116 protein-coding genes and 1 riboswitch (1 of these 117 running past the window's edge) are annotated in these 110,555 nt (G+C 67.4%); of the genes, 38 read left to right on the plus strand and 78 right to left on the minus strand.

The genetic code is table 11. The features are described from left to right. Positions 1-551, minus strand: the 5' portion of a protein-coding gene (locus tag ACW17X_RS09465) for an efflux RND transporter periplasmic adaptor subunit (RefSeq protein ID WP_492096919.1). The gene continues 616 nt to the left of window position 1, outside the view; the window shows 551 of its 1,167 coding nt (coding positions 1-551); it begins with the start codon at positions 549-551; the stop codon falls past the left edge of the window. A gap of 100 nt (positions 552-651) precedes the next feature. Between ACW17X_RS09465 and ACW17X_RS09470 the strand changes: the two genes are divergently transcribed. From ACW17X_RS09470 to ACW17X_RS09480, 3 genes are all read left to right on the plus strand, one after another. Continuing rightward, the gene (locus tag ACW17X_RS09470) at positions 652-1,266 is read left to right on the plus strand and encodes a TetR/AcrR family transcriptional regulator (protein WP_492096920.1); all 615 of its coding nucleotides are present in this window, start codon (positions 652-654) and stop codon (positions 1,264-1,266) included. Between the two features lie 259 nt (positions 1,267-1,525). After that, a complete protein-coding gene (gene dusA / locus ACW17X_RS09475; protein ID WP_492096921.1) occupies positions 1,526-2,545 on the plus strand; it encodes a tRNA dihydrouridine(20/20a) synthase DusA in 1,020 nt (339 codons plus the stop codon). 157 nt (positions 2,546-2,702) lie between these two features. Next, positions 2,703-3,272, plus strand: coding sequence for a 3D domain-containing protein (locus tag ACW17X_RS09480; RefSeq protein ID WP_492096922.1), 570 nt, complete (start codon positions 2,703-2,705; stop codon positions 3,270-3,272). Positions 3,273-3,347: 75 nt separating this feature from the next. On the opposite strand, the gene ACW17X_RS09485 is transcribed toward ACW17X_RS09480, so the two are convergent. The 4 genes from ACW17X_RS09485 to ACW17X_RS09500 all read right to left on the minus strand — a co-directional run bounded on the left by ACW17X_RS09485 (position 3,348) and on the right by ACW17X_RS09500 (position 6,959). Next, positions 3,348-4,238, minus strand: coding sequence for a hypothetical protein (locus ACW17X_RS09485; RefSeq protein WP_492096923.1), 891 nt, complete (start codon positions 4,236-4,238; stop codon positions 3,348-3,350). Positions 4,239-4,328: 90 nt separating this feature from the next. Continuing rightward, positions 4,329-4,652, minus strand: coding sequence for an Mpo1-like protein (locus ACW17X_RS09490; protein WP_492096924.1), 324 nt, complete (start codon positions 4,650-4,652; stop codon positions 4,329-4,331). Between the two features lie 43 nt (positions 4,653-4,695). Beyond that, positions 4,696-5,016, minus strand: coding sequence for an Mpo1-like protein (locus ACW17X_RS09495; RefSeq protein WP_492096925.1), 321 nt, complete (start codon positions 5,014-5,016; stop codon positions 4,696-4,698). Positions 5,017-5,054: 38 nt separating this feature from the next. Beyond that, a complete protein-coding gene (locus ACW17X_RS09500) occupies positions 5,055-6,959 on the minus strand; it encodes a DEAD/DEAH box helicase (protein WP_492096926.1) in 1,905 nt (634 codons plus the stop codon). A 196-nt stretch (positions 6,960-7,155) separates the two neighbouring features. Here ACW17X_RS09500 and ACW17X_RS09505 point away from each other — a divergent pair, with 196 nt between their 5' ends. Next, positions 7,156-7,365 (plus strand): flagellar basal body rod C-terminal domain-containing protein, encoded by a 210-nt coding sequence (locus ACW17X_RS09505; RefSeq protein ID WP_492096927.1) that lies wholly within the window; start codon positions 7,156-7,158, stop codon positions 7,363-7,365. Here the strand turns inward: ACW17X_RS09505 and ACW17X_RS09510 are convergent. The 3 genes from ACW17X_RS09510 to ACW17X_RS09520 form a co-directional block, all read right to left on the minus strand. Further along, positions 7,362-7,892, minus strand: coding sequence for a hypothetical protein (locus tag ACW17X_RS09510; RefSeq protein ID WP_492096928.1), 531 nt, complete (start codon positions 7,890-7,892; stop codon positions 7,362-7,364). The genes ACW17X_RS09505 and ACW17X_RS09510 overlap by 4 nt on opposite strands. Positions 7,893-8,010: 118 nt before the next feature. Continuing rightward, positions 8,011-9,891, minus strand: a complete 1,881-nt coding sequence (locus tag ACW17X_RS09515; RefSeq protein WP_492100458.1) for a methyl-accepting chemotaxis protein — start codon at positions 9,889-9,891, stop codon at positions 8,011-8,013. A gap of 110 nt (positions 9,892-10,001) precedes the next feature. Continuing rightward, positions 10,002-10,697 (minus strand): winged helix-turn-helix transcriptional regulator, encoded by a 696-nt coding sequence (locus ACW17X_RS09520; protein ID WP_492096929.1) that lies wholly within the window; start codon positions 10,695-10,697, stop codon positions 10,002-10,004. Positions 10,698-10,755: 58 nt separating this feature from the next. Between ACW17X_RS09520 and ACW17X_RS09525 the strand changes: the two genes are divergently transcribed. From ACW17X_RS09525 to ACW17X_RS09535, 3 genes are read left to right on the plus strand one after another with little or no spacing between them, the layout of a single operon-like run. Next, complete coding sequence (locus tag ACW17X_RS09525) at positions 10,756-11,202, plus strand: VOC family protein (protein WP_492096930.1); 447 nt, start codon at positions 10,756-10,758, stop codon at positions 11,200-11,202. Between the two features lie 13 nt (positions 11,203-11,215). After that, positions 11,216-11,674: an SRPBCC family protein gene (locus ACW17X_RS09530; RefSeq protein WP_492096931.1), complete on the plus strand. Its 459-nt coding sequence runs from the start codon at positions 11,216-11,218 to the stop codon at positions 11,672-11,674. A gap of 11 nt (positions 11,675-11,685) precedes the next feature. Beyond that, a complete protein-coding gene (locus tag ACW17X_RS09535; RefSeq protein WP_492096932.1) occupies positions 11,686-12,033 on the plus strand; it encodes a DUF1428 domain-containing protein in 348 nt (115 codons plus the stop codon). A gap of 5 nt (positions 12,034-12,038) precedes the next feature. On the opposite strand, the gene ACW17X_RS09540 is transcribed toward ACW17X_RS09535, so the two are convergent. From ACW17X_RS09540 to dnaG, 5 genes are all read right to left on the minus strand, one after another. After that, positions 12,039-12,488 carry a hypothetical protein gene (locus ACW17X_RS09540; RefSeq protein ID WP_492096933.1) on the minus strand — a complete coding sequence of 150 codons (450 nt, stop codon included), beginning with the start codon at positions 12,486-12,488 and terminating at the stop codon, positions 12,039-12,041. 32 nt (positions 12,489-12,520) lie between these two features. Then, a complete protein-coding gene (locus ACW17X_RS09545) occupies positions 12,521-13,261 on the minus strand; it encodes an extensin-like domain-containing protein (protein WP_492096934.1) in 741 nt (246 codons plus the stop codon). Positions 13,262-13,317: 56 nt separating this feature from the next. Beyond that, entirely contained in the window at positions 13,318-13,497 is a 180-nt protein-coding gene (locus ACW17X_RS09550; protein WP_492096935.1) for a DUF2256 domain-containing protein, read from the minus strand. A gap of 53 nt (positions 13,498-13,550) precedes the next feature. Then, on the minus strand, positions 13,551-15,497 hold the full coding sequence (gene rpoD, locus ACW17X_RS09555) for an RNA polymerase sigma factor RpoD (protein ID WP_492096936.1): 1,947 nt from the start codon (positions 15,495-15,497) through the stop codon (positions 13,551-13,553). 379 nt (positions 15,498-15,876) lie between these two features. After that, positions 15,877-17,739 carry a DNA primase gene (gene dnaG / locus ACW17X_RS09560; protein ID WP_492096937.1) on the minus strand — a complete coding sequence of 621 codons (1,863 nt, stop codon included), beginning with the start codon at positions 17,737-17,739 and terminating at the stop codon, positions 15,877-15,879. Positions 17,740-17,851: 112 nt separating this feature from the next. Here dnaG and ACW17X_RS09565 point away from each other — a divergent pair, with 112 nt between their 5' ends. Both ACW17X_RS09565 and ACW17X_RS09570 read left to right on the plus strand, forming a co-directional pair. Then, a complete protein-coding gene (locus tag ACW17X_RS09565; protein ID WP_492096938.1) occupies positions 17,852-18,505 on the plus strand; it encodes a hypothetical protein in 654 nt (217 codons plus the stop codon). A gap of 50 nt (positions 18,506-18,555) precedes the next feature. Then, positions 18,556-18,786: a transcriptional regulator gene (locus ACW17X_RS09570; protein WP_492100459.1), complete on the plus strand. Its 231-nt coding sequence runs from the start codon at positions 18,556-18,558 to the stop codon at positions 18,784-18,786. A gap of 230 nt (positions 18,787-19,016) precedes the next feature. Here ACW17X_RS09570 and ACW17X_RS09575 read toward each other — a convergent pair whose 3' ends face one another. Then, positions 19,017-19,853: an LD-carboxypeptidase gene (locus ACW17X_RS09575; RefSeq protein ID WP_492096939.1), complete on the minus strand. Its 837-nt coding sequence runs from the start codon at positions 19,851-19,853 to the stop codon at positions 19,017-19,019. Between the two features lie 70 nt (positions 19,854-19,923). Between ACW17X_RS09575 and ACW17X_RS09580 the strand changes: the two genes are divergently transcribed. After that, a complete protein-coding gene (locus tag ACW17X_RS09580; protein ID WP_492096940.1) occupies positions 19,924-21,330 on the plus strand; it encodes a glutamate ligase domain-containing protein in 1,407 nt (468 codons plus the stop codon). On the opposite strand, the gene ACW17X_RS09585 is transcribed toward ACW17X_RS09580, so the two are convergent. The 14 genes from ACW17X_RS09585 to ACW17X_RS09650 all read right to left on the minus strand — a co-directional run bounded on the left by ACW17X_RS09585 (position 21,315) and on the right by ACW17X_RS09650 (position 37,440). Continuing rightward, positions 21,315-22,121, minus strand: a complete 807-nt coding sequence (locus ACW17X_RS09585; protein ID WP_492096941.1) for a glycoside hydrolase family 16 protein — start codon at positions 22,119-22,121, stop codon at positions 21,315-21,317. The genes ACW17X_RS09580 and ACW17X_RS09585 overlap by 16 nt on opposite strands. A gap of 56 nt (positions 22,122-22,177) precedes the next feature. Further along, the gene (locus ACW17X_RS09590) at positions 22,178-23,524 is read right to left on the minus strand and encodes a sulfite reductase subunit alpha (protein WP_492096942.1); all 1,347 of its coding nucleotides are present in this window, start codon (positions 23,522-23,524) and stop codon (positions 22,178-22,180) included. 11 nt (positions 23,525-23,535) lie between these two features. Continuing rightward, entirely contained in the window at positions 23,536-24,630 is a 1,095-nt protein-coding gene (locus ACW17X_RS09595) for an FAD:protein FMN transferase (protein ID WP_492096943.1), read from the minus strand. A gap of 9 nt (positions 24,631-24,639) precedes the next feature. Beyond that, positions 24,640-25,440: a DUF4198 domain-containing protein gene (locus ACW17X_RS09600; RefSeq protein ID WP_492096944.1), complete on the minus strand. Its 801-nt coding sequence runs from the start codon at positions 25,438-25,440 to the stop codon at positions 24,640-24,642. An 11-nt stretch (positions 25,441-25,451) separates the two neighbouring features. Beyond that, a complete protein-coding gene (locus ACW17X_RS09605) occupies positions 25,452-25,967 on the minus strand; it encodes a DUF2271 domain-containing protein (RefSeq protein ID WP_492096945.1) in 516 nt (171 codons plus the stop codon). A 20-nt stretch (positions 25,968-25,987) separates the two neighbouring features. Beyond that, positions 25,988-26,668, minus strand: a complete 681-nt coding sequence (locus tag ACW17X_RS09610; RefSeq protein ID WP_492096946.1) for a PepSY-associated TM helix domain-containing protein — start codon at positions 26,666-26,668, stop codon at positions 25,988-25,990. A 70-nt stretch (positions 26,669-26,738) separates the two neighbouring features. Further along, a complete protein-coding gene (locus tag ACW17X_RS09615) occupies positions 26,739-28,796 on the minus strand; it encodes a TonB-dependent receptor (RefSeq protein ID WP_492096947.1) in 2,058 nt (685 codons plus the stop codon). An 89-nt stretch (positions 28,797-28,885) separates the two neighbouring features. Beyond that, complete coding sequence (locus tag ACW17X_RS09620) at positions 28,886-29,572, minus strand: Fe2+-dependent dioxygenase (protein WP_492096948.1); 687 nt, start codon at positions 29,570-29,572, stop codon at positions 28,886-28,888. Positions 29,573-29,646: 74 nt separating this feature from the next. After that, a complete protein-coding gene (locus ACW17X_RS09625) occupies positions 29,647-31,950 on the minus strand; it encodes a TonB-dependent receptor (protein ID WP_492096949.1) in 2,304 nt (767 codons plus the stop codon). A gap of 106 nt (positions 31,951-32,056) precedes the next feature. Then, on the minus strand, positions 32,057-32,839 hold the full coding sequence (locus ACW17X_RS09630; RefSeq protein ID WP_492096950.1) for a proteasome-type protease: 783 nt from the start codon (positions 32,837-32,839) through the stop codon (positions 32,057-32,059). Positions 32,840-32,903: 64 nt separating this feature from the next. After that, positions 32,904-33,743, minus strand: a complete 840-nt coding sequence (locus ACW17X_RS09635; RefSeq protein ID WP_492096951.1) for a transglutaminase family protein — start codon at positions 33,741-33,743, stop codon at positions 32,904-32,906. 2 nt (positions 33,744-33,745) lie between these two features. Continuing rightward, the gene (locus ACW17X_RS09640) at positions 33,746-34,684 is read right to left on the minus strand and encodes an alpha-E domain-containing protein (RefSeq protein ID WP_492096952.1); all 939 of its coding nucleotides are present in this window, start codon (positions 34,682-34,684) and stop codon (positions 33,746-33,748) included. Then, positions 34,684-36,105 (minus strand): circularly permuted type 2 ATP-grasp protein, encoded by a 1,422-nt coding sequence (locus tag ACW17X_RS09645; protein ID WP_492096953.1) that lies wholly within the window; start codon positions 36,103-36,105, stop codon positions 34,684-34,686. The genes ACW17X_RS09640 and ACW17X_RS09645 overlap by 1 nt, the downstream gene beginning before the upstream one ends. Positions 36,106-36,234: 129 nt before the next feature. Beyond that, positions 36,235-37,440, minus strand: coding sequence for an NAD(P)/FAD-dependent oxidoreductase (locus tag ACW17X_RS09650; protein ID WP_492096954.1), 1,206 nt, complete (start codon positions 37,438-37,440; stop codon positions 36,235-36,237). 152 nt (positions 37,441-37,592) lie between these two features. Between ACW17X_RS09650 and ACW17X_RS09655 the strand changes: the two genes are divergently transcribed. From ACW17X_RS09655 to ACW17X_RS09715, 13 genes are all read left to right on the plus strand, one after another. Continuing rightward, positions 37,593-37,883 (plus strand): YerC/YecD family TrpR-related protein, encoded by a 291-nt coding sequence (locus ACW17X_RS09655; protein ID WP_492096955.1) that lies wholly within the window; start codon positions 37,593-37,595, stop codon positions 37,881-37,883. A gap of 10 nt (positions 37,884-37,893) precedes the next feature. Beyond that, entirely contained in the window at positions 37,894-38,775 is an 882-nt protein-coding gene (hisG, locus tag ACW17X_RS09660) for an ATP phosphoribosyltransferase (RefSeq protein WP_492096956.1), read from the plus strand. Further along, positions 38,775-40,082: a histidinol dehydrogenase gene (hisD, locus tag ACW17X_RS09665; protein ID WP_492096957.1), complete on the plus strand. Its 1,308-nt coding sequence runs from the start codon at positions 38,775-38,777 to the stop codon at positions 40,080-40,082. The genes hisG and hisD overlap by 1 nt, the downstream gene beginning before the upstream one ends. Continuing rightward, positions 40,079-41,503 carry an imidazoleglycerol-phosphate dehydratase HisB gene (gene hisB, locus ACW17X_RS09670; RefSeq protein ID WP_492096958.1) on the plus strand — a complete coding sequence of 475 codons (1,425 nt, stop codon included), beginning with the start codon at positions 40,079-40,081 and terminating at the stop codon, positions 41,501-41,503. Before hisD ends, hisB begins: the two co-directional genes overlap by 4 nt. Positions 41,504-41,651: 148 nt before the next feature. Continuing rightward, the gene (gene hisH / locus ACW17X_RS09675) at positions 41,652-42,254 is read left to right on the plus strand and encodes an imidazole glycerol phosphate synthase subunit HisH (protein ID WP_492096959.1); all 603 of its coding nucleotides are present in this window, start codon (positions 41,652-41,654) and stop codon (positions 42,252-42,254) included. Beyond that, positions 42,248-42,979 (plus strand): 1-(5-phosphoribosyl)-5-[(5-phosphoribosylamino)methylideneamino]imidazole-4-carboxamide isomerase, encoded by a 732-nt coding sequence (hisA, locus tag ACW17X_RS09680; protein WP_492096960.1) that lies wholly within the window; start codon positions 42,248-42,250, stop codon positions 42,977-42,979. The genes hisH and hisA overlap by 7 nt, the downstream gene beginning before the upstream one ends. Continuing rightward, positions 42,976-43,743, plus strand: coding sequence for an imidazole glycerol phosphate synthase subunit HisF (gene hisF, locus ACW17X_RS09685; RefSeq protein ID WP_492096961.1), 768 nt, complete (start codon positions 42,976-42,978; stop codon positions 43,741-43,743). Before hisA ends, hisF begins: the two co-directional genes overlap by 4 nt. 144 nt (positions 43,744-43,887) lie before the next feature. Continuing rightward, positions 43,888-44,517, plus strand: a complete 630-nt coding sequence (hisIE, locus tag ACW17X_RS09690) for a bifunctional phosphoribosyl-AMP cyclohydrolase/phosphoribosyl-ATP diphosphatase HisIE (protein WP_492096962.1) — start codon at positions 43,888-43,890, stop codon at positions 44,515-44,517. A 43-nt stretch (positions 44,518-44,560) separates the two neighbouring features. Then, positions 44,561-46,018, plus strand: coding sequence for a glucose-6-phosphate dehydrogenase (gene zwf, locus ACW17X_RS09695; protein WP_492096963.1), 1,458 nt, complete (start codon positions 44,561-44,563; stop codon positions 46,016-46,018). Next, positions 46,011-46,727, plus strand: coding sequence for a 6-phosphogluconolactonase (gene pgl / locus ACW17X_RS09700; RefSeq protein WP_492096964.1), 717 nt, complete (start codon positions 46,011-46,013; stop codon positions 46,725-46,727). Before zwf ends, pgl begins: the two co-directional genes overlap by 8 nt. A gap of 1 nt (position 46,728) precedes the next feature. Beyond that, positions 46,729-48,618 carry a phosphogluconate dehydratase gene (gene edd, locus ACW17X_RS09705; RefSeq protein WP_492096965.1) on the plus strand — a complete coding sequence of 630 codons (1,890 nt, stop codon included), beginning with the start codon at positions 46,729-46,731 and terminating at the stop codon, positions 48,616-48,618. Positions 48,619-48,647: 29 nt separating this feature from the next. After that, positions 48,648-49,619 (plus strand): glucokinase, encoded by a 972-nt coding sequence (glk, locus tag ACW17X_RS09710; RefSeq protein WP_492096966.1) that lies wholly within the window; start codon positions 48,648-48,650, stop codon positions 49,617-49,619. 79 nt (positions 49,620-49,698) lie between these two features. After that, positions 49,699-50,004, plus strand: coding sequence for a hypothetical protein (locus ACW17X_RS09715; RefSeq protein ID WP_492096967.1), 306 nt, complete (start codon positions 49,699-49,701; stop codon positions 50,002-50,004). Between the two features lie 156 nt (positions 50,005-50,160). On the opposite strand, the gene ACW17X_RS09720 is transcribed toward ACW17X_RS09715, so the two are convergent. The 29 genes from ACW17X_RS09720 to ACW17X_RS09860 all read right to left on the minus strand — a co-directional run bounded on the left by ACW17X_RS09720 (position 50,161) and on the right by ACW17X_RS09860 (position 74,523). Beyond that, positions 50,161-50,628, minus strand: a complete 468-nt coding sequence (locus ACW17X_RS09720) for a hypothetical protein (protein WP_492096968.1) — start codon at positions 50,626-50,628, stop codon at positions 50,161-50,163. A gap of 182 nt (positions 50,629-50,810) precedes the next feature. After that, positions 50,811-51,617: a DUF1295 domain-containing protein gene (locus ACW17X_RS09725; RefSeq protein WP_492096969.1), complete on the minus strand. Its 807-nt coding sequence runs from the start codon at positions 51,615-51,617 to the stop codon at positions 50,811-50,813. 62 nt (positions 51,618-51,679) lie between these two features. Then, complete coding sequence (locus ACW17X_RS09730) at positions 51,680-52,330, minus strand: DUF3885 domain-containing protein (RefSeq protein WP_492096970.1); 651 nt, start codon at positions 52,328-52,330, stop codon at positions 51,680-51,682. Beyond that, positions 52,320-52,910, minus strand: coding sequence for a nucleotidyltransferase family protein (locus ACW17X_RS09735; RefSeq protein WP_492096971.1), 591 nt, complete (start codon positions 52,908-52,910; stop codon positions 52,320-52,322). The genes ACW17X_RS09730 and ACW17X_RS09735 overlap by 11 nt, the downstream gene beginning before the upstream one ends. 67 nt (positions 52,911-52,977) lie before the next feature. Continuing rightward, positions 52,978-53,775, minus strand: coding sequence for a bifunctional hydroxymethylpyrimidine kinase/phosphomethylpyrimidine kinase (thiD, locus tag ACW17X_RS09740; RefSeq protein WP_492096972.1), 798 nt, complete (start codon positions 53,773-53,775; stop codon positions 52,978-52,980). Then, positions 53,772-54,116: a DMT family transporter gene (locus tag ACW17X_RS09745; protein ID WP_271164696.1), complete on the minus strand. Its 345-nt coding sequence runs from the start codon at positions 54,114-54,116 to the stop codon at positions 53,772-53,774. Before ACW17X_RS09745 ends, thiD begins: the two co-directional genes overlap by 4 nt. Positions 54,117-54,171: 55 nt before the next feature. After that, positions 54,172-54,975: a dihydropteroate synthase gene (folP, locus tag ACW17X_RS09750; protein WP_492096973.1), complete on the minus strand. Its 804-nt coding sequence runs from the start codon at positions 54,973-54,975 to the stop codon at positions 54,172-54,174. Then, the gene (locus ACW17X_RS09755; protein ID WP_267514652.1) at positions 54,972-55,274 is read right to left on the minus strand and encodes a winged helix-turn-helix domain-containing protein; all 303 of its coding nucleotides are present in this window, start codon (positions 55,272-55,274) and stop codon (positions 54,972-54,974) included. Before ACW17X_RS09755 ends, folP begins: the two co-directional genes overlap by 4 nt. A gap of 3 nt (positions 55,275-55,277) precedes the next feature. Beyond that, positions 55,278-55,931 carry a hypothetical protein gene (locus ACW17X_RS09760; protein WP_492096974.1) on the minus strand — a complete coding sequence of 218 codons (654 nt, stop codon included), beginning with the start codon at positions 55,929-55,931 and terminating at the stop codon, positions 55,278-55,280. 60 nt (positions 55,932-55,991) lie between these two features. Beyond that, positions 55,992-57,203 (minus strand): acyltransferase family protein, encoded by a 1,212-nt coding sequence (locus ACW17X_RS09765; protein WP_492096975.1) that lies wholly within the window; start codon positions 57,201-57,203, stop codon positions 55,992-55,994. A gap of 225 nt (positions 57,204-57,428) precedes the next feature. Then, complete coding sequence (gene ftsH / locus ACW17X_RS09770) at positions 57,429-59,390, minus strand: ATP-dependent zinc metalloprotease FtsH (protein ID WP_492096976.1); 1,962 nt, start codon at positions 59,388-59,390, stop codon at positions 57,429-57,431. Then, entirely contained in the window at positions 59,387-60,751 is a 1,365-nt protein-coding gene (gene tilS, locus ACW17X_RS09775; protein WP_492096977.1) for a tRNA lysidine(34) synthetase TilS, read from the minus strand. Before tilS ends, ftsH begins: the two co-directional genes overlap by 4 nt. Further along, positions 60,742-61,569 (minus strand): tol-pal system protein, encoded by an 828-nt coding sequence (locus ACW17X_RS09780; protein WP_492096978.1) that lies wholly within the window; start codon positions 61,567-61,569, stop codon positions 60,742-60,744. Before ACW17X_RS09780 ends, tilS begins: the two co-directional genes overlap by 10 nt. 64 nt (positions 61,570-61,633) lie before the next feature. Then, positions 61,634-62,770 (minus strand): DUF3667 domain-containing protein, encoded by a 1,137-nt coding sequence (locus ACW17X_RS09785; protein ID WP_492096979.1) that lies wholly within the window; start codon positions 62,768-62,770, stop codon positions 61,634-61,636. 115 nt (positions 62,771-62,885) lie between these two features. Beyond that, on the minus strand, positions 62,886-63,440 hold the full coding sequence (gene pal, locus ACW17X_RS09790; RefSeq protein WP_492096980.1) for a peptidoglycan-associated lipoprotein Pal: 555 nt from the start codon (positions 63,438-63,440) through the stop codon (positions 62,886-62,888). 133 nt (positions 63,441-63,573) lie between these two features. Continuing rightward, positions 63,574-64,950, minus strand: coding sequence for a Tol-Pal system beta propeller repeat protein TolB (gene tolB / locus ACW17X_RS09795; RefSeq protein ID WP_492096981.1), 1,377 nt, complete (start codon positions 64,948-64,950; stop codon positions 63,574-63,576). Between the two features lie 119 nt (positions 64,951-65,069). Continuing rightward, positions 65,070-65,897, minus strand: a complete 828-nt coding sequence (locus ACW17X_RS09800) for a hypothetical protein (RefSeq protein WP_492096982.1) — start codon at positions 65,895-65,897, stop codon at positions 65,070-65,072. A gap of 4 nt (positions 65,898-65,901) precedes the next feature. Beyond that, the gene (locus ACW17X_RS09805) at positions 65,902-66,357 is read right to left on the minus strand and encodes an ExbD/TolR family protein (protein ID WP_492096983.1); all 456 of its coding nucleotides are present in this window, start codon (positions 66,355-66,357) and stop codon (positions 65,902-65,904) included. 3 nt (positions 66,358-66,360) lie between these two features. Then, complete coding sequence (tolQ, locus tag ACW17X_RS09810; RefSeq protein WP_492096984.1) at positions 66,361-67,110, minus strand: protein TolQ; 750 nt, start codon at positions 67,108-67,110, stop codon at positions 66,361-66,363. A 145-nt stretch (positions 67,111-67,255) separates the two neighbouring features. After that, positions 67,256-67,681, minus strand: a complete 426-nt coding sequence (locus tag ACW17X_RS09815; RefSeq protein WP_492096985.1) for a hypothetical protein — start codon at positions 67,679-67,681, stop codon at positions 67,256-67,258. Positions 67,682-67,710: 29 nt separating this feature from the next. Then, on the minus strand, positions 67,711-68,169 hold the full coding sequence (gene ybgC / locus ACW17X_RS09820) for a tol-pal system-associated acyl-CoA thioesterase (RefSeq protein ID WP_492096986.1): 459 nt from the start codon (positions 68,167-68,169) through the stop codon (positions 67,711-67,713). Positions 68,170-68,178: 9 nt separating this feature from the next. After that, complete coding sequence (locus ACW17X_RS09825) at positions 68,179-68,574, minus strand: hypothetical protein (RefSeq protein WP_492088141.1); 396 nt, start codon at positions 68,572-68,574, stop codon at positions 68,179-68,181. Positions 68,575-68,628: 54 nt separating this feature from the next. Beyond that, positions 68,629-69,666 (minus strand): Holliday junction branch migration DNA helicase RuvB, encoded by a 1,038-nt coding sequence (gene ruvB / locus ACW17X_RS09830; protein WP_492096987.1) that lies wholly within the window; start codon positions 69,664-69,666, stop codon positions 68,629-68,631. A 15-nt stretch (positions 69,667-69,681) separates the two neighbouring features. Next, positions 69,682-70,299, minus strand: coding sequence for a Holliday junction branch migration protein RuvA (gene ruvA, locus ACW17X_RS09835; protein WP_008261054.1), 618 nt, complete (start codon positions 70,297-70,299; stop codon positions 69,682-69,684). Then, positions 70,296-70,814 (minus strand): crossover junction endodeoxyribonuclease RuvC, encoded by a 519-nt coding sequence (gene ruvC, locus ACW17X_RS09840; RefSeq protein ID WP_008259243.1) that lies wholly within the window; start codon positions 70,812-70,814, stop codon positions 70,296-70,298. The genes ruvA and ruvC overlap by 4 nt, the downstream gene beginning before the upstream one ends. A 46-nt stretch (positions 70,815-70,860) precedes the next feature. Continuing rightward, entirely contained in the window at positions 70,861-71,556 is a 696-nt protein-coding gene (locus ACW17X_RS09845) for an MgtC/SapB family protein (RefSeq protein ID WP_492096988.1), read from the minus strand. Between the two features lie 45 nt (positions 71,557-71,601). Then, on the minus strand, positions 71,602-72,120 hold the full coding sequence (locus tag ACW17X_RS09850; RefSeq protein ID WP_492096989.1) for a hemerythrin domain-containing protein: 519 nt from the start codon (positions 72,118-72,120) through the stop codon (positions 71,602-71,604). 127 nt (positions 72,121-72,247) lie between these two features. Next, a complete protein-coding gene (locus tag ACW17X_RS09855; protein WP_492096990.1) occupies positions 72,248-73,597 on the minus strand; it encodes a hypothetical protein in 1,350 nt (449 codons plus the stop codon). A gap of 152 nt (positions 73,598-73,749) precedes the next feature. Continuing rightward, positions 73,750-74,523 (minus strand): YebC/PmpR family DNA-binding transcriptional regulator, encoded by a 774-nt coding sequence (locus ACW17X_RS09860; protein WP_271164637.1) that lies wholly within the window; start codon positions 74,521-74,523, stop codon positions 73,750-73,752. 160 nt (positions 74,524-74,683) lie between these two features. Between ACW17X_RS09860 and ACW17X_RS09865 the strand changes: the two genes are divergently transcribed. Then, positions 74,684-74,881, plus strand: a complete 198-nt coding sequence (locus tag ACW17X_RS09865; protein ID WP_492096991.1) for a hypothetical protein — start codon at positions 74,684-74,686, stop codon at positions 74,879-74,881. On the opposite strand, the gene ACW17X_RS09870 is transcribed toward ACW17X_RS09865, so the two are convergent. Further along, the gene (locus ACW17X_RS09870; RefSeq protein ID WP_492096992.1) at positions 74,878-76,182 is read right to left on the minus strand and encodes an acetamidase/formamidase family protein; all 1,305 of its coding nucleotides are present in this window, start codon (positions 76,180-76,182) and stop codon (positions 74,878-74,880) included. The two genes, ACW17X_RS09865 and ACW17X_RS09870, sit on opposite strands and share 4 nt — an antisense overlap. A 90-nt stretch (positions 76,183-76,272) precedes the next feature. Further along, positions 76,273-78,012, minus strand: coding sequence for a cellulase family glycosylhydrolase (locus ACW17X_RS09875; RefSeq protein ID WP_492096993.1), 1,740 nt, complete (start codon positions 78,010-78,012; stop codon positions 76,273-76,275). Positions 78,013-78,614: 602 nt separating this feature from the next. On the opposite strand from ACW17X_RS09875, the gene ACW17X_RS09880 reads away from it, so the two are divergent. After that, the gene (locus ACW17X_RS09880) at positions 78,615-80,072 is read left to right on the plus strand and encodes a DUF305 domain-containing protein (protein WP_492096994.1); all 1,458 of its coding nucleotides are present in this window, start codon (positions 78,615-78,617) and stop codon (positions 80,070-80,072) included. Between the two features lie 263 nt (positions 80,073-80,335). Here ACW17X_RS09880 and ACW17X_RS09885 read toward each other — a convergent pair whose 3' ends face one another. Further along, on the minus strand, positions 80,336-80,770 hold the full coding sequence (locus ACW17X_RS09885) for an acyl-CoA thioesterase (RefSeq protein WP_492096995.1): 435 nt from the start codon (positions 80,768-80,770) through the stop codon (positions 80,336-80,338). Between the two features lie 114 nt (positions 80,771-80,884). Between ACW17X_RS09885 and ACW17X_RS09890 the strand changes: the two genes are divergently transcribed. Continuing rightward, positions 80,885-82,015 (plus strand): zinc-dependent alcohol dehydrogenase family protein, encoded by a 1,131-nt coding sequence (locus tag ACW17X_RS09890; RefSeq protein ID WP_492096996.1) that lies wholly within the window; start codon positions 80,885-80,887, stop codon positions 82,013-82,015. Positions 82,016-82,447: 432 nt separating this feature from the next. Here ACW17X_RS09890 and ACW17X_RS09895 read toward each other — a convergent pair whose 3' ends face one another. The 4 genes from ACW17X_RS09895 to ACW17X_RS09910 all read right to left on the minus strand — a co-directional run bounded on the left by ACW17X_RS09895 (position 82,448) and on the right by ACW17X_RS09910 (position 88,085). Further along, positions 82,448-84,919, minus strand: coding sequence for an alpha/beta hydrolase family protein (locus ACW17X_RS09895; RefSeq protein ID WP_492096997.1), 2,472 nt, complete (start codon positions 84,917-84,919; stop codon positions 82,448-82,450). A gap of 95 nt (positions 84,920-85,014) precedes the next feature. Beyond that, positions 85,015-86,250, minus strand: a complete 1,236-nt coding sequence (locus ACW17X_RS09900; RefSeq protein WP_492096998.1) for a hypothetical protein — start codon at positions 86,248-86,250, stop codon at positions 85,015-85,017. A 54-nt stretch (positions 86,251-86,304) separates the two neighbouring features. Further along, positions 86,305-87,150, minus strand: a complete 846-nt coding sequence (locus ACW17X_RS09905; RefSeq protein ID WP_492096999.1) for a ribokinase — start codon at positions 87,148-87,150, stop codon at positions 86,305-86,307. Beyond that, positions 87,150-88,085 carry a nucleoside hydrolase gene (locus ACW17X_RS09910; RefSeq protein WP_492097000.1) on the minus strand — a complete coding sequence of 312 codons (936 nt, stop codon included), beginning with the start codon at positions 88,083-88,085 and terminating at the stop codon, positions 87,150-87,152. The genes ACW17X_RS09905 and ACW17X_RS09910 overlap by 1 nt, the downstream gene beginning before the upstream one ends. A 127-nt stretch (positions 88,086-88,212) precedes the next feature. Then, positions 88,213-88,321, plus strand: a riboswitch (TPP riboswitch). Between the two features lie 69 nt (positions 88,322-88,390). On the opposite strand from ACW17X_RS09910, the gene thiC reads away from it, so the two are divergent. Further along, the gene (gene thiC, locus ACW17X_RS09915; RefSeq protein WP_492097001.1) at positions 88,391-90,304 is read left to right on the plus strand and encodes a phosphomethylpyrimidine synthase ThiC; all 1,914 of its coding nucleotides are present in this window, start codon (positions 88,391-88,393) and stop codon (positions 90,302-90,304) included. Positions 90,305-90,394: 90 nt separating this feature from the next. Here thiC and ACW17X_RS09920 read toward each other — a convergent pair whose 3' ends face one another. Next, on the minus strand, positions 90,395-90,838 hold the full coding sequence (locus ACW17X_RS09920; RefSeq protein WP_492097002.1) for a hypothetical protein: 444 nt from the start codon (positions 90,836-90,838) through the stop codon (positions 90,395-90,397). 652 nt (positions 90,839-91,490) lie between these two features. Here ACW17X_RS09920 and ACW17X_RS09925 point away from each other — a divergent pair. Together ACW17X_RS09925 and ACW17X_RS09930 are read left to right on the plus strand one after the other, a co-directional pair. Next, positions 91,491-92,000, plus strand: coding sequence for an ATPase (locus tag ACW17X_RS09925; protein ID WP_492097003.1), 510 nt, complete (start codon positions 91,491-91,493; stop codon positions 91,998-92,000). Further along, complete coding sequence (locus tag ACW17X_RS09930; protein ID WP_492097004.1) at positions 91,997-92,173, plus strand: hypothetical protein; 177 nt, start codon at positions 91,997-91,999, stop codon at positions 92,171-92,173. Before ACW17X_RS09925 ends, ACW17X_RS09930 begins: the two co-directional genes overlap by 4 nt. A gap of 545 nt (positions 92,174-92,718) precedes the next feature. Here ACW17X_RS09930 and ACW17X_RS09935 read toward each other — a convergent pair. The 5 genes from ACW17X_RS09935 to ACW17X_RS09955 all read right to left on the minus strand — a co-directional run bounded on the left by ACW17X_RS09935 (position 92,719) and on the right by ACW17X_RS09955 (position 97,034). After that, positions 92,719-93,375, minus strand: coding sequence for a DsbA family oxidoreductase (locus ACW17X_RS09935; protein ID WP_492097005.1), 657 nt, complete (start codon positions 93,373-93,375; stop codon positions 92,719-92,721). Between the two features lie 220 nt (positions 93,376-93,595). Beyond that, positions 93,596-94,507, minus strand: coding sequence for a DUF1206 domain-containing protein (locus tag ACW17X_RS09940; protein ID WP_492097006.1), 912 nt, complete (start codon positions 94,505-94,507; stop codon positions 93,596-93,598). Between the two features lie 57 nt (positions 94,508-94,564). After that, a complete protein-coding gene (locus tag ACW17X_RS09945; protein ID WP_492097007.1) occupies positions 94,565-96,022 on the minus strand; it encodes a sensor histidine kinase in 1,458 nt (485 codons plus the stop codon). Next, entirely contained in the window at positions 96,019-96,699 is a 681-nt protein-coding gene (locus ACW17X_RS09950; protein ID WP_166622061.1) for a response regulator transcription factor, read from the minus strand. Before ACW17X_RS09950 ends, ACW17X_RS09945 begins: the two co-directional genes overlap by 4 nt. Beyond that, positions 96,699-97,034 carry a PepSY domain-containing protein gene (locus ACW17X_RS09955; protein WP_492088169.1) on the minus strand — a complete coding sequence of 112 codons (336 nt, stop codon included), beginning with the start codon at positions 97,032-97,034 and terminating at the stop codon, positions 96,699-96,701. The genes ACW17X_RS09950 and ACW17X_RS09955 overlap by 1 nt, the downstream gene beginning before the upstream one ends. 227 nt (positions 97,035-97,261) lie before the next feature. Between ACW17X_RS09955 and ACW17X_RS09960 the strand changes: the two genes are divergently transcribed. Then, positions 97,262-97,633 carry a hypothetical protein gene (locus tag ACW17X_RS09960; RefSeq protein WP_492097009.1) on the plus strand — a complete coding sequence of 124 codons (372 nt, stop codon included), beginning with the start codon at positions 97,262-97,264 and terminating at the stop codon, positions 97,631-97,633. A gap of 77 nt (positions 97,634-97,710) precedes the next feature. On the opposite strand, the gene chrR is transcribed toward ACW17X_RS09960, so the two are convergent. Together chrR and ACW17X_RS09970 are read right to left on the minus strand one after the other, a co-directional pair. Then, complete coding sequence (gene chrR, locus ACW17X_RS09965) at positions 97,711-98,349, minus strand: cadmium/peroxide/UV radiation responsive anti-sigma factor ChrR (protein WP_492097011.1); 639 nt, start codon at positions 98,347-98,349, stop codon at positions 97,711-97,713. Next, positions 98,346-98,984, minus strand: coding sequence for a sigma-70 family RNA polymerase sigma factor (locus tag ACW17X_RS09970; RefSeq protein ID WP_492097013.1), 639 nt, complete (start codon positions 98,982-98,984; stop codon positions 98,346-98,348). Before ACW17X_RS09970 ends, chrR begins: the two co-directional genes overlap by 4 nt. Positions 98,985-99,049: 65 nt before the next feature. Here ACW17X_RS09970 and ACW17X_RS09975 point away from each other — a divergent pair, with 65 nt between their 5' ends. Together ACW17X_RS09975 and ACW17X_RS09980 are read left to right on the plus strand one after the other, a co-directional pair. Further along, positions 99,050-100,402, plus strand: coding sequence for an NAD(P)/FAD-dependent oxidoreductase (locus ACW17X_RS09975; RefSeq protein ID WP_492097015.1), 1,353 nt, complete (start codon positions 99,050-99,052; stop codon positions 100,400-100,402). Further along, complete coding sequence (locus tag ACW17X_RS09980; RefSeq protein WP_492097016.1) at positions 100,399-101,181, plus strand: DUF1365 domain-containing protein; 783 nt, start codon at positions 100,399-100,401, stop codon at positions 101,179-101,181. The genes ACW17X_RS09975 and ACW17X_RS09980 overlap by 4 nt, the downstream gene beginning before the upstream one ends. 74 nt (positions 101,182-101,255) lie before the next feature. On the opposite strand, the gene ACW17X_RS09985 is transcribed toward ACW17X_RS09980, so the two are convergent. The 4 genes from ACW17X_RS09985 to ACW17X_RS10000 form a co-directional block, all read right to left on the minus strand. Further along, positions 101,256-102,086, minus strand: coding sequence for a S1 family peptidase (locus tag ACW17X_RS09985; protein ID WP_492088175.1), 831 nt, complete (start codon positions 102,084-102,086; stop codon positions 101,256-101,258). Positions 102,087-102,105: 19 nt separating this feature from the next. Then, positions 102,106-102,546 (minus strand): DUF350 domain-containing protein, encoded by a 441-nt coding sequence (locus ACW17X_RS09990; RefSeq protein ID WP_492097018.1) that lies wholly within the window; start codon positions 102,544-102,546, stop codon positions 102,106-102,108. A 265-nt stretch (positions 102,547-102,811) separates the two neighbouring features. Continuing rightward, on the minus strand, positions 102,812-103,972 hold the full coding sequence (gene rlmN / locus ACW17X_RS09995; protein ID WP_492097020.1) for a dual-specificity RNA methyltransferase RlmN: 1,161 nt from the start codon (positions 103,970-103,972) through the stop codon (positions 102,812-102,814). Between the two features lie 81 nt (positions 103,973-104,053). Further along, positions 104,054-104,353, minus strand: a complete 300-nt coding sequence (locus ACW17X_RS10000; protein ID WP_492097021.1) for a DUF6356 family protein — start codon at positions 104,351-104,353, stop codon at positions 104,054-104,056. A 153-nt stretch (positions 104,354-104,506) separates the two neighbouring features. Here ACW17X_RS10000 and ACW17X_RS10005 point away from each other — a divergent pair, with 153 nt between their 5' ends. Both ACW17X_RS10005 and ACW17X_RS10010 read left to right on the plus strand, forming a co-directional pair. After that, positions 104,507-105,862, plus strand: a complete 1,356-nt coding sequence (locus tag ACW17X_RS10005) for a trypsin-like peptidase domain-containing protein (RefSeq protein WP_492097023.1) — start codon at positions 104,507-104,509, stop codon at positions 105,860-105,862. 343 nt (positions 105,863-106,205) lie between these two features. Further along, positions 106,206-106,541 carry a DUF2794 domain-containing protein gene (locus tag ACW17X_RS10010; protein WP_492097025.1) on the plus strand — a complete coding sequence of 112 codons (336 nt, stop codon included), beginning with the start codon at positions 106,206-106,208 and terminating at the stop codon, positions 106,539-106,541. A gap of 6 nt (positions 106,542-106,547) precedes the next feature. Here the strand turns inward: ACW17X_RS10010 and ACW17X_RS10015 are convergent, their stop codons facing one another. Both ACW17X_RS10015 and ACW17X_RS10020 read right to left on the minus strand, forming a co-directional pair. Then, entirely contained in the window at positions 106,548-107,111 is a 564-nt protein-coding gene (locus tag ACW17X_RS10015; protein ID WP_492097027.1) for a hypothetical protein, read from the minus strand. Positions 107,112-107,285: 174 nt separating this feature from the next. Beyond that, a complete protein-coding gene (locus ACW17X_RS10020) occupies positions 107,286-108,035 on the minus strand; it encodes a Bax inhibitor-1/YccA family protein (protein WP_492097029.1) in 750 nt (249 codons plus the stop codon). A gap of 130 nt (positions 108,036-108,165) precedes the next feature. Here ACW17X_RS10020 and thpR point away from each other — a divergent pair, with 130 nt between their 5' ends. The 4 genes from thpR (at position 108,166) to ACW17X_RS10040 (ending at position 110,525) form a co-directional block, all read left to right on the plus strand. Then, positions 108,166-108,705, plus strand: coding sequence for an RNA 2',3'-cyclic phosphodiesterase (gene thpR, locus ACW17X_RS10025; RefSeq protein ID WP_492097030.1), 540 nt, complete (start codon positions 108,166-108,168; stop codon positions 108,703-108,705). Beyond that, positions 108,702-109,280 (plus strand): GNAT family N-acetyltransferase, encoded by a 579-nt coding sequence (locus tag ACW17X_RS10030; RefSeq protein ID WP_492097032.1) that lies wholly within the window; start codon positions 108,702-108,704, stop codon positions 109,278-109,280. The genes thpR and ACW17X_RS10030 overlap by 4 nt, the downstream gene beginning before the upstream one ends. Before the next feature lie 59 nt (positions 109,281-109,339). Next, positions 109,340-109,861, plus strand: coding sequence for a lipocalin family protein (locus ACW17X_RS10035; protein ID WP_492097034.1), 522 nt, complete (start codon positions 109,340-109,342; stop codon positions 109,859-109,861). A 127-nt stretch (positions 109,862-109,988) separates the two neighbouring features. Further along, positions 109,989-110,525: a carbonic anhydrase gene (locus tag ACW17X_RS10040; RefSeq protein ID WP_492097036.1), complete on the plus strand. Its 537-nt coding sequence runs from the start codon at positions 109,989-109,991 to the stop codon at positions 110,523-110,525. Positions 110,526-110,555 lie beyond the last annotated feature (30 nt).

Genomic DNA, 110,555 nt, shown 5'->3' on the forward strand with positions numbered 1-110,555 from the left:
GCCCCGACGGTGAAGCTGGAGCGTCCGATCCGGCCCGAGATCGGTGCACGAACAGTCGTCCGAGCCAGATCGATCTGAGCCGTGCGAAGCGCTGCGGCTTGGGCCTGAACATCGGCCTCGGCCTGCTGCGCGCTCGTTTGGGCGTCTTCCAGCTCTTGCTGCGAGACGCCGTTGATCTTGACCAATTCCTGATAGCGGCGCGCCAGACCGGCGGTGGAGGCCACAGCCGCCCGCGCCCGAGCCAGACTCGCCTGAGCGCTGGCTACCTGCGCCTCATAGGGGGCCGCGTCGATGCGATAGAGCGCCTGGCCCGCTCGGACATAATCGCCTTCTTCGAACAGACGCGCCGTGACGAGGCCGTTCACCTGCGGGCGAACCTCCGAGGTTTCGGCCGCGCTGATCCGACCGGGCAACTCCGTCGTCAGGGTGATGGGGCTGGTCTTGATCGTGACGACCGAGACCTGCGGCGGACCAGCGGTCGGCTGCTGAGGCTGTGACGAACAGCTCGCGAGGAGCAACGCCAGGCCCATCGCCGGAGCGACAACTTTCATCCTTAACCTCTCGCAAACCATATGTGAACGAACACTCACTCACTGTTGCACCGGTGTTAGTCGTGGGCTATGGGCCGTGTCAAGTGAGGATGAGTACGAGATGGCTTCGGCGGCGAAGGCGAGAGAGCAACGGGCGCGTGATCGGCGCCAGACGTTGATCGACGCCGCGCGCGCGCTGTTCGTGAAGCAGGGTTTTCACCAGACCGGCATGGCGGAACTCGCTGCCGCGTCCGGTATAAAAATGGGCCAGATCTACCGAGACTTCGACAGCAAGGACGATATTATCGCCGCCATATGCGAGCAGGATATCTCTCTATTGTTGTCGGACGTCCGCTTGTTCGACGAATCAAGGATCGGCGGACCTCAGGCTTTGCGAACCTGGATCGAGGACTATGTCGCTCATCAACCTGGGCTGGACCAATGCAGGATGATGACGGAGATTTCGGCAGAGGCCGGAAGAAACCAACGCGTCGCACACATTCTGATCGACTTGGAATCCCGACTGCTGACGAAGCTTGATTCCACTCTGAACGCCCTGACCAATGGTGAGATCGAGCCCATCGTTCGCCTGCGCATCGTCAAAATTATGTTCGCCCTGAACCTGGGCCTCATGATCCAGAGAGCGGCACAGCCCGAGTTTGACACCACAGGCGCCCTGCGTCCGGCGATGGACCTGATCCTCGGCGAACTCGAACGCCAGATGCTCCATAAATAGGCTCAGCAAGCTGTAACTAGGCTTCACGCCGGGCGATCAAGTCCGGCTTCGTCGCCGCCGTAGAAGCCAGTTTGGCCCGCACGGGAGCAGCTGACCCTCCGCCTGTTCTGGCTCGGCGCTTCGCCGCAGTCTATTCGGCCCGCGGCGGCAGCCCAGCGGCGCGCGTCATCGCATTTGAGGAAGGTCTCGCTTATATAGCGACCCTCCCTTCTGACCTGGGCCCGAGCGTCACCAATCAACATTTTGTTTTCACTGAACAATGCCTACAAATCAAGCACGTAGATTGGCCGTGGCCCCGATGATGGACTGGACGGATCGGCATTGCCGCGCCTTCCATCGGGCCCTGACGACGCGCGCCTTGCTCTATACGGAGATGGTGACGGCGCCGGCCGTGCTGCACGGAGACCGGGATCATCTGCTGGGGTTCGACGCCGTCGAACATCCGGTCGCCCTACAGTTGGGCGGGTCCAATCCGGCGGAACTGGCCCAGGCGGCCAGGGTCGGGGCGGCCTATGGCTATGACGAAATCAATCTGAACGTGGGCTGCCCGTCGGACAGGGTCCAGTCCGGCAAGTTCGGCGCCTGTCTGATGCGCGAGCCGGAACTGGTGGCCGACTGTATGGCGGCGATCAAGGACGCCGTCACCGTTCCCGCCACCGTCAAATGCCGGATCGGCGTCGACGATCAGGACCCGGCGACCAGTCTGTTCGCCATGGTGGACGCCTGCGCCGCCGTCGGGATCGAGGTCTTCATCGTCCATGCCCGCAAGGCCTGGCTGCAAGGCCTGTCGCCCAAGGAAAACCGCGACGTGCCGCCGCTGGATTACGAGCTGGTGCGCCGGCTCAAGCGCGAGCGACCGCACCTGAACATCTCGATCAACGGCGGGATCGCTGATCTGGACGAGGCCGAGGCCCATCTGGCGCAAGACGCAGACGGCGTTCGGCTGGACGGCGTCATGCTGGGTCGCGCCGCCTATCATGAGCCGGCCCTGTTGGGTCAGGCGGACCGACGCCTGTACGGGGCTGATACGGCGGATGTGGACGCCTTCGCCGCGCTGGAGCGCTATCGTCCCTATGTGGCCGCCCGTCTGGACGAGGGGGTGCGCCTGCCGGCCATCACCCGCCACATGCTGGGCCTGATGCACGGCCGCCCCGGGGCGCGGGCGTTCCGCCGTATCCTGACGGTCGAGGCGATCCGACCCGGCGCCGGGCTGGAGGTGTTGGATCGCGCCGCCGACGCCGTGCGAGAGGCCGAGGCGCGTCGCGAAGACGCAGCCTAGGCTGGCGCTCAAAGAGCTTGATAGATTCAGTCGCTTAGCGCCACCCTCACACGCCGGCAGAGCCGCAGGGCGCGGCACGCCCCTTTCTGGCCACAAGTTAACGCGACAAAACCGGCGCCGGCGGCGTTGGGAGCCGGTGCTTTCATGAGCAAATCGGATGATCGGCGCTTCCGCTGCCTTCGCCATTCTGTGGGCCGCCGTGTCTTCGCTGTCGAGCGAGCCGGTCCCTTACAATGTCGTTGTCGCGGCGGATGAAGCCAGGGTTGAAACCCCGGCGCCCGAGATCGGTTCTACCGACGCCTCGTCCGAAATCGAATTGAGCCTCAGCCCAGACCAGGCCGAACTGATGGCCGGAGACCCTGATTGGCGCGCGTCGGCGCGCCTCTATCATGCGGGCGGCGGCGGCGCGACGGGCAACGACTCCCTGGGCTGCCGACCGATCGCCATGCGCACGGTCGCGGTCGATCCCCGCGTCATTCCCCGTCGCACCAAGCTGTTCATCCGCGAGACGGTCGGTCTGCGTCTGGCCGACGGCTCGATCCACGACGGCTACTGGTATGCGTCGGACACCGGCGGCGCCATCAAGGGCCAGAAGGTCGATCTGTTCACCGGACATGGCCGCGGCTCCATGGCCCAGGCCCGTCGCCTGAACATGCAGACCCTGACCATCGCCGACGCCGGCCGGTTCGACGGCTGCCCCCCGGCCTGGGAAGACGCGTCCAACTGATCGGGTCGCGAAACGAAAAACGCCGGCGCGCCTCGCGGCCGCCGGCGTCTTTGTGTTCGCCCTTGTGGTCGAGCCCTAGTCCAGTTCGCTGACCTTCAGCGTGGACTGCACCATGTCGTCCCCGTAGGTCCCGACCCAGACGTCATAGCGACCGCCCTGCGGATTGGTGATCAGCACCTTGGGGTTCACCCCGCCGCCGCTGTCGTCGTCGCAATACCAGCGGCCGTTGGGGGCGTTGATCAGCAGGGTGGTGTCCTCGGACGCCTCGACCAGGAAGGTCAGGTCCATGGAGCCGGGCTCGAAGAAGATCTGATAGTCCGCCGCCGCGCTGACCTTGCCCTCGCAGCCGGCCTTTGCGCTTGCCGCCGGGATCGAGCCGCCAGCCAGGATCGCCTTCTCGTGCGGGTCAGGCGTGAAACCGGTTTCCAGGCTCACCGAGCCGAAATTGGGATCCAGACCGGGGTCCGGCGCACCGGCATCGCTCGCATCCGATCCACCCAGTTCGCTGATCTCCAGCGTCGACTGCACCATGTCGTCGCCATAGGTGCCCAGCCAGATGTCGTACCGCCCGCTCTCGGGATCTGAGATCAGCACCTTGGGGTTCACGCCGCCGCCGCTGTCGTCGTCGCACAGCCATTGCCCGCCCGGCGTATTGACCAGCAGGGTCGTGTCCTCCGACGCCAGCGCACGGATGGTCAGGTCGAACTCCCCGGCTTCGAAATTCAGTTGCAGGTCCGGGGCGGCGCTGACCGAGCCTTCGCAGCCCGACCGCGCGGCCGAAGCGGGCACGGAGCCGCCGGCCAGGATAGACTGGGTCCACGGATCCGGCGTGAAGCCGGTCTCCAACGCGACCTCGCCATAGTTGGGATCAAGCGTGAAATCCGGCTTGGCGCTGCTCTTCTGCGCGACGCTGACGCCGGGCGTGAGCACAAGCGCGGCGCTGGCCGCAATGGCGATAAGCTTCATGGACGATCTCCCTCCCCTGCGGTCTTGCGCCGCAGGACGATCCTATCCGCTTCCGCCGCACGGCACAGCTTCAAATCACAGCAGCTGTGTTCAGAACTGCCGTCGGCCGGACGCCGTCTCGAAGAACAGACGGAAGTCGCCCATCAGGCTCCACAGCGGATATTTGAACGTGGCCGGCCGGTTCTTTTCGAAGAAGAAATGGCCGACCCAGGCGAAACCGTAGCCGACCAGGGGCATGGCCAGAAGCCACCAGGGGTTCAACGTCAACACGAAGGCGACGAAGGCCAGGATCACCAGACCGGTGCCCACGACGTGGATCCGCCGACAGGCCCGGTTGGAATGCTCATGGATGTAATAGGGATAGAAGGCCTCGAACGAGGCGTATCGTCCCTGGGGTTCGGACGGCGTGTTCATGGGCGGAGGGTGCGCCGGTATAGAGCGGGTGGCAAGTCCGGGATCAGAAGGGCCGCCGACCGGTTACGGTGTCGAAGAACAGGCGAAAGTCGCCCATCAGGCTCCAGACGAAATGGCGCAGCCCCAACGGCCGGTTCTTCTCGAACACGTAATGGCCCACCCAGGCGCTCGCGGCGACCGCTGGGAAAATGGCAAGCCATATTGGATTCAGGGTCAGCAGGCCGGCCGGAACCGCGAGGATCATCAGTCCCGTCCCGATGACATGAATCCGCCGAGACACGCGGTTCTGATGCTGACTAACGTAGAAGGGATAGAAGGCCTCGAACGAGGCGTATCGTCCCTGGGGGTCGGACGGCGTGTTCATGAGCGGAGGGTGCGCCTCCGCCCATGATCAGGCAAGTCTCAGCCCTTGGGCTTGCCCTTGAAGCCTTCCTTCTTGAAGCCCGGCTTGGCCTTGAACGGCTTCTTGGCGAACGGCTTGTCGCCGGCCGCGTTGGAGCGCGGGTTGGCGCCGCCGCCATCGGACTTCGGCGCCCAAGGCTTCTTCTTGAACGGCGGGCGGGCGTCGCCCTCGCCGCCGTCGGCGCGCTTGTAGGGGGTCTTCTTGAACGGACGATCGCCTTCGTCGCGGTTCGACTTGCCGGAGAAGCGGCCGGCCTTCATCGAGCCCGGGGTCGGGGCTTCCGACGCCGTGATCTTGACCTCGTCGTTCGAGGCGGCGACGGCCTCGCGGAAGGCCTTTTCGTGGGTCTTGGCGATCTCGAACCGGGTCTCTTCCGGGAAGGTGCGGATGGCGCCGATCTGGGGCTTGGAGATGCCGCCGATGCGGCAGATCAGCGGGATCAGCCATTTGGGGTCGGCGTTCTTGTTGCGGCCCACGTCCAGGCGGAACCAGACCACGTCGTCCGCGCCCAGGCGGTCGCCCGGCCAGGGTTGGGCGGCCGTGCCGTCTTCGTTGCGCACGGTGCGCTCGCGCTTGACGGGGCTGCGATCCGAGCCCGGATCGGACAGTTCTTCCGGCGCCGGCTGCTCCTTGCGCAGCAGACGCACCAGGGCGGCGGCGATCTCGTCGGGCGTGCGCTCGGCGATCATCCGCTTGGCGACGATCATGTCCTCGTCGGACACGTCGGCCTCGAAGAACTCGGGCGACAACAGACGGCCTTCGTCGGCCTTGCGGATCTCGTCGAAGGTCGGGGCGCCGGACCAGACGGCGTCGATACCGGCGTCGTCCATCAGACGCTCGGCCTTGCGGCGGCGCGAATGCGGCACCAGCATCACGGACACGCCCTTCTTGCCCGCCCGGCCCGTCCGGCCCGAACGGTGCAGCAGGCCGGCGCGGTTCATCGGCAGTTCGGCATGGATGACCAGGCCCAGATCGGGCAGGTCCAGACCGCGCGCAGCCACGTCGGTGGCGACGCAGACGCGGGCGCGGCCGTCACGCAGCGCCTGAAGCGCGTCGGTGCGTTCGCGCTGACCCATCTCGCCCGACAGGGAGACGGTCGAGAAGCCGCGCTCCAGCAGAGAGGCCTGGAGGTGGCGCACGGAATCCCGCGTCGAGCAGAAGACCATGGCGCGCGGCATCTCGTACCAGCGCAGGGTGTTGACCACCGCGTGCTCGATCTCGTTCGGGGCGATGCGATAGGCGCGATATTCGATGTCGGCGTGCTGGCGCGTCTTGTCGGTGGCGTCGATACGCACCGCGTCCTTCTGGTAGCGCTTGGCCAGGGTGACGATTTCGCGCGCGATGGTGGCCGAGAACAGCAGGGTGCGGCGTTCGGCCGGCGCGTGGTCCAGGATGAACTCCAGGTCCTCGCGGAAGCCCATGTCCAGCATCTCGTCGGCCTCGTCGAGGACAGCGACCTTCAGCTCGGACAGGTCCAGGTTGCCCCGGTCGATGTGATCCTTCAGGCGGCCGGGCGTGCCGACGACGATATGGACGCCGAAGCCCAGGGCGCGCGCTTCACGCCGCGCATCCATGCCGCCGACGCAGGTGGCGATCTTGGCGCCGGAGTCGGCGTACAGCCATTGCAGCTCGGCCGCGACCTGCATGGCCAGTTCCCGCGTCGGGGCGATGGCCAGGCACAGGGGCGCGCCGCCCGGACCGAAGATCGGCTTGTCGCCCAGCAGGGTGGGGGCTGCGGCCAGACCGAAGGCGACCGTCTTGCCCGAACCGGTCTGGGCCGAGACCAGCAGGTCGCGTTCGGCGTATTCGACTTCCAGGACGGCGGCCTGGACCGGGGTCGGTTCGGCATAGCCCTTGTTGACGAGAGCGCGGTCGAGCGCGGGATGGACGGCGGGAAAGGGCATCGGCTACCTGGAATGACGAACAAGGGCGGTCGCCGAAACGACCGCGCCCGGCCGAGGACAGACCTCAGGCCGGGCGAATAATGGGCGCTCTATACACGGATAAAGGCGCAAGCGGGGCGGAAAACGCCGTTCACCCTGTTTGTTGCGGGGGCGTTGACCGGGACGGGTCCAGAGTGCGGGCTGAAGGAGACCGCCCATGCAGGCCATGTCTGTCGCCGCCGCCGGAATGCTCGGCGCCCAATCCCGGTTCGAGGCCAGCGCGCGCCGCACTGCGTCTGCACCGCTCGACAATCTCGCCGAGGAAACTGTCGAACGCATCCAGGCCAAAACCGCCTTCACCGCCAACGCCGCCGTGGTGCGCACTGCGGACGAGATGAGCGGGAGCCTGCTGGACATGCTGGCCTAGCTGTCGGTCGCCGGCTCAGGCCCCAGGATGCGCCGGATATAGGGCCAGGCCCTGGCCACGGCCGAGATCACGCCGACCAGGCTGGCGAAGAACTGGAAGCCTGCCCAGACGGCGCTGAACACCGCGCCGCCCAGGAACAGCTCGGACAGGGGATAAAGCACGGAGGCGATCGCGATCTGGAAATCGGCATAGGCCACCGAATATTCGATCGACCGGTCGGCGAAGAAGGCGATCACCACCGCCGCCGACACCGGCGACCAGAGCAGAGGCAGGACCAGCAGCACAGCCGCCAGCAGCACCGCCAGCTTGGTCCCCAAGGTTCGGTCCGACAGAAAACTGGCCACCACGCCCACGCCGAGGATCAGGGCGACCAGGGCCAATAGAATCGGCAAAACCAGATCCGCCGCCGCCATCAGGTCCATCAACAGCATGCCGACCAGTATGGCCGCGCCGCTGACCAGGAAGCCCGCCACCCACAGGGCGGCGTACTGGCTGAACCGCTGCTTCAGATGACCGATGTCGAACATGGCGTTCCCTGACGACGCCTCCCCCGAGGCCGCTTAAGGATACTCGCCTTCAGCGCGAAGTCGACTCAGAGAACGGCGGTCGATCCAATATCGTGACCTTCGGGTTCGGCGAAGGACGTCAAAATTCCTCCCAGCCGTCCGCCGCAGGCGTGGTCTGAACCTTGGGCGCCGCCCCGCCGCGGCCGATGGTCTTCAGGGCGGCAGCCATATGGTTCGAGTGGGCCGGCGCGAGCGCCTTGGGCGCGGAACGAGGCGCGGCGACGGGCGCGGGCGCGCGGGTCGCCTCGCCCAACTTGAACTGCGCCATAGAGGCTTGCAGCGCCTCGGCGTCCTGGGCCAGGGCCTGGCTTGCGGCGGTCGATTGTTCGACCATCGCAGCATTCTGTTGGGTGACCTGGTCCATCTGGTTCACAGCCGTATTGACCTGGGCCAGGCCGACAGCCTGTTCCTGGGCCGAGGCGGCGATGTCCGAGACCAGGCCGTCGATCTCGGCGACCCGGTCCACGATCCTTTGCAGGGCCTCGCCGGTCTGGCCGACCAGTTTCACGCCCGAGCCGACCTGGGTCGTCGAGGTCGAGATCAGGGTCTTGATTTCCTTGGCCGCATCGGCCGAGCGCTGGGCCAGGGCGCGCACTTCGGAGGCCACGACGGCGAAGCCGCGACCGGCCTCGCCGGCCCGCGCCGCCTCGACGCCCGCGTTCAGGGCCAGCAGATTGGTCTGGAAGGCGATCTCGTCGATGACGCCGATGATCTGGCTGATCTGGCTTGACGAGCCCTCGATGGCCTGCATGGCCTCGACGGCGTCACGAACGATGACGCCCGAGGTCTCGGCGTCGCCCTTGGCCGCCTGAACCACTTCCGAGGCCTGGCGAGCGCCCGAGGCGGTCTTGTTCACGGTGGCGGTGATTTCGTCCAGGGCCGCAGCGGTTTCTTCCAGGGAAGCGGCCTGTTGTTCGGTGCGGCGCGACAGGTCGTCGGCGGCCTGCGAAATCTCGCCGGCGCCGGAGCGGATGCTCGCCACATTGCCCAGGACCACGCCCATGGCCTGCTGCAACTGAGCGATGGCGGTGTTGAAATCGGTCTTCAACTGTTCGGCGCGCGACGCCACAGCTGTGGTGAAACGGTGGGTCAGGTCGCCGTTCGACATGGCGGACAGGCCTTCGGCCAGGGCCGTCAGGGCCACCCGGTCCTCCTCGGCGACCCGCGCCTTCTCGGCCTCGTTGGCGCGGTGCTCGGCTTCGCTGACGGCGCGCTGAGACTGAGTTTCGGCCTCGAGCCGGATCTTTTCCGCCGCATTGTCGCGGAAGGTTCCGACGGCGATGGCCATGCGGCCGATCTCGTCGCCCCGCCCTTGGGCGGGAATAGTCACATCAAGGTCGCCGCCCGCCAGCCGGTCCATGGCGCGGGTCATGGCGACAATCGGCTGACTCAAGGCCTTGACAAGCCACAGGGTCATCGCCCCGGCGACCAGCAAGGCCAGAATCCCTCCGACGATCAGGGCGGCATAGCCGGCCCGGAACGCCCTCTTCTTGTCGGCCTCTCTCTGGCTCAGAACACGCTGCGCCGCCTCATCCACAGCCGCAACCGCGGCGCGGATATCATCCAGCCCCGCCGTCTGCAGCATCTGCTCCCCCGCCTGTGGCCGGGTCGCCGGGTCGCGGGCCAGGTCCATCAGGCTTTCGGACTGTTGGTGGAAGGCTTTCGTGGCGGCGCTCAACACCCGATGCTGGGCGGCGTAGACGTGGGTCGGGTCGCTGGCGTCCAGGGCCGCGACCGCCTGGTCGAACGCCGTCTTGCGCGCCGTATAATCTTGAAGAGCCTCGTCACGCCCCGTCACCACAAAGGCGCGCATGGCGTTCTGTTCTTCGACCGCCGCAGCCAGGGCGTGGTTTGCGGCTTCGCTGATCTTTCGCGCGGATCCTTCCGCCGTGTCGGACTGCTGCAGCGTCACCAGGCTGAACAGAACCACCAGGGTCGCCACCCCGCAAGCGCTCATCATCGCCCCCAGAGCAATCATGAGCTTGATGGATATCGACAGGGACCTGAACACGTCCGCCTCCGAGCACTAAGTTGGTTCAGGGTCTTAGGAGCTACTCCTTACCAAACCTTCTAAGGCACAGCTTCCATCGTCGCCTTTTCGGGCAGATGGAAAAAGTCCACGAACCGTTCAAAGACGCGGACATCGCCCTTAGTCGCCAGACCGTCCTCCGCCTCCAGCACCCGCAGCGGAACCTTAGCATAGACCGCCGCCGCGACCTGTTCCGGCCGGGCGGTCAGGGTGACGTCCGCATCCTCGACGCCCCCCCGACACGCCTCCAAAATCCCGTCCGCGATCTCGACGCGGAACGACGTCTCGTCAAAGACGAACCCGAGCACCATGGCGGCCTTCCCGGCCCGACCGGCGTTGAACATCGTCTTGAACGACAGCATGATCGAGACCGCGCTGATCGGCAGGGTCGGATCATGTTGGGGCGAACGGGCGGCCCAGCGGCCCAAAACAAGGAAGACCGGCTCGATCTCACTCCCCCAGTCCGTCAACTCATAGACCTGGACAGAGGCCGGCGGCGGCAGCTTGCGGCGACGCACCACGCCCGAGGCTTCCAACCCCTCCAACCTCTGGGTCAGCACATTGGCCGAGATCCCGTGCAGATCCTTCCGCAGATCGCCGAACCGGCGCGGGCCCAGCATCAGTTCACGCACGACCAACAGAGCCCAGCGCTCGCCGATCAAATCCAGCCCATGCGCCGCCCCACAGGCGTCATGATATCGACGCCCCGCCTTAGTAGTTACTTTTTCTAACTTCATAGTTGACTATTTTAATCTCTCGCGGCACGGTTCGCAAACATAGGGAGAGGAAAGACGAATGACCCAGCTGATTTTCATCAATCTGCCCGTCGCCGACCTGAACCGGTCCATCGCCTTCTATGAAGCGGTCGGCGCCACGAAGAACCCGATGTTCAGCGACGATACGGCGGCCTGCATGGTCCTGTCGGACGTGATCCACGTCATGCTGCTGACCCACGACAAATGGCGCACCTTCACGGACCGCCAGATTCCCGACGCACACGCCTCCGCCCAGATGCTGCTGTGCCTGTCGCGCGACAGCCGCAACGCGGTCGATGCGGTGGTGGCCCAGGCCCGGGCGGCCGGCGGGGCGGGGGACCCGAACAAACCTCAGGACTACGGCTTCATGTATGGCCGCAGCTACGCCGACCCGGACGGTCATATCTGGGAGACCATGTGGATGGATCCCGCCGCCATCGCCGCCGGCCCCGAAGCCTTCGCCGCCCATGAACTGACGCCCGCCTGACCGGAAGACCGACATGTCCGATCACTTTGAACTCAGTGTCACCCGCCTGATCCAGGCCTCGCCCGAAGCCGTGTGGAAGATCTATGTCGAGCGGACAGGCGAATGGTTCTGCCCCCGTCCCTGGACCACGCCCGTCGTCGATTGGGACCTGCGTGTCGGCGGCCGCGCCAATGTGGAGATGGCCTCGCCCGAGGGCGAGCGCCACGCCTATTCCGGCGTCTTCCTGGAGGTGGTCCCCGGCCGGCGGCTGGTCTCGACCGGCGCCATGACCGAGGGCTGGGTTCCTCAGCCGGGCGAGATGAACTTCGTCCGTATCGACACCTTCGAACCCGAGGGCGACGCCACCCGCTACACCGCCGTCGCCCGCCACTGGGACGAAAAGGCGATGCAGACCCACCGCGCCATGGGCTTCGAACAGGGCTGGGGCGCCGTCGCCGATCAACTGGCCGAACTGGCCGAAACCAACAGCTGAGGAGAACGACCATGACCTATGTGACCGGCTTCGTGACCCCTGTGAAAACGGCCGACAAGGACGCCTATCTGAGATGCGCCCAGGCCGCCGCGCCCATCTTCAAGGAGTTCGGCGCCCTGGCCGTCGTCGAGAACTGGGGCGTGGATATTCGCGACGGCAAGCTCACCGACTTCAAGATGGCGGTGAAGCTTGAACCCGACGAGACCGTGGTCCTGTCCTGGATCATCTGGCCCGACAAGGCGACCGGCGACGCCGCCGAGAAGAAGATGATGGAAGATCCCCGCTTCCACGAGATGGAAATGCCGTTCGACGGCAAGCGGATGGTCGTCGGCGGCTTCGAGACGATCTTCGAGGCCTGATGCGTTCAGGCGCGCGCGGCCTTGAGCGCCGCCGTCAGGCCTTTGCGGCGCTTAGCGTGGCTGCGCTCCAGGTCCGCGCGTTCGGCTTCCAAGGCTTTCAACCTTTCGGCCAAGGCCGCGTCAGCCTCTTGATAGTCGGCGTCTAGCGTCTCCAGCTCGGCCTGCAGACGCTCGATCTTGACGATCCGCGCCCGCGATGGGCCGGCGGCCTTCTTCGGCTTTGCCGCCTTGCCGATCTTGCCGATGTCAATGGACAGGCCGCGCTCGATCACCTCGCCCGGCGCGGCCAGGGCCGCGTCATAGTCGGGGCCGCCGCTCAGCTCGCTGGCCAGGCCGGTGGCGAACAAATCCTGCTTCGATCCCCAGGCCTCCAGCGCCTTGGGTCGCGAGCTGACCGCGACCGTGAAGGCGTGAAATCCGTCCGACCAGGTGAAGACCTTCAACCTCGGCGCCATACGACCGTCCCTCCGGCGACCGGATCGGCGCCTTAGCGGCAGAAACGCGTGTCGGTCGCTTCCAGATGCAGGTGGTCATAGTGGACGGCGTTGTAGTCGGGGCTCAGCACCGTGCCGAAGATACGGCAGGCGTCGTCGCGGATGCGGCGCAGGAACCTGGCCTCGGGCGCGTCGCCTTTCCAGTCGGCGGTGACGCTGATCCGCCGCCCGTCGCGCAGTCGCACCCCTGCGAAATCCAGCGCCGCCGCCTGGGCGTGGGCGCTGATCCGGGTCGAGCCGGCGCCATTGTTCACATTGCGACAGGCGTAGGCGCCCATGTGGTCGATCTGGACCACATCCGAGCCCAGGATCTCGCGCGCCGCCGGCTCCAGCGACTGCCGCCGCCATATGCTCAGCGCCAGGGCCGTCTGGCAGGTCATCTGCACATCCCCCGGCGCCATCCGCGCCACCGTGCCCATGTCGGCGCCCAGCACTCCGCCCTGGCTCAAACCGCAGACGGCGGAGTTCTGGCGGTCCGGCAAAGGACTGAAGCGAACGCGCGCCGCCGTCAGCTGGGCCATGCACCGCCCCAGCTCGCCACCCTCGCGCACCACCGCGCCCTGCGTCCCGCCGTCAATCGGCCGGTCGATCAAGCCCCCGACCAGGGGCGCCGCCGATTGACCCGGATAGGGCGAGGGCCGCAAGGGTTCGGGCGCGCGGCGTATACAGCCGCTCAGGACGGCCAGCACAGCCAGACCCGCCAGGAGACGCGTCAGGAAAGGGGTCGAGGACATGGCCTCATCTCCTATCCGATTCCCGACGAAACACAGGTCACGAGGCGGAGAGCCGCCTATCGCCGTTCCGCCTGCCCGCCTGCCGCTCTGCACCGGTCCGAACAGAACCGCACCTGATCCCAGTCGCGCGCCCACTTCTTGCGCCAGGCGAACGGCAGGCCGCAGGCGACGCACAGCTTTTGCGGCAGATCGGCCTTGGCCGGCGCGCGGCCCAGATTGACGTGTTTTCGACCCATGCGGGGGCCTCCACGAGAAAGGGCGGCCCCGTCGGAGCCGCCCCTGATCGTCTTCAGCTGTCCAGGAAGGACCGCAGTTTGCGCGAGCGCGAAGGGTGTTTCAGCTTGCGCAGCGCCTTGGCCTCGATCTGGCGGATCCGCTCGCGCGTCACCGAGAACTGTTGGCCGACTTCTTCCAGCGTGTGGTCGGTGTTCATGCCGATGCCGAACCGCATCCGCAGCACCCGCTCCTCGCGCGGCGTCAGGGACGCCAGCACGCGGGTGGTGGTCTCACGCAGGTTCGACTGGATGGCGGCGTCGATGGGCAGGACGGCATTCTTGTCCTCGATGAAGTCGCCCAGGTGGCTGTCTTCCTCGTCCCCGATCGGGGTTTCCAGCGAGATCGGCTCCTTGGCGATCTTCAGGACCTTGCGCACCTTCTCCAGCGGCATGGCCAGCTTTTCAGCAAGTTCTTCCGGGGTCGGCTCGCGGCCGATCTCGTGCAGCATCTGGCGGCTGGTGCGGACGATCTTGTTGATCGTCTCGATCATATGGACCGGGATCCGGATGGTCCGCGCCTGGTCGGCGATGGAGCGTGTGATCGCCTGACGGATCCACCAGGTGGCGTAGGTCGAGAACTTGTAGCCGCGGCGGTACTCGAACTTGTCGACCGCCTTCATCAGACCGATGTTGCCCTCCTGGATCAGGTCCAGGAACTGCAGGCCGCGGTTGGTGTATTTCTTGGCGATGGAGATCACGAGGCGCAGGTTGGCCTCGACCATTTCCTTCTTGGCTTGCCGTGCTTCGCGCTCGCCCTTCTGCACCGTCTGGACGATGCGGCGATAGTCGTCGATCGGCAGGCCGGCTTCCAGGGCCACGGCGGCGACGTCGGCGCGGATGGTGGCGATCTGGCTAGCCTCGTTGTCGCTGAACTTGGTCCAGCGCACGCCCTGGTCCTTAATCCGCTCGGTCCAGGTCGGATCCAGCTCGGCGCCGAAATAGGCCTTCAGGAACTCAGGCCGCGAAATGCCGTAGCTGTCGGCCAGGCGCAGCAGACGGCCTTCCAGACCGATCAGGCGCTTGTTGATCGCATAGAGCTGCTCGACCAGGGCCTCGATGCGGTTGTTGTTCAGCTTCATCGTCTTCAGACGATCCGAGATGGATTTCGTCAGCGTCTGATAGGCCTTGGCGTCCTTGGTGCTCAGCACCTCGCCCTTCAGGCGGGTCTGGACCAGCTTGTCCTGCAGGCTGCGGAACTCGCCAAAGTCGGCGGCGATGAGGTTCAGAACCTCCATCACCCCGTCGCGCAGTTCGGCCTCCAGGGCCGAGATCGACATGCCGCCGCCGTCGTCGAAGTCATCGTCGTCATCGTCGTCGGATTCAGGCTTGTCTTCGGCGGCCGGCTTTTCCTCGGCCTCTTCTTCCTCTTCGCTCTCCGGCTGGGCGGCGCCCGGCAGGGACGAGGGATTCAGCACGCCGTAGGTCGCGTCCAGGTCGATGACCTCGCGCAGCAGGATGCGGTTGTTCTCCAGTTCGTCGCGCCACACCATGATGGCCTCGAAGGTCAGGGCGCTTTCGCACAGACCCGAGATCATGGCGTCGCGGCCGGCTTCGATCCGCTTGGCGATGGCGATTTCGCCCTCGCGGCTCAGCAGTTCGACCGAACCCATCTCGCGCAGATACATCCGCACCGGGTCGTCGGTGCGGTCATAGGCGGCCTTGGCGGGCGCTTCGGCCACGGCGGTTCCGGCGGCGGCGGCGACGTCGGTGGACTGCTGCTCCTGCGCATCCTCCTCGGCCTCGACGACGTTGACGCCCATTTCCGACAGCATGGCCAGGGTGTCTTCGATGGCGTCCGGGGTGACTTCTTCCGAAGGCAGGACCTTGTTCAGCTCCTCCATCGTCACATAGCCGCGCGCCTTGGCCTGTTTGATGAATTTCTTGACGCCGGCGTCGGTCAGATCGAGCAGGGGCCCGTCGGTCGTAACCTCGGCGTCCTGCGTCTCGGTCTGTGCGTTCATAGTCAGTTCGTCTCCAGCCGGAGGGGGTGATCAATCCACCCCGGCGAAAAATACAATGCCTGGCGAGGCGTAAGGTTACGCGCCCGCGCTGTCTTCCCAATTCTTCTCGGCCTGATCGCACGTAGAAGCACATTCCGCACGACCCGTGCCGGCGGAACCCTTCATCCTGCCCTGGCGCATCTCACGCCAGGACCGAGGCGTCGAACGCCTGCGACCATCGGACCCTTGCCTCGGCGAGGGGCGCATTTGCGGCCTGGAATGGCGCGCCGGACTTCGCCGCCGCCTTCTCGACCTCGCGCACTAAGGCATCATGACCCGATTGCGCCAGATGGCGTCGCAACCGGGCAGAGTCAAGCGCATCCGCCTCAATCGGCGCGCCTCAGACCAGGGTGGTCCAGAAATCGGGTGCCGCGAACGAACGCGTGATGGCGTCTCGCTCGGCCTTCAGCCGCACCAGGGCGTCGATGCCTGTGCCCTGGCCCATATCCTGTTTGGCGGTCTCGATGGCGCGCGACAGGGCGGCCAGATGCGTCATCAGGCCGAACACCTTCAGCCAGTGCGCGCGCGATTCCGCCACGGTCAGGTCCGACGACAGGAAGGAGGCGCCCGACTTGGACGCCGCCTTCTCGATCTCCTTCAGCAGGGGATCGAAACCGGAATCGCGCAGCCGATGCCGCACCACCGCCGCGTCCGACGCCTGGCCCGACAGGCGCAGCCGCACCAGTTCCTGGGCCAGCCCCTCCAGCGCGGCGTCGCCGAAACCCTGGACGCTGACCTCTTCCAGATGATCGTCCAGCCGCTCGATGTCGTCGATGGCGGCATAGGCCAGGGCCGCCGCGACCGGACTAACCGCCCGGAACAGCGACTGCATCGCCTGGGCGCCCTCGACCGTCTGGCCCAGTTTCGGCGGCGGGCCGAAACGCCCCCGCCCCTGCCCCGGCGTCCACGGCGCGCGCTGGGGGGTGCGCGGAAACAGGGCGTCGAACCGGTCGAACAGGTCGCGGCGGTACTGTTCCGCCAGATCCTTGTCCTGAATGGCCGAGGCGGCGGTTCGCAATCGCGCCTTGAACCCGGCCTTGCGCTCGGGCGTGTCCAGCGGCTCGACGTCCTGTTCGCGGCGGAACAGCACTTCGGCGAAACCGTGGGTGTCGGCCAGGGCCTGGCGCAGGGCCGGCGCCCCCTTGTCGCGCAGGATGTCGTCGGGATCCTGCCCGCTGCTGAGCAGCGAGAACCGGAACGACCGTCCCGGCTTCAGCAGCGGCAGCGACCGTTCGATGGCGCGATAGGCGGCACGCAGCCCCGCCGCATCGCCGTCGAAACACAGCACCGGCTCATGGCTGACCCGCCACAGCCGCTCCATCTGTTCTTCGGTCAGGGCCGTGCCCATCGGCGCCACGGCCGGCAGGCCCGCGCGTTGGCAGGCGATGACGTCCATATAGCCTTCGACAACGATGATGGCCTGGTCGTTCTTGCTCTCCGCCCCCAGGATGCGCCGCGCCTCGGGCAGGCCATAGAGGGTGGCCCCCTTGTGAAACAGCGGACTCTCCGGACCGTTCAGATATTTGGCCCGGTCATCGGGATTCATGGCCCGGCCGCCGAAACTGACGATCCGCCCCCGCGCGTCCAGAATGGGGAACATCAGCCGATCGCGGAACCGGTCATAGGGCTGGCCGCCGCTGTCGGGCGAGATCAGCAACCCGGCCTCGACCAGTTCCGCCGGTCGCGCCCCGCGCTGGACCAGGGCCTGTTTCAGCCCCTCGCGGTCATTGGGCGCATAGCCCAGGCCGAACCGCTCCCACTGATCCTCAGGCAGGCCGCGTTTCTCGAGGTACTCGCGCGCCGCCTTGCCCGGTGTACGGCGCAGATTGGCGGCGAACCATTTCTGGGCCAGGTCCATCCAGTCCGACAGACCCTGACGCTTCTGCTCGCGCTCAGCCTCCTTCGGGTCTTCGGCCGGCAGTTGCATGCCCGCCTCACCGGCCAGCCGCTGCACCGCCTCGACGAAGCTCAGCCGCTCGGTCTCCTGCAGGAAGGAGATGATGTCGCCGTGTTTGCCGGACGAGAAGTCGTGGAAGAAGCCCTTGTCGTCATTGACGAAGAAGGACGGCGACTTCTCCTTCGAGAAGGGCGACAGACCGACATATTCCCGCCCCTGCCGCTTGAGCTTCACCGTCCGCCCGATCACGTCGGACGGGCGAAGGCGGGCCTTCAGTTCATCGATGAATCTTTCGTCGAAACGCACCCGGCGATCCATAGCGCCAGCGGAGCGCACAAGCGACTCTCGTTGAAAGGCAGCAGCGCTTGACTCGACTAGTTTGATATTTAAAGTAGTCACATCGCAATGGAGACAGTTCATGACCGATGCCCCCTATCGCAAAGACGACGACGATCTCGCCTACCTCAAACGATTGGCGGTTGCTGGTCGCGGAGAGCCGGCGCCTTTTCTGCTTCTGATCGCCGTATTCGGTGGCGCCTATGGTTTTGCGCTTCTCGCGATCCTGGGAGCCTTCATGATCGAGGGATTGCCCAAGCCGGGCTCTCCTGTCGAAGGACCAATCTCCAACTTCGTAGGCAGCTGGGCCATCGTAACGTCCCATCTGGCATTCTTCGGAACCCTGGCTTGGACTGCCTGGCGCACCCTCGGCCCGAACCGGGTTCGCCTCAGCCGAACAGCCTCCGCGACATGGTCCGCCAGCTTCGTGTCCTTGATCGTGACCTATGTCGTCTTCCGCATCTACACGCGCGACGAGCCCTTGACCGACGCCGTTCATACCAGCCCCGTCATGCTTTCGGTCATCCTGGTCCTTTGGGGCGCGGCATGGTGGATCACCGCCCTGTCAAGCGATCGGCGATGGCTCTTTCTGGTGGCGGTCGGGAGCTTCGCAGCGGCAGGAGGGTTGGCTTGGTCCCGTCTAGAGTCTCTGATTGCCCTGCCGATCATCTGCGCCAGCCTGATTTTCCTCGCCTTCGTTCCGGCCGTCGTTCTGATGTGCGAGAAGCGGAGGTGACTGCACACGCCGTCGTCGATCCCGCCTTCGCTCACCAGATACGAGCGGGAGTGATGGCCTATCTGTCGGCCGCAGAGGCCGCTGATTTCACCGAACTCGCTCTGGCCCTGGCCGTCCCTAACAATAGCCTGTCCAGTCACCTGTCGCGACTAGAGGACGCCGGATACATCGAATTGAGACGAGGTTTCATTGGCCGCAAACCGCGAACCCGCGTGGTCCCGACCGACGCCGGACGAGCGGCGTGGATGTTATATCTGGATGAGCGGAGCAGGATCGAATGACTGTCGGAGAACGATCAGGCGGTTCGTCCGGGCATCCCCCGAGGTCCGAACGAACCGCCGCATCGCAGAAGGCGTAAACCGCAGCGTCCCCCAACGCCTTGGCTTAACGAAGTCCTAACGCCTCGCGGACCTGCATCTGACGTTCACTCGCACCGACTGTCGAGAGGGCGACGACCGGCGTGATGCGGATCGTGGCCGGACTGTGTCTTTCTCGCCGCGCCTGGTTTTTGTCACCGGCGCCCGAAGGGCACCACCTTGTTGGCGTAGTCATGCCCAATATCGGCGGACCCCAGGAATTCTATGCCCGATCTCAGGCACCAGTAGCGAACGATCTCATCCGGAGACTGGCCGAAATCGGGATCATTTGGCGTGACATCAGAAACACGTCCCAGGCGAATTCCAGCCACACGTCGGATAGAGTCCTGTCCCGTCAAGTGAAACATCATTCGGTCAATCCGGTAGGCCGCCTCCGACACCTCCTCCAGCATCAGGACATGGCCGGACAGATCGGGCTCCAGGTCCGTGCCCAGCAACTGGTCAATGATGGTCAGGTTGAAGGCGACGGCCGGCCGGGGGTCGGTCGCCAGCGACGGCTCGATCCAGTCCGTCCGTCCGGTCGTCAGCCAGGCCAAGGCGCCTTTCGCCGTCGCATCGTCCCGCACCGAATCCGAGGCCATCGGCCCGTGCGCCAGATGTTCGAACCCGGCCTTGTACATCCCCGCCAGCAGGCTGCCCGCGTCGGAATAGCCCAGATACCGCTTCTTGCGGGCCACGGCGTTCAGGCGCGGGATGACCGACTCAGCGATGCGGCAGGATCCATAGCCGCCGCGCGCAAACCAGATGGCGTCGATGCGCGGATCATTGGCGAACTCGACGAAGGCGTCCGCCCGCGCCCTGTCGTCGCCGGCGAAATGGCCGTGTTTCAGGAAACAGGCGGGGTGAAACACCACCGCCACGTCGCGATCCGGATGGTGCTGCGCCATCCAGGCCTCGACCGCCTCGGCCCGCTCCTTGGAGAAGCGCGAACTGGCGCAGACCACGCCGATCTTGAAGCTGTTGCTGTTCACGTCCGTCTTCTTCGCCGAATATTGCAATCCGCCTCTGGCGGATCGGCCCGATCCCCTGTTCTAAGGGGGCATGAACCAAGACGCCTCCTATTTCTTCTGCGGCATCGGCGGGTCGGGCATGTTGCCCCTGGCCCTGATCGTCCAGGCCCTGGGCCACCGTATCGAAGGCTCCGACCGGGCGCTGGACCAGGGCCGTACGCCCGAGAAGTTCGACTGGCTGCGCGCCCACGGCGTGACCCTGCACCCCCAGGACGGATCGGGCGTGACCCGCGCCGCACAGACCGTGGTGGCCACCGGCGCGATTGAAGAGACTGTGCCCGATATCGGCGCGGCCCGTCGCGTCGGCGCCGTCATCAAAACCCGACCCCAGTTGCTGAGCCAGTTGTTCAACGCCGCCCCGACCTCGGTCGGCGTAGCCGGCACCAGCGGCAAGTCCACCATCACCGGCATGATCGCCTGGATCCTGAGCCAGACCGACCGCAATCCCACCGTCGTCAACGGGGCGGTGATGAAGAATTTCGCCGACGCCGATCATCCGTTCGCCAGCGCCCTGGTCGGCGGGCCCGATCTGTTCGTGGCCGAGGTGGACGAGTCCGATGGCTCCATCGCCGGCTACGACCCCACCGTCGCCGTCGTCTCCAACATCTCGCTGGATCACAAGTCGATGGAGGAGCTGCGCGACCTGTTCGGCGGCTTCACCGCCCGCGCGACCACGGCGGTGCTGAACCTCGACAATCCCGAGACGGCGGCCCTGGCCCAGACGCTTCCGGCCGGCAAGGCGATCACCTTCGCCCTAGGCGAAGAAAAGGCCGACCTGTCCGCCCATGACCTGGTCCCCCTGCCGACCGGCATGAAGTTCCGCCTGATCGAAGGCTGGAGCGAATATGACGTCGTCCTGAACGTCCCCGGCGCCCACAATGTCGCCAATGCCCTGGCGGCCCTGGGCGCGGCCCGGGCGCTGGGCGTGCCGACTGCCGAGGCGGTCAAGGCGCTGGAGACCTTCGCCGGCATCCGTCGCCGGATGGAGGTGGTCGGGACCGTCAACGACATCACCGTCATCGACGACTTCGCCCATAACCCGGACAAGATCGCCGCCACCCTGAAGACCCTGCACGCCTTCGACGGCCGTCTGCTGATCCTGTTCCAGCCGCATGGGTTCGGCCCGCTGAAACTGATGCGGCAGGAATTCATCGACGGCTTCGCCGGCCTGATGCGCGAGACCGACGTCCTGCTGATGCCCGAGCCGGTCTATTACGGCGGCACCACCGACCGCAGCGTCGGCTCCGAGGACATCGCCGCGGGCGTCCGCGCCGCCGGCCGTCAGGCAGAGGCTCTGCCGACCCGCGCCGACTGCGGCGACCGGATCGTGGAGTTGGCGCAACCGGGCGACCGGATCATCGTCATGGGCGCCCGCGACGACACCCTTTCCAGCTTCGCGGCTGACCTGCTGGGCCGACTGGATCAGTCGGCCGGCTGATAGACCCGGACGTAGTCGACCTCCATCCGCTGCGGGAAGACGGCGTCATCGACGCCCTCCTCGCCGCCCCAGGTTCCGCCCACGGCGACGTTCAGGATCAGATGGAACGGCTTGTCGAACGGCCAGGTCTCCACATTCCGCGCCTGATCATTGGCGAAGCGGTGGAAGGGCTGGTCGTCGATCAGGAAGATGATCTCGTTCGGCGTCCAGCGCACCTGATAGCGGTGAAAGGCGTCGCAGGCGTCCGCAACCTGGCGCGTCGCCGTGCTCTGGGTGCCCTTCACATGATTGTAGGCCTCGGTGTGGATCGAGCCGTGCACCACGCCGGGACGATGGCCGACATGCTCCATGATGTCGATCTCGCCGCCGATGGGCCAGCCGGCCGCCTTTTCGGGCAACATCCAGATGGCCGGCCAACTGCCGCGTCCGCAAGGAATCTTGGCGCGCGTCTCGATGAAGCCGCGTGACCAGGCGGTGGTCGAGATCATCCGCGCCGAGGTGTAGGCCTGTCCGCCCCAGTCGGCCGGAGGCGGGTTGAGGGTCTCTCGCCGCGCCTCGATGATCAGCACGCCGTCCTCGATGCGGGCGTTCTCAGGCCGAGCGGCGGAATAGTACTGCAGCTCCTCGTTATACCAGCCGGTCTTGTTGGCCTGGGTGTCGTATCGCCACTTCGAGGCGTCGGGCAGGCCGTCGCCAGAGAATTCGTCGGACCAGGTCAGGACGTATCCAGACGGAGCGGCGGACGTTTGCGGCAGGGTCGAAATCGCCGCCGCCAGCAGCATGGAAATCATCGGTTCCTCCCTTTCTTTGCGCTATTGATGGCAGGAAGGCCCGGCGGGCGGCAGCCCTAATAGACGTCGCGCCGGTAACGACCGGTTTCGAGCAGGTCCAGCAGAACCTCGGCGCCCAAGGCAGTCTCCAGCGCCGCATGAACACCTGCGGCCATGCCCTCCAGACTGCCGCAGACATGAATCGTGGCGCCGCGACCGATCCAGTCGCGCAGTTCGTCCGTCGCCCCGGCGACCAGATCCTGCACATAGCGGCCGTCGCCCGGATCGCGCGAGAAGCTCCGGTCCAGCCGACGCAGCACGCCCGTCTCCAGCCAGGCCTGAAGCTCGGCATCGAAGAATGCGTCATGCGCCCGCGTCCGCTCGCCGAACAGCAGCCAGGCCCCGCCCCCGGCCGAGCTCCGCGCCTTCAGGTGCGCCCGCAGTCCCGCTATCCCTGTGCCGTTGCCGATCAGGACCATCGGCGTCTCGTCCGCCGGCCCGTGGAAGCTGCGGTTGGTCCTCAGCCGCATGCCGATCTCGTCGCCGACCGCCAGATCCTGGGTCAGCCAGCCGGACGCCAGGCCCGGCGTTCCATCCGGATGACGCATCAGCCGGATCAGGCACTCGACCCGGCCGTCCGAAGGCAGGGAGGCGATGGAGTATTCGCGCGATCCAGGCGCTACCCCGTCGCGTTCCGGCAGTCCCACTTCTGCGATGTCCCCCGCCGCCCAGTCCGGCGCAGACCCGACCGGTTCGAACGCCAGGTGATAGGCCGCCCCGCCGGGGCTGCCCGGATTGACCAGGGTCCGCTCGACCAGTCGCCACGGATAGAAGGCCGCCGGCGCCCAGTCGGGGGCCCCGACGCTGCCGGTGATCTGGTTCAGCTGGTGCTGCCAATGGCGGATCGCCCCGGCCTCGCCGTTGTCGACCTCGACCGTATCGAACAGGGGTTCGGCGCCCGATCGCCGCAGCCAGCCGTCCACCGCGTGGCCGAAGCCGCAGAACTGGTCATAGCTGCGGTCGCCCAGCGCCAGCAGCCCGAACCTCAAGTCCGCCAAGTCCGCCGCCTCGCCCATCAGTTTGCGCACGAACCGGGCCGCACTGTCGGGCGGATCGCCCTCGCCGGTCGTCGAGACGATCAGCAGGGCCCGCGCCGCCGCTTTCAATGCCGCCTCATCCAGATCGGCGAACGACAGCACCCGCACCCCGACGCCGCCGTCCTGCAAGGCCTTGGCCGTCATCCAGGCCAGTTCCTCGGCGAAGCCCGTCTGGCTGGCGAAGGCCACCAGAACCGCCTCGCCCTGCCCGGCCATGGCGTCCGACCGCGCGCGCGCCGCCGCCTTGGCCCGGCGCTCACGCCAAACCACAAAGCCCACCAGGACCAGCCACAGAGCCACCGCCCCGGCGGCCCAGAGCCAACGCATCGGGTCGCCTGTCACCAGGGCTCTTCCATCATGGCGGACAAGGCCGGCGTCATCCGCTCCACCGGCCCACGCGGCGTCCGCTCGACGAACAGGGCCGCCAGACCGATGGCCTCGGCATGTTCAGGCCCGTCGAACGGGCCCATGACCGTCAAGGCCGTGGCATAGGCGTCCGCCTTCATGGCCGAGGGGTGCAGCACCGTCACCGAAGCCACAGCGTTGGTCACCGGCCGCCCCGTCGAACCGTCGATCGTATGCGGATAGACCCGTCCATTATGTTCAAAGGCGCGGCGATAGTCGCCGCTGGTCGCCATGGCCATATCGTACAGGGCCGCCACGGTGCGCGGCTCGGTCGAGCCCTCGACCCGTTCGATCTCGACCCACCAGGGCTGGGCGTCCGGCTTGACGCCGCGCCCCTTCAACTCGCCGCCGATCTCGACCAGGTGCGAGGTCGCCCCTATGGCGGTCAGCCGGTCCGAGACCCGGTCCACCGCATAGCCCTTGGCGATGCCGGAGAAGTCCAGCTTCATCCCGCCCATCTGCATCAGGCCGCGCGCGTCGCGGTTCATCCGCAGCCGGCGCCAGCCCGACACCGCCAGCGCCGCCTCGACATCTTCGTCGGACGGCACCGGCAGAAGCGCGCCGCGCGGCCCCGGCGGGCCGAATCCCCACAGATCGACCAGGGCGCCCAGGGTCGGATCGACCGCGCCATTGGTCTCGTCTCCCAGGTCCATGGCCGCGTCCAGCAGGCCCCAGAAGGTCTCGGACACCGACCACATGCCTTCGGGCGCGGCGTTGAAGCGACTGATCTCGCTGTTCGGCTCCCAGGGGCTGAAGGCGGCGATCACCGCCGCCAACTCCTGTTCGATGGCAGCCCGCGCCTCGACCGGCCCCAGCAGGGGCGGCCCGATCAGGCGCACGCTCCACGTCGTGCCCATGGTCTGGCCGTCCAGCGCCAGCACCACGTCGCCGGGCGGACGGGGCGGAACCCCGTCCATCGGCGGAATCAGAACCCGGTTGTCGGCGCGGTCCGCGAGCGGAACCGGGTCGCCGAGCGTGACCGTGGGCGGAGCGGCGCGGGATCCGCGCGAGAAGGGACTGTCAGACATGCCCGTGGCTTAGGGCAGGACTTCCATCACCGCCACATAGCTGGCGTTCGACCCCAGGGTCTCGCCCTGGGCCGGCGCGCGGACCGAGGCGTTCAGCCAATACAGGCCGGCTGCCGGCCAGGTGACGGTGAAGGCGCCGTCAGCGCCGGTCTTGACCGTCATCTCTTCGGGATTGTCACGATAACGCAGGCCGCCGCGCGCGATGGTCACATCCAGATCGGCGGCGGGTTGACCGTCCTTCATCAGCTTGAAGGTCGCGGCCTCGCCGGCGGCCAGGTCATTGGGATGGGTCACGGGCACCAGCTCCAGACCCTCGCCCGTCGGCTTGAACACGGTCTCGGTCGCGTTGTTCAGGGTGACGAAGGTCTCGATCCGGCTGGCGGTGCGGGTCGCCTGGACCTCGGTCGCGCCTGCCGGCAGGGCCGCAGGAAACTCGGCCGCGGTTCCGCGCCAGCGCTTCTGTTCACCGTTCAGCTTGTAGCTGGCCATCACGCCGCCCATGACATTGGCGATCTTGTAGGTGCCGTTCTGCGTCAGATGGACGTCGAAGGTGGTGCGGTACTGGCCCTGCATCAGGTGCTCGGGCTGAACGGCCGAGCCGTCCGGCGCGGTCACGACCAAGCCGTTCATCCGCATGGCGGCGTGGTCGGGGATGAAGACCCCGTTCGACATGCCGGCGTCGAACCCGACCCAGGCGTCATTGCCCGAGAGGCTGGTCGAGGTCGGCGCCATCCAGGCGCGGTGGGCCTGGGCGGCCATGGGCGCAGCCAGGGCGGCGGCGAGCGTCAGCAGAGCGATCGTCTTTTTCATGGGTCTGTTCCTCAACGAGAGACGGTGACGCGCACGGCGCCCAATTCGGTGGAGCCGGAAGCATCGGCGGTGTTGGCGCCGCCCCAGCGGAAGGGCACGCGCACGACCTCGCGCCCGCCCAGTTCACGGGCCGCCTCGACGACGATGTTGTACTGGCCCGGTTGCAGGCCGCGCAGACGGGCGGCGGGGACGGTGATGGTCTGGCGACCCGGCGCGCGGGTGGCGCCCGAGACGCCGTCGGCCGGCAGGCTCATGGCCCGGCCGCCCTTGCGCCACCAGGTGCGCAGATCCTTCAGCCAATCCTTACCGTCGCCCTCGTTGTTGCGGGTCTGCTGGTACCAGACCGCCAGGGTCTGGACCGCCGTCTGGTCCGGCCGTTCGATCCACACCGCCACATAGGGCCGGTGATAGGAGGCGGTGTTCAGGCGCGGCACATCGACCGTGACCGACAGGTCCGCCGCCAGGGCCGGCGCTGCGGCGGCCAGGGACAGCCCGGCCGTGGTGATGACGATGGGAAGCAGGCGCATCCGGAAAACTCTCACGAGGTTCAATGAATGAAGATAAGGGCGATAACGGCGGGGATAAGCAGGCCCAGGGCCGCCAACGGCCAGGTGGACGGCCGCCCCTTGGCGTGAAGCCACATCAGCCCCAGCCCCGTCAGGGCGAAGATCAAGCAGGCGACGGCGAAGACGTCGATGAACCAGAACCAGACGCCGCCGGCGTTGCGGCCCTTGTGCAGGTCGTTCAGGTAGGCGATCCAGCCGCGCGTCGTCGTCTCGTGCAGCACGTCGCCCGTCGCACGGTCGATGGTCACCCAGCCGTCGCCGCCGGGCGTAGGCAGGGCCACATAGATTTCTTCGGCCGTGGTCTCGGTCGGCTTGCCGGCGATCTCGGCCTTCAGCGTCTGCGCCGACCAGCGGGCGACGGCGTCGGGGACGGGATCGGTCGTCTCATCGGGGAAGTCCGCCAGCCGCGCCACCAGGGGCGCCGGCAGGGCGGCGGCCTGTTCGACCGTCACCGGCTCGGCGGGGATCGAGGCCGCGTGGTTCAGGGTGATGCCGGTGAAGGCGAACAGAACCAGGCCGACCAGACTGACCGCCGCCGAAATCCAGTGCCAGGAATGAAGCTGTTTCAGCCAGAAGGACCGCGCGCCGTTCAGCGCCGCCTTCGGCTTCTTCGAGCCCTTGGCGGGGGGCTCGACCGGATGTTGTGCGGCGAGTTCGGTCACAAGGTGGCTGTGCCACTGTTGCGAACCGTTTTCAATAGCAGTCCGTGCGACGAAATCGCCGCACGGATCGTCAGTAGCTGAATCTCACCCCGGCCCGGAGCGTGCGCGGCGGAGCGTAGCCGGCGACGTCGGTCCCGGTCATCGACACCTCGACCTCTTCGTCGAACGCGTTGTCCAAGGCGGCCCAGACCATGACGCCTTCGCGCGCCGCCCATTCCGCCCGGGCGTCCAGGGTCACGGCGGGATCCAGGGTCCGGCTGTTCAGATCATCGTCGAACCGCGCCGATTCATACCGCGCAGCCAGCCCAAGGGTCAGGCGCTGCGTCGCCCGCCAATCCAGACCCGCCGTCGCGCTCCATTCCGGCGCCTGGGCCGGACGCAGGCCGGTCAGCTGCGGCGCCACCGTCCCGCCGTCCACCTCGGCGTCCGTCCAGGACAGGGCGGCGTTCAGCGACAGGGCCTCGGTCGCCTGGACCGACCCATTCAGTTCGACGCCCCAGGCCTCGATGGTCCCGGCGTTCTGGCGTTGGCGCAGCACGCCTCCGGCCGGCACGAAGCCCGCACGGGGGAAGGTGCCCGGCCCCTCGCCGATCGTGACATTGACGATGGCGTCCTCGATCTCGTTCCAGAACACCGTCGCCCCCCAGGCGATCCCGTCCCGGTCGTAGGCCAGGCCCGTCTCGATCCCGCGCAGGGTCTCGGGCTCCAGCGCCGAATTGGCCTCGGTGATGTCGTTGCCGACCCGGAACGGCCGGTGCAGTTCGTTCAGCGTCGCGGGGCGGAAACCGGAATAGGCCGCCGCGCGCCAGGCGTAGCCGGCGCCCAGCAGGCTGCTGAGATCCCGCCGCGCCGCCAGACGGGCGCTGAACACCTCGCCCGACCGGTCTTCGTCCATCTCGTCCAGGATGGGAGCGCCGGTCGCCAGGGTGTATTCGTAGCGGAAGCCCGCCTCGTTCTTCCACTGGTCGTAACGCAGCCCGCCCGCGACCAACCAGGCGCCGTCGGTCCACGACCCGTCCACATAGGCCCCGGCCACCGATGTCTCGCCGCCCGCCCGTCGTCCCCGGGCGAAGCCCGCGCCGGTGGGATTGCTGAAGAATTCGTTGGTCGCACCCTCGTTGAACCGCGCGTCGGCCCCGACCTCCCACTCCAGCCGTCCGCCGGCGAAGTCGGCGGTGCGACGGCGCAGAGCTGTGTTCAAACCCCAGCCCGTCGCGGGGGTCTTGTACTGATTGTTGGCCGGGGTCGTGGTCGATCGATCCGCCGCCACCGCAGCCGAACTGTTGGCGAAATTGCTCTCGATCCGCCAGGCCTGCAGCCGCCAGCCGTATCCGTCGACGGGCGGCGCCTTGGCCGCCGTGGCGCTCAGGCTGTGGCCACTGGCGTTGGACCGGGCGTTGAGCAGGCCAGAGCCGCGATCCTCCTCCCAGGTCGCCGCCCGCAGCGACAGGTTCGCCCCTTCGAGATTGAGCCCGTCCAGCGGCGCATCGACCCGAAGCGCGGCGCTGCGGCTGTCCAGATCCAGCGGCCTATCCGCCGCGCCCGCCGCCGGCCCGCGCACCGGCGTATAGCCGTCGCTGGTCTCATACAGGCCCGACAGGGTCACCCCCACCGGACCCAGCATGGTCGATCCCGACCCCGCCGCTCGCGCCCCGCCGCGCTCGGCGACCGACAGGTCCAACACTCCGCCGCTGTCCCGTTCTGTCAGGCCGATGACCCCGGTCAGGGCGCCGGCGCCATAAGGCCCCGCGCCCGCGCCGCGCACCACATCCACCCGTTCCAGCGATTCCGGCGCGACCTGGGACCAGATCACCCAACCGCCGAACGGATCATTCAGCGGAACCCCGTCCAGCGTGACCAGGGTCCGCCCCGCGCCCGACGGCGCGATGGCCCTCAGCGAAATCCCCTGGGTCGTCGGATTGGCGGCTAGGCTGGAGGTGCGGCGAAACAGGGACACCGCCGGCACGGTCCGCAGGGCCTCGTCCAGCCGGGCGGATCGCTCCAGCACCCGCTGGTCAAGCCGCACCACCGAAAAGGCGGCGTCGGCGGCTGCGGGCGGCAGACGGGCGGCCGTCACCGTGATTTCGGACAATTGGGCGGGCGGAGCGGGGGGAGCGTCTTGGAACATCCCGGTCACAATAGACCAGGTTCGCCTTGGTTCACCCCTGCGACCTTATAACCTCGATTGAGGCCTCGAGGTCACAGGTGAAGGCGACGTCAAACCTCGGACCAGCGCCGCAGCAGGTTGTGATAGACCCCGGTCAGCTCGATCACCGCCTGATCCTTGTGTCCCTTCTCGCGCGCCACCCGCTGGGTCGCGACGTCCAGGCGGAACAGCATCTCGCGGTCGCCGTCGTCGCGGATCAGGCTCTGCATCCACATGAAGGACGAGACCCGCGCCCCGCGCGTCACCGGCATGACCTTGTGCAGGCTCTTGGACGGATACAGCACCAGATCCCCGGCCGGCAGTTTGACCGACTGGGGTCCGTACATCTCCTCGATGATCAGTTCCCCGCCGTCGTAATCCTCGGGCTCCGACAGGAACAGGGTCGCCGACAGGTCGCTCCGTATACGGATAGCGCCCCCGCCCCGCTGCTGGCGGATGGCGTTGTCCACGTGCAGCCCGAACTCGCCGCCGCCCTCATAGCGGTTGAACAGCGGCGGAAAGATCGTGTGCGGCAGGGCGGCGGCGACAAACATCGGATTGGCGTTCAGCGCCTGAACGATCAGGGCCGAAACCTCCCTGGCCACATCCGAATCTTCCGGCAGTTGCTGGTTCCGCTTCGCCGTCGCCGACTGATGGCCCGAGGTCATATTGCCGTCGGACCACGGGCCGGCGTCCAGCCGCGCGCGCAGGGCCTTCACTTCGGCCTTGGAGAAGACTTCGGGGATCTGCAGCAGCACGACAGGTCTCGCTCAATAGAAAACGGCCCCGCCGGAAGGACGGGGCCGTCGAGGATAGGCCGGGGATCGAGCCTTTAGAAGCGGACGTTCAACTTCAGGATGGCCTGCCGTCCCGGGGCCGGGTCGGCGTGGTGAACCCCGTTGGTGCGGATGATATATTCCTCGTCCGCCGCATTCTGCACGTTCAGTTGCAGATTGGCGCGGTCGGTCAGGTCATACGAGGCGAAGACGTCCAGTCGGGTGTAGGCGGGGGCGTAGATTGCGTTGCCGCCACCACCGGCGCCGCCCTGGTTTCCACCATTCGAGTCCGACACGTAGTAGGCGCCGCCGCCCAAGGTCAGCTTGCGCGTCACGCGGTAGGTGGTGAACAGGCTGGCGGAGTGTTCCGGCGTATTGGCCAGGGCTTCACCTTCGAATGCGCTTGGGACCGGAACCCCGTTCACAAGCGTGTACGCTCCCTTCACCAGCTCGGAATCCATATAGGTGTAGCCGCCGAACACGGTCCAAGCCGGAGTGATGTTACCCGACACGCCCAGTTCCACACCCTTGACCTCGATTTCGCCGACCTGCCTGTAAACATTGTCAGCGTCGAGAACCTGGGCCTTCTCGCGGGTCAGTTGATAGGCCGCCGCGCTCAACGTCAGGCGATTGTCGAAGATGATCGCCTTGGCGCCGATTTCATAGTTGGTGGTCTCTTCGGGATCCAGAACGTCGCCGTTCAAGGCTCCGCTTCCGTTCGTCGGCGCAGTGCTCTGGTCGCCGCCCGAGATGGTCGGGGGCGTCGAAGCCGTGGACCAGGAGGCGTAGACGCTGGTGTTCGGCGTCGGCTTGTAGGTCAGACCCGCCTGGTAGTTCACATACTCCCAGCTCGCTTCGCGGGTCGTATAGACCGGGGCCGCAATCGTGCCCGACGCGGTCTTGCCGTCGACCGAATAGTCGTCATAGCGAACGCCCAGGTTCAGCAGCCACTTCTCGCCGAACGCGATCGAATCGAAGACATACAGACCCAGCGTGTCTGTCGTCGTCTCGCTGACCAGACCGCGGGTGATCGACCCGCTCCACGGATCGTTCGGGTTCGGGTCGTACAGGGGCGTGCAGTCGAAGCCCGTCAGCGGCGCCGGGCAGGCCGAACCCGAGGTCGTGGTGACGGTGTAGCCCGCGTTGTGATTGTCCTCGGTCGAATATTCGATACCCGCGTCGAAGCTGTGCTTCAGAGCGCCGGTCGTGAAGGTTCCGAACAGGTCAGTGACATTGGCGAAGGTTTCGGCCGGGTTCCAGCGCGACTTGGTGCCCCGCTTCATCCACCAGACCCCGTTGACCAGGACGGCGGTTCCGCCGTCGCCGGGGTTGGTGACGACATAGTCGTTCAGGGTCTCGGAATAACGGGTGACGTTGCGGATCGACAGGTTCTCGTTGAACCGGTGCTCCAGCTTCAGCGTGACGCTGTCGACCTCGTTGCGCAGATAGTCCCGCGCCTTCAGGCCGTAGAAGCTGTCATAGGGCACGTCCAGCACACCGCTGGCGTCCGGACGGGGCGCCGTCGCGCCGCCGCGCTTGGTATAAAGCGGAATGCCATAATCCGGCATCTGGTCGCTGGTCAGGTGGTAGTAGCTCAGGGTCGCGGTGGTGTCCGTGCCCAGGCCGGTGGCGAAGGCCATGGCCAGACCGTACTTCTCGAAATCAACGGCGTCGCGGCCGGCGACATCGCCTTCGTTCGCCATCAGATTCAGGCGGAAGGCGGTGGTGTCGTTGAAGCGCCAGTTGCCGTCGATGGTGGCGCGATAATAGCTGTCCGTGCCCACGGCGGCGCCGACATTGACCATGTCTGTCAGGTGCGGAGCCTTGGAGCCAAGATTGATGCTGCCGCCGCCCGAGCCTCGACCAGCATAGACCGAGTCCGGCCCCTTGATGACCTCGACCTGCTCCAGGTTGAAGACTTCGCGCTGTTGACCGCCGGCGTCGCGGACGCCGTCCACGAAGATGCTGTTGCCCGAGGATTGGCCCCGGATGAATGGACGGTCGGCGAGCGGCTGCCCGCCCTCACCGGCCCCGAAGGTGATGCCGGGCGAGGTGCGCAGCAGGTCCTGCAGCGACGTCGAGGCCGTCTGTTCGATGATCTGCTGCGGAATGATCGTCACCGCGCGCGGCGTGTCCAGCAGGGGCGCGACGAACTCAGGGCTGGCGGGTTCGCGGCGGATGCGGCGGCCCGTAACGTCGATAGCTTCCAGTCCGTCGTCCTTGGCGGTCTGCGGCGCCGTGGCGACCGGCGCGTCAGCGGCGGCGACCTCGGCGGCCAGGGCCGGCGCGGCGACGAGCATGCCGGCGGCGCTGGAGGCGAACAGGAGGGAACGAAGCGCGGCGGCGCGGGACTCGGACATATTAGGGCGACCTTTTGGCCTGATTTTGCGATGCGGTCGCAATAGACAGCTTCACCGCATCACACAAGCACAATTGAGACTTAATCGCATCGAGCCCCGAAGGACGTCAGGTCACCGCCTTCATTCGCGCCGTCTTCGACGGCGTCAGATCCAGCCAGGTCGGGTCCGGCATCGCCTTATGGGCGGCGGCCAGGGCTTCGGACCAGCGGCGGCCCAGGTCGCGGAAATAGGGGTCGTCCGCATCGATGCGACGCTCCATCCCGGTCAACCCGTCACGCGGAATGACGATCAGATCCAGCGGTGGCCCCACCGCGATATTGGAACGTATGGTCGAGTCGAACGAGATCAACCCCAGTTTCACCGCCTCGGACAGGGGGGTGTAGTCATGAAGGGCGCGATCCAGGATCGGCTTGCCGTATTTCAGCTCGCCGATCTGAAGATAGGGGGTGTCGGCCCCGCACTCGATGAAATTGCCCTGACCATAGATCAGGTAAAGCCCCATCTTGCCCCCGGCGATCTGGCCGCCCAGCAGCATGGAGGCGTTGACGTTCAGGGCGTCGGCCATCGGCGAGGCCGGCGTATTGATCGTGGCCCGCACCGTCGCCATCGCATGCCCCAGGATCTGGGCGGCGCGGAACAGGCTGGTCGCGGTCTCCAGGGTTTCCGGCCCGGTCGAGTCGGGCAGCTTGACCCCCTCGGCCACCATGGCCAGCGCGGTCTGGGTCACCGACAGATTGCCGGCCGTGGCCACGGCCAGGATCCGTTCGCCCGGCGCCTTGAACACGTGCAGCTTGCGATAGGACGAGATGTTGTCCACGCCCGCATTGGTGCGGGTGTCGGCGATCATCGCCAACCCCTCGTCCACCAGCATGCCTACGCAATAGGTCACTTGCCTCTATCCGCTCCCCAGCCTGCGAATCGTTCGACGCTAACAGATTCCTGCGACATGGCGATCAGGACCATCCCCGGCTCTGATGTTGTTGCTGGCTCTGTTGCACAGGCCGCACATGAAGGGCGACCGTCAGGCTGCCGACCCCGCCGCCATAGCTGGTCCCCCGGATCGGCGTCGCCCCCAGCGAGTCCAGCCCCACGGCGATGCGGACATAGTTTTCCGTCGGACAGATGCCGTTGGCCGCATCGAACCCGACCCAGCCCAGCCCCTCGATCCAGGCCTCGGCCCAGGCATGGGCGGCGTCCTGGTCGTGCTGGCCGTCCGACCGGTTCAGATGGCCCGAGACGTAGCGGGCCGGCACGCCCAGGGCGCGGGCGCAGGCGATGAAGATCTGGGCGTGGTCCTGACAGACGCCGCGCCGGATGTCGAAGGCCTCGGCCGCCGTATGGGTGGCGGACGTCGCCCCGACCTCGAAGGCCACGCCGCCATGGATCGCCCCCATCAGCCGGTGCATCCGCTCCAGCGGCGCGCCCTCGCCGATTTCTCGCGCGAAGTCGACCAGGGCGGGATTGGCCTGGGTCAGGCGGGTGTCGCGCAGATAGACGCCCGGCTGCAGCCGGTCGTTCTGGCCCCGGATCACGCCGCCGGTGTCCACGGTCGAGACCTCGCCCGTCACCCGGATGGTCAGGGCGTCGGTCGGCCGCTCGGTATAGAGGCTGTGAACAATATTGCCGAAGGCGTCCTCGCTGCGCCGTAGCCGGGCGTCGACGTCGGTCTCGATCCGCCATTCGCGCACCTGCTGGCTCTCGCACGACTTGGGCGTCAGCCGCAGCATCTGCACGATGAACCGCGCCGGGCGGGCGTAGGCGTAGCGGGTGGAGTGGTCGATCCGTATCCGCATGTTCAGACCAGATATTGTTCGTGGACGGCGGCGGCCAGGGCGTTGTTCTCGTTCAGGAAGCCCTGGATATATTCGTGCAGGCCGGACTGGAAGATGTCCTCGATCCGGGCCTCGTTGAACTGGGTCAGGCGGTTGGAGGCCAGCCGCTGGGCCGGGCCGCGACGGCCGTAATCCGTCGCCAGCTTCTCCAGATAGCTGACGATCATCCCCTGACACGACGCCAGGGACCGCGGCATCTGCCGGTTCAGCACCAGCAGGTCCGCCACCAGCCAGGGGCGCACGCTCTCGCGATAGACCCAGCGATAGGCGGTCAGGGCCGAGACTTCACGCAACAGGGTGGTCCACTGGAAATAGTCCAGCTGTCCCCCCACCCGTTCCCCGGGCGGAAGCAGCAGATGATATTTGACGTCCAGCAGGCGGGCGGTGTTGTCGGCCCGCTCGATCGCCATGCCCAGACGCAGGAACCAGTAGGCGTCGTTGCGCAACATGGTCCGCGACGAGGCCCCCTCCACCGCCAGCGACGTCGATTTCACGAAGTCGAGGAAGTTGGTGAAATCATCCCGCTTGGTCGGCTCGCCCAGTTCGTTCAGCCCGTTCCAGGCGCCGTTGATCGCCTCCCACAACTCGATGGTCAGGGCGGTGCGCACCGAACGGGCATTGGTCCGCGCCTTGGTGATACAGGCCTTGATCGAGGTCGTATTGTCGGCCCCGAAGGCCAGGTATTCACGAACCGACTTCTCCGACACCGTGCGGCCGGTCGCATCGAAGGCCGACTTCACGCCCGACGACGAAATCGCCCCGGCCCAGGCCGTAACGGTGGCCTGATCCTTGGCCGGTAGCGCCGCCAGGCGGATCGCCGCCTCCAGAATACGCGCGAGAAAGTCCGCCCGCTCCATATAGCGGCCGGTCCAGTACAGGCTGTCTGCGGTGCGTGAGAGCATCAGTTATCCAGCACCCAGGTGTCCTTGGTTCCGCCGCCCTGGCTGGAGTTGACCACCAGCGACCCCTCCTTCAACGCCACCCGCGTCAGCCCGCCGGGCGCGACCCGCACCCCGGCCGGACTGGACAGGACGAACGGCCGCAGATCGACGTGCCGCGGCGACAGGTCGCCTCCATTCAGGGTCGGCGCCGTCGACAGGCTCAGCGTCGGCTGGGCGATGAAGTCGTCGGGGTCGGCGATCAGCTTGGCCCGGAACGCCTCGATCTCGGCCTTGGTCGAGGTCGGCCCCACCAGCATGCCGTAACCGCCCGATCCGCCGACTTCCTTGACCACCAGTTCGTCCAGCTTACCCAGCACCTCCTTCAGCGCGTCCGCCTCGCGGCAGCGCCAGGTCGGCACATTTTTCAGGATCGCCTCCTCGCCGGTGAAGAAGCGGATGATCTCGGGCATATAGGTATAGACGGCCTTGTCGTCGGCCACCCCCGTCCCGACCGCATTGGCCAGGGTCACACGACCCGCGAAATAGGCCGACATCAGCCCCGGCACCCCGACCGCCGAGTTCGGCATGAAGGTCAGGGGATCGATGAAGTCGTCGTCGATGCGGCGATAGATGACGTCGACCCGCTTGGGCCCCTCGGTCGTGCGCATATAGACGGTGTCGTCATTGACGAAGAGATCCCCGCCCTCGACCAGCTCGACCCCCAGTTTGTCGGCCAGGAAGCTGTGTTCGTAATAGGCTGAGTTGAACGGCCCGGGCGTCAGCACGACGATGGTGGGATCTTCGCCCGCCCCCGACGGCGCCGAGGCCTGCAAGGACCGCAACAGCATGTCGGTATAGATCTCGACCGGCCGCACCGCATGTTCGGCGAACAGGTCCGGGAACAGCCGCATCATCATCTCGCGGTTCTCCAGCATATAGGAGACCCCCGAGGGCGTGCGGACATTGTCCTCCAGCACATAGAAGCCGTCCTCGCCCGTGCGGACCAGATCGACCCCGGCGATATGGCACCAGACGTCGCCCGGCGGCCGGCGGCCCTGCATCTCGGGCCGATAGTGCGGATTGGTCAGGATCAGGTCGGCGGGCACGATCCCGGCGCGGATACAGTCCTGGGGGCCATAGATGTCCTTCAGGAAGGCGTTGATGGCGGTGACCCGCTGCTTCAGCCCCTTCTCGAGACCGCCCCACTCGCTGGCGCCGATGATGCGCGGCACGACGTCGAACGGAATAAGGCGCTCGTTGGATTCCTCGTCGCCATAGACGGCGAAGGTCACCCCCATGCGGCGGAAGAACAGCTCCGCCTGGCGCGAGCGCGCCTGCAGCAGATCCGGCGGGGCGTTTTCCAGCCAGGCCGCCAGGGTCTTGTAGCTGTCGCGGATCGCGCCGGATCCGCCGCCGTTCATTTCGTCGAAAGCTCTCGTCATCCGCCCCCGCCGCGTTGAGATCACAGCTTGATCGTGACCCAACGAAAAGCGCAACAGTTTTGTTGCACTGCGGCGAAGCTTGAGCGATCAGATCTTCCCCTCCCCCTGCGGGGAGGGAGAAGACCGGTCTCAGATCCCCACAGCCTTCATCGACACAGCGGTATCCGCCAGCTTCACCACATCCACCGGCGTCGCCTTGCCGATCAACTGCTTGCCCGCCATGAACTCCGGCGGCGCATTGACCGCCTCGACGCAGACCACCCGGTCCCCGTTCAGGTGAAACACCGCAAATCCCCCCGCCGACGGATCGCCCCGCACCACCTGACGGTCCGCATCGAACGGCAGACCCGCGATCTGAAGCTTGAAGTCGTACTGATCGGACCAGAACCACGGCACCTCGGCCGTCGGCCCCGGCCGTCCGACGATGGCCGCCGCCGCCTGCTTCGCCTGTTCCAGCGCATTGGGCACGCTCTCCAGCCGGTGCGAAACGCCGCCGTGAACCGGGATCGGCCGCCGCGTCATGTCCCCGATGGCGAAGATGGCCGGGTCGCTGGTCCGCGCCTGCTCGTCCACCACCACCCCGTCGTCGCAGCGCAGGCCCGCCGACCGCGCCAGGCTTTCGCACGCCAGCGCCCCGACCCCGACCAGAACCGCATCCGCTTGAACCACCGATCCGTCCGCCAGCGTCACCCCGTCATGAGCGACCGCGACCACCTCGGCCCCGGTCAGGATCTCAACCCCATGCGCCCGATGCTGAGCGGTGAAGAAGGCCGACAGGGTCTCTGACGCCACCCGCGCCAGCACGCGGGGCGCCCGTTCGATCACCACCGCCTCGGCGCCCAGGGCCCGGGCCGAGGCCGCCGCCTCCAGACCCACATAGCCGCCGCCGACCACCGCCAACCGCTTGCCCGGTCCCAGCACGGCCTTCAGCCGTTCCGCGTCCTTCAGCGTCCGCAGTTCCAGCAGTTCGGGGTGATCCCCGCCCGGAACCGGCAGTTTGCGCGCCGTCGATCCCGTCGCCAGCACCAGGACGTCATAGGTCTCGCTCGACCCGTCATGGAAGGCGACCGTCTTCGCCTCCGGGTCCACCGACACGGCGACAGTCGACGACCGAAACTCGATCCCCTGCTCCTCATAGAAGCTCAGTGGCCGCAGCAGCAGCGCCTCCAGATCCGCCTCCCCCTTCAGCCAGGCCTTGGACAGGGGCGGCCGCTGATACGGCGGCGCCTCCTCCTCGCCGACCAGAACAATGGGGCCTTCATGCCCGTACTGCCGCAGAAAGGCCGCGACGGAGCCGCCGGCATGTCCGGCGCCGATGATCAGGATCTTGGTCATGGCCGGACAGATAGAGCGGTGCGCGGGCGGGCGTAAGTCGTGATTGGTGAATCGTCAGTCGTGACTGGAGCCCGCGCGCCCGATCGCGAGTCACCAGTCACGGCTCACGCCACCCCTTGACCGTTCCACCGTTACAGCATAGTGGAACGCGCATGACGACCCCGCCCGCCCGCGACGCCCTCTATGACGCCCTGCTGTCGATGCAGACGCGCGCCGAGATCGACGCCTTTCTGGCCGATCTCTGCACTCCGGCGGAACTGCGCGCCTTCGCCGAGCGCTGGCAGGTGGCGCGCCTGCTCGACGCCGGCGGCAAATCCTATCGCGAGATCGCGGCCGAGGCCCACGCCAGCCCCACCACCGTCGTCCGCGTCGCCCGTTATCTCAAAGACATGCCGCACCAGGGCTACCGCCTCGCCCTGGACCGCCTGAAGAACACGAACTGAGTATCCGAACATGAGCACCGTCCAAGGCCGGCTTCGCATCGCCGTCCAGAAATCCGGCCGTCTGGCCGACCGCAGCCTCGACCTGATCCGCGACGCGGGTCTGAAATGGGTCAAGGGCCACAACGACCTGCTGTACCGGGTCGAGAACTATCCGATCGACCTGCTGCGCGTCCGCGACGACGACATCCCCACCTTCGTGGCCGACGGCGTCTGCGACCTTGGCATCGTCGGCGAGAACGTGCTGGAGGAAGGCCGCAACGGCGGCGCCAACGCATCCGTGGTCATGCCCCTGGGCTTTGGCCGCTGCACCCTGAAGATCGCCACCCCCCCGACCCTGGCCTATGACGGCCCGGCCTCGCTGGAGGGCTTACGCATCGCCACCTCCTATCCCAAGATCCTGCGCCGCTTCCTGGATGAGCGTGGGGTCAAGGCCGAGATCGTCGTCATGCGCGGCGCCGTCGAGGTCGCGCCCCGGCTGAAGCTGGCCGCCGCCATCTGCGACCTGGTCTCGACCGGCGCGACGCTGGAGGCCAACGGCCTCGGGGCCAAGGACACGGTGCTGGAAAGCCAGGCCGTCCTGATCCAGTCCCCCGTCGCCCCCGAGCCCGCCCTGCAGCACCTGCTGGACAGCATCATCGAGCGGATGTCGGGCGTGGTGTCCTCACAAGGCGCGAAATACGTCATGCTGAACGCCCCGCGTTCGGCGCTGGATGAGATCACGGCCATCCTGCCCGGCGCCGGCTCGCCCACCGTCATGCCGTTGATGGGCCGCGACGACGCCGTCGCCGTCCACGCCGTCTGCCAGGAAGCCGTCTTCTGGGAGACGCTGGAGAAGCTGAAGGCCGCCGGCGCCTCGGCCATCCTGGTCCTGCCCATCGAGAAGATGATGTGATGAAGCTGATCGACTGGTCTTCCCTCGACGCCGCCGAAAAGAAGGCGGCCCTGGCCCGCCCGGCCCAGCGCACCGCCGGCGACGTGACCGAGGTCGTCCGCACCATTCTGGACGACGTGCGGATGCGCGGCGGCGCGGCCGTCACCGACTGGTGCCTGAAGCTGGACAAGGCCCCGCCCCGTCGCATCGCCATCACGCCCGAGGCTGTGGCCGAGGCCCGCAACGCCCTGCCCCCCGGCGACGTCCGCGCCCTGCGCATGGCGGCCGAGAATGTGCGGGTCTTCCACCAGGCGACCAAGCCGGAGGACACCCCCTTCATCGAGACCACCCCCGGCGTCCGCTCCAAACTGGCCTGGCGTCCCATCGCCTCGGCCGGTCTCTACATCCCCGGCGGCACCGCGCCCCTGTTCTCGTCCCTGTTGATGCTGGCCATCCCGGCCGGCGTCGCGGGCGTGGGTGAACGGGTCGCCGTCACGCCGCCCTCGAAGGACGGCGGCGTTCACCCCGCCATGATCCTGGCCGCCGCCGAGGCCGAGCTCGACGCGATCTGGCTGATGGGCGGGGCCCAGGCCATCGCCGCCCTGACCTTCGGCGTCGAACTGGAGGACGGGGTCATTCCCGCCTGCGACAAGCTGTTCGGTCCCGGCAACGCCTATGTCGCAGAGGCAAAGAAACAGGCTTCCGCCCTGCCTGGCGGCCCCGCGGTCGACATGCCCGCCGGTCCGTCCGAGCTGATGGTCATCGTCGACCGCGACGCAGCCCCCGAGATCGCCGCCGCCGACCTGCTGAGCCAGGCCGAGCATGACGCCGACGCCCAGGTCATCCTGGTCTCCACCAGCCGCGCCACCATCGACTATATCCTGTCTGAGGTTGAGGTTCAGGTCGCCACCCTGCCGCGCGAAGCCATCGCCCGCGCCTCGCTGAACGAGGCCCGCGCCATCCTGGTCCGTGACCTCGACGCCGCCGCAGAAGTCGCCAACCTGTATGGCCCGGAACACCTGGCGATCCAGATCGACGACCCCGAACCCCTGGTGGATTCGATCAAGGCCGCCGGCGCCGTCTTCGTCGGCCGGTTCGCCGCCGAGACCCTGGGCGATTATGCGGCAGGCCCCAGCCACGTCCTGCCGACCGACGGCGGCGCCCGCACCCTGGGCGGCGTCACCACCGCCAGCTTCATGACCACCATGTCGGTCCAACTGGTCTCCGAGGCCGGCGCCCGCGCCCTGGCCCCCATCGCCGCCCGCCTGGCCCGGATGGAGGGCCTGGAAGCCCACGCCCGCGCCGCCGACCTGAGGGCCGAAGGATGACCCTGCCCGCCCCCTATCCCCCGCTGGTCTCCGGCGGCGAAGGCCTGGACCGCTATCCTGGAGAGCCTGCAGCCCTGGCCGCCCGCATGGCCGCGATCTACGCCGTGCCCGCCGACCAGGTCCTGCCGGTGCGCGGCCTGACCCACGGGCTGGAGCTGGCCTATCGCCTCGCCGCCCGCGACGGCGGTTCGGTCGAGGCGCCCAAGGCCGAACCCTATGAGCGTCTCGCCGCCATCTATCCGGCCAAGGGTGAACCCGCAGTCGTGGTCATCCGCGCCCTCGGCTCGCCCGAGGCCGTGGCCGAAATGGCCGCCCGCGTCGCCCCCGCCCTGCTGGTGGTGGACGAAGGCCTGATCGAGTTCTCCGACAGCGTCTCGGCCGCCACCGTCGTCGCCGACCAGCCGAACCTGGTCGTGCTGCGCAGCCTGTCCTTGGCCTATGGCCTGGCCGGCGCCCGCGTCGGCGCGGCCATCGCCCAGGCCCCAACCCTGGCCCGCCTCGCCTCGGCGCTCGAGCCCTACGCCCTGCCCGAACCCCTGGTGCGGTTGGCGCAACAGGCGCTGGACCCGTCGCGGATGATCGAGACCGCCGAGCGGATCACCTCGGTCCGGCGCGAGCGCGAGCGGATCGCCCGCGAACTGAGCCGCCAGATGCCGGTCGAACCCGGCGTCGGCCCCATCGTCATGGCCCGCCCCGAAGACCCCGCCGCCGCCTTGGCTGCCCTGACGACCTATGGCGTCGCGGCCGACCTGTCCGGCGAGCGCCTGCGCCTGCCCGTCTCGATCAAGCCCGAGGTCAACGACCGGCTGCTGGCCGCCTTCGGCCTGACGCCCGCCAAGCGTCGCCCGGCCCGCGTCGGCCAGGCCGTGCGCGACACGAAAGAGACCCGCATCGTCTGCGCCGTCGACCTGGACGCCCCCGGCCCCATCAGGATCGAGACCGGCGTCGGCTTCTTCGACCATATGCTGGAGCAGATCGCAGCCCACGGCGGCTTCTCCCTGCGCCTCCAGTGCGAGGGCGACCTGCACACCGACCCCCACCACACCATCGAGGACAGCGCCATCGCCCTGGGCCAGGCGCTGAAACAGGCGCTGGGCGAGCGCAAGGGCATCGCCCGCTACGGCTTCGTCCTGCCGATGGACGAGGCCAACGCCACCGTCTCCATCGACCTGTCCGGCCGTCCCTATCCGCTGTTCGAGGGCACGTTCGACACCCCCTTCATCGGCGACTACCGCACCGACCTGACGGCCCACGTCTTCCGCTCTCTGGCTGAGGCCATGGGCGCCGCGGTCCATATCTCGGTCACAGGCCAGGACGACCACCACAAGACCGAGGCCGTCTACAAGGCCTTCGGCCGCGCCCTGCGCCAAGCCATCCGGGTCGAGGGCGACGCGGTGCCGTCCACCAAGGGGGTGTTGTGATGGAATCCTCCCCCATTGGGGGAGGGGGACCGCGAAGCGGTGGAGGGGGCCGGCCCGCGCGCCGGCGCCTGACGCTCCACACCTCGTGCGCCCTCGCCCCCTCCACCACGCTACGCGCGGTCCCCCTCCCCCAACGGGGGAGGATCAAATGACCGAGGTCGCCGTCATCGCCTATGGCGCCGGCAACGTCGCCTCGGTCCAGTTCGCGCTCGAGCGTCTGGGCGCGACCGTCCGCCTGACCAACGATCCCGCCGTGATCGCCGAGGCCGACCGGGTCATCCTGCCTGGCGTCGGCGCGGCCGGCTACGCCATGAGCCGCCTGGCCGAACTGGGCCTGGTCGAACCGATCCGCGCCTTCCCCCGCCCCCTGCTGGGCGTCTGCCTGGGCCAGCAACTACTGTTCGAAACCAGCCAGGAGGGCGAGGGCGTCGATCTGCTGGGCTTCATCCCCGGCGCCGTGTCCCGGCTCGAGCCGGCGGGCGCCCTGCCCGTCCCGCACATGGGCTGGAGCCGGCTGACACGCGACCGCGACGATCCGCTGCTGGAGGGGGTCGCCGACGGCGCCTACGCCTATTTCGTCCATAGCTATGTCTGTCCCGACGGCCCCGCCACCCTGGCCCGCGCCGACTATGGCGGCCCGGTCCCCGCCGTGGTCCGCGCCGCCAACCGCTGGGGCTGCCAGTTCCACCCCGAACGCTCGGCCGAGGCCGGCGCGACCATCCTCAAGAATTTTCTGGGCCTCACATGCTGATCTACCCCGCCATCGACCTGAAGGACGGCGTCTGCGTGCGCCTGATGCACGGCAAGTTCGACCAGGTGACGCAATACGACGAACAGCCCGCCGCCCGCCTCAGCGCCTTCGCGGCCGAGGGCGCCGAGTGGATTCATATCGTCGATCTGGACGGAGCCGAGGCCGGCCAGGCGGTTCAGCACGCCCTGATCGGCGAACTGACCAAGGCCATCCAGGTCAAGATCCAGTCCGGCGGCGGCGTCCGCGGCGCCAATGACGTAGCCAAGCTGCTGGACGCCGGCGTGTCCCGCGTCGTCGTCGGCTCGCTGGCGGTGACCCAGCCCAACGACGTCGCCGCCTGGCTCAAGGGCTTCGGCGTCGAGCAAATCACCCTGGCCCTGGACGTCAAGATCGAGGACGGCGTGCCCGTTCCCGCCCTGAAGGGCTGGACCCAGTCGTCGGGCGTCACCCTGTGGGAGGCGCTGGATCGTTATCCGAAGGGGACGGCCAAACACCTGCTGGTCACCGACGTGGGCCGCGACGGCGCCATGACCGGCCCCAATCTGGAGCTGCTGGCCGAGATCCGCCGCCGTCGCCCGGATCTGGTGCTGCAGGCCTCGGGCGGCGTCTCGTCGCTGGAGGATCTCGCGGCGGTCAAGGCCCTGGGCTGCAACGGCGCCATCGTCGGCCGCGCCCTGTACGAGAACCGCTTCACATTGCCGCAAGCCATAGCGACGGCGGCATGACAGCGCGACGTATAATCCCCTGCCTGGACGTCAAGGACGGCCGGGTGGTCAAGGGCGTGAAGTTCGTCGGCCATACCGACATGGGCGACGCCGCCGAACTGGCCGCCCGTTATCGCGACGCGGGCGCCGACGAACTGGTCTTCTACGACATCACCGCCAGTCCCGAGGGCCGGACGTTGGACTATGGCTGGATCAAGGATATCGCCCGGCTGCTGGACATCCCCTTCTGCGTCGCCGGCGGCATCCGCAGCGTCGATCAGGCCGCCCGCTGCCTGGATCACGGCGCGGACAAGGTCTCGATCAACTCTCCCGCCCTGGAACGCCCGGAACTGATCGCCGAAATGGCCGCGCGACTGGGCGGGCAGTGCGTCGTCGTCGGCGTCGACAGTCGGCTGGAGGACGGCGACTGGGTGGTCCACAAATACACCGGCGACCCCGACGCGCGCCGCCGCGCCGGCAAACGCACCCTGGACTGGCTGGACGAGGCGCAGGGCCTGGGCGCCGGCGAGATCGTGCTGAACTGCATCGATCAAGACGGGGTTCGACGCGGCTACGACATTGAACAACTGTCCGCCGCCCGCGCGCGGCTGACCATTCCCCTGATCGCCTCGGGCGGCGCCGGCGCGCCCGAGCATTTCAAGGCCGTGTTCGAACAGTCGGACGTCTCCGGCGCCCTCGCCGCCAGCGTCTTTCACACTGGCGCGATAGCCATCCCCGACCTGAAAGCCTATCTCGCGGGCGAAGGCCTGGAGATGAGATTGTGATTTTATATCTCCGCTCATCCCCGCGAAAGCGGGGACCCAGTGCTTTGGGCGATCATCCTCGCCCCTCTGGCACAGAGCCCTATCCACGACCCGTCAGACAACAGAACTGGGTCCCCGCTTTCGCGGGGATGAGCGGTGAATAAAATGATCGACCCCAACACCATCGACTTCGCCAAGGGCGACGGCCTGGTCCCCGTCGTGGTGCAGGACGCCGCCACGCTCCAGGTCCTGACCCTGGCCTATATGGACCGCGCCGCCCTGGACGAGACCCTCGCCTCAGGCGAGGCCACCTTCTTCTCCCGCTCGCGCGGCGGACGCTGGCGCAAGGGCGAGACCTCGGGCGACCGGCTGCACGTGGTCGGCATCACGGCCGACTGCGACAGCGACGCCCTGGTCCTGTTGGTCAATCCGGTCGGCGACGCCTGCCACCTGCACCGCACCAGCTGTTTCGGCGAGGCTGACGCGCCGGGCCTGGGCCGCATCGCCCGGCTGGAACGGACCATCGCCGAACGCGCCGCCGCCGATCCGTCCGAAAGCTGGACCGCCCGACTGATCGCAGAAGGACCCAAACGCATCGCCCAGAAGGTCGGCGAAGAGGGCGTCGAGACGGCTCTTGCCGGCGTCGCGGGTCCGGATGAGGAACTCGCCAGCGAGGCGGCGGATTTGATCTATCACCTCTTGGTGCTTCTCCACGTCCGTAACATGGTGTTTCAGGACGTGCTGGACGTGTTGGCCTCCAGAGCGGAAGCGGGCAAAGCGACGCCCAGACCATAAAAGGCGAGAGGTTCCGGAAAACGGGATCGTTCAGGGGATAAGCATGGCGGCTCTCATTCTGTTCGGCGGCGGCGGCGATCTGGCGATGCGCATGCTGTTGCCATCGCTCTATTTCCTCGAGCATGACGGGCTTCTGCCGGACGATCTCAAGATCATCGGCGCCGCCCGTTCCGAAGAGACGCCCGACGAATATGTGGCCAAGGTCCATGACGCCGTGAAGGCCAAGGCCGAGGCGGACAAGGCCTGGGACGACCACGCCTGGGCCAAGATGAAGGCCCGCCTCGACTATCTGGCCGTGGACGCGACCGACCCCGCCAGCCTCAAGGGCCTGAAGGATCGCGTCGGCGAAGGCGAGGTCACCTCCTTCCTGGCCGTCTCGCCGTCGCTCTACGGCCGTATCGTCACGGCGATGAAGACGGCCGGCCTGGCCGAACGCAACTGCCGCATCGTGCTGGAAAAGCCCGTCGGCCGCGACCTCAAGTCCTTCCTCGAGATCGACGACGCCGTGGCCCACGCCTTCCGCGAGGACCAGGTGTTCCGCATCGACCACTATCTGGGCAAGGAGACGGTCCAGAACTTGACGGCGCTACGCTTCGGCAACACCATCTTCGAGCCGCTGTGGAACAATCTGACGATCGACCACGTCCAGATCACCATCGGCGAAACGGTCGGCGTCGGCGACCGCTGGCCCTATTATGACGAGTACGGAGCATTACGCGACATGCTCCAGAACCACATGCTCCAGCTGCTGTGCCTGGTCGCCATGGAGCCGCCGTCGGACCTGGATCCGGAATCGCTGCGCAACGAAAAGGTCAAGGTGCTGCGGTCCCTGCGCCCCATCACCCACGAAGAGGCCGAGCGCGTCACCGTGCGCGGCCAATATGTGGCGGGCGTGTCCGAGGGCAAGCCGGCCAAGGGCTATGACGAGGAGCGCGGCGCCGATTCCGACACCGAGACCTTCGTCGCCATCCGCGCCGACATCGACAACTGGCGCTGGGCCGGCGTGCCCTTCTTCATGCGGACCGGCAAACGCCTGCCCGAGAAGCGCACCGAGATCGTCATCCAGTTCAAGCCCGTCCCCCACTCCATCTTCGACAACGAAGAGGGCGAGGCGCCGGCCAACCGCATGATCATCGAGCTTCAGCCCGAGGAAGACATCTCCCTGACGGTGATGAACAAACGCCCCGGCCTGGACAAGCGGATGCAGCTCCAGCCCATCACCATGAGCCTGTCGTGGGGGGTGGACGGCAAGTCCGCCGCCCCGCCGCGCCGCCGCATCGCCTACGAACGTCTGCTGCTGGACGCCATGCACGGCGACTCCACCCTGTTCGTCCGCCGCGACGAGGCGGAACAGGCCTGGAAATGGGTGGACGAGGTCGCCGAGGCCTGGGCCGAGTCCGGCCAGAAGCCCGACGAATATGTCGCCGGCACCTGGGGTCCCGACAGCGCCGACATGCTGATGATGCGCACCGGCCGCGACTGGAACACCACCGATGTCTGAGACGCCCGTGATCGAAACCTTCTCCACCGTCGACGCCTGGGCCGAGGCCATCGCCGCGCGCCTGTCCGAGACCCTGGGCGCCGCCGTCCGCGACAAGTGCGGGGCTGTCTTCGCCGGCCCCGGCGGCACCACCCCCGCCCCCGTCTATCGCCGCCTCGCCGCGACCGATCTGGACTGGGCCAAGATCGCCGTCACCCTGGTGGACGAACGCTATGTCCCCGAGACCTCGCCTGAGTCCAACGCCCGGCTGATCCGCGACGTCCTGCTGCAGGACAAGGCCGCCGCCGGGCGCTTCATCCCTCTCTATACCCCCGAGGTCACGATGGATCGCGCCGCCATCGTCGCCGCCCACGCCCTGGCCGATGCGGGCGGACGTTTCGACGCGGTCCTTCTCGGCATGGGGGAGGATGGCCATATCTGCTCCATGTTCCCCAACAGCCCCACCCTGAAGACCCTGCTGACCCCGACGCTGAAGCCGACGGTGCTCGGCGTGCCCCACGGCCGCGACGGCGCCGCGCCGACCCTCGAGCGCCTGTCGATCAACCTGCCCTATCTGATGTCCGCCGGCCGGGTGATCCTGGGCCTGAAGGGCGCCGCCAAACGCCGCGTGTTCGAGCAGGAAGCCCAGGGCGATCCCAAGATCCAGCCCATCGCCGCCCTGATCGCCGCCGGCGTCCCGCTTGAAGTTCTATACACGGAAGCCAGCTGACATGACCCTGCACCCCACGGTGGCCGCGGTCACCGCCCGGATCGTCGAGAAGAGCCGCGCCACCCGCGCCGACTACATCCGTCGCATGGACGCCGCCCGCGACAGCGGGACCGGCCGCGCCAAGCTGTCCTGCGCCAACTGGGCCCACGCCTTCGCCGGCCAGACCATCGCCGACAAACTGACCGCCATGGACGGGTCCAAGCCGAACCTCGGCATCGTCACCGCCTATAACGACATGCTCTCGGCCCACCAGCCGTTCGAGCGCTTCCCCGGCGTGGTCCGCGAGGCGGTGCGTCAGGTCGGCGCCACGGCCCAGGTCGCCGGCGGCACCCCCGCCATGTGCGACGGCGTCACTCAAGGCCGCCCCGGCATGGAGCTGTCGCTGTTCAGCCGCGACGTCATCGCCATGTCCACCGGCGTCGCCCTGACGCATGACGCCTTCGACGCCGCCCTGATGCTGGGCGTCTGCGACAAGATCGTTCCCGGCCTGTTCATGGGCGCCCTGGCCTTCGGCCATCTGCCCGTCGTCTTCGCCCCCGCCGGCCCCATGCCATCGGGCATTCCGAACGCCGAAAAGGCCCGCGTCCGCGCCGAGTACGCCCAGAACAAGGTCGACCGCCAGACCCTGCTGGAAAGCGAGATCGGCTCCTACCACTCGCCCGGCACCTGCACCTTCTACGGCACGGCCAACTCCAACCAGATGATGATGGAGCTGGCGGGCCTGCACATGCCCTCGACCGCCTTCGTCCATCCGGACACCGGCCTGCGCGACGCCCTGACCGCCGCCGCCGCCCAGCGCGCCGTCGAACTGGCCCGCAGCGGCGAATGCCGCATGGCCGACGTCATCGACGAGAAGTCCATCGTCAACGCCATCGTCGCCCTTCTGGCCACCGGCGGCTCGACCAACCACGCCATCCACCTGGTCGCCATGGCCCGGGCGGCGGGCGTGCTGATCGACTGGACCGACATGGACGAGCTGTCGTCCGTCACCCCCCTGCTGGCCCGCGTTTATCCCAACGGTTCGGCCGATGTGAACGCCTTCCAGGCCGCCGGCGGCGTCGCCTTCGTGGCCCGCGAACTGGCCCAGGCCGGTCACATCCACTCGGACGTCACCACCATCATGGGCAAGGGTATCGACGCATACTTCCAGGAGCCGTCGATGGTGGACGGTCAGTTGGTCTGGCGCGACGGGGTCAAGGAAAGCCTGGACCTCGACATCCTGCGCCCCGCCTCCAACCCCTTCGACAAGGAGGGCGGTCTGCGCCTGGTCAAGGGCGACCTGGGCCGCGCGGTCATCAAGGTCTCGGCGGTCAAGCCCGAGAACCGCATCGTCGAGGCCCCCGCCGCCGTCTTCGAAACCCAGGAAGACGCGCTGCAGGCCTTCAAGGACGGCAAGCTGTACCGCGACGTCGTGGTGGTCCTGCGCTTCCAGGGCCCAAAGGCCAACGGCATGCCGGAACTGCACAGCCTGTCGCCCGCCCTGTCGATCATTCAGGACAAGGGGTTCAAGGTCGCCTTCGTCACCGACGGCCGCATGTCGGGCGCCAGCGGCAAGACCCCTGCGGCCATTCACGTATCACCTGAAGCCCTCGCCGGCGGTCCCCTGGCCCATGTGAAGGACGGCGACATCATCCGCCTGGACGCCGAGGCCGGGGTTCTGACCACGGTGGGCGTCGACGGCCTGACCGCCCGCCCCGCCGCCGCCCGCTCCTCCGCCAATGCCGCCGGCTCAGCCTGGGGCTACGGCCGCGAGCTGTTCGGCGCCTTCCGCCACGTCGTCACCACGGCTGAAGAAGGCGCGACTGTCTGCTTCGCCTTCCCCAGCAGCGACCAATCGCATACGGACACGCCTCCCGATCCCAACTTCGTCGACCGGACCGTGGACGCCTGATCCGCCGCACCGACCGCAGGAAACGCCTTATGAATGACAAGACCCTCCTCGTCGGCGACGTCGGCGGCACCAATGCTCGCTTCGCCGTCGCTCGCATGATCGACGGCAAGCCCGTGCTGGACCACCACGAAAGCTTCCCGGCCGAACGCTACCCCACCTTCCTGAAAGGCGTCGCCGCCTTCATCGAGGGCTGCGAGGTCAAGCCGACCGGCGGCGTCATCGCCGTCGCCGGCCCCGTCACCGACGGCGCCATCGACCTGACCAACTCGCCCTGGCAGGTGTCCGAGAGCGAGCTTCAGACCCTGGGTCTGAAGCCGGTCAAGCTGATCAACGATTTCGAGGCCCTGGCCTGGGGCGCGCCCGTGGTGCCGGAGGATCAGCTGGAAAGCCTGGGCGGTCCCGTCGACGGCGATCCCCATTCGACCGTGGCGGTGCTCGGCCCCGGCACCGGCTTCGGCGTTTCGGCCCTGGTCCGCGACGCCCACGGCAAGGAGATGGCCATGCCGTCCGAGGGCGGCCACGCCTGCTTCCCCCCGGGCGATCCGGTCGAGGACGAGATCCTGCGCATCCTGCGCCGCCGCTATGACCGCGTCTCCATCGAACGCCTGATCTGCGGCCCCGGCCTGCTGAACATGCACCGCGCCCTGGCCGAGATCGACGGTCGCGAGACCCATATCGACGACCCGGCCCAGATCACCGAGACGGCGATGAAGGACCCCAACAGCCCCTGCGGCGCCACCCTGGCCCGCTTCTGCGCCATCCTGGGCGCGGTCGCCGGCGACATCGCCCTGACCACCGGTTCGCGCGGGGGCGTCTATATCGCCGGCGGCATCGTTCCGCGCATCCTGCCCTTCATCAAGTCCAGCCCCTTCCGCCAGCGGTTCGAGCGCAAGGGTCGGTTCAAGGACTATATGGCCGAGATTCCGACCAAGGTGATCATGCACAAACATGCGGCCCTGCTGGGCGCCGCCCGCGTCGCCTTCGCCGAAGCCGAGGGCTGAGGCCTCACGAAATATCACGGCGGCGTGAACCCATCCGCCGCCGTGACGTTTCCTCCGCTCCAAAACGGAAGGAAACCCCATGAAAAAGTTCGCCATCGCCGCCGCGTCGCTGTTCGTCCTGTCGGGCGTCGCCGCCTGTGGTGAAAGCGCCGCTGACCGCGCCGCCGAAAGCCGCGCCGACGCCGTCGAGGCCACAGGCGAAGCCCGCGCCGACCAGCTGGAAGCCCAGGCCGACGCCGCCCCGACCGACGCCCAGGAAGACGCCCTGAACCGTCAGGCCGACCAGGTCGAGGAAAACGCCGACCGTCGCGCCGACCAGATCGAACAACAGGGCGGCAACGCCGACCGCGGCATGACCACCAACAACACCCCGACCACCAACTAACCTCGGCGCCTGCCGTGATCCTCGGGGCCGCCCCGAGGATCTCTCCCCCGTTTGCGCTCGAGCGGTTACGCGCCGAAACCGACATTGGGTTTCAGGGTCGATCTAAGTCGGCTTCGCCGACAATTGCAGAAGTCGATTCACGGCCCGTAGCGGACTTTAGACGCCGCTGTCCCTGCCTTCGACTGATCTAATACGTAGGTCGCAGATGCCCGCTGTGGAGTGCAATAACACCAGTCGGTTGGCTGCCTCAGGATCTTCCCAAGTTATTATTTTGAGAATGGTTTGGTCGCTCACGCTCGTGGGCTGACCATGCTCGGCGACAAGGCCATCGACTAGAGTCGTGCACCGCCTGAAGGGCACGTCAAATCGAATGAAGGTCAAACCCTGCGGCCCATAGAAGTACGATGCTTCAAGCCTGATGCTGTAGAGCTCAACATCCCTCACGCTCTGCTTTCGTGCATCGGACAACAACATTCCCCGGCGGACAACTCGAACGCCTGAAACAGCGGCTGAAACCTCTTCTGGCGTCATGCCCCACTCCGCGCCTTCCCATCCGGCCTGGGTTTGCAAGGGGAATGAGTTGAGCATGATCGTCACTGCGGCAAAGGCAAAAACAGATTGCATGGTCGGCTCCATTGCGCGGTTCGGACAATGTTTCAGCGTCAAGCCAACAATGCAACGTCCGCCCCCAACGCCGACAACCGCCCGCTTTCCGATGATGTCCGTTCAATGGCGGCCCCGATGTCAGGGCTTGTGCCGAGGGCCCACGGCGGCTCAATCACCGGGTACGAAAGGGGAGCCGAACCTCACGCCTTCTTAGGCGGCCACGGCACAAAAGCACTCGTCCGCTTCACATAATCCGCATATCCCGGTCGCGACTTATTTATCGCCTTCTCCGTAATCCCGATCCCCGACCAGCGCGTCAGGGTGAAGGTCAGGAAGATCGGCCCCGCGATCGACCACAGGCCGACGCCCGTCTCCGCCGCGATCAGCCACAGCCCCCACCAGACGCAGGCGTCGCCGAAATAGTTCGGATGCCGCGTATAGCGCCACAGGCCGGTATCCAGCACCCGGCCCTTGTTCGCCGGATCGCGCTTGAACGCCGCCAACTGGGCGTCGCCGACGCTTTCGAACACGATCCCGACCACCGCCAGCACCGCCCCGACGCCGGCGATCACGCCCAGGGGCTGAGCCTCCACCTGTCCCAACTGCACCGGCAGCGACGTCAGCCAGGCCAGCACAGCCTGGGGCAGAAACACGAACAACAGCGCCGTCTTGGCGAACGACCAGCCCTTGTTGCGTTCCTGATCCTCGACGAGCTGCACATACCGCCCATCCGCCCCGCTGGCCCTCCAGCGCCGGAACAGGTGCAGGCCCAGCCGCAGCGCCCAGACCGCGCACAGCCCGACGAGCAGCCCCTTTCGCACCGGATCGCCCTCGGCGCGCGGCAGGGTCGCCACCGCCAGCAGCAACATCCCCAGCGGCCAGACCGCATCGATGAAGCTGACGTCCTTCAGCTTCAGGGCGACCAGCCACAAGCCGAGCATCACGGCGACGATCAGGGCCAGGTTCAGTCCCAGCAGGATGAGGATGTCGGTCAGGGTCATGGGCATAGTACGCGCCACATCACACTACGGATCGCGTCGTTACGCAGGCTCAGCCTTCAGCGTCTGTCTCACAGGCCTTCACGATGGCTGGATAGCCAATCGCGATGCTTCATCTTCAGTGAAGCAACCTGACCCGCCTCAGCCAGAAACAGATCAATCCCGCCGTCGTAGGGAGCGAAGATCGAACCGGTCGCCTCCGACATCCAGCGCGTCGGACCGGCTTCGTCTTCAGCGATGGTTGCCAGAAGCGCGTCAAAATAGCCTTCGGTCCATCGGACCGGCCCCGCATGAACTCGCCATACCACCTCGTCGTCATCGTCTTGCGCGAACTCGAAGACGGGCTCGAGACCGAACTGCCGCGTGGCGGCGAACGGATCGTTGACGTCAGCCACATCGACCATTCCGGCAGGCGTCACCCAATGCGTCTGAACCAACCAGCACGGATCCGATTTCAGCACTTCTGCGGCAAGAAGATTCTGGCGTTCCAGGATGATGCGGCGCTCGTCGTCGCTGTCTGCGTATCTCTTCGAATTCGGCAGCGAATGGAAACAAACCCAGTTCGCCGCGCCACTTTCCCTTAGCCTATAGCCGACAGGCCAATGACCATCGTGAAAGCGCGACCAAAGCTGTTGGAACGGGTTCATCCCAAGACCGTAACCAAGTCGCCAACCAACGTCATCAAGCCAACTCCTGCCGCCGTCGCCGCCATCACGGCTCAACCACCGTCAACTCCGGCCAACGGCCACGCGCATTCTCGATGGTCTTGGCCCAGCCCTTGGCCAGCGGCCGGTTCGGGTTCGGCCGGACGACCATGGCGAACACATCCTCCAGCCCGAACGGCGCCGCCACGGTGATCGTGTCGTCCGCCTCCAGCCGCACCCCGACGGCGAAGGTCGGGGCCACGAACCGGCCCAGGGCCTCGTCGGTCGAGTGCAACGGCTCATAGGGCTCGCCGAACCGGTTCTGGAACCACAGGTGCACCCGCGCCTGATTGCGCACCTCGACCTGGCTGCGGAAGGGTTCGTCGAAGGCGGCGGCGACCTGTTTGATCACGACGTCTTCGGCCTCGTACGACAGGTCCGCGCCGTCGAAATAGGCCAGGTCATAGTCCTTGATCCCGTATCCCGACGGCCGCCCCGTCCTGGCGTTCCACACCGCCTGATAGACGGCGCCCGACACCAGCCGCCAGTCGGGCAGGTCCAGCGCCCGCACCGTCCGCAAGACGTGCATCAGGCCGGGATCGGCGCGGACGATTTCGATCAGTCTTTCGGCCGATTTGGGGGTCAGGGCGTCGCTCATCCCCATCCCTTAGCCTCCCGGTCCGTTCAGCGGGAGACGTCGCGCGCCTTCATCCCCAGATGCCGCCCTAGCCCCGCACCGGCCACCCATGATCCAGCGGCCCATGGCCGCCGCCCAGACCCGGCGCCCGCCGGATGGCTTCGCCGACATAGGCCCAGGCTTCCGCCACCGCGACCTCCAGCGGCCGGCCCAGGGCCAGGCCCGCCGCACAGGCGCTCGCCAGGGTGCAGCCGGTGCCGTGGGTGTGGCGGGTGTCGATCCGCTCGGCCTCCAGCACCGTCTCCCCGTCGGCCGTCATCAACAGGTCGATCACCGTCGGCCCGTCCACATGACCGCCCTTCATCAGCACCGCCCGCGCCCCCATGGCCAGCAGGGCCTCGCCCGCCCGCCGCTGGCCGTCGATGTCGCGCACCGCCAGCCCGGTCAGGGCCTCGGCCTCGGGCGCATTGGGGGTCAGAAGCGCCGCGCGCGGGATCATCAGCCGCTTCACCGCCTCCACCGCCGCGTCCGGCAGCAGCGGATGGCCGCCCGTGGCCACCATGACCGGATCGACCACCGCCGGGGCGTCCGCCTCGTCCAACAGGGCCGCCACCGTCTCGACCACCTCGACCGAGCCCAGCATGCCGGTCTTGACCGCATCGGTCCCTATGTCCTCCAGCACCGCCCGCGCCTGGGCCGCGATCAGGTCCAGCGGCAGGGGATGGACGCCGTGAACCCCCAGGGTGTTCTGCACCGTGATCGCCGTGATCGCCGTGGCGGCGAACCCGCCCATCATCGTCACCGCCTTGATGTCGGCCTGGACCCCCGCGCCCCCGCCGCTGTCCGACCCCGCCAGGATCAGGACCCTGCCCCGATGAAGGGTCATGCGTGCGCCCCCGAGAACAGCTTCAGGCCCACGATCCCCGCCACGATCAGCAGGATGCACACCGCCCGCACCGCCGTCGCCGGCTCGCCATAGACGACGATCCCGACCAGGGCCGCGCCCACGGCCCCGATCCCGGTCCAGATCGCATAGGCCGTGCCAATCGGCAGTTTCTGCGTCGCCACCCACAGCAGGACCATGCTGGCCGCCAGCGCGACCAGAACCCCCAGCGACGTCAGCGGCCTTTGCAGGCTGACGTTCTTCAGGCCGGACGCCCACAGCACTTCCAGCAGACCGGCGACGACCAGCGTCACCCACGGATTGATCGACATGACCCAGGACATGCCGACCAGATGGCCCAGTCGGCGCGTCGGGGCAAGCGTGGGGGAGGCAAGCGTGTCACTCCGCCGCCGCCACCGCCGCCTGCAGCTTCAGCGCCTGAACCGTCTCGCGCACATCATGGACCCGCACCATCCGCGCCCCGCGCCGCGCCCCCTCCAGCGCCAGGGCCAGCGAGCCCCCAAGCCGGTCGGTCGCCTCCACCGCCGTCGCATCGACCGCCTGGATCGTCCGCTTGCGGCTGGCCGCGTACAGCACCGGGAACCCCAGCCCGACCAGTTCGCCCAGCCGCGCCGTCAGCGCCATATTGTGCGCCAGCGTCTTGCCGAACCCGATGCCCGGATCCAGCCAGATCCGCTCGCGCGCCACCCCCGCCGCCACCGCTGCCTCGGCGCGCTCGCGCAGATAGGTCACCACCTCGCCCACCACCTCGTCATAGCGGGGATCGGCCTGCATCGTCCGGGGCTCCCCCCTCATGTGCATCAGCACCACCTCGCACCCCAGCTCGGCCGCGACCGCCACACTGTCCGGCGCCTGGCTCAGCGCCGTCACATCGTTCCACATCGTCGCCCCAGCGGCCACGGCGGCACGAGCCACGGCGGGCTTCATCGTGTCCACGCTGATCGCCCCATCCCACCGCGCGCGAACCGCAGCGATCACCGGCGCGACCCGGTCGATCTCCTCAACCTCGCCCACCGGATCGGCCCCCGGCCGGGTGCTCTCGCCCCCGATGTCGAGCACGTCCGCCCCGTCCGCGACCAGCCGCATCGCCTGATCCACCGCAGCCTCGGTAGAGGCCCACCGCCCCCCGTCCGAAAAGCTGTCGGGCGTGACGTTGACGATCCCCATGACCTGAACCGTCATCCCGGCCTCCCGATCAGCCCGCCCAGCGCGTCCAGATAGGCCGCGAAGGCTTTGCGCCCCTCAGGCGTGATCGACACCCGCGTCAGCGGCTTGTTGTTCACGAAGCTCTTGGCCACGGCGACATAGCCGGCCTCCTCCAGCTTCTTGATATGGACCGACAGATTGCCCTGGGTCGCCTCAAGCACCGTCTTCAACTCGGTGAAGTCGGCGGCCTCGGCGTCGGCCAGATAGACCATGATCCCCAGCCGCATGCGGCCGTGGATGACCTCGTCGATCCGCCCCAGGTCGTTCAGCCCCATGGATCAGCCGGCGTCCGCATCGGTGGCGCGCTTCCTCAACGAATCACGGGTGATGATCCAACCCGGCCCCGCAAACAGCAGGAACAGGGCGGCCGTGGCGACATACAGATAGATCAGCGGCTGGCGCACCAGCAGGCCCAGCGCCACCGCCGTGGCCCATCCCCCCAGCGACGCCGCCAGCATCCAGCCCTTCTTCTTCAGGGTCCAGGCCACGTACCAGGCGGCCGACTGAAGGGCGAAGATCATGGCCGGGTAATAGAGCCAGACGGCGAAGTCCTGGTCCCGCGCCGCGCCGAAGCCGAAGACGATGATGATGGCCAGATTGGCCATGCCCGCCCCGCTGAAGGCCGCGTTCAAGGTCCGGGTCACGATGGGGCTGGCCTTCGGCCGCTTGCGATCCTCACGGATGGCCCAGACCATCACCACCAGGAAGGCCACGGTGATCCCGGCGACGAAGGCCAGGCTGACCGGCCCTGGCCAGCGGACGACGCCCAGGGACTGGCCGATGTGGACCAGGCACTGAAGCCCGTACAACAGGCCGCCGGCCAGATACATGACGCCCATGGTCAGGGTCGCGCGCGGATCGCCCCCGCCCTGGACGATCGAACGGAGGAAGGCCAGGTCGGCCTCGGGCGTGCTGCGGGACATGTCGATCATCGATGATTCCTCTGCGGCGGGCGCGTCCCTCGGATGGACGCGGCGGCCGGGGTTGGCAAGCTATTCGGCGGGTGACAGGGCGGGCGCGGGGCTGCGCCGCCATGGAACCCGGCGGCCGTTCAGCCAGCGGCCCATGAAGCTGTGCCGGATCAGCAGTTCATAGCTGACGACCGAGACGGCCAGCACCCCGCCGACCACCACCCCCAGCTTGACCGGCCACGGCAGGGCCCAATCTTGGACCAGCACCTGGCCCGCCATCACTAGCGGCAGATGGACGATGTAGATCCAGTATGAGGCGTCGGCGAGATAACGCCGCGTGCGGCTGTGTCCCCCGAAGAACCGCAGCGCCAGGGCCACGGCCGCAAAGACCGAGGCATAGGTTGCGACCCCGAACGCCGCCGCCGTCATCGCCTTCGTTGTCGAATCGGTCATCGGGACCAGATGCGGGTCCGGCCCGCCCGCCAACATCAGGGCCGTGGTTCCGGCTCCCATCGCCAATCCCAGATAGGCCGGCCACCAGGCCTGTATGCGGGCCAACAGGTCGCGCCGACGATCCAGCAAGGCGCCGAAGCCGAAGGCCAGGCCGAACCCCACCAAAGCCGGCGTATTCGGGATCAGTCCCGCATCCGGCGTCGGCACGCCGAAGAAGGCGATCCAGTTCGGCTGGAACCACAGGGCCACCGCGAGCGGCGCCCCCAGCACAAACGGCCCCCACGGACCTATCAGGCCGGCCGTCATCCTATCGACGACGCGCCCCCAGGCGCCGCTCCGGTCCAGCACGGCGAAGGGCGCTCTTAGAAGCAGCAGGGCGACATAGAAGATCAGCAGCGCCCACAGGAACCACAGGTGGGTCAGCGGAATATTGGTCCAGTCGTATTCCGGCGTCGGCGGCGCATCGGCGGCCGTCATTCCTTGCAGGCCCGCGTTCCAGATCAGCACCACGACAATGGCCGTCAGCACCAGGCCCCAGAAGACCGCCAGCGGCGCAGCGATCCGCACCAGGCGGTTCTTCACGAACCCCCATACCCCGACTCGCCCCAGCATCATGTGCGCGAACAGCCCCGCGATCAGGAAGAAGGTCGTCATCCGGAACAGGTGGGTGACGAAGAACAGCCCGCTGGCCCACACCGACCGCTGGTCGTCGCCGACGATCCAGATCTGGGTCGGAAAGAAGGACATGGAGCCATGAAGCACCAGGCCCAACAGCAGGGCGCCGCCCCTCAAGGCGTCGAGGCCGTGCAGGCGCTCGGACCGGTCAATATCGGTCGTCATCGTAAAACCCTCCCAAGGTCGATGATTGCGATATCTCACAGACTTGTTTGAATTGCAAACTTGTTCACAAGCAATCTTCTATCGTTGTCTCAGGATTTGCGCCCAAAATGACGGAAAGAGCGGGAGGACGAATGGGGCACAGCGGCTCGCCCATCGAGCGGCCACGAAAAAGCCCGCCGGAGATCTCCCCGGCGGGCTCGTTCTCGTTCAGACCTCGGCCTCGGGTCAGTGCACCGTCGGCACGCTGGTCGCGGCCGGAGCGGCGACCGGGATCTCGACCGTGGTTCCGTCCGAGACCGGCGTCACCGGCACCGAGACCGAAGGGCCGGCGTTGGGGAAGTTGTTCTCGTCGCGGTTCGGGGCGACGCCCTTCTCCAGCAGGTCCTTGATCTCTTCGCCCGACAGGGTCTCGTATTCCAGCAGGGCCTGCGACAGCTTCTCGTGATGATCAGCCTTGTCGGTCAGGATCTTGCGGGCCTCGTCCCAACCCGAGGCGACCAGACGACGGACTTCCTCGTCGATGGTGCGGGCCGTCTCTTCCGAGACGTTCTGGCTGCGGGCGACCGAGTGGCCCAGGAAGACCTCTTCCTGGTTGTCGCCATAGGCCACCGTGCCCAGCTTCTCGGAGAAGCCCCAGCGCGTGACCATGGCCCGGGCCAGCTTGGTCGCCTGTTCGATGTCCGACGACGCGCCCGAGGTGATGTTCTCCTTGCCGAAGATCAGCTCCTCAGCCACTCGACCGCCGGCCATGATGGCGATCCGGTCGATCATCTGCTGGTATTTCATCGAATAGCGGTCGCCTTCCGGCAGTTGCATCACCATGCCCAGGGCGCGGCCGCGCGGGACGATGGTCGCCTTGTGCACCGGGTCCGCCATCTTGACGTTCATGGCGACGATGGCGTGACCGGCTTCGTGATAGGCGGTCAGGCGCTTTTCTTCCTCGTTCATCGCCATCGAGCGACGCTCCGCCCCCATCAGCACCTTGTCCTTGGCGTCTTCGAAGTCGCGGTGCGTGACCATGCGACGGTCCTTGCGGGCCGCCGTCAGGGCCGCCTCATTGACCAGATTGGCCAGGTCGGCGCCCGAGAAGCCGGGCGTGCCGCGCGCGATGGTCTTGGTGTTCACGTCGGCGGCCAGGGGCACGTCCTTCATGTGCACGCGCAAGATACGCTCACGTCCAGAAACATCCGGATTCGGCACCACCACCTGGCGGTCGAAACGGCCGGGACGCAGCAGGGCCGGGTCCAGCACGTCGGGACGGTTGGTGGCGGCGATCAGGATGATGTTCTCGGAGGCCTCGAAGCCGTCCATCTCGACCAGCAGCTGGTTCAGCGTCTGTTCGCGCTCGTCATTGCCGCCGCCCAGGCCGGCGCCGCGATGGCGACCGACGGCGTCGATCTCATCAATGAAGATGATGCAGGGCGCGTTCTTCTTGCCCTGTTCGAACATGTCGCGCACGCGGCTGGCGCCGACGCCGACGAACATCTCGACGAAGTCCGAGCCCGAGATCGAGAAGAAGGGCACGCCGGCTTCACCCGCCACAGCACGGGCCAGAAGCGTCTTGCCGGTGCCGGGAGGGCCGACCAGCAGGGCGCCCTTGGGGATCTTGCCGCCCAGGCGCTGGAACTTGCCCGGATCCTTCAGGAAGTCGACGACCTCCTGCAGTTCGTCCTTGGCCTCGTCCACACCGGCGACGTCGTCGAAGGTCTTGCGGCCCTTGTGCTCGGTCAGCAGCTTGGCCTTGGACTTGCCGAAGCCCATGGCGCCGCGCGCCCCGCCCTGCATCTGGCGCATGAAGAAGATCCACACCCCGACCAGAAGCGCGATGGGCAGAATCCCCATCAGCAGGCTCATCCAGATCGACTGGCGCGTGGTCTTGGCGTCCACATTGACGCCGGCGGCCAGCATGGAATTGACCAGCTGCTCATTCGGATAAGGGGTGGTGGCGGTGAAGCGTCCGTCGTTCTTGTAGACGCCGGTCACCTGGTCGCCGCGCACGGTGGCTTCCTTGATGTCGCCGGCCTCGACCCGCTGCACCAGCTGGGAATAGGTGATGGTTTCGGGCCGGGCGGCGCCGGGGCCCTGGGCCGCCATGCCGGTCATGGCTCCGCCTTGCGAGACGGCGGCGTAGGCCGCTAGCAGGGCCAGGATGATGACGCCCGTGATCGCCAGATTACGCAGGTTCATTGAGGTCCTCGGTCGTCCGCCGGCTCCGATTGGATCGACGGTCTGGATTGTCTGTCTCGGAAAATAGGCGCTTCCACGGCGTTACGCCATGGCGGCGCATTCAGATCGTCTTCATGCGTCGTTTCGTCCAGCGCCAGACTGAGCCTTTCGGAGACCAGTTCGCGCCTTTCGACCTGCGGACTTGCAAGAACTGGTCCCGCTTCTGCGTCCCGGATCAGGACCGGAAACGCGCCACGCGTCGCGACCGGAAGCGCGCCGATCAGGGTCCGATCGGCCGCCGACAGGGCCGACAGACGCCCCCGCGCCGGAACCACGGACCAGCCCGGCGTCCGCGCCAAGAAGGCGAACCGGCCGTCCCAGACCGCTTCAACGCCGGCTTCCAGAACCAGCGACCCTGGCGGACGACGGACAAGCTCTCCGGCCTCGCGCATCAGAACCACAGTCGCGCCGTTCGCTTCGATCCGAGCCCCGCACAGGGTGGCCTCAAAGTCTTCCCCCGCCCCCAGTCGTTGCATCAGTCGCGCCAGCCGATCTCCCCGCGGCGGCGTCGCCCCGCCGCCGACACAGACCAGAGCGGCCGCCAGCGATCTGGCGCCGACGTCGCGCGCGACCCACGCGGCCCCCTCAGCCGTGACCGAAACTCCAATGTGAGAACCGCCGTCGTTTGTTCCCGCCGCCCCGCCGCCATGGCCAATATCCGGCGCCGTTCCCGCCAGCGCGCGCCGCGCCCGGCTACGGCCAAAACGCGGGTCGGTGTTGCCAGGGTCTTCGATCCACTCGGCCCCCTCAGCCGCCAGCCAGGTCCGCAAGATTTCGCGCCGCTCGCCCAGCAGGGGCCGCAGCAGCATCAGGCCTCGCCCCTCAGGCCAGACCGGCGACGGCGACCATTCCCGTACCCTCCCCAGGGTCGAACCCTCGGCCCGCATCAGGTCAGCCTCGGCGACGTCGTCGGCCGTATGGGCGAACAGGACGACCCGCGCGCCGGCCGCGCGCGCCGCCGCCGCGATCAGCCGGTGCCGCGCCCCGCGCGCCGCCGCCGTCAGACCCGTCGTCGGCTTTTCACCATCCCAGGCCAGCGCCCGCCAATCGGCGCCTACAGCGCGCGCCGAAGCGCCGGCGAACCGGGTCCAATCCGCGCTTGAGGGGTTCAGTCCATGATCGACCGTCAGGGCCAACAGGGGTCGCCCGCGGTCGCCCGCCCAGGCGGCCGCCAGCCTCAACAAGGAGATTGAATCGCCGCCGCCGGACAGGGCGAGAGCGACGGGGCGGTCGTCATCCCGCCTCAGCCGCCGATCCAGCCCAGCAAAGACCCGGGCCGTCAGACCCGCGTCATTTGCAGCGCCAGCGGGCGTTAGCTGCACCCGTTGGCGGTCTTCATCTGGGCCGCGCGGGCCTTCTGGGGGTCGGAGGCGGCAGGCGCGTAGCGGCGCGTGAACTCGCCCAGCGCCGCGCAGCCCTGGGTCTTGCGATCAGTGGCGAACAGGGCGTCGGCCAGTTTCAGCGTGGTGTCGGCGGCCCAGCCGATGCGCGGCCAGTCCTTCAGGGCGGCGGCGTAGAAGGGCACGGCCCCCGCCTTGTCGTTGGACGAGACGCGGATGTCGCCGAGGCGCGAATTGGCCTCGCGCGCCTGGGGCGTATCGGGCCAGGTGACGACCAGGGTCTCGAGCGCCCGCGCGCCGCGCGGCCGGTCGCTGCCCATCAGGCGCACAGCGGCGGCCAGATCCTGAACCGCGTCGCCGGTCGGCGAATTGGCTTCGATGGGGGCGTTCAGCTCAGCCGCCGTCTCCAGCTTCTCGATCCGCGCTTCTGCGTCCAGCAGTCGGGCGCGCAGAGCGGCGCTGTCGCGCTGGGCCTCGTCCAGTTGGAAGGTCAGCCGCTCGTTGTCGCCGTTGATCCGACGCACCGTGGCTTCCAGATCCCCAAGTCGCTGGTTCATCAAGCCGAACTGGCTCTGCAGCGTGACCACCTCCGGATCCGGCTCGACCAGCACCGGCTCGCCCGCAGCATTGCGCTGCGTCAGCGCCCGCTCCAGCCGGCGGACATTGCGGTCCAGCTGCTCGAGGCGACGTTTGTCCCATTCGATCGGCTGCATGATATTGGGCGCCGCCTGCTGGGCGACAGCGCCCCCGGCGATCAGGACCAGACCGACGGCGGTGGCGGCGAAGGCGCGGGAGCGCATGAACGAGAGCTTGAGCATCATGGGTCGCTAGGTTCCACCGATTTGGGGCCGCCGCAAGGCGCAGTCAGTGCCCGAGGCCCAGATAGAGGATCGACATGATGAACAGAACCACCACGATGTTGCAGAAGAACAGCAGCAAGATCGTCCGCCAAAGCGTCGAAAAGATCGACAGGCTGTAGGCCCCTTTCAGTTGGGCGAAGACATGGACGGGCATGGCCAGCAATCCGAGCCCGCTGACCCATGCGCCCAGGGTGCTGTTGATCGTCCCGGCCAGCACCATGGCCATCAGCAGCAGGGCCATGAAGGTCAACGAGTATAGGACGAACACCCCGTGATCATACAGGGTGAAGCCTCGTCGCCAAAGGAACAGAAGCGCCAGGAAGGGGATCGAGAAGGGCACAAGCAGGAAAGCGAACTTGTACATCGTCTGTTGCAGCTTATAGACCGCCAGGTCCGGATTCTGCAGCTTCTTCAACACCGTCGCGCCGAAGCCGTGATCGTTTTCTTCGGCCTCCTTGCCCATGACCTTCAGCTTGGTCGAGCCGCCTGACGCCTTGTCGCCCGACGCGATATCCTTGATGCTGGCCTGCCAGCTGCCCGGCTTCAGGCCGTCGGCGCGGCCTTCGCGCTGCTCGGTCTCCAGCCGCGCCAGTTCGGCCTGTTTTTGGGTCACCAGCGCCTGAGCGCCGTCTACGCCGATACGAGCCATGCCGGACGGGTCTGTCGCCGCCTCGGCCCGTACCTCGGCCAGGGCCTGTTCGGCCTCGGCCAACTCCTGCCGCTGCGCCTGGATGTCGTCGGCCAGCACCGCCGGCGCCGCGTACTGCGGCATGAAGCTCAGCGCGAAGAACATGACGAAAAGGGTGAACAGGAAGATCGCCAACGGCGACACGTACCGCGTCCGCTTGCCCTGGACCCATTCCCGCGTCAGCCGACCGGGATTGAAGGCCAGCAGCGGCAGGGTCCGCCAGACGCGGGCGTCGAAGTGCATGACGCCATGAAGCAGTTCCTCGCCCAGGTGCAGCAGGGTGCGGTGAACGTGGGTGGGCTGACCGCAATTGGAGCAGAAATTGCCGCTGGTCGGCGCGCCGCAGTCGGAGCAGAGCCCTTGTCCGGCCTCCCCCGCATGACCCGTCGGCTTTTCGATCGCACCCGCGACCAATCCTCCGGTGATCGCGCCACCGGCCCCTTCGATATCCACGCGCCTATCCCCCGGCAGAGCCTGGGTTCACTTAGCGGACGCCGGGGGCAAAAGAAAAGAGGCGCCGGACTGCGCCGACGCCTCTCATCATTCCAGTGCCTGGCGACCGTCGTCCTTAGCGCGGAGCGCCCGAAACGATGGCGGTGTGGGCGTTGCGGTTGCGCGCCCAGCTGTCCTCGCTCGAGCCCTCGGCGATCGGGCGCTCCTTGCCGTAGCTGATGGTGTCGATACGGCCGGCCGGAACTCCGCGATTGATCAGATAGGTGCGCACGGCCTCGGCGCGGCGGGCGCCCAGAGCCAGGTTGTACTCGCGGGTGCCGCGTTCGTCGGCGTTGCCTTCGATACGGACCGTGACCTGCGGATAGCGCGCCAGCCACTGGGCCTGAGCGTCCAGGCGCGGCATGGCTTCGGGACGGACGTCATAGGAGTCCAGGTCAAAATAGATCCGGTCGCCGACGTTGACGACGAAGTCCTGTTCGGAGCCCGGCGCGGCGGCGCCCATGTTGCCACCCGAGACCGGGCCGGTCGGCGCAGTCGGATAGGCGGGCCCGGTCGTCGGGGCGGTCGGCTGGGTCGGCACCGCGCCTTCGACCGGCTTGCGGGCGCAGGCGGCCATGGCGGCGACGGCGCAACCGACCATGGCCAGGGTGATGATGCGTGAAGTCTTCATTGGGTCGTCTCCTGAAACGGTCTTGTTGAGGACGGCGGCCTCAAGCTTGGCCTTATCTTCTGCCTCGGGCGGATTTGGGGCGCCAGATCGATAACACACTGTTGAGCGCGAAGCTCCCGATCGTCGAACAGCGTCAGGCCGGGCAACTGTCCGCCCCCTGCCCCATGCCGATGTTGGCCGGGGGCGCATCCAGCAACGGCGACCAGGCGGGGTCCGTACCGCGGCCGTTATAGCCCGCCTGGGCCACGACACGCCCCGACAGGTCCACGGTCCACAGCCGGGTGTCGCCACCGCGCGTCTGGCGGGCGAACATCACATAGCGGCCGTTGGGGGCCCAATTCGGCCCTTCCTCGAAATAGCTGGACGACAGGATACGCTCGCCCGAACCGTCGGCGTTCATCACCCCGGTCGAGAACCGGCCGCCGCCCTGTTTGGTGAAGGCGATCAGATTGCCGGTCGGGCTCCAGGACGGGGCCGTATAGACCCCGCCGCCGCGCGAGATCGGCCGCTGGCCCGAGCCGTCGGCCCGCATCACATAAAGGCGCGCCGTGCCCGACCGGTCCGAGTTGAACACGATCTGGCTGCCGTCCGGGCTGAAGGAAGGCGAAGTGTCGATGCCCGGATCCGAGGTCAGGCGCGACAGCTGCCGGCTGCGCAGGTCCATCACATAGATGTCGGTGTTGCCGCCGCGGATAATGGAAAAGGCGATCTTGTTGCCGTCGTTCGAGAAGCGCGGGGCCAGCACCTGGCCGTCGAACTCGCCCAGGCTTTCGGTGCGGCCGGTCGTCAGGTTGCGCAGATAGATCCGGCTGTAGTCCTTGCCCAGGGCCACATAGGTGATCTCGTCCGGCTGCGAGATCGAGAAGCGCGGCGACATGATCACCTCGTCGCCCTGGGTCAGATAGGTGGGGTTGAACCCGTCCTGGTCGGCGATGGTCAGGCGGTTGATCCGGTTCAGCTGCGTCCCTTCTTCGGAGACGAACAGGACGCGGGAATCGAAGAAGCCGGCCTCGCCGGTCATCCGCTGATAGATGACGTCCGAGATCTTGTGCGCGATCCGGCGCCACTGCTCCTGGGTGGCGGTAAACTGATAGCTGACCAACTGGCACTGGCGGTAGGGATCATACAGGCGGAAGCCGACGTCCAGCCGGTTGTCCGCGCGCGGCGTCACCGCCCCGTACAGCACCGCCTGGGCCCCGATCTGGGTCCACTGCGGGAAGTTGGGCGCGTTCGCCAGGGTCAGCCCCGTCTCAATGAAGCCGGCCGGATCCAGCGGTTCGAAGAAGCCCGAACGCCGCAGATTGCCGCTGACCACATTGGAGATGTCCGCGCCGTGATCTCCGGTGAAGGGGACGATGGCGATCTGGAGGGGTTTGAGCACGCCGTCATCGACGACGACATCCTGCATCGGCGCGCCTTGGGAGCCCGATTGAGCGTGAACCGGGCTGTGCATCATCGGCGCGGCCAGGACCGCGACGGCGGCCGAGGCCAGAAGTAGGTTCAGACGCATATATTTGCTCCCAGGCTTGGAAAGACAGTCTCGTCCTTATCGCTGGACGTTGTGACAATCGCCAGCTTCACGGCGATTGGGGCGACATTCGGTCGAGTTGGATACCCGTCACGGAATGTTTAGCGACTTCCGCACTTTCGCGCAGTTTCAAACCGGAAGGGCACTTCCTGAGCCTGGAAGCCGGTGGGTACGTCAAAGGGCGCTGCCGCGCGCAGCGCGCGAAGCATGGCGTCGGAGGCGGCCCGCCAAGTCGCATCATTGCGCGGCTGTTCCAGGCGTGGCGAACCGACGATCTGCCCATCAGAAGTCAGGCGCACCGTCACCCGAATGGTCATGGCGTCCATACCCGGAAGATCGCAGTTCAGGTTCCAGTGGGGATTCACCTGCCCCGCCAACGCAGCAAGTTGCGGCCCGGTTGCACGACTGGCCGTTCCCGACCCCTGCTGGCCCGTCGCCGGCCGCCCGCGTTGGTTGGTGTTGCGCGTCGGTCCCGCCAAGGCGTCCAGGTCCAGGCTGGGCTCATCCCGCTTTGGCGCGGGCCGCGCGGGGGGCGGCGGGGTCGGACGGGGCGGGGTGGGTCGAGCCTTCTCCGGCCTCGGCGGGGCGGGCCGGGGCGGCGTGGGTCGCGGCGTCGGCGTCGGACGTGGGGTCGGACGCGGCGGCGCAGGCGTGGGGGGCGGCGGCGGCGGCGTCGGCTGCGGGACCGGCGGCGTCGGCTCCTCCGGCGCGCTGACCGGGGCGGTGGCGGCGTCGTCGGGCGAGGGTTCCGGCTGCGGATTGTCGGCGGCCGCAGCCTCGATCACCGTCTCCGAGACGATGGACACCGGCACCGAATTCACCAACGGCTTGGGCTCGTCCGCCTTGTGTGAAAACGAAACGAAGGCGAGCGCGACCACACCCGCGTGCAGGGCGATGGATCCCAGAATGGCAGGGCTGGGACGACGCAAGCGATCAGGCCTCCGGCGCCGTGTCGGTTATCAGGTTCAGCTTGGTGAAGCCCGAAGCCGACAGCCGCGCCATCACCCGCGCCACCGCCTGATAGGGCGCACGCCCGTCGGCCCGCACGAAGACCGGACGCTCGGACGCCTTGTCCGATCCGCCGGCCTCGGTCAGCAGACGCACGGCCAGGTCATTGAACGCGGTCTCGCTCTCGCCGATGAAGATGGCGCCCTGCTGGTCGATGCTGACCGACAGGGGTTCGTTGTCGGTATCGACCGCGCTGGCCTCGGTCTTGGGCAGTTCGACCGGCACGCCCACAGTCAGAAGCGGCGCCGAGATCATGAAGATGATCAACAGCACCAGCATCACGTCCACCAGGGGCGTGACGTTGATCTCGGTCAAGGGGCCTCTGCGTCCCCGCCGCCCGCGACGCGACCCGCCGCCGCTCGCACCGCCGCCCAGCGCCATGGCTCAGACGCTCCGCTTCAGATTGAGGCCCGAGGTCGGGGCGGGGGGCGGGGGCGTGGCCGAGTTGCCCAGACGCCGCGCCACCGCCGCCTGAAGGTCGTCGGCGAAGGCTTCCAGCCGGCCGGTGAACTTGCCCGCGTCGATCGAGAACTTGTTGTAGGCGATATAGGCCGGGATGGCCGCCGCCAGGCCGATGGCCGTGGCGAACAGGGCCTCGGCGATGGCCGGCGCCACAGTGGTCAGATTGGTGTTGCCCGCCGCCGCGATGCGGCCGAACGCGTTCATGATGCCCCAGACCGTGCCGAACAGGCCGATGAAGGGCGAGGCGGTCGCCACGACCGACAGCACGCCCAGACCATTCTCGATCCGCTGGCCTTCACGCGAGATCAGGCTGTTCAGCGCCCGGTCGATCCGGGTCATCAGCAGGTCGCCTTGATGGTCGTTCAACAGCCCCTTCTGACGCGCCTCGCGCCAGTCGGACAGGGCGATGACCAGCATGCGCGGCAGGGCGTGTTCCGGCGCCGGCCCGGCCTGGGTCGCCACATCTTCCAGCGACCGGCCGGACTGAACCGCCTTTTCGAACTCGTCCGCCTGTTTGTTCAGCGCGAAGAACCGGAAGGCCTTGTCGATGATGATGGTCCAGGACCAGAGCGAGGCCAGCGCCAGGCCGATCATCACCCCCTGCACCACCCAGTCGGCTTCCACGAACAGTTTGACGGGGTTCATCATCGAGGCGTCGACGGGCGTAGTCATTCAGGCGCTCCGGGCGGAATCGGGTGCGGGGTTGGAAAAAACAGGCGACGCCCCTCTTCGACCGAGCGGGCGTGACCATTGTGTGGCGAGGGCGGCTTCTAGCGGGCCAGAGGGCGCCCGTCACCTGACAGGCGCGTCATCCGGATCACTCGGACGTCGGCCTCCGGTTCGGATCGACCGCGACGGAAACCGGCGCGCCGACGCTGATGATCACGCCCTCGTGGCCTTCCTTGGCGATGGAATAGGTGGCGGCGTCGCGGACCAGCTGTTCCTCGCAGGCCCGGTCGCCGGGTCGGCCCAGGGCCTCGCAGCCGCGCTTGGCCGCGTCGGTCCAGCCCAGCACCCGGCGCGTCGCCGCCTCGGCTCGCTTGATCGCCGCTTCATCCTCAGCGGCCGCCTGAGCGATCAGGGCCTGACGCGCGCCCTGCTGGTATTGCAGCTCGGCCTGGCCCGCCATCTTGCGTTCCCAGACCTTGTAATAGGGGCAGCCGGCCAGGCCGCCGCCGATCACCAGGACCAGCAGCAGGAAGCTCACGATGACCGCGCTGGCGGTGATTCCCTGATTTTCCATGATCTAACCTCCCCCGAGTTCGTCCGATCCTAATCGGCGCCGGCGCCTTTCGCCAGCCACGGCGTGACCTTCTCGACCAACCCCTTCGACGGTCGACGCGGGCGTCCGTCCAGATGGATGCAGACGGCCGTGACCTCGGCCCGGCACAGCACCTCTCCGGCCCGTTCCACGCTCTGGCGGATGATCAGCCGCACCCCCTTCACCTGCTCATAGACAGTGCGCACCACCAGGGCGTCATCGATCCGCGCCGGCTTCAGGTAGCGGATATTCAGTTCGGACACGACGAAGGCCAAAGGCTCATCCTGTTCCAGCAGATCGGCGTGGCCGACGCCGATGGCCCGCAGGAAGTCCGACCGCCCCCGTTCGAAATAGCGGACATAGTTGGCGTGATAGACCAGACCGGTGAAATCCGTGTCCTCGTAATAGACGCGCACCGGCAACAGGTGGTCGCGTCCGTCGAAACGGCCGGCTGTGGGCAGATCGGTCATGGCCCCAGTCTAGCGCGTCGGCGGAGTGGTCAGGAAGCCCGGGCAATAGCGTTCGCGCATTTCGCGGAACTCCATCGGCAGGGGATCGTCGCTGAACAGGATGCGGTTGGGCAGGGAGACGAAACCGACCGCCGGACCGCCGCGCCGGCGCCCGACATAGCCGCAGGCCGCGCGTTTCTCGCCAAGCTCCGAATATCGCAGCTCTGCGCTGCTCCCGAGTTGCTCGTCGATCTGACGCGCCACACGCGGCATGGGCGCTTCCGGCGGCGTTGCGCGCGGCCCCTGAGCCATGGCCCACAGTCCGGCGGCGACGGCGGCGCAGCCGACGACCGCGACCGCCAGGCCCGCGCGGCGCAACGCCGTCGCTTTGCGGGAGGTCGGGACGGCGTCGGATCGAACGGTCATGGCGCGCTCCGCTTGGGCGGCGATTCAACGACACGCGCCGGGACTTGGCAAGCCTCAGTCGAACAGGTCGCCCGGCACGGGACCGGCGGCGGGCGGGGGCGGCGCACTCAGGCCCAGGTGGGCGTAGGCCTTGGCGCAGGCCATGCGGCCGCGCGGGGTGCGCATGATGAAGCCCTGTTGCAGCAGATAGGGTTCGATCACGTCCTCGACCGCGTCGCGCGCCTCGGCGATGGCGGCCGCCAGGGTGTCCATTCCCACCGGCCCGCCGCCGTAGTTTTCGATCAGGGCCTTCAGGAAACGGCGGTCCAGACTGTCCAGCCCGGCCTCATCCACCTCCAGCCGCGCCAGAGCCTTGGCCGCGACCAGTTTCGAAATGGTCTCGGCGCCGTCCGCCGAGGCGAAGTCGCGCACCCGGCGCAGCAGCCGACCGGCGATCCGGGGCGTGCCGCGCGCCCGCGACGCGATCTCGCGCGCCCCGGCCTCGTCGATGGCCGCGCCCATCTTGCGCGCTGTGCCCCGCACCACGGCCGTCAGTTCGTCGGGCGTGTAGAACTCCAGCCTCAGGGGAATGCCGAACCGGTCCCGCAGCGGCGTGGCCAGCAGGCCCGCCCGGGTCGTCGCCCCCACCAGGGTGAAGGGCGCCAGGTCGATCCGCACCGAACGCGCCGAAGGCCCCTCGCCGATGATCAGGTCCAGCACATGGTCCTCCATGGCCGGGTACAGGATCTCCTCGACATTAGGGCTCAGCCGGTGGATCTCGTCGATGAACAGGACGTCGCGCGGCTCCAGATTGGTCAGGATCGCCGCCAGATCCCCCGCCTTGGCCAGGATCGGCCCGGATGTGGCCCGGAACCCCACCCCCAGCTCGCGCGCCACGATCTGCGCCAAAGTCGTCTTGCCCAGTCCCGGCGGCCCGAACAGCAGCACATGGTCCAGCGCCTCGGCCCGGCCCCGCGCGGCGTCGATGAAGACCTTAAGATTGCCCTTGGCCTGCGACTGCCCGACGAACTCGGACAGGGTCTGGGGCCGCAGGGCGCGGTCGAAGGCTTCGCCGGGCCCGGCGTCGGCGGAGATAATGCGGTCGTCAGTCATGTCTTCGCCCGAGGATCACCGCCCCAACTCCTGCAGGGCCGCGCGGATCACCGCCGGCAGTTCCGCCTCGTCGCCCAGCCGGATCAGGGCCTGATCCACCGCCCGGCGTGCGTTGACCTCAGCCACGCCCAGGCCCAGCAGGGCCGACACCGCCTCGCCGGTCAGGGATGGCGGGGGCGGCGCGATCTCGACATGGACGCCCGGCGCTGTGGGCGCAAAACTGACATCGCCCAGCGGTTTGCCCTTCAGCTCGGTGACGATCCGCAGCGCCAGCTTGGGGCCCACGCCATTGGCCCGCGCTACCGCCGCCTTATCCTCGCGCGCCACGGCCCCCGCCAGTTCGCCCGGCGGCAGCACGTCCAGCACCGCCAGCGCCGCCTTCGGCCCCACGCCCTGGATGGCCAGCAGGGTGGTGAAGGCCCGCCGCTCGTCGCGCGTCAGAAATCCGTACAGGCGCGGCCCCGCGTCCTCGCTCCACTGCGAATGGACATGGACCGTGGCCTCGTCGCCCGGCGCCGGCAGCCGTCCCAGGGTCCGAGCCCCGCACGACACGACATAGCCCACCCCGGCGCAGTCGATCAGGCAGTCCGCCTCACCGACCTCGGCCAGCACGCCTCTCAATCGCCCGATCACGCCGCCCCCCGGTGCATGGCTTCCAACAAGGACCGTTTCCTCAGCTGCGCATGGGTGACCGCCACGGCCAGGGCGTCGGCGGCGTCGGCCTTCACGTCCCCCGCTGTCGGCAACAGCCGCTTGATCATGAAGGCGATCTGGCTCTTGTCCGCATGGCCCGCCCCGACCACGGCCTTCTTGATCAGATTGGGCGAATATTCCGCGACCGCCAGGCCCAGCTTGGCCGGGGCCAGCATCACCGCCGCCCGCGCATGGCCCAGTTTCAGGGTCGAGGACGGGTTCACATTGACGAACACCTCCTCCACCGCCGCCTCCTCGCAGCCGTGGTCGGCGCAGATCGTCCCCAGGGCCTCGAACAGGAACAGCAGGCGTTCGGAAAAGGGCGCAGCCTCAGGCGGGGCCACCACCCCGTGCGCCACCCATCGCAGGCGCGCGCCGTCCGAGACGATCACCCCCCAGCCGGTGCGTCGCAGACCCGGGTCCAGCCCGATGATTCTGACAGGTTCGTTCGCCATCCGTTCCCCTCATGCCGCAAAGAGGGTTATCGGGCAATGAACGGTTTCAGTCGTCGCGCGGATCGAGACGATACGAGGTCACGCCGGGTACGGCGCTGAGTTGCTCCGCCAGGCGTTGCAGGTCCGCCTCGCTCGCCGCCTTCAGCCGCCAGGTGCGCCGCGCTCGCCCATCCTGCATCATTTCGAACCGGCCGGGACGCACCTCGGCGTCCAGCGACCGCAGAGCGGCCTGGACAGCCGCCTCCGGCGAGGGGTCGCGTCGCTCCCAGCAGATGGCGGCGTCGATCACCGTCCGGCCCGGCAGACGCCGATCAATCAGTCTCAGTCCGCCCAGGATCAGCGCCGTCGTCGCCGCGCCCAAGGCGCCCAGTCCATACAGACCCGCCCCGAACAGCAGACCAACGGCCGAGGTGATCCACAGCGACGCCGCCGTCGTCAGGCCATGAACGGAAAAACCGGTGCGGAAGATCACCCCGGCGCACAGAAACCCGATGCCCGTCAGCACGCCGTGCGCCATCCGGGTCGGGTCCGTGGTGATGTTCTCATTTGGCAGAGCGCGGAACGCCCAGTCGGCCTGAGACAGGGCGGCCAGCATCAGCAGGGCCGAGGCCAGGCTGACCAGGATATGGGTTCGGAACCCCGCCGCCCGCCCGCGCCACTCCCGCTCAAGCCCGATGACCCCGCCAGCGACGACAGCGCCGACGATCGGCAAGATCGCACCTTCGAGACTACCCAGATCCATCCGCTCTCAACGACGCCTGAACCCGAGCGTTCCGCCGGCTGGCGCTCAGCCGTGGGCCTCGACATAGGCCTCGGGGTCCTTGTTGACCGGCCTTACCCCCGTGATGTGCTCGGCTTCGAAGGCGGCGAACTTCACCGCCAGGGCGTGGCGCGTGGCCACGTCCGCGTTCAGGCGGAAGTCGGTCAGGCCCTGCCGCTCCTCCTCGCCCATATGTTTGGAGTTGACCACATTGGCCTCGCCCACAGCCGCGAACCAGCCGGGGCTGCCGACCTCATGCGTCTCAACGGCCTTGACCGCGTCGCGCAGCTTGTTGTGATCTTCGATGGCGTCCTCGGTCTCGCCCTCGACCGTGCCGTCTTCAGCGTCGTTGGCCCCCTCGCCCAGTTTCATCAGGTCGGGATAGAAGAACCGCTCCTCGGCCTCGGCGTGGACGTCCAGAAAGGCCGACAGCCTCAGCCAGACCGCGCTCAGCGCCTCGACGTCCTTCGGCTCGATCTGTTCGATGATCGAGAACAGTCGGCGCTGTTCGGCGTGGTCGTCGAGGATCAGCTGGGTGATATCCATAGGCGGTCGTCTCTGCGACCCGGACATCATCCGCCCCGGCGGCCAGGGCGGCCGCCGGGGTTCGGCGGGTCTCGCGGTCCCCGCCTAAATCCCGGTCAACGGCGCAGGTTCCGCCCCCCGACTATGATCAGCCGACGATGGCCTGCAGTTGGGCGGCGGCGTCGGCTATGGTGGCGCGACCGCCACGGCCGCGACGGGCGGCGTCCAGGGCGGCGGCGGACATGGCGCCCTCGGCGCGGGCGCTTTCCAGGTCCTCGCGCAGGGCGCTGATCTGTTGGGTCAGGGCCTGAACGCGGGCCTCGTGCTCGTCCTGGGCGGCGGTCAACTTGGCCTGCAGCTTGGCGGTGCGTTCTTCGGCGCGGGCGATGGCCTTGTCGTGGGCCATGGCCGCCTTGGTCAGGGCCTCGGCGCGGTCGACGGCGGCGACGCGGGCCACTTCCATCGAGGCCTGGCGCTGACGCGATTCCTCGGTCTCGATCTCCAGGGTACGGACCCGTTCCACGGCGCGATCCAGCGCGACCTGAAGCGTGTCGGCCCGCCGTTCGACGGCGTGGGCGCCGGTCTGCAACTCGTTCAGGCGCGACGCCTGTTCGCTGTTCAGCACTTCCAGCCCATTGGCGCGCGCCGTGGCGGTGTCCAGTCGGGCGGTAAGGGCGGCGATCTCGGCGCGGGCCGATTCGACCTGGGTTTCCAGCGATCGGATGGCCCGGGCGGCCTCGGCCTGTTCGGAGGCGGCGCGGGCGCGTTCGGTGGCCAGCTGGCCTTCGCCGGCGGCGGCGGTGCGGGCCAGACCCGCGACCTCGGCGCCGACCTCGTCGATCCGGCGGCGCAGGGCGGTGTTTTCTTCCAGCACAAGGGCCAGGTCGCGCTGCACCTGACTGCGCGTCTTGTCGGATTCGGCGCGACCGGCCTCGGTCTGCTTCAGCTGATTGCGCAGGGCGTCCTGATCCTGCTCCAGCTCGCGGATCCGTTGAGCTGAGGCGCGTTCGGTCGTCTCAAGCCCCTCCAACCGCGTCGCGGCCTGGGCCAGTTCGCTGCGCAGACGCCCCAGATCGACCCGGGCTTCCTGCAAATTGTTCGTCGCCTCGCCGCCGCGCGCCGCCAGATCGTCGGCCTTGGCCTCGGACTCGGCCAGGGCGTCCGACAGTTTGCGGACCTCGGCGTTCAACGCGCCGACCTGCTTCATCGTCGCCGCATTGGCGTTGCGCAGATTGATCAGCTCGATGTGGTTGTCGCGCCGCGATTTGAACTCGGCGTCCAGCGGCTCGCGCAGCTGACCCAGCAGGCTTTCGAACGTCCCGAACCGCTGCGCCATTTCCGACAGCTGATCCAGACTGTCCTGGATCGTCTCGAACCGTTCGCCGATCAGGCCGGCGACATCCTGTTCCGCCGCACGGTCCAGAGCAACCGGCGCGTCCTTGTTCTGGTCGCCTTTACCGCCCCGCGACAGCACCCTGTCGATCCTGGTCAGTTTCATGATTGTGCCCGCCTCGATGTCTCGCTTCGCGGCGGGCGTCCTCAATTCCGGCCCCGAAAGGCGAATCGAACCGCTCACCGTCCTGTGTGAGACGTTAATCGCGGGTTACGAAGGTGTCGAGACCTCCGTTCGTCGATCAGGCCGTATAGGTATTATCCGGCGTATTTGGCCGCGTCCTCGTCGGAGATGTCCTCGTTCGAATAGACGTTCTGCACGTCGTCCTCGGCGTCCAGCGCGTCCAGCAGCTTGAACAGGGTGCCGACGGCCTCGCCCGTCACCGTGACTTCCGACTGAGGCTTCCACACGATGGCGGTCGACTTGGGGTCGCCCAGCACCTTGGACATGGCCTCGGCGACTTCGTTCAGGTCCTCGAAGGCGGTCCAGATCGTGTGACCCGGCGCGTCCTCGTAGATGTCCGGCTTGACCAGATCGCTCTCGACGTCCTGGGCGCCGGCCTCGATGGCGGCTTCCATGACTTCGTCCTCGGTGCCGGCCTCGGCCTTGTAGATGATCTGGCCGACCTTATCCCACATGAAGGCGACCGAGTTCATCTCGCTCAGCGCGCCGCCGTTCTTCTTGAAGGCCGCGCCGATGTTCGAGGCCGCACGGTTGCGGTTGTCGGTCAGGGCCTCGACGATGATGCCGACCCCGCCCGGGCCCCGCCCCTCGTAGCGGACCTCTTCCATTGTATCGACGTCGCCGCCCGAGGCCTTGTTGATGGCCCGCTGGATCACGTCCTTAGGCAGACTTTCGGCCTTGGCGTTGTTGACGGCCAGGCGCAGGCGCGGATTGGCCGCCGGATCGGGCAGGCCCGACTTGGCCGCCACCGTGATGTCGCGCGACAGTTTGGAGAACAGCTTGGAGCGCTGCGCATCTGCGCGCCCCTTGCGGTGCATGATGTTCTTGAATTTCGAGTGGCCGGCCATGGGATCGTCTTCGAGAGTCTGAAACCTGAGCCGCGCGTCCTAGCCGATGCCGGGCAGGCTGTCACGCCAGAGAGGTGAGCGCGACAGTTGGGCGACGGACCGCAGTGGAACCGTAACCATTGGCGGGTATTGATTCATGAAGCCGACGAAGGAGCCCCCGATGAACACCGCCGACATCTACGAAGCCGAGGGCCGCGCCGACGACGATCTGCACGAGGCCGACATCGTCGAATGGTACGAGGCCCGCCCCGTCACCGTCCCCGCCGCCGTCGCCGCCGGTTCGATCATCACCGCCTTCACCCTGGGCGCCCTTACCGCGGTGGGCGTGCTGTTTCTGACGGGCCGGCTGGACGACTAATCGGCCGTCGGCGTCCTGCGCGGCACGTCGCGCAGGCGCGCCTTCTCCAGGCTCAGCGCCAGCCCGGCGTTGCGGCCCGCCAGCGTCGCGATCCTGTATTCGGCCGCTGTGCCCAGGATCAGCGACGCCTCAGACACGCTCAATCCATAGTCCTGTTCCAGCCACTGGATCATGGCCCCGGTCGCCGCCCGCGCCGCCTCGTCCAGCGAGGACGACTGGCCCAGGACCGTGATGCGGTCTTCGGTCTCGATCCGCGGCGCCGCCATCGGGCGGGACGACAGGATCTCGACGCTGAACTCCACGTCCAGCGAGGTCTCCAGCGCCCATTGCGTCGTTTCGCCGTCTCCCTGCAACGCATGGCCGTCGCCCAGGAACAGCATGGCGCCCGGCTGGAACACCGGCAGATAGACCGTCGCCCCCTCGCCGATCCGGTTGAAGTCCATATTGCCGCCCCACCGCCCGGTGTCCCCGGCCGACTGTTCCGCAAAGCCGAAGTCCGGCGCCACCCCCAGTCCGCCCAGCATTGGCCGGACCGGCACGACATAGTCCTTCAAACGTTCGGGCGGATCCTCCAGCCGCGCCGTCCCCGCCTCCCGGTCCAGCCGCCAGCGCACCCGCTTGCCCAGATCCGCTGACCGCGCCGCGAGGCCCAGCGACATGGCCCGCCCCGTGACGCCGTCCAGACTGTCGGCATAGTCGCGGTTCAACCGCAGCCGACGGATATGCACCGCCAGCACGTCGCCCGCCTTGGCGCCCGCCACCAAGAACGGCCCCGTCTGCGGATTGCCGTACAGGGCCACCACGTCGCCATGCTCGTCGATCCCGCCGGAATCGATGGTGCGCGTCGCCACCACATCGCCCGGCTGAATGACCATGACCGGCGCCAGATCGGCCGTGAAGGTGTTCGAGAACCGGTCCGGCGCATAGGTCCGCCGCCCCGGCGCGCCCGTCGGCATCTCCAGCCGCCGTGCGCTGAAGCCATGTCGCACGCGCGGTCCGGTGTTACTGGTGTCGGGATAGTCGGCCCAGCCGCTGAGCACGCCGTCGGCTTCGGTCCCCTCGAATCTGTAGGGCACGCCGTGACTGTCCGTCGCAGAGAAGGCGAGGCGCCCCCCGTCCTGACGCCCCTCCAGCGCCCAGTCGCCGAACCGGCCTGACAGCACGCCATCCCTCGACTCCAGCGTCAGCAGCGTATGTTCCGCATTGCCCCACCGATCGACCGACATCAGCCAGGTCTCGGGCGCCGCAGCGGCCGGCGTCGCCACGGCCAGCACCGCCAGCCCCATGATCCATCGCCGCATCGCCTAGCCTCCGCCCGCCCCCCAAATTCAAGGACAGGCGGACGCTATCGACACGGCGTCCGCAGACAAGTGAAGCTTCGGCAATGTGGCTCAGGAACCAGGCCCCAGCTGCAACAGGCCGACCTTGCAGGCCTCGCAGACTTCGGCCCTCAGGATGATCGTGTTCGTTCCCGCCAGAAAGGGCAGGCCGACAGAAGTCACGACGCTTGCCGCCGAGCCCGCCGGCAGATCGAGCGAGACGGGCCGCGCCCCGTTCAACGCCACCGACACCCGTCCGCCCGCGCCGACCACCGCCAGGGTCCGCACCCCTGCAGCATCGGCTTCAACCGTGTAGCGGAGCCACTCGCCGGTCTCGAACTCAGCCACCACCGGCGCGCCGTTTTCGAGAGCGATGTCCACCCCGTCGTTGCGCCAGGTCCGGCCGGTGTTCCACCAGGGCACGCGCTCACCGGGCCCGTCAGTGTCGGACTCATAGACGTCCGACCAGGCCACGCCCGACCGACCCAGGTCATAGTCGGCCGCCCGGATCACGCCGCCGTCGGTCCCGACCCGATGCGCGACGAACGGCACCGCCGTGTCCGAACGCGGCTGGCGCAGCATCGCGTCGATCACGTCGCGATGTTCGAAATTATTCTCGAACCGGATGTCGTGGGTGGCCAGCCGCATCAGCGTCTCTTCCGCCTCCTGCGCCGACGGCCGCGGCCCCTTGCCGGTCAGATAGGCGACCAGACGGGGCCAGCCGGGGTTGGGCGTGATCTCCAGCGGCTGGTTGAAGCCGATCTTCTTCAGCGGCCAGAAGGCCCAGCCGATCCCCTCGTCCTCGACCAGGGCGATGGTCTCAGTGAACCAGGTATTGGAATTCTCGCCGGATTCGCCCAGCCACACCGGCGCGTTGGTCTCGTCCCTCAGCCGCAGGATGTCGGCGATCGAGGCCCGGTCCGTCGCGTTCCAGTATTTGTGGAAGCTGATCGCGGTATTGTCGTCCCACAGGGGCGTGACGCCGCGATAGTTGTTGCCCCAGCAGTTGCCCTCGATGACGATCATGTGCCGCGGATCTACCTCGCGGATCGCCGCCGTGATCTCCATCATCAGCGACCGCAGCGGGGCGTTGGTCGTCTCTTCGCAGCCGTGGCCGCCGCCGGGCTTCTCGAAGTCCCAGTTGGGTTCGTTGATCAGGTCATAGGCGCCGATGGCCGGCTCGTCGGCATAGCGTTCGGCCAGCCGCCGCCACAGGGCCACGGTCTTGCGACGGTTCTCGGCGCTGTCCCACAGCGAAGGCTTGGACGGGTCGCGATCCGAGATGGCCAGGTCGCTCCCCTGCCCGCCCGGCGCGGCGTGCAGGTCCAGGATCAGATACATCCCATTGGCCTTGACCCAGGCCAGCAGGGCGTCGATCTCGGCGAACCCCTCTTCCTTCCAGGTGTCGCGCCCCGCGACAGGCTCCTGATCCGCCGGCAGGGTCAGCCGGTCATGGTGCATCGGCAGACGGACCGAGTTGAAGCCCCACCGCCCCATGGCGTCGATGTCGGCCTTGGTCGTGTGGTTGGCGCGCCAGGCGGCGTAGAAGGCCTCCGTCTTCTCCTCGCCGATCAGGTCGGCGATCCGCGCCCGGATCACATGCTGCGGACCCAGGGCGCCCAGCTGCAGCATATAGCCTTCCTGCAGTACCCAGCCGCCCAGCCCCATGCCGCGCAGGATGACCGGCTCGCCCGCCTCATCAACGATCCACGTCCCCTCGGCCCGCAGGAAGCCGCCTGTCTGGGCCTGGGCCGCATAAGGCGCGCATAGCATCGCCGTCGCAGCCAGGGCCGCGATCCATCTCTTCTTCATGGCGTTCCTCCACGCTCCTTTTTGGGAACGTTCTCACGAGAACCGGGGGATGGCTAGGGTGAGCGAGTCTGCCTTGAGGAGACGTCGGGAATGTCTGAGAGGGGTGAAAGCGGACTCTCACTTGAGCCCGCCGACGATGGCTGAGCTCGTCTGCCGACACGCGCGACTTGACCGCCCAGGCGCCTCCTGACGGTTCGCGACTGCCTAAAATAGTTGTCGCTCGCTTTTTGTCAGTCGGGTAGTGACGCTCCCATATTCGTTCGCTGTCGAGCGTTCCAGCTTGGCCTCTATCCCCGCATCATGGGATGAGTGAGCGATATCGCCGTGACAGCAACATGTTAGCTATTAATATTTGTTGCCGTTTATATTTCAGTGACGGTCTTAAAAACTGCCAACATATCGGATACCTGTTTTGAGGCAGATCACTTTTATTGGCTTCCCTTCCTAATCAACTTATGCGTATAGGCCTTCATATCGCTTGTTGCGACATGCCTTGTGGTTTGTTCGGTGACGGGAACCGGGTTCCCGCCTTTCGAAAACCGCTGATATTTCCAGCCCATCGCGTGGATATATGAGCAAGCAGGGCATTGGCTGTTTTCCAAATGCAGATGACCGCTCGGGCCTCACACATACCGGTGCTTACGCTCGGGTTGTCAGCCATCGCAACGGCGGCATGGGCGCACGTCAAATGGTTTGAAGCGTATGAAGTGTCCGCAGATCCGGTTCCGATCACCACGACACTCGCGCTTCCTGCCTTCTGGTTCGCCATCGCGCTGGTTGCGGCATTCTTCCTAGCTGCCACCGTTCTCGAACGCCGAGCGCCCGGTCAGGCCGCCACTCGCATTCTCGACACGGGGACGCGACTGCTGCGTGATCATGCAGACGCCTTCATGATCGCGGTAATGGCCGCGTTCTTCGTGGCGCTTTTTGCTGTCGGCGGCTCTTACTTGACGCCCGATCTCAAAACAGAATCTGAGCTTCTGCCGTGGGCGCAACTGTTGATCGGCATTCTGCTGATTTGGCGAAGAACACGACCGGTGGCGGCGGTAATGATTGTCCTCCTGTGGGCCGTCGCTCTCGCGAACTACGACCTCTTCCACCTCTACGATTACCTTGCACTAGGCTTGGGGCTGGCGGGCTATCTGTTCCTTTCGGGTCTGAAGGATGGGAAGTGGCGCGACCGACGCTTCGCGGTGCTGCGCTGGGGCATTGCACTGGCCCTCATGTGGTCCAGCATGGAGAAGTTCATGTATCCGCAGTGGTTCATGCCGCTGCTGGAAGAGAAGCCTTTCCTAGCCTTCGGAATACCCTTTGAGCCGTATACGACGATGGCCGGGGTGGCTGAGTTCACCTTGGGCTTTGGTCTGCTGTGGACCTCGCTCGTGCGACGGCTCTCCGCAGTCGCGCTGTTCGCGTTGATGTTCTCGGCCGTCTATCCGTTTGGCCGTATCGACATGATCGGGCACGCGACCATTTTGGCCGGTCTATTGGTGGCCATTGCAGACCCGATGCGTCATCACGCTTTGGAAGTGACGCCTCGCGACCACCGCGCGACGTGGCTCGTTCCGGTCGGCCTCGTTGTCGCATTGGCCATCACCATGCTGTCCTACGCTGGCCAGCACTATGTCATCTATCGCGTGCTGGAAGGCCCGTTTGCAGCACTGCTTCGGCCCGAGTCGCGGGAGACAATCACCCAAGGCGGTGTGGCTCCGGGCGGTTTCTGGCGTGGCAACGAGCATTACCATGGCCGCGAAGGAGCCAATGCGGCGCCCGAGGCGGGGGCGTCGGTCGCCATGATGGAGTCCATGGAACGCATGCACGCCGAGATGAACGAACTGCAGGTGACCGGCGACCTAGATCGAGACTTCGTCGCCCTTATGGTTCCCCACCACCAATCCGGCGTGGACATGGCTCGGGTGTATCTGGAAAGCGGTACCGACCCTGAGCTTCGGCAGCTGGCCGAGCAAATCGTCAGCAGCCAAGAGGCTGAGATCGGTCATATGAAAGCTGAGATCGGCGGGGTTTCGAGCGCGACTACTCCGGCCCACGCGGGGCATTGACGATGGCCTCCACTCCACTGCCCGTCCCAGCTTAGACGCCGATGAGGCGCTGAAGGCCTCGGACGCTGTGGACAATGCCATGTCGAGACCGCCGGCGCCTCGGGGCTACGGCGTTTCGATCGGCGTGACGGCAAGTCCTTGGCCCAGACGCCGAACGGGTCGCTCCAAGCCAAGCCCATGACCCTGCGAACCGAGGACCGCTATGGGTCGAAGGCGATCATCGACACTTGCGCCGAAAGCCGCTCCCGCCCCAGGCCGTTCCCTCACCCCGCCCGCAGATTCTCCACCACCGCCCTAAGCTTGGCCGGCAGAGGCTTGGGACGGCGGGTCTCGGCGTCGACATAGACGTGGACGAAATGGCCGACGGCGGCGGGCACGTCGGCGCTGCGCTTGAACACGGCGAAGCCGTAGCTGACGCTCGAGGTGCCGATCCGGTCCACCTTGATCCCGACCTCGATCACATCGGGGAACTTCAGCGCCGAGGTGTATTGGCAGCCGCTGTCCACCACCAGGCCGATGGACTCGTCCAGGGCGTTGGCGATCATCAGATGGGCGTTCACCGCCGAGTCCACGAACTCGTAGAATTTGGCGTTGTTGATATGGCCGTACTGGTCGTTGTCGGCCCAGCGCGTCGAGACCATGTGAAAGGCCTTGTAGGTCGCGCGTTCGGCCAAGGGCCCCAAATCGCTCTTGGGCATCGTCAGTCGTCCTCTCCCCGGCGACAGTCCGCGTCGCCTTCACCCCGACGCTCGGGCTTGGACGACGTTGCGTCAAGCGCCTATCGATAGGGGACAGATGACGAAGGCTTGACCATGAGCATCCAGACCCGTGCCGCCGTTCTGTCCGCCATGGGCGCCGCGCCCCCCTACGCCGACAGCAAGCCCCTCTCCGTCGAGACCGTGACGCTCGACCCTCCAGGCCCCGGCGAGGTCCTGGTCGCCATCAAGGCCGCCGGCCTGTGCCACTCGGATCTCAGCGTCATCAACGGCGACCGCCCCCGCCCTCTGCCCATGGCCCTGGGTCACGAAGCCGCAGGCGTGGTCGAGGCCCTGGGCGACGGCGTCACGGACCTGCAGATCGGCGATCATGTCGTCATGGTCTTCATGCCGTCCTGCGGACACTGCGATCCCTGCGCCGGCGGCCGCCCCGCCCTTTGCGAACCGGGCGCCGCCGCCAACGGCAAGGGCGAACTGCTGTCCGGCGGGCGGCGCATCTTCCGCGAGGGCGAACCGGTCAATCACCACCTCGGCTGCTCCGCCTTTGCCGAACGCGCCGTCGTCTCGCGCCGGTCCCTGGTCCGGATCGACCCCGAGCTGTCGTTCGAGGAGGCGGCCCTGTTCGGCTGCGCCGTCCTGACCGGCGTCGGCGCCGTTGTGAACACGGCCGAGGTCAAGGCGGGTCAGAGCGTCGTGGTCATCGGCCTGGGCGGCGTGGGCCTAGCCAGCGTTCTGGGCGCCCTGGCCAGCGGCGCCTCGCCTGTCGTCGCCGTCGATCTGTCCGATGACAAGCTGGCCCTGGCCCGCAGCCTGGGCCCGGTCCAGACCGTCAACGGCGGCGACCCCGACGCGGTCGATCAGGTCCGCACCCTGACCAAGGGCGGCGCAGACTTCGCCTTCGAGATGGCCGGCTCGGCCCGCGCACTCGACAACGCCTGGAAGATGACCCGACGCGGCGGAACCACCGTCACCGCCGGCCTGCCCCCGCCCGAGGCGGCTCTGGCCGTCAACATCGTCTCCCTGGTCGGCGAAGAGCGGACGCTGAAGGGCTCCTACATCGGAACCTGCGTCCCCAGCCGCGACATCCCCCGCTATGTCGCCCTCTACCAACAGGGCCGGCTGCCGGTGGACCGGCTAATGAGCGGCGTCATCCCGCTGGACGACATCAACGCCGGCTTCGACCGACTTCATGCGGGCGAGGTGGTGCGGCTGGTGGTCAGACCTTGAGCCAGTGTCCCAGCAGCCTGAACCCGAGGTCAGGGTTCAGCATAAACTTGCAGTGAGGGGTTGGCGCGATCGTAATCTTCCCCAAGTTCAAACTGCGGCCTAGGCGCGCCAAAGGCTTGTAGGGCTCTGACCACGTTCGCCGCTCGCCGACCTTCGAGCGAGCCTTCGGAAGGATCGGGCAAACCGCGGACAACCAGCCTCAGGCCGCCGCACTCCCGCGCCGCCCGAGACGGCCAATCAATCGCTTTCAAGAAGAACGGGTCCAGACTGTCTGCGTTGGCCGCAAAGCGCAGCGGCGCAAAACCTTCAGTACAAGTCAGATGCTCGGCAGAGGGGCGCGACGCCTGAGGCGACGTCGCGCAAGCGCTCAAGGCGAGGAGCGCGATCAAGGCCCCGACAGGATACCGCATGCACGCGCCCCTCAAGTCTGAATCACGCCGCCGGTTTCGGCGGCGCGTTCTTCACATACTGGTCCATCCAGCGGGTCATCTCCCACAGGGTGTGGCCCACCGATTCCCGCGCCCGATAGCCGTGCGCCTCCAGCGGCAGAGTGACGTAGCGCGCCGTCGCCCCCAGCCCCTTCAGCGCCGCATAGAACCGCTCGGACTGGACCGGGAAGGTGCCCGAGTTATCGTCCGCCTCGCCGTGGATCAGCAGGATCGGCTCGTTCAGCTTGTTGGCATAGGTGAAGGGCGACATCTCGGTATAGATCTCGGTCGCCTCCCAATAGTTGCGCTGTTCGGCCTGGAAGCCGAACGGCGTCAGGGTGCGGTTATAGGCGCCCGACCGCGCGATCCCGGTGCGGAACAGGTCGCTGTGCGCCAGCAGGTTGGCGGTCATGAAGGCGCCGTAGCTGTGGCCCCCGACCGCGATCCGGTCGCGATCCGCCACTCCCATGCCGACCACCGCGTCCACCGCCGCCTGGGCGTCGGCGACCAGTTGTTCGACATAGGTGTCGTTCGGTTCGGCGCCGTCCTTGCCGATGATAGGCATGGAGGGGTTGTCGAAGATCGCATAGCCCTGCGTCAGCAAGAACAGATGGCTGGACCCGCCCGGCCGCACGAACCGGTTCTGCACATCCACCGTCTGGCCGGCCACCGCCGCATCGGTGAACTCTGCCGGATAGGCCCACATCAGCATCGGCAACGGCCCGTCGCGATCCTTGTCATAGCCGGCTGGCAGATACAGGGTCCCCGACAGCTTGACGCCGTCGGCCCGTCCATAGGTCACCAGCTGGCGCGTCGCCCCGGCCAGCTGCGGCGCCGGATCGGGGAACTGGGTCAGGGCCGTGGTCTGGCCCGTCGTCAGGTCGCGGATCTGCAGATTCGGCGGATCCAGCCGCGTCTCTCGCTGCGTCACCACCCGTTTGCCGTCCGCATCCAGGAAGCCGACCACCGCCTCGTAATCCGTCTCGGCCGAGGTCCACAGCCGCTCGCTGCGCCCCGTCGCCGGGTCCATGGCGGCCAGGAAGGGGAAGGCGCCCTGCGGCGTCGCCCCGGCGCCCGACATCAGTATCCGCCCCTGCGGGTTGAAGCGGATCACCGACCGGCCCGCCGCATTCGGCTGGGTCACCGGCTGGCCCGGATCGTCGTACCGCGCCTGATAATTCCGCTCCAGCAGCAGCCTACCCTCGCCCGGGTTCGACGGATCGACCACGAACCGCGTCTCGTGCCGGGTGTTGAACCAGCGGCTGTTGACGATGGCCAGATCGTCCTTGCCCCACACGACCCCGCCGAACCGTTCCTTCAGATCGATCAGCTTGACCGGCTCGGCCGCAAACGGCGCCGCCTGCATGAAGACCCGGTCCCTGAACTCGACCTCACGCTTGAGGTCGCCGCCGTCCAGCGCCTCGACCCAGGTCAGGGTCGCCGGCGCATCGGCCCGCCAACTCACCGAACGCGGCCCGGGCGCCACGGCGTCGAAGGCGGTCGGCACATCGTCCCGCAATGGCAGATCGGCGATGGTCCGCACCACCCGCCCGGCCATGTCCGTCACCACGATCTCGGTCGGAAACAGCCCCGCCGGCACCACATAGGAATAGGGCCGCTTGGCGATCTCGTGCAGAAGATATTTCCCATCCGGCGACACCGCGCTGTCCAGATAGACGGCCGGCGCGCCAATCGTCCGTACACGGCCGTTCAGCGAAACCAGGGTCAGCTGCGACGTGAAATAATGGTCGAACAGGGCTTCGTCGCCGGGGTTCGACAGCAGGTCCTGATAGGTCCGCACCGGCGCCACGCGCCCGGCCGTCTCCTCGATGTTCGGCCCCGTCGGCGCCGCCGTCACATCCGGCGCCGGACCGCGCCCAGCCGGAACCGCCTCGACCAGCAGGCCCGAACTGTCCGGCAGCCATTCATAGCCCGACCCGCCCGTCATATTGACCACCGGCTCGGTCAGCTTGCGCGCCCGCGCCGAGGCCACGTCCACGACCCACAGCTCCAGCCCCGTCGGCCGGTCCAGCACCAGGGCCAGCGATTTCGCATCGGGCGAGAACCGCGGCGCCGTGAACCGCGCCTCGGCCGGCAGGGCCACGACCCGCGCCGGTCCACCATCCACCGCCTGAAGGCTCAGCCCCGTCAGCCACGAGACCCGGCTTTCCGCCATCCCGTTGTTGCGCGGATTGATCCGCGCCCCCGCCAGCCGCAGCATCGGCTCGGCCAGGGCCTTGATGCTGGGCAGGTTGGACCGGTCCAGCAGCACCAGGGTCTTGCGATCCGGGCTCAGCATCGGCGCCGGCGTCGGCTTGGCGTCCAGGATGTCGGCGATGGGCGACGGCGGCTGCTGATAGACCGAAACCGTCGGGGCCGCAGTCTGACTGGCGCTCTGAGCGAACGCCGCCCCCGCCGTCGACGCCATCAACACCGCCGCCAGCGCAACACCGGCCCCACGAACGTGCAACATCATCCGAAATCCCCCACAAAACTCAGGCGGGCAACTAAGAGCGTCCTGACCCAGGCGGCAAGACCTTACGACGTTACAGTGTCACATTGCCGCCAGTATCAGACATTCACCATCCCGAACGCCGGCTCGATCCCCCGCGTCGTCTCCAGGCGCAGGAAATAGGAGCCCGGCCTGAGCAACAGGGTTGCTCGCGCCTGCCCCGGCTCCAGCAAAAGATGATCGGCCGGAATCACAGCTCCCTCGCCCATATGCAGGGCCTGCACCAGGGCCGGCCCTTCAAAGGGCGGCACTGAAACCTCAACCGCCTTGCGCGCCGGATCGGCCGCCAGCCAGCCCGGACGCCCGGCGACCTTGGGCAGGCGCGGATGAAAGACGCTCAGATCGATCTTGCCGTCGAAGGTCCTGTCGGAGAAGGGCCGCCCGGCGCGCGACACAGCGATCGGCTGGGTCGGTGCGAACCGCGCCAATACGGCGGCAACCTCCGCTTTATCCGCTTCAGGCCGGGTCGCCGGCCAGTTGTTGGACTGTTCGATGGTCAGGGGGTCGATCCCCGTCGCCGCCTTCAGTTGTCCGGCGAACCACAGTCCGCCCAGCCCCTCGACCTCCATGGCGTGACTGTAGCCGCACAGGACGAAGATCCGCGCGTCGGGGCGCGGCTTCAGCACATTTGCGATCAGATTCCTGGCCTGGGCGACCTCCCGCGCAGTCGTGCGCGCGTCCATGTCGGCCTCGGCGGGCGGCTGCTGGTCCGGCCGCTGCTCATAGTCGGCGAACACATAGCCCAGGCCCGCCGCCTCCCTCACCATCTCGGCATAGACAGGGTCGGCGGTGTAATAGCCCAGCCCCTGATGAAAGGGCGCGCCGGTCCGATAGGAGTCGATCCTGCCGAAGGTCTCGGCCGCGAAGGTGTCGAAGCCCAGCGGACGCAAGGCGCGCATCACCCGCGCCGCAAAGCCGCGATGGCCCGAGACGTTGTGCGCCTCGTTCAGGATGACGATCTGCCTGTCCGCCGCCGCCCGAACAATAGCCTCCAGCGCGTCTTCGGCCTCGGCGTCGGCCAGATCGGGTATCGGCCGGTCGGGGGACCGCGTCCGCTCGTCAAACCCGACCGCAATCGCCTCGTCTCCGACGAAGGCGGCGAACCAGGGCAGATAGAAGCGCGCATTCTCATCGCCGGCTTCGACCTGGGCCTTCAGTTCCAGATAGAGGGGCAGATAGCGGCTCTCGGCCTGATACTGATCGTTCGCCGTCAGGGCCTCCTGCGCGCCCGCTCGCCGTCCCGCCATGGCCGCCGTCGCCATCAGCGACAGACCCAGAAATCGCCTCGTCAGCATCACCGCCCCACACGCAACCTTCAGGTGCGATCCAGCGACACTATAGCGAGGCCGTCAACCCGCCAGCAGCGCCTCGACATCTTGCCGTTCCGGCGCTGACGGCTGAGCGCCCGCGCGCGTCGCGGCGAACGCCCCCGCCGCGCAGGCGAAGCGGAGGGCCTGAGCCGGCACCATGCCTTCCAGCAAGGCGACGGTGATGGCGGCGACGAAGGCGTCGCCGGCGCCGGTGGCGTCGACCGCTTCGACCACGGGCGGGGTCGCCCAGGCCATTTCGACGCCGCGCTGGTACATGGCTGCGCCTTTCGCGCCCTTGGTCACGACCACGCGGCCGCCGCCCCGGTGCAGGCCGTCGCCGTAGAAGGCGGCCTCGGTCTCGTTGACGACGATCAGGTCGGCGCGGCGCAGCAGCATCTCCGAGACCGGCGCGGCGGGCGCCAGGTTGGCGCAGACGAAACCTGTGGCCCGGCCCACCGCCGCCTCTACCGTCTCGACCGGCAGCTCCAGCTGGACGATCAGGGCGCCCTCGATCCGCTGCGGCAACTGCTCCGGCGTGACCATATGATTGGCCCCGGCCGCCACCACGATCTGGTTCTCTCCAGCCGGATCGACGGCGATCAGGGCCACGCCCGTCGGCGCCGCCACATCCACCTCGACCCCCGCCAGATCGACGCCCAGGTCCGACATCAGGGCCAGGGCCTCGCCGGCCAGGGAGTCGTTCCCGACCCGGCCGATCAGGCTGACCTCTGCGCCCAGTTTCTCGGCGGCATAGGCCTGGTTGGCGCCCTTACCGCCCGGATAGCGGGCCAGGTTGGCCCCCGTCACCGTCTCGCCCGGCGCCGGCAGGCGGGGCGCCGCCGCCACCAGGTCCAGGTTGATCGAGCCGACGACGGTGATCCTCATCACTTGGCCTTCAGCGTCTCGGCCAGCAGGTCGAACACCCCCTGCGCATCCGCCGCCCCAGCCCAGCGATGGCGCGCCGTGGCGGGATCGACGCGGAACTCCACCGCCGTATGGCCGCGCGTCAGCTCCGAGTTGGTTTCGACCTCGATCCGGCAGGGCTTCAGGGTGAACAGCTCCGGCTTCATCAGCCAGGCGATGGGGCAAGGGTCGTGCAGGGGCGGCGCCGCCTCCCCGGTCGCCTGCCGCTCGATCCGTTGCGAGAAGCGCAGCAGGGCTGCGACGGTGCGCGCCGGTTCAGTGCGGATCTTCTCGATGGTGCGGATCCGCTCCTCGGTCGCCCGCACTTGGTGCGTCGCGTCCAGACCGAAGGCGATCACCTCGCAGCCCGCGCCGAACACCACCGCCGCGGCGTCCGGGTCGGCCCAGATGTTGAACTCGGCTGAGGCGGTGATATTGCCGCCTTCGCTGCGCGCCCCGCCCATGACCACAACCGTGCCCAGGTGCTCGGCCAGCCGCCGCTCGCGCTTCATCGCCAGGGCCAGGTTGGTCATCGGCCCCAAGACGGCGACCGCGACCGATCCGGCCGGGCGTTTCATCACCAGGTCGACGATGGCGTTGGCCGCCGGCCCGTCGCCGATGATGCCGGTCGGCGCGAACGGCTCAAGGTCGCCCAGACCCTCCGCCCCGTGGAAGTCGCCCGCCCCGGCCGGGGGCCGTTTCAGCGGGCGCTCGGCGCCGCCGAACACGGGCACGTCTTCTCGGCCGGCGATCTGGCGCATCATCCGGGCGTTGCGCTGGGTCAGGTGGGCGGGGACATTGCCCCCCACGGTGGTGACGGCCAGCAGCTCCAGCTCGGGGGCGGCGAAGGCCAGGAACAGCGCCACGGCGTCATCCACGCCGGGGTCGCAGTCGATGATCAGGGATTGGATAGACACAGGCCCCGTTTGCCGACCCCGAGCCCGACGAGCAACCCCGTTTCGGCCCTTAGTCCACGCAAATCCGGCGTCTTTTCTAGTCAAGCTGGCTCCGGCTTGACGTCATCCTCCCCCGGCGTCACCCTGAGGCTGTTCTCCGGGGGGTCGCGATCGAGCGGCTGAGATTGGCGTAGCCGCCTGACCCGTCGAACCTGATCCGGGTCATGCCGGCGAAGGGATGAGTACGCTTTTGGTCCACGCGCCCTGTTCGCGCTCAAGGACCGGCACGCCCGACGTCGGCGGACCTCAAACCGTTTGAGGCCGTCATGAACATCCAAGTCACCCCGCCCGCCCTGCCCGAAGAGCCGAACGTCGAGCTCGCCCTCAAGGACGCCCGCGAGCAGGTGATGAAGGAGACCGGCGCCATCCCCACCGGCGAACGCGCCGGGTCGCGCAAGGTCTATGTCGCCGGCGAGCTGTACCCCGACATCCGCGTCCCCTTCCGCGAGGTCGCCGTCCACCCGTCCGCCAACGAGCCGCCGGTGACAATCTATGACAGCTCCGGCCCCTACACCGACCCGACCGTGACCATCGACATCAAGCGCGGCCTGCCGCCCGTGAAGTCGTCGTGGCAACTGGATCGCGGCGACATCGCCCCCGTCGCCAACCCGCGCGAGGTCAAGCCCGAGGACAACGGCCACGCCAGCGGCAAGAACCTGGCCCCCCGGTTCGACACCTCGCACCACCGCGTCTTCAAGGGCGTCGAGGGCCGCCCGGTCACCCAGTATGAATACGCCCAGGCCGGGATCATCACGCCCGAGATGGAATATGTCGCCATCCGCGAGAACCTGCGCCGCGAACAGAACGCCCCCTGCATCCGCGACGGCGAGGACTTCGGCGCCTCCATCCCCGACTTCGTGACGCCCGAGTTCGTCCGCCAGGAGATCGCGCGCGGCCGCGCCATCATCCCGCACAACATCAACCACCCCGAGGTCGAGCCGATGATCATCGGCCGCAACTTCCTGGTGAAGATCAACGCCAACATCGGCAACAGCGCGGTCCTGTCGTCGGTGGACGACGAGGTCGACAAACTGGTCTGGGCCACCCGCTGGGGCGCGGACAATGTCATGGACCTGTCGACGGGCCGCAACATCCACAACATCCGCGACTGGATCATCCGCAACTCATCCGTCCCCATCGGCACCGTGCCCATCTATCAGGCGCTGGAGAAGGTGAACGGCATAGCCGAGGACCTGACGTGGGAGGTGTTCCGCGACACCCTGATCGAACAGGCGGAGCAGGGCGTCGACTATTTCACCATCCACGCCGGGGTGCGCCTGCCCTTCGTGCCGATGACGGCGAAACGCGTCACCGGCATCGTCTCGCGCGGCGGCTCCATCATGGCCAAGTGGTGCCTGGCCCACCACAAGGAGAGCTTCCTCTACGAGCATTTCGAGGACATCTGCGACATCATGCGGGCCTATGACGTCAGCTTCAGCCTGGGCGACGGTCTGCGCCCCGGCTCGATCGCCGACGCCAATGATGAGGCCCAGTTTGCTGAGCTACGCACCCTGGGCGAACTGACCAAGATCGCCTGGGCCAAGGGCTGCCAGGTCATGATCGAGGGCCCCGGCCATGTGCCGATGCACAAGATCAAGGCGAACATGGATGAGCAGCTGAAGCACTGCCACGAGGCGCCCTTCTATACGCTTGGCCCGCTGACCACCGACATTGCCCCCGGCTATGACCACATCACCAGCGCCATCGGAGCGGCCATGATCGGCTGGTTTGGCACGGCCATGCTCTGCTACGTCACGCCCAAGGAGCATCTGGGCCTGCCCGACCGTCAGGACGTCAAGGACGGCGTCATCACCTACAAGATCGCCGCCCACGCCGCCGACCTGGCCAAGGGCCACCCCGCCGCCCGGCTCCATGACGACGCCCTGAGCCGCGCCCGGTTCGAGTTCCGCTGGGAGGACCAGTTCAACCTCGGCCTCGACCCCGAAACCGCCCGCAAATACCACGACGCCACCCTGCCCAAGGAAGCCCACAAGACCGCCCACTTCTGCTCCATGTGCGGCCCGAAATTCTGCAGCATGAAGATCAGCCAGGACATCCGCCGGGATGCGATGGCGCAGAATGATGCGGGGGCGAGTCTGGTGGATGCGGAGGCCGGGATGGCGGAGATGAGCGCGAAGTTCCGCGCCGGGGGCGGGGTGGTGGAGGTGAAGGTCCTCTGATCCCTTCCCCAGCAGGGTACGGTGGAAAATTAACGGGGCCCGACTCGGCAGAAAATGAGAGCATGAGGATGAAGCCGCAGCCCCAACCTTTCACTCGAAGCTCCAGCAGCGCGGTTTAAAACCCTCGACTGCGACAGCATCAAAAGCGTGCTGAATGATCTCTCCGACGCTTTTCCAAGTCGCGTCGGTCATGTCGAAGGCGCTAGGCCGCATTTGCTGGTTGGCGCCAACGGCGACCACAAACGTGTCATCATCGACGTAGCCTTGCCATGCAATGAGATCTGACAGAAGCGTTCCCGCGGATCGAGTTGGAAGACTTGCCCTCCCCCTTCCACCGCCACTCAATCGCCGTCGACGGCGTTCAAGGGAATGAGCTACAGCGTCCCGCTGATCCGTCAGATCGGGATACCGCACACTCATCTGCTGGAATGACGCGCCGATTCGAGCGTCCGTCTTGCTCAACCGATTCAACGCTTGGCTGATTTGATCAGTCGCGAGGATCGCTGCTTTTGCTGCAATGTGCGCCCGTCGCATACAATAGGCTCGTCTATTGTAATGATATTCTAATTCTCGAGCTGACATTGCAGATGGAACCTGGACCTTAAGAAAGGTCACAGCTTCATCCCAGATATCAAGCGAAACTCCCAGTTCAAAAAAACATATCAACCAAGTGATCGACTATTTCAACCGCGTCTTCGACGGATGGGTATCCCTTCAAAATTAGCTCAATTTTATGGGCGGACAAATCTTCAATCTCCTCATCGGCTCACCAGCCATGATCGTCGCGACGGGCCGGCACATTCCAAATGCTGGTAGCAAAACTGATACGCGCCTGCTCTGCGGTATGAGATTTCATTCCCCTAAGACGAAAAGCGGAACTCTGCCGATAGAGGAGACCGTACAATTCGGAAGCATTCCGACCCGACCTCCTATTTCGTCATCCTCCGGCAAGCCGCGTCTTCGCGGCGCAGACCGGGGGACCCAGCGGCCTGCGCGAGCAGGACCCTGTCGCGGACTCGGCGTTCGAGATCAGTGCGGCGGACGGATTTCGCCTTCGGCGCCGCTGGGTCCCCCGGTTCCGCTGCGCGGCCCGGAGGATGACGAAAGGAAGGGGAGGCCGCGCGCTCTGACCACCCCAGCGCAGCAAGCCCTCGCCGCCCGCCTCCGAACGGCGTAGCTTGTCCCTATGCCCACCCTCGTCCTCCTCGCCGGACCCAATGGCGCCGGCAAGACCACCTTCATCAACCGCTTCCTGCGTCAGCGGGCGGAGGCGTTTCGGTTCGTGAATCCGGACGAGGTGGCGCGCGATCTGGAGGGGGACGGCGCTTCGCGCGATCTGGCGGCCGGACGATTGGTGCTGGAGCGGCTGGAGGCCCTGTTTGCGGAACGGGCCGATGTGGTTCTGGAGACCACCTTGGCGACCCGATCTCACGCCGGCCGCATCCGTCGCTGGCGGGCGACGGGATACCGGGTCGAACTGGTCTATCTGCGCCCGCCCTCGGCCGACTTCTCGGTCATGCGGGTGGCGCGGCGGGTCGCCCAGGGCGGGCACGGCATTCCCGAAGACACGCTGCGCCGCCGCTTTCAGCTCAGCCTCGACTATCTGGAGACGGTCTATAAGCCCCTGGTGGACCAATGGGAGGTCTATGGGGTTAGCGACGGCGAGCCCGATCTGTTAGATTGGGGACCGAAATGAGCAGCATCTTCGACCGCGAAACCACCCTGAAGGCCCTGCGGGACGCCGCCCGGATCGCGCGCGAAGGCACGCGCGAAGAGAAATCCGGCAAGTTCCTGCCGCCGCCCGGCTGGAAGGGGCATCTGGTCACCGCCGCCGATGCTCCGGCTGCACCCCGGAAAAAGCGGGCCTGACCCCAAAAAACCCGTCACCCTCGGGCTTGTCCCGAGGGCCCACGGCGGATGCGCATTCGGGCTTCGCCGCTTCGACCCGCCGTCGCAAGCCCCCACACCTCACGCGCGGAACGGTGGGCCCTCGGGACAAGCCCGAGGGTGACGGAGGTGTGGTGCGGGCTGGGGTGACAGGGTTGGGTTTTGGCGAAGGATCGGCCGGATCGAGGGGCTGACCCCCTCCGTCTCGTCGCTGCGCGACGATCCACCTCCCCAAGGGGGAAGGATCTCTAGGGCGACCGAAATCCTCCCCCCTTGGGGGAGGGGGACCGCCGCGCCTCTTGCGCGGGGGTGGAGGGGGCCCGGCGCGCGCAATTCCGCGACGAAAGCCCCCGGTTTTCAAACCCCTGACCCCCGCGCCGGACGATCATCTCATCACGGCCTGAAACGGGCCTATACTGCCCGCCGGGTCTTTGACATCGCCATCCCCTGCGCCCGTCGCCGCGCGCGAGAATAGACGAAAATAGACTCATTTTTTTTCGAGTCGAATGAGTCTATTTCGCCGGCCGTCAGACCTCGGCCGCGATCTTCCTCAGGGCCTCTTCGAACACCTGGGCCGGCTGGCCGCCGCTGATCAGATATTTGCCCTCGACCACCACGGCGGGGACCGAGGTGATCCCCCGCGAGCGCCACAGGTCCTCGGCCCCGCGCACGTCCTGCGCATAGCGGCCCGAGGCCAGGACCTCGCCCGCCTCGGCCCGGTCCAGCCCGGCGGCCTCGGCGGCGCTGGTCAGGACGCCGGCGTCGGTCAGGTTGCGGTTCTCGGTGAAGTGGGCCGTGAACAGGGCCTGTTTCAGCGCCTTCTGCTTGTCGGGCGCGGTCTCGTGCGCCCAGTGCAGCAGGCGGTGGGCGTCGAAGGTGTTCCAGATGCGGCTGTCGTCGGTCATGCGCATGTCGAAGCCGCTCTCGGCGGCGCGTTCGCGGATCATGGCGCGGTTGGCGGCCGACTGTTCCGGGGTGGCGCCGTATTTGCGGCCGATATGCTCGACGATGTTCTCGCCCTCGGGCGCGATCTGGGGGTTCAGCTCGAAGGGCTGAAAGGCGATGTCGGCGCCGATCCCCTCGCCCTCCAGCCGGGCCAGCGCCGTCTCCAGCCCGCCCAGGCCGACCACGCACCAGGGGCAGACCACGTCGGAGACGAAGTCGATCTTCAGGGTCTTGGTCATGGGAACTGCCTTCTGAAACAGGATGTGTTGCGGAGCATATGGGAAAGGCCGCCCCGAACGCCAGACCGTCTCCTCCCCATGAAATGGGGAGGGGGACCCCGAAGGGGTGGAGGGGCTCTTGCCGCCGCACAGGCACCGGGGATGCGGTAAAGAACCCCTCCGTCACGGCGCGAAGGGCGCCGCGCCACCTCCCCGCTGCGCAGGGAGGAGACAGGGAGCCTCAGCCCAGCGTCAGATCCCGCGGCGGCCGGATCCGGCGCCAGCGCGCCTCCACGAAGGCGAAGGCGCCGAAGGCCATCAGGCCCGTCGCCGTCAGGCCCAGGACCCAGGCGCCGCCCGGCTGGGCCTCCAGGGTCTCCAGGGCGGCGGCCGTGCTGGTCACCTCGCCCGACCGGGTGTGCAGCCCCGCCAGGACCACGAAGACCCCCAGGGGCAGATAGGCGAACCCCCGCGCCCCATAGCCGATCCGCGCCGTCACCGAGGCCGGCCGACGCACCGCCTCGGGACAGGCCAGGGCGTCGTCGAAGTCGTCGCAGAAGGCCCGCACGATATTGCCGACCCCCACCGCCAGCACCGCCAGCCCGACCCCGATCAGCAGCAGGCCGCCGAACGGCAGGTCCAGGATCATGGCCGCCTTCTCCTGGTTCTCGGCGATGTTCTCGGCCTGGTCCGCCGCCCGCGAGGTCGCGTCGCCGACCTCGTCCAGATACTCGAACACCCCCGCCGCCAGCAGACCGTAGAACAGGCCGCTGACCGCCTGGCCAGCGCGCGTGGCCCAGCCCTTGGCGTCGGTCCCGGCGTGATCCGCGTCGAACACGGCCTGAAGGATCCGCCAGCCGACGAAGGCCCACAGGCCCAGGCCCAGCAGCACCAGCCACACCCGCCCGAACGGCTGTTCCGCCAGCCAGCCCGCCGCCCCGCCCGTGCCCACCGCGTCGCCGATCTGGTCGGTCGCCGCCAGCAGAGTCAGCGCCCCCGCCGACAGATAGACGAATCCCCGCGCCCCATAACCGACCCGCGCCGCGCCCTCGATCAGGGTCGTCAGCTTGGGGATGTGGCGCGTGGCGGGGACGCGGCTGCGGACGGTCTCGCCCAGGGCGGCGGCGGCATGACGAAGACGGGCGGCGAACATAAGGGCTCCAGCGCGGCGGAGCGGTTCAACGCCCCTGCCCGCCGATGGCTCCCGCGTTCAAGCTTGCGCCGCCGGCAGCTCCAGCACCACCTTCAGCCCGCCCATGTCGCTGTCGCCCAGGGTCAGCCGCCCGCCATAGGCCCGCGTCAGGTCCTCGACGATCGACAGGCCCAGGCCCGAGCCGGGCGCGCTCTCGTCCAGCCGGGCGCCGCGCTTCATCACCGTCTCGCGCTGGTCTGCGGGCAGGCCGGCGCCGTCGTCCTCGACCACCACCACCATCTGGCCCAGGCCGTTCTGGCCGGCCGAGACGCGGACGCGACGTTTGCTGAACTTGGCCGCGTTCTCGATCAGATTGCCCAGGATCTCCTGCAGGTCCTGGCGTTCGCCCAGGAAGGCCAGGTCGTCAGGCGCGCGCCAGTCGATCTCGGCGCCCTTGTCGCGGAACACCTGTTCGATCATCACCGCCAGCTCGTCCAGCACCTCGGGCACGGGGGTGGTCTCGCCCAGGCCGTGGGCGGCGCGGGCGGCGGCGCGGGCGCGGCGCAGATGGTGGTCGACCTGGCCCTGCATGACCTTGGTCTGACGCCGGACCAGTTCGGGCAGGGCGCCCTCGGCGGTCCCGGCCTCGGCCAGCATGACCGAGATCGGGGTCTTCAGCGCATGGGCCAGGTTGCCGACATGGGTGCGCTGGCGCTCCACCACCTCCTGGTTATGGTCCAGCAGGCGGTTCACCTGTTCGGCCAGGGGCTGGATCTCCAGCGGATAGGACCGTCCGATCCGCGCCGCCTTGCCGTGGCGCACGGCCGCGATCTCGTTGCGCAGATCATAGAGAGGCCGCAAGCCGACCTGGACCTGGATGAAGACCGCCGACACCAGGCCCAGGCCCAGGATCAGCAGGGCCACCCAGGTGATGGTGGCGAACTGGCGTGTGTCGGCGTCCACCTCGGACCGGTCGATGGCGGCCAGGAAGATCACCGGGTTCTCGCGCCGGGGAATGGATTTCATGCTGGCGGCGACCCGCAGCGGCTCGCGCGTGGTCGGGTCGTTCTTCGGGCCTCGGGTGTTGTAGGTGATCACCTCGCCGAACGCGCTGTCCAGCCGGGACGGCAGGTCGTCCGGCAAGGCCAGATCATAGGTCCACAGCGAGGTCGAGCGGGCGATGCTGACCATCCGCCCGTCCGGCTGGACCTCCAAGATCTGCCAGTATTTGCCCGACAGCAGTCGCAGGGTGCGGGCGTCCTGGATCTGGGGCACGACCTCGCCCTCGCCCGTGCGGCTGGCCGCCACCACGATCTCGTCGATGGTCTCGTCCAGCATGTCGCCCAAACGGCGCAGCGCCGATTCCTGGAAAGCCTGGGTCAGGACGATGGCCGCGATCACCAGGGCCACCAGGATCCAGGCCGAGGCCAGCCAGATCAGCCGTCGCGTCAGGGATCGGCCTGGACGGCCCAGATAGCGGCCCCAGTCGGCGCGTCGATCGCCAGAGGGGAGCTCGGGCGTCGCCGCCTCGCTCACGCCGCCTCGGACTCGCCGACCAGGGGCGTCAGCCGATAGCCCAGGCCGCGCACGGTCTCGATCCGGTCCGGCCCGACCTTCTTGCGCAGCCGGCCGATGAAGACCTCGATGGTGTTGGAATCCCGGTCGAAGTCCTGGTCATACAAGTGCTCGACCAGCTCGGTGCGGCTGATGACCCGGCCCTGGTGCATCATCATGTAATGAAGCAGCCGATACTCCAGCGAGGTCAGCCGCAGCGGCTCACCATTGACGCTGGCGCGCGCCGCGCGCGGGTCCAGCCTCAGGCCGCCGCACGCCAGGGTCGCGGAGGCGATGCCGGCCGAGCGGCGCAGCAGGGCGCGCAGACGCGCCAGCAGTTCCTCGGTGTGGAAGGGCTTGGTCAGATAGTCGTCGGCGCCGGCGTCGAAGCCCGCCACCTTGTCTGACCAGGCGCCGCGCGCCGTCAGGATCAGCACCGGCGTGGTCTTGCCCTCGCGCCGCCAGCGCTCCAGCACCGACACCCCGTCGATCTTGGGCAGGCCCAGGTCCAGGACGACCACGTCATAGGGCTCGTTCTCGCCCAGATAATGGGCTTCCTCGCCGTCGGGGGCGTGGTCCACGGCATAGCCGGCGTCGGACAGGGCGGCCTTCAGCTGGCGCGACAGATCGACGTCGTCTTCGACGAGAAGGACACGCATCAGTCTGGCCTGGGACGCTGGTTGTTGTTGGAGCCGCCGTCGCGCGTGCGGCCGGTCTGGCCATCGACCACGACCTCGCGGACGCGACCGTCACGTTCCACCAGGACGGAGTAGTTGCCGTCGCCGCGCGGGCGGGTGTCGATGGGGCGCCCCCCGACGGCCTCGCCGCCACGGCGACGCGCCTCGTCGGGGCTCACGCGCGGCTGGCGCGGTTGAGGCTGCGATTGGGTCTGCTGGCGTTCGTCGCGCGACTGTGCGCTCGCCGCCGGAGTCAGGACCGGAGCGAGGGCCAGGGTCGCGACGGCGACGATCAAACTGGCTGACTTGCTGAACATGGGCGTCAATCTGGCGCCGTTCTCCTGAACAGGCCCTGAATGATCCGTATAGAATAGGGCGGACCGAAACGCCATTGCGCGAACGCCGGATCGCTCCGCACCTGACGCATTTCTCATCTAGATGAACCGAACCTGAGCGCCCCTGTTCAGATCGGGCTCAGCCCCCTCATCGTCATATCTCCTCATCGCTGGTCAGCCCGACCGGCCCCAAACCGAGGAGAAACATCATGCGGAAGTTCATCATCCCCGCCGTCGTCCTGGCCGCCGCCGCCTCGGCCGCCCTGCCCGCCGCGGCCCAGTCCTATGGCCATCATGGCCGCCCGCCGGTCTATCAGGCCGGCTATGGCCACTGGCAGTCGATCAATGCGCGTCAGGACAACCTTGACCGCCGTATCGACCGGGGGGTTCGCACCGGTCAGCTCAGCCGTCGAGAAGCGAGCCGCCTGCGCGGCGAGTTCAACGGCCTGCTGCGCTTGGAGGCCAACTACCGTCGCGGCGGCCTGACCGCCTGGGAACGCGCCGATCTGGACCGTCGCTTTGATCGCCTGTCGGCCCAGATCCGTTACGAGCGCAACGATTGGGACAACCGTCGCGGCTAAGCCGCCCCTCCCCTAAAAAGCCATGAGAGCGCGGCCCGCAAGGACCGCGCTCTTTCTCAGGTTTAAATGGGTCCCGCCTACAGCTTGATGAAGGGCTGGATCAGCTTGCCCAACCAGCCGTTCAGTTGGATCTGCCCGTCCAGAGCCACCACGCACAGGCACGGGTCGGGCGACACCACGCGCGGCTGGTGCAGGACCTCGTCGTCCGCCTCCTCGAAATCGCCCACGTCAAACCTCGCCGTCTCGGTGGCGTAGGCGCCGTGGATGACGCAGGTCAGTTCAACGCCGCCGTGGGTGTGTTTGGGCGTCTCGCGGCCCGGCCCGATCTCCAGCAGGATGACCCGGCAATCGCCGTCGCGCGGCGCATGGACGTCGCGGGCGCGCATGCCTGGACCCAGCCATCGCCATGGGCCGAGCGCATAGCGGCGCAGGGGTTCCGGCAGGCCCGCCATGTCGTTCAGCGGGGTGGAGGCCAGGACCTGTCCGGCGTCCGCCTCGGCCCGCGCAAGGACCCGAGCCAGAGCGTCGTCTGGCATGGACGCGGGTTCAAGATCATCCAGCAGACTGCCGCCCACCGCCTGAAGCTGGCGGACCCAGGCGTCGTTCTCGGGCCGCATCGCCAGATGGGCGGCGACCACCACGGCCTCGGGCGGGCTGAGCGTCCCGGCGGCATAGGCCAGAAGCCGTTCTTCGGAAGGGTGGTGACGGGCGCTCATGCCGCGCCTCCGTCGTCGTCAAGCAGGGTGCGCAGTTTGATCATTGCCTTGCGTATGCGGGATTTGACCGTACCGAGCGGCAGGTTCAGCTGCCGCGCGATCTCGGAGTGGGGATTGTCCTGGAAGAAGGCCAGGCGAAGAACTTCGATCTGGTCGGCCGAGAGCCGCGCCATCGCCGTCTTCAGCCGCGCGGCGTCCTGGGACATCGACAGGATCTGGTCGGGCCGTTCCGGCTCGTCCTGGGACAGTTCGATCTCCGGCATCGGAGTCCGGCGCGCGTCCTGACGCAGCACGTCCAGCCGCCGGTTGCGGGCGATGGTGAAGATCCAGGTCGCGGCGCGGGCCTTGGCGCTGTCGAACAGCTCCGCCTTGCGCCAGACCGTCAGCATGGCGTCCTGGGCGAAGTCCTCGGCCGCGCCTGCGGGCGCTCCGGCCTTCATCAGATAGGCTTTCAGCCGCGGGGCGAAATGTTCGAACAGGCGCGCGAACGCCTCGCGGTCCCGCCTCAGCGCTACCGCCTCGATCAGCCGGTCATATTCGCCATCCGTAGGCGTCACGGGCGGCCGAATCCGCTGATAATCTGAGACCTGTCCATACATGGACCCTAATACGGTTCCGGTGAAAGTCTGGATCATTTCGTGATCCGAGCGTCGGATCACCGCGTATCTTCAACGTCTTTTCGTCCTTTGCCGGAGTCCCCATGCCCCTGTCGTCCCCCACCGAGACCGGTCCGCGGCTGCGGATCGCCGTCGTGGGCTCGGGGATCGCCGCCCTGTCCAGCGCCTGGCTTTTATCCAAACGCCACGATGTGACGATCTATGAGCGTGACGACCGGCTGGGGGGCCATTCCAACACCGTCGAGGTGCGCACAGCCACCGGCGAGACGGCGGTGGATACCGGCTTCATCGTCTTCAACGACGCGACCTATCCCAACCTCATCGCCCTGTTCGCCCATTTGGGGCTGGAGACGCGGGCAACCGACATGTCCTTCGCCGTGTCGCTGGACCAGGGGCGGTACGAATACGCCGCGCCCGCCCTGTTCGCCCAGCGCCGCAACATTTTCCGCCCGCGTTTCTGGTCGATGCTGAAGGAGATCCTGCGCTTCTACCGCTCGGCGCCCGCCGGCATGGCAGCCCTGGGCGACAGCGACCTGACCCTCGGCCAATACCTGAAGCGCGAGGGTTTCAGCGAGGCCTTCCGCGACGATCACCTGCTGCCCATGGCCGCCGCCATCTGGTCGTCGCCGGCTCATACCCTGATGGATTATCCGGCTGAATCCTTCCTGCGCTTCTGCGGCAACCACGGCCTGCTGAAGCTGGTCGGACGGCCGCTGTGGCGCACCGTCGTCGGCGGCAGCCGGGTCTATGTCGAGGAATTGGCCCGCCAGATCGGCGCGAGTCAGCAAGGTGATGGGGTCCGGCTGCGGCGTGGCGTGGATCAGGTCCGGCGTGTCGAAGGCGGCGTGGTGGTTCAGGACACGACCGGCGCCGAAGAACGGTTCGACCATGTCGTCATCGGCGCCCACGCCGACCAGGCCCTGGCCATGCTGGCCGAACCGACAGCGCGCGAGCGCGAACTGTTGGGCGCGTTCAAATACAGCCGTAACCTGACCATCCTGCACACCGACGCCGGTCTGATGCCGCATCGCCGCCGCGCCTGGGCCTCGTGGAACTATATCGGCGCCGACGACGGCCTTTGCGTCACCTACTGGATGAACAAGCTCCAGGGCCTGCCGGGCCAGGACCTGTTCGTCACCCTGAACCCGCCGCGCCCGCCCGCCGCAGGAAGTCTGCTGCGCAGCGAACTGTATGAACATCCGATCTTCGACCCGGCGGCCATCAAGGCGCAGAAGGAACTATGGAGCCTGCAAGGCCAGGGCGGCGTCTGGTTCTGCGGCGCCCATTTCGGCGCCGGCTTCCACGAGGACGGGCTTCAGTCGGGCCTGGCGGTCGCTGAACAGCTGGGCGGCGTCCGCCGTCCGTGGACAGTTGAGAACGAGAGCGGCCGCATCCACCTGTCGGCGCCGGCGGCCCAGATGGAACGGGCGGCGTGACCCAGGCCTCGGCCCTCTACGTCGGCGGCGTCTTCCATTCGCGTCTCAGGCCCCGACAACATCGGCTGAACTACCGCGTCTTCTGGCTGCTGCTGGATCTGGCCGAGATCGACGCCCTGGACGCTCGATTGAAAACTTTTTCGCGCAATCGGTTCAACCTGTTGTCCTTCCGCGACCGGAATCACGGCGACGGCTCGGAGCGCCCGCTGCGGGCCCAGATCGAGGCGCGTCTGGCCGAGGTGGGGGTGGACATCGGTCACGGCGCGATCCGGATTCTGACCATGCCGAGCGTGTTCGGCTTCGTCTTCAATCCGATCAGCCTCTATTATTGCCATCACAAAGACGGGCGGCTGGCCGCCATGGTCTATGAAGTCACCAGCACCTTCGGCGAGCGGCGGTCCTATGTACTGCCCGTGCTGGCGGCCGACGCCGAGACCGGCCGGTTCCGGCAACACGCCGACAAAGGCCTGTATGTCTCGCCCTTCATGGACATGGGCATGACCTATGACTTCCGGGGCCAGGCGCCGGGCGACACCCTGGCCTTGGCCGTCAACGGGGCGGATGGCGACGGCTTGCTGATCGCCACGACCATGACCGGACGCCGCCGGCCGATGACCGACCGCGCCCTGGCCCTCGCCGCCCTGGCCATGCCGCTGCTGACCTTTAAGGTCGTCGCCGCCATTCACTGGGAGGCGCTGAAACTCTGGCTGAAAGGCGTGCCCCTGACCCGTAAACCCGCGCCGGGGCCGGGCGTTCAGGACCTGCGTCACAGAGGTTAGGCCCCGCGCTGCCCATCACCGCCCAAGATCATGGCGCGCGCCCTGACCAAGTTGGAAGGCCGCCAGGCCGACGTCTAGACCGACAGACACACCACCTGCGCCACCCGCAGGTCCCGCCGCAGCGCATCCGCCACCCGGCCATAGTTGTCGATGGTCACCGGCTCGCCCAGCGCCACCTCGTCTGCGCGCTGTTCACCGCGAATGGCGGGGGCGAAGGATTCCGGCGCGGTCGTGTAGATCCGCCCCCGACGCGGCGCCTCGGCGATAGTGACGCCCAGGACGCGGCCGCGCCCGTCCATCACCGGTGCCCCCGACAGGCCCGACAGCGTTCCCTCCAGCCCGTCGGTGCGTCCGACCTCGGCCCAGGCCAGGACCGGTTCGTCATGGGCGCCGCGCCCGAACACCTTCAGGGTCTCTCGACCCAGCAGGCGGGAGGTCACCTCCCCGGCTCGCCCCTGGGGAAAGCCCGGATGGAAGGCGCGCTGCCCCTTGCGCAGCGGCGTCTGGGCGGCGACCGGCAGAGCCGGCGGGCCCCCGTCAGTGATCAGCAGGGCCACGTCGGCGCGCGGCGCCAGGCGCACATCGGCGGCCACGGCCCGGCCGCCGCCGATCACCAGGGCCGGACGACGACAGCCCTCGACCACATGGCGGGCGGTGATCCAGCGGCCGCGTCCGGCGATGGAGAAGGCGGTGCCGGATTGGGGTGTGAACGGCGCATCCGGCGCATCCAGGGTCACGGCCGTGTCGAACGGGGTGATCGGGCCCAGCAGAGCGCCTTCGATCTCGTCCGGCGGCGGCGGGGCCGGAGGGGCGTCGGCGTTCTCGCGTCGGCCCAGCGACACGGCCAGCAGCACGCCCGCCACCGCGCTGTAGATGGCCCAGTCCGGCAGGCGGGGGAATTGCATGACGCGATCCGTTCGCCGCTCAGCCGGTCAGGGCGGCGGACAGAATCAGGGCGGTCGCCAGCTTGGCCCCGACCAGGACCACGGCCGCCGAAACCTCGCCGTCCTTGATCCGTTGCGGCAGGCCGTGCAGCATCAGGTCCACGACCCGGAAGGCCAGCAACTGCAGCACCAGGGTCGCCACGCCCCAGATGGCGATGTCGCGCACCGAGGTCGAGACCGACAGGGACACCGCCAGCGGAATGGCCAGACCCACCAATATCCCGGCGAAGGCGACGGCGGCGGCCGGATTGCCCTCGCGGATCAGGGCGATTTCCCGCCAAGGCGTCAGCATGGCGTAGATCATCGCCCCCGCCGCGAGCAGCAGCAGGGTGACGGCCAGGTGCATGACCATGACCGGAAAGCCCGAGGCGAAAGCCTGCACCTCGGCGCTAGACAGGACGTTCGACAGTGAGGGGTCCATGTCCACACGCCTTGCCCGATTGCCGCCCCAATCCGCAAGCGCGGCGGAGACACAGTGCGTGACATTATGTGTCGAACACGGGTCTCCTCCCCCTCTGGGGGAGGTGGCGCGGCGCTTCTTCAGCGCCGTGACGGAGGGGGTCTTTCCGCATCACCGGCGTCCGCGAGGCTTAAAAGCCCTCCACCACGCGCAGCCTGTCCTCGGGCTCGCCTCTGGCGAGACCCGTAGGCGCGGTCTTCCGCCCCATCTCATGGGAAGGAGAAAACTACGCCGCCGCCTGCTCCGCCTTCCTGAGCGTGCTCGCCCGCACCTTCTCGCTCTCGGACTTCAGCTGGCCGCAGGCGGCCAGGATGTCGCGACCGCGGGGGGTGCGGATGGGCGACGCATAGCCGGCCTTGTTCAGGATGGCGGCGAAACGCTCGATCGTCTTCCAGTCCGAGCATTCGTATTCGACGCCCGGCCAGGGGTTGAACGGGATCAGGTTGATCTTGGCCGGTATGCCCTCGATCAGCTTCAGCAAGGCCCGCGCCTCATCGGGGCTGTCGTTGACGCCCTTCAGCATGACATATTCGAACGTCACCCGACGCGCATTGGACAGGCCCGGATAGGCCCGGATGCCCGCCATCAGCTGGTCCAGCGGATATTTCTTGTTCAGCGGAACCAGGACGTCGCGCAGGGCGTCGTTGGTGGCGTGCAGACTGATGGCCAGCATGGCGGCCGTGCGCGTGCCCAGGGCGTCGAGTTGCGGCACCACGCCCGAGGTCGAGACCGTGATCCGGCGACGCGACAGGGCGATGCCCTCATTGTCCGAGATGATGTCGATGGCGTCGGCGACATGGTCCAGATTGTAGAGCGGCTCGCCCATGCCCATGAAGACGATGTTCGACAGGCGTCGGTCTTCCTTCGGCGACGGCCATTCCTCCAGGTCGTCGCGGGCGACCTGAACCTGGGCCACGATCTCGGCGGCGGTCAGGTTGCGGACCAGCTTCTGGGTTCCGGTGTGGCAGAAGGTGCAGTTCAGGGTGCAGCCGACCTGGCTGGACACGCACAGGGCGCCGGCGCGACCCACGTCAGGGATATAGACGGTCTCGATCTCTATGCCCGGCGCGGTGCGGATCAGCCATTTGCGGGTGCCGTCCTTGGACACCTGGCGCTCGACGATCTCGGGGCGAGCCAGGGTGAAATGCTCGGCCAGCTTGGCCTGCATGTCCTTGGCCACATTGCTCATGGCCGAAAACTCGGTGACGCCGTAGTGGTGGATCCAGCCCCAGACTTGGCTCGCGCGCATCTTGGCCTTTTCGGGCGGACAGACGTTCGCGTCGATCAGCGCCTGGCGCAGGCCCGCGCGCGTCAGACCGGACAGGTTGACGGGGGCCTTAACGGCAGGCGCGTTCGAGACACGGGAAAGATCGAGCGTGATGCTCAAGGCGGCGATCCTGGATGCGGTTTAGCCGGCTTCTATAGCACAAACCCCGGCAATTGCATGACCGGGCGGTTCAGGAGGCGGCTACAGCCCCACGTCCCAGACGCCGGCGTCGCGCATACGGGTCAGTTTCGCCTCTTCCGCCCGGCCGCCCATCTCCTGGGCCATGCTGCGCACAGCGGTGGAGACGGTGGTCTTGTGTACGCCCGGAACCACGGCGTGGGCGAAGGCGGCGCCGGCCAGGCGCAGCAGTCGGAACCCAAAGGCGGCGGAAGCGGTCATATGCTGGAAATAGGTCTCGCCGACCTCGCGCGGATGGTCGCGGAACAGGCGGTCGAACGGCGTCGAGCCCGAACGGGCGCGGTCGATCGTCGTCTGGCTCATGCGGCGGCTCCGGCGGTTCGAAGAGGCCGATGGTCACGTGGGAGCCGGCCTGACGCAAGCCCTGTTTTGCAAACACCGACACAAGCCGACGCCCAGCCCATCGTCATGCGCGAGAACTCGGGCTAGAGTCGCGTCTCGATCAAGGGAATTTCGATGACGCTTCGCTCAAAGGCCGCCTCCTCCATGGCTATAGCCGCGGCTTTGCTGGCCTTCGCCGGTCCGGTCTTTGCGCAGTCTCCGGCGCAATCCGGTCCGAGCTATCTTCCCTATGACGCGCGGCGCGGCGTGTTCAGCTTCGCCCCCGGCCTGGAAGGCTCCCTGCCCGCCGTGGTCCAGGTGACGACCCTGGGCCAGTCGCGCGGCCCCAGCTCGGACGCCGAGGATCCCAAACCCTATGCCTCGGGCTCGGGCGTCATCGTCGATGCGGCACAGGGGATCTTGATCACCAACAATCACGTGGTCGAGAACGGGCGGAAATTCACCGTCGACCTGACCGACGGTCGGCTGTTCGACGCCGTCCTGGTCGGGGCGGACAAGGCCACCGACATCGCCGTGCTGAAGATCGTGCCCGACGGCCGGCCGCTGAACCTGAAACAGGTGCAGACGGTGGATTCCGACACCCTGCGGACCGGCGACCTGGCCTTTGCGGTCGGTTACCCCCTGGGCCTGGACCAGACCCTGACCATGGGCGTCATCTCGGGCCTGAACCGCTCGGGCCTGGGCGACGCGGTCGAGGACTATATCCAGACCGACGCGGCCGTGAACTCAGGCAATTCGGGCGGGCCGCTGCTGGACAGCCGGGGCCGGCTGATCGGCATCAACACCTCGATCCTGTCGGGCGGCATGGGCGGCGGCAATGACGGCATCGCCTTTGCCGTGCCCACGCGCATCATGCTGTATGTCGCCGACCAGCTGCGGACCCAGGGCGAGGTCAAGCGCGGCGAGACCGGGGCCATCTTCGCCTCCCTGACCGCCGAGCGTGCCCGCCAGATGCGGCTGGGTATCGTGCGCGGCGCCGTGGTGGCTGATGTGGCGCCCGGCTCGCCGGCCGAAGTGGCGGGCCTGCGCGACGACGACGTCATCACCCGCATCCAGGGCCGTCCGGTGGCCAACGCCGGCTCGGTCAACGCCACCGTCGGCGTCGCCGCGCCGGGGTCCAGCCTGAACGTGGTCTATCTGCGGGCCGGCCACGAGGCCACGACCGCCCTGACGGTCGCCACCCCGGTCGAGGGCGCGGTCCAGATCGGCGCGGACCGGGTGCTGGCTTACGGCGCCACCCTGCGGGACCTCGACGGCGAGGTTCAGGTCGTCGCTGTCGAAGGCGGCTCGCTGGCGGCCCAGGGCGAGTTGATCGCCGGCGACATCATCACTTTGGTCGGAGGCGCCCCGGTGTCGAACGCCCGCGCGGCGGCGGAGGCCCTGCGCGGATCGGCCGGCGCGGTCGCGGTCGAGGCGCGCCGCAACGGCGATACGGTGACGGTGAACCTGGAAATCCCGCTTACGGCCTGAGGGCGGAACGAGTCCGGATCGGGAGCCGACCATGGCGCATCCGATCCGGACCTAGCTCCAGACAGCGAAACACCCGCCTTGCCTGGGAGGGGGAGGGGATCGGCAAGGCGGGCGCTCGCTTGGAGGAAGCATCGGCCGCCGGAGCCCTTGGTGGAAACATCCAGGGGGGCTGGGGGGGCTGTTCAGGATCCGGACGCTTCCGAACTCCGACGAGCCGATGATCGATATTTCGCCGCCCAAACAGGCGGGCGAAGGACCGAAACAGGGCCATTTGGTGTCGCTTGCGTTTTCTTCGCTTGTTCGCCCCTCTGGCGCTGCACCCAAGGGCGACTAAGTTCAGGTCATGAGCATGAACCCGCACGAGGCGCCGCCCTCCGCCGGCCCGGTCTTCTTCGACCGGCGTGAACTGGACCCGATCCTGCGGGTTTACGGCCGAATGGTCGCCCAGGGCGAATGGCGCGACTACGCCATGGTCGGCCACAAGGACTTCGCCGAGTTCGCCGTCTTCCGCCGCTCCGGCGACGCCCCCCTCTACCGCATCGAGAAACGCCCGGCCCTGCAAACCCGCCAGGGCCAGTGGGCCGTCATCGGCGAAGGCGGCCAGATCCTGAAGCGCGGCCGCGACCTGGCCCAGGTCCTGCGGGTGTTCGACGGGCGGAAGTTTCAGGTGATCGAGTGAATCCGTTCACCTCTGGCGCACGACAGGGGAAAGCCAATCGTCGTCGCTCAAACGAATGTTCAGCGGAGTCCTTGATTGTCCGCCGGATACTCCGACCGGTTTCAGAACGATATCAAACTCTTCGCCAAAATCGTCAACCGCGTAGGCCGGGGGCGAAATCTGGGCCATCACTAAGTAACCGCCGTCCGGTACGCCCTCGAACCGAAACGCGCCTCCAGCGCCGCAGGTCGCTTCTCGGATCAAACTCGTCGGCTCGGGCCACCGCCACTCAGTCGGGGATCCGTCCCGCCAGACGCCTTCATCCTTGAGGGGCAACCACATCCTGTTCGCGATGAGCCATCGATTTCGGGGTGTGTCCGGAATAAGCCGGATCGCTTTGCCTTCACACGTCAGCGTCTCCCTCGGCCCAAAGCCCATGCCGGTCGGCAGAGGGCGGGTGAGACGAGCGGTCACCTGCAACATGCCGGACAGCGGAAAGCTTTGCGTTTGGAACCACGTGAGTTCAGCGGCTCCCGGCTGGCGAAATCGATCTGCCGCCTGCTCCTCGTGCAGCCTTTGATAGGCCGCCATGGTCAAGCACCCCCCGAGCGACGACGTAATGAGCAAGCTTGCGACAAGCCCTGCCAAGCTCCGTCCGCGTTTCAACATCGCTCACCCCCGTTTGGTCGAGCCAAGGCCTAAACACTATGCCGCAAAAAAAGGGCCCCGTGAGGGGCCCTTTCCGCATCCGTCCTTCGACCGATCTTAGTTCCGGTTGCCGCCCATGAAGGCCAGCAGGAATTGGAACAGGTTCACGAAGTTGATGAACAGGCTCAGGGCGCCGAAGCCCGTGGCCACGCCCATGGCGTTCTGGTCGCCGCCCAGGGCGTAATAGGTCATCTTCAGGCGCTGGGTGTCATAGGCGATCAGACCCGCGAAGATCAGCACGCCCGCGCCAGAGATGATCCAATACAGGGTCCCCGACTGCATGAACATGTTGACGATCGAGGCGATGATCAGACCGATCACGCCGAAGATCAGGAAGGTGCCCATGGCCGTCAGGTCCTTCTTGGTGGTGTAACCCACCAGGCTCAGACCACCGAAGGCCGCCGCCGTGACCAGGAAGGTCGAGGCCAGCGAGGCGCCCGTATAACGCAGGAACAGGATGCCCAGGCCGGCGCCGATCGAGGCGACCACGGCCCAGTACAGCAGGTTCACGCCCTTGGCTGTCGGGTTCTTCATGAAGAACATCGAGCCGAACAGCAGCACCAGGGGCGAGAACTGGACGATCATGCCCAGCATGGTCAGGCCGACGCGGCCGTCCGGCGTCACGGCGAACAGCAGCTGCTGCACCGCCGGCACATTGCCGGTCGTATAGGCCAGGGCCGCCGCGACCACGAGGCCCAGGGCCAGCTTGTTATAGACGCCCAGCATGAAGCCGCGCAGGCCGGCGTCCACCGACATGTCGGCGGTCTGGGGCAGGGGGCGGGCGTAGCCGTTGTTGAAATCGCTCATGGCGACGAACTTTCTCCGATTGGCCGAAGAGACTTCTTCGGTCACAGGGCCTGAATATCGGGAGCCACGGGCTCCACTGCAAGGAAAACCGGACTTGGACGGGCCGGTTCCTGCCGCTACCTTCGGTCGCATGCTTCGCCTGTTCGCCGCCCTGACCCTGCCGCCCGACGTCGGCGAGACGCTGAAACGCCGCCAATCCGGGCTTCCAGGCGCGCGCTGGCGGCCGCAGGACGCCCTTCACGTCACCCTGGCCTTCTATGGCGAGACGGACGAGCGCCGGGCCGACGATCTGGCCTCCGAGTTGGCCCGCGTCGCCGGCGGCCCGTTCGAGATCGTGCTGAAAGGCGTCGGCGCCTTCGGCGACGACCATCGCAGCCACACCCTCTGGGCCGGGGTCGAGACCCCGAACGAACGGCTGACCGTCCTGGCGGGACGTTGCAAAAAGGCCGCCGAGCGGGCGGGCCTGACCTTGGAGGCGCGCGACTACCGCCCCCACGTCACCCTCGCCTATCTGAAACCCCAGACCAATCCCGACCGGATCGGCGCCTGGATGGCGGGCCACAATCTGCTGCACTCGCCCCCGATCCGCATCGACCGTTTCGGTCTCTATTCCAGCGTTCTGACCGGCGACGGCAGCCAGTATGCGCTGGAGCGGGAGTATCTGCTGTGAACCCCTACGCCGTTCCACCCCACGTGACCCTGGGCCCCACGCTGGAGACGGCGCGCCTGATCCTACGCCCGCCGGCGGTCGAGGACTTTCCGCGCTGGGCCGAATTCATGACGGACGAGGAGACGGCCCGCTTCATCGGCGGCGTCCAGTCCCCGCCGCAGGTCTGGCGCACCCTCTGCGCCGTCGCCGGCATGTGGGCCCTGACCGGCGAGGGCATGTTCTCGATCCTGGAAAAATCGACCGGTCTCTGGATCGGCCGCATCGGCCCCCTTCACCCCTACGGCTGGCCGGGCCGCGAGGTGGGCTGGAGCCTACACCGCGACGCCACCGGCAAGGGCTATGCGGTCGAGGCGGCGGCGGCGGCGATGGACTACGCCTTCGACGTCCTGGGCTGGGACGACGTGATCCACTGTATCGACCCCGACAACCTGCCCTCAGCCCGGGTGGCGGCGCGGCTGGGCTCGGTCAATCGCGGACGCGGCCAGTTGCCCGAACCGATGCAGGACCATGTGATCGACCTCTGGGGTCAGACGCGCGCCGAGTGGGCGTTCAATCGCGCGAACCTGACCCCCTGACGGCAACCGAAGGGCCGCCTGCGACGTATTCCCCTGAAAACCGACCGAGGATACGCCCGATGATCCGCGCCGCCCTGATCGCCGCCTGCGCCGCCCTGGCCCTGCCCGCCACAGCCCTGGCCCAGTCTCGCGACCTCGATCTGGATCGGTTCGACGGCCGCTGGTTCGAGATCGAACGCAGTCACAACGACGTCCAGAAGGACTGCAGCCGCGCCCAGATCGACTTCACCCCCCAGGACCGAGCTGATCGCTATCGCTTAACCGTCACCTGCACCCGCCGCGCCGACGGCCGCAACGAGGTGCTGCGCGCCAACGCCCGCATCGCCGACACCACGACCAACGCCAAATTCCGCTTCACCCTGCCCGGCCTGCTCAGCTTCGGGGGCCTAGCCGGTCAGAACTACTGGGTCTGGGACCACGACCCCGAATACAACTGGGCCATCCTGGCCCTGCCGAACAAGTCCGACTGGTGGATCTGGCACCGCGATCAGAACGCCTCTGCCACGGAACGCGCCCGCCTTATGGCCCGCGCCCGCGCTCTGGGCCTGGACATGAGCCGGGTGGTCAGCACCGGACGTTAGCGGAACGGGGCGGAAGAGCCCTTCATCCTTAAGGACGGATTGCCGCCGTGCACCGGACGACTACCTAATAGTCAAGCTTATCAAACACGGATACCCGTGGTGTCGCCATCAACCACGGAGCGACCCCATGAACGGCTGCTGTGCTCACCACACCCCCTCGCTGTCGCGCCGGAGCGCCTTTGGCTTGATCGCCCTGGGCGCCGGCGTTAGCCTGATGTCCACCCTGGCGCCGGGCGTCGCCCGCGCGCGGGGTCATACGGACATGCTGCTGCTGACCTGCATGGACTATCGTCTGACCGACGACACCGTCGCCTATATGGAAGGCCACGGTTTCCACGACAAATACGACCACGTCGTCCTGGCCGGCGCCTCCCTGGGCGCCCTGACCGACAAATTCCCCAGCTGGGGCGAGACCTTCTGGACCCACCTGGACGTCGCCATCGACCTCCACAAAATCCATAAGGTCATGGTGATCGACCACCGCGACTGCGGCGCCTACAAGGTCCTGCTCGGCGCCGAAACCGTGGACACGCCCGAGAAGGAACTGGCGGTCCATACCGAGAAGCTTCACGCCCTGCGCGACGCGATCAAGCATCGCCATGAACACCTCGAGGTCGAGCTGGCCCTGATGGATCTGGACGGCAAGGTCGAGGAGATCGACTGAGACGAGGCTGAGCTTTCTCGCGAAGACTCT

The sequence above is a fragment of the Brevundimonas sp. FV1ye4L genome, assembly GCF_058681255.1.

Excerpts from the sequence above, each read along its gene's own strand:
- glk (WP_492096966.1), top strand. The coding sequence starts at position 48,648 with ATGAATGACAAGACCCTCCTCGTCGGCGACGTCGGCGGCACCAATGCT.
- ACW17X_RS09505 (WP_492096927.1), top strand. The coding sequence starts at position 7,156 with ATGCAGGCCATGTCTGTCGCCGCCGCCGGAATGCTCGGCGCCCAATCC.
- ACW17X_RS09520 (WP_492096929.1), bottom strand. The coding sequence starts at position 10,697 with ATGAAGTTAGAAAAAGTAACTACTAAGGCGGGGCGTCGATATCATGAC.
- ACW17X_RS10005 (WP_492097023.1), top strand. The coding sequence starts at position 104,507 with ATGACGCTTCGCTCAAAGGCCGCCTCCTCCATGGCTATAGCCGCGGCT.
- dusA (WP_492096921.1), top strand. The coding sequence starts at position 1,526 with ATGCCTACAAATCAAGCACGTAGATTGGCCGTGGCCCCGATGATGGAC.
- tolB (WP_492096981.1), bottom strand. The coding sequence starts at position 64,950 with ATGCGTCTGAACCTACTTCTGGCCTCGGCCGCCGTCGCGGTCCTGGCC.
- ACW17X_RS09970 (WP_492097013.1), bottom strand. The coding sequence starts at position 98,984 with ATGATCCAGACTTTCACCGGAACCGTATTAGGGTCCATGTATGGACAG.
- ACW17X_RS09720 (WP_492096968.1), bottom strand. The coding sequence starts at position 50,628 with ATGCAATCTGTTTTTGCCTTTGCCGCAGTGACGATCATGCTCAACTCA.
- ACW17X_RS09615 (WP_492096947.1), bottom strand. The coding sequence starts at position 28,796 with ATGTTCCAAGACGCTCCCCCCGCTCCGCCCGCCCAATTGTCCGAAATC.
- ACW17X_RS09580 (WP_492096940.1), top strand. The coding sequence starts at position 19,924 with ATGAACCAAGACGCCTCCTATTTCTTCTGCGGCATCGGCGGGTCGGGC.
- ACW17X_RS09895 (WP_492096997.1), bottom strand. The coding sequence starts at position 84,919 with ATGATGTTGCACGTTCGTGGGGCCGGTGTTGCGCTGGCGGCGGTGTTG.
- ACW17X_RS09875 (WP_492096993.1), bottom strand. The coding sequence starts at position 78,012 with ATGAAGAAGAGATGGATCGCGGCCCTGGCTGCGACGGCGATGCTATGC.
- ACW17X_RS09930 (WP_492097004.1), top strand. The coding sequence starts at position 91,997 with ATGAGCAGCATCTTCGACCGCGAAACCACCCTGAAGGCCCTGCGGGAC.
- ACW17X_RS09900 (WP_492096998.1), bottom strand. The coding sequence starts at position 86,250 with ATGCTGACGAGGCGATTTCTGGGTCTGTCGCTGATGGCGACGGCGGCC.
- ACW17X_RS09480 (WP_492096922.1), top strand. The coding sequence starts at position 2,703 with ATGATCGGCGCTTCCGCTGCCTTCGCCATTCTGTGGGCCGCCGTGTCT.
- ACW17X_RS10020 (WP_492097029.1), bottom strand. The coding sequence starts at position 108,035 with ATGAGCGATTTCAACAACGGCTACGCCCGCCCCCTGCCCCAGACCGCC.
- ACW17X_RS09985 (WP_492088175.1), bottom strand. The coding sequence starts at position 102,086 with ATGCAATTCCCCCGCCTGCCGGACTGGGCCATCTACAGCGCGGTGGCG.
- chrR (WP_492097011.1), bottom strand. The coding sequence starts at position 98,349 with ATGAGCGCCCGTCACCACCCTTCCGAAGAACGGCTTCTGGCCTATGCC.
- ACW17X_RS09635 (WP_492096951.1), bottom strand. The coding sequence starts at position 33,743 with ATGCGGATACGGATCGACCACTCCACCCGCTACGCCTACGCCCGCCCG.
- ACW17X_RS09780 (WP_492096978.1), bottom strand. The coding sequence starts at position 61,569 with ATGCGCTCCCGCGCCTTCGCCGCCACCGCCGTCGGTCTGGTCCTGATC.
- ACW17X_RS09625 (WP_492096949.1), bottom strand. The coding sequence starts at position 31,950 with ATGTCCGAGTCCCGCGCCGCCGCGCTTCGTTCCCTCCTGTTCGCCTCC.
- ACW17X_RS09640 (WP_492096952.1), bottom strand. The coding sequence starts at position 34,684 with ATGCTCTCACGCACCGCAGACAGCCTGTACTGGACCGGCCGCTATATG.
- ACW17X_RS09495 (WP_492096925.1), bottom strand. The coding sequence starts at position 5,016 with ATGAACACGCCGTCCGACCCCCAGGGACGATACGCCTCGTTCGAGGCC.
- ACW17X_RS10015 (WP_492097027.1), bottom strand. The coding sequence starts at position 107,111 with ATGGCGGCCTATCAAAGGCTGCACGAGGAGCAGGCGGCAGATCGATTT.
- ACW17X_RS09925 (WP_492097003.1), top strand. The coding sequence starts at position 91,491 with ATGCCCACCCTCGTCCTCCTCGCCGGACCCAATGGCGCCGGCAAGACC.
- ACW17X_RS09975 (WP_492097015.1), top strand. The coding sequence starts at position 99,050 with ATGCCCCTGTCGTCCCCCACCGAGACCGGTCCGCGGCTGCGGATCGCC.
- ACW17X_RS09585 (WP_492096941.1), bottom strand. The coding sequence starts at position 22,121 with ATGATTTCCATGCTGCTGGCGGCGGCGATTTCGACCCTGCCGCAAACG.
- ACW17X_RS09920 (WP_492097002.1), bottom strand. The coding sequence starts at position 90,838 with ATGCGACGGGCGCACATTGCAGCAAAAGCAGCGATCCTCGCGACTGAT.
- ACW17X_RS09715 (WP_492096967.1), top strand. The coding sequence starts at position 49,699 with ATGAAAAAGTTCGCCATCGCCGCCGCGTCGCTGTTCGTCCTGTCGGGC.
- ACW17X_RS09655 (WP_492096955.1), top strand. The coding sequence starts at position 37,593 with ATGACGACCCCGCCCGCCCGCGACGCCCTCTATGACGCCCTGCTGTCG.
- pal (WP_492096980.1), bottom strand. The coding sequence starts at position 63,440 with ATGAAGACTTCACGCATCATCACCCTGGCCATGGTCGGTTGCGCCGTC.
- ACW17X_RS09545 (WP_492096934.1), bottom strand. The coding sequence starts at position 13,261 with ATGTCCTCGACCCCTTTCCTGACGCGTCTCCTGGCGGGTCTGGCTGTG.
- edd (WP_492096965.1), top strand. The coding sequence starts at position 46,729 with ATGACCCTGCACCCCACGGTGGCCGCGGTCACCGCCCGGATCGTCGAG.
- ACW17X_RS09745 (WP_271164696.1), bottom strand. The coding sequence starts at position 54,116 with ATGTCCTGGGTCATGTCGATCAATCCGTGGGTGACGCTGGTCGTCGCC.
- ACW17X_RS09515 (WP_492100458.1), bottom strand. The coding sequence starts at position 9,891 with ATGATGAGCGCTTGCGGGGTGGCGACCCTGGTGGTTCTGTTCAGCCTG.
- hisG (WP_492096956.1), top strand. The coding sequence starts at position 37,894 with ATGAGCACCGTCCAAGGCCGGCTTCGCATCGCCGTCCAGAAATCCGGC.
- ACW17X_RS09540 (WP_492096933.1), bottom strand. The coding sequence starts at position 12,488 with ATGGCGCCGAGGTTGAAGGTCTTCACCTGGTCGGACGGATTTCACGCC.
- ACW17X_RS09935 (WP_492097005.1), bottom strand. The coding sequence starts at position 93,375 with ATGACCAAGACCCTGAAGATCGACTTCGTCTCCGACGTGGTCTGCCCC.
- ACW17X_RS09500 (WP_492096926.1), bottom strand. The coding sequence starts at position 6,959 with ATGCCCTTTCCCGCCGTCCATCCCGCGCTCGACCGCGCTCTCGTCAAC.
- ACW17X_RS09755 (WP_267514652.1), bottom strand. The coding sequence starts at position 55,274 with ATGGGGCTGAACGACCTGGGGCGGATCGACGAGGTCATCCACGGCCGC.
- hisF (WP_492096961.1), top strand. The coding sequence starts at position 42,976 with ATGACAGCGCGACGTATAATCCCCTGCCTGGACGTCAAGGACGGCCGG.
- ACW17X_RS09550 (WP_492096935.1), bottom strand. The coding sequence starts at position 13,497 with ATGGGTCGAAAACACGTCAATCTGGGCCGCGCGCCGGCCAAGGCCGAT.
- ACW17X_RS09855 (WP_492096990.1), bottom strand. The coding sequence starts at position 73,597 with ATGAAACTGACCAGGATCGACAGGGTGCTGTCGCGGGGCGGTAAAGGC.
- ybgC (WP_492096986.1), bottom strand. The coding sequence starts at position 68,169 with ATGACCGATCTGCCCACAGCCGGCCGTTTCGACGGACGCGACCACCTG.
- ACW17X_RS09885 (WP_492096995.1), bottom strand. The coding sequence starts at position 80,770 with ATGCCCAAGAGCGATTTGGGGCCCTTGGCCGAACGCGCGACCTACAAG.
- ruvC (WP_008259243.1), bottom strand. The coding sequence starts at position 70,814 with ATGGCGAACGAACCTGTCAGAATCATCGGGCTGGACCCGGGTCTGCGA.
- ruvB (WP_492096987.1), bottom strand. The coding sequence starts at position 69,666 with ATGACTGACGACCGCATTATCTCCGCCGACGCCGGGCCCGGCGAAGCC.
- hisB (WP_492096958.1), top strand. The coding sequence starts at position 40,079 with ATGACCCTGCCCGCCCCCTATCCCCCGCTGGTCTCCGGCGGCGAAGGC.
- ACW17X_RS09940 (WP_492097006.1), bottom strand. The coding sequence starts at position 94,507 with ATGTTCGCCGCCCGTCTTCGTCATGCCGCCGCCGCCCTGGGCGAGACC.
- folP (WP_492096973.1), bottom strand. The coding sequence starts at position 54,975 with ATGACGGTTCAGGTCATGGGGATCGTCAACGTCACGCCCGACAGCTTT.
- ACW17X_RS09805 (WP_492096983.1), bottom strand. The coding sequence starts at position 66,357 with ATGGCGCTGGGCGGCGGTGCGAGCGGCGGCGGGTCGCGTCGCGGGCGG.
- ACW17X_RS09845 (WP_492096988.1), bottom strand. The coding sequence starts at position 71,556 with ATGGATCTGGGTAGTCTCGAAGGTGCGATCTTGCCGATCGTCGGCGCT.
- ACW17X_RS09825 (WP_492088141.1), bottom strand. The coding sequence starts at position 68,574 with ATGACCGTTCGATCCGACGCCGTCCCGACCTCCCGCAAAGCGACGGCG.
- ACW17X_RS09765 (WP_492096975.1), bottom strand. The coding sequence starts at position 57,203 with ATGACGACCGATATTGACCGGTCCGAGCGCCTGCACGGCCTCGACGCC.
- ACW17X_RS09950 (WP_166622061.1), bottom strand. The coding sequence starts at position 96,699 with ATGCGTGTCCTTCTCGTCGAAGACGACGTCGATCTGTCGCGCCAGCTG.
- ACW17X_RS09890 (WP_492096996.1), top strand. The coding sequence starts at position 80,885 with ATGAGCATCCAGACCCGTGCCGCCGTTCTGTCCGCCATGGGCGCCGCG.
- ACW17X_RS09880 (WP_492096994.1), top strand. The coding sequence starts at position 78,615 with ATGCAGATGACCGCTCGGGCCTCACACATACCGGTGCTTACGCTCGGG.
- hisIE (WP_492096962.1), top strand. The coding sequence starts at position 43,888 with ATGATCGACCCCAACACCATCGACTTCGCCAAGGGCGACGGCCTGGTC.
- ACW17X_RS09860 (WP_271164637.1), bottom strand. The coding sequence starts at position 74,523 with ATGGCCGGCCACTCGAAATTCAAGAACATCATGCACCGCAAGGGGCGC.
- ACW17X_RS09595 (WP_492096943.1), bottom strand. The coding sequence starts at position 24,630 with ATGTCTGACAGTCCCTTCTCGCGCGGATCCCGCGCCGCTCCGCCCACG.
- hisA (WP_492096960.1), top strand. The coding sequence starts at position 42,248 with ATGCTGATCTACCCCGCCATCGACCTGAAGGACGGCGTCTGCGTGCGC.
- rpoD (WP_492096936.1), bottom strand. The coding sequence starts at position 15,497 with ATGAACGCACAGACCGAGACGCAGGACGCCGAGGTTACGACCGACGGG.
- ACW17X_RS09590 (WP_492096942.1), bottom strand. The coding sequence starts at position 23,524 with ATGCGTTGGCTCTGGGCCGCCGGGGCGGTGGCTCTGTGGCTGGTCCTG.
- thpR (WP_492097030.1), top strand. The coding sequence starts at position 108,166 with ATGCTTCGCCTGTTCGCCGCCCTGACCCTGCCGCCCGACGTCGGCGAG.
- hisH (WP_492096959.1), top strand. The coding sequence starts at position 41,652 with ATGACCGAGGTCGCCGTCATCGCCTATGGCGCCGGCAACGTCGCCTCG.
- ACW17X_RS09865 (WP_492096991.1), top strand. The coding sequence starts at position 74,684 with ATGAACACCGCCGACATCTACGAAGCCGAGGGCCGCGCCGACGACGAT.
- zwf (WP_492096963.1), top strand. The coding sequence starts at position 44,561 with ATGGCGGCTCTCATTCTGTTCGGCGGCGGCGGCGATCTGGCGATGCGC.
- ACW17X_RS09650 (WP_492096954.1), bottom strand. The coding sequence starts at position 37,440 with ATGACCAAGATCCTGATCATCGGCGCCGGACATGCCGGCGGCTCCGTC.
- ACW17X_RS09565 (WP_492096938.1), top strand. The coding sequence starts at position 17,852 with ATGACCGATGCCCCCTATCGCAAAGACGACGACGATCTCGCCTACCTC.
- ACW17X_RS09735 (WP_492096971.1), bottom strand. The coding sequence starts at position 52,910 with ATGAGCGACGCCCTGACCCCCAAATCGGCCGAAAGACTGATCGAAATC.
- ACW17X_RS09850 (WP_492096989.1), bottom strand. The coding sequence starts at position 72,120 with ATGGATATCACCCAGCTGATCCTCGACGACCACGCCGAACAGCGCCGA.
- ACW17X_RS09530 (WP_492096931.1), top strand. The coding sequence starts at position 11,216 with ATGTCCGATCACTTTGAACTCAGTGTCACCCGCCTGATCCAGGCCTCG.
- ACW17X_RS09600 (WP_492096944.1), bottom strand. The coding sequence starts at position 25,440 with ATGAAAAAGACGATCGCTCTGCTGACGCTCGCCGCCGCCCTGGCTGCG.
- ACW17X_RS09605 (WP_492096945.1), bottom strand. The coding sequence starts at position 25,967 with ATGCGCCTGCTTCCCATCGTCATCACCACGGCCGGGCTGTCCCTGGCC.
- ACW17X_RS09990 (WP_492097018.1), bottom strand. The coding sequence starts at position 102,546 with ATGGACCCCTCACTGTCGAACGTCCTGTCTAGCGCCGAGGTGCAGGCT.
- ACW17X_RS09485 (WP_492096923.1), bottom strand. The coding sequence starts at position 4,238 with ATGAAGCTTATCGCCATTGCGGCCAGCGCCGCGCTTGTGCTCACGCCC.
- ACW17X_RS09760 (WP_492096974.1), bottom strand. The coding sequence starts at position 55,931 with ATGATCGACATGTCCCGCAGCACGCCCGAGGCCGACCTGGCCTTCCTC.
- ACW17X_RS09905 (WP_492096999.1), bottom strand. The coding sequence starts at position 87,150 with ATGAGGATCACCGTCGTCGGCTCGATCAACCTGGACCTGGTGGCGGCG.
- ACW17X_RS10040 (WP_492097036.1), top strand. The coding sequence starts at position 109,989 with ATGAACGGCTGCTGTGCTCACCACACCCCCTCGCTGTCGCGCCGGAGC.
- thiD (WP_492096972.1), bottom strand. The coding sequence starts at position 53,775 with ATGACCCTTCATCGGGGCAGGGTCCTGATCCTGGCGGGGTCGGACAGC.
- ACW17X_RS09510 (WP_492096928.1), bottom strand. The coding sequence starts at position 7,892 with ATGTTCGACATCGGTCATCTGAAGCAGCGGTTCAGCCAGTACGCCGCC.
- ACW17X_RS10035 (WP_492097034.1), top strand. The coding sequence starts at position 109,340 with ATGATCCGCGCCGCCCTGATCGCCGCCTGCGCCGCCCTGGCCCTGCCC.
- ACW17X_RS10000 (WP_492097021.1), bottom strand. The coding sequence starts at position 104,353 with ATGAGCCAGACGACGATCGACCGCGCCCGTTCGGGCTCGACGCCGTTC.
- ACW17X_RS09960 (WP_492097009.1), top strand. The coding sequence starts at position 97,262 with ATGCGGAAGTTCATCATCCCCGCCGTCGTCCTGGCCGCCGCCGCCTCG.
- ACW17X_RS09490 (WP_492096924.1), bottom strand. The coding sequence starts at position 4,652 with ATGAACACGCCGTCCGAACCCCAGGGACGATACGCCTCGTTCGAGGCC.
- tolQ (WP_492096984.1), bottom strand. The coding sequence starts at position 67,110 with ATGACTACGCCCGTCGACGCCTCGATGATGAACCCCGTCAAACTGTTC.
- ACW17X_RS09870 (WP_492096992.1), bottom strand. The coding sequence starts at position 76,182 with ATGCGGCGATGGATCATGGGGCTGGCGGTGCTGGCCGTGGCGACGCCG.
- ftsH (WP_492096976.1), bottom strand. The coding sequence starts at position 59,390 with ATGAACCTGCGTAATCTGGCGATCACGGGCGTCATCATCCTGGCCCTG.
- pgl (WP_492096964.1), top strand. The coding sequence starts at position 46,011 with ATGTCTGAGACGCCCGTGATCGAAACCTTCTCCACCGTCGACGCCTGG.
- ACW17X_RS09815 (WP_492096985.1), bottom strand. The coding sequence starts at position 67,681 with ATGGAAAATCAGGGAATCACCGCCAGCGCGGTCATCGTGAGCTTCCTG.
- ACW17X_RS09470 (WP_492096920.1), top strand. The coding sequence starts at position 652 with ATGGCTTCGGCGGCGAAGGCGAGAGAGCAACGGGCGCGTGATCGGCGC.
- ACW17X_RS09955 (WP_492088169.1), bottom strand. The coding sequence starts at position 97,034 with ATGTTCAGCAAGTCAGCCAGTTTGATCGTCGCCGTCGCGACCCTGGCC.
- ACW17X_RS09535 (WP_492096932.1), top strand. The coding sequence starts at position 11,686 with ATGACCTATGTGACCGGCTTCGTGACCCCTGTGAAAACGGCCGACAAG.
- thiC (WP_492097001.1), top strand. The coding sequence starts at position 88,391 with ATGAACATCCAAGTCACCCCGCCCGCCCTGCCCGAAGAGCCGAACGTC.
- ACW17X_RS09525 (WP_492096930.1), top strand. The coding sequence starts at position 10,756 with ATGACCCAGCTGATTTTCATCAATCTGCCCGTCGCCGACCTGAACCGG.
- ACW17X_RS10010 (WP_492097025.1), top strand. The coding sequence starts at position 106,206 with ATGAGCATGAACCCGCACGAGGCGCCGCCCTCCGCCGGCCCGGTCTTC.
- ACW17X_RS09725 (WP_492096969.1), bottom strand. The coding sequence starts at position 51,617 with ATGCCCATGACCCTGACCGACATCCTCATCCTGCTGGGACTGAACCTG.
- ACW17X_RS09645 (WP_492096953.1), bottom strand. The coding sequence starts at position 36,105 with ATGACGAGAGCTTTCGACGAAATGAACGGCGGCGGATCCGGCGCGATC.
- hisD (WP_492096957.1), top strand. The coding sequence starts at position 38,775 with ATGAAGCTGATCGACTGGTCTTCCCTCGACGCCGCCGAAAAGAAGGCG.